We start from the raw sequence: 115343 nt of genomic DNA, 5'->3' as shown, positions 1-115343 counted from the left end.
GTTTACCCATTCGGAAGAGGACAGGAGCGAAAAATCATGTACATTCCGGCAAAATCGGTACCCAAAAAACAGCGGCTAACAGCCAAGCAGCGAGCTAAGCAGACGAAAGCCGGCATCCTGCTAGCGCTGCTAGTTATATTAATAAGCGCGTCATGGGCGATATGGCAAGCGGACCGCGCTCCAAGGGATACGACCTCCGCGGAACAGGTGCTTCAGCATGATTTGAAGGCACTCTGGGAGTGGAGCGATGATCAGCTTAGAAGCGGCTCGCAGGGAGCGAGCTGGAGCATAAGATGGAATGCAACGAGTAAGGTCGGATCAATGAAGGAGCTTGTACAGAACCTTTTTGTGGATGAGAAAGGGATCGCAAGCGATAAGATTGAGCAAAATGAAGGGAAAACGGTCACAGGCGCCCTGCCTAAATACAGCGGAAAATTAACGATCAGCCTCGTCAAGAGCGACAGCCGCAACGAAGAGCTGATGGTGGTGCTTGAGACAGGCGGTTCACAGCCGCTTGATCCGAAAAAGCTGCTTCAAGCGACTGCGGATATTTCGGGGCAGCTTGTCCTGTTCTCTCCGGCGTTCACTAGCAGCATGAAGGTTCAAGGGTATACGGATCATGAGCAGACGATTCAGCGGCTAACGAGGCTTACGGATGCCAGATCGGTTGACCGCTATGAGGATGGGGGAACGATCAGCGAAACCTTTTATACCCGGATGCTTCACTCCGCCATTGTTGTCGAAAATGGGAAATCGGCAAATTTTCAAATCGCCTTGCATAAGGATACAAATTCAGATAATACGGAATTGGCGATCGGAATACCTGTCATTACCGGAGAATACAGCGTTTCCAAGGCAGAAAGCCCCTAACAGCCAAATCGGAATTAGAATAAGTAACGTATCTTATCAGTATTTTTTATGACATGTTGAATAGCGAATTAAAGAACTATATGCTAAACTACATATCATGTGAAACTGTATAAAAATACATAGGGAAAGAATGAGGCAAATGACATATACGAATAATCTAGATTCCGTCTCCGCAGAAGGCGCAGTTTATTATCTGTTCGGAGCAACGGGCGATTTGGCTCGGCGCAAGCTGTTTCCAGCCCTGTTCAGTTTATATAAAGAAGGTAAGCTGTCTGAAAATTTTGCCGTTGTGGGTCTTGCTAGACGCCCTCGAACAAATGAGCAATTCCGTGCGGACTTGTACGAATCCATTGTGGAATTTTGTCGCTACAAAGCGGACGATGCCGAGCTTTGGAATCGTTTTGCAGAGCATTTCGTTTACATGTCACTGGATATCAACGATGTGGAAGGCTTCCGCGAGCTTAGCAAATTGTCCGAGCAGCTGGATGTGAAGTTTAACATTCCGGGCAACCGCCTATTCTATTTGGCACTTGCACCTTCATTGTTCGGTCCGGTTTCCTTCAACCTTCGCGACGGTGGGCTGCTAGAGTCTACGGGCTGGCACCGCGTCGTCATCGAGAAGCCTTTCGGCTACGATCTGCCGTCTGCGCAGAAGCTGAACGAGCAAATTAACCAAGTGTTCAAAGAAGAAGAAATTTACCGCATTGACCACTACCTAGGCAAGGAAATGGTTCAAAATATTCAAGTTATTCGTTTTGCTAATGCTTTTTTTGAGCCATTGTGGAATAATAACCATATTGCGAACGTTCAAATTACGTTATCCGAAACCGTTGGCGTAGAGGATCGCGGTGGCTATTATGACAAATCGGGAGCATTACGCGACATGGGCCAAAACCATATGCTGCAAATGCTTACGATGATCGCCATGGAGCCGCCAAGCCGCTTGCACGGCGAAGATATTCGCGATGAGAAGGTTAAGGTGCTTCGTTCCCTGCGCAACTACCGTTCTAGCGATGAAGTACGCTCGAACGTAGTCCGCGGACAATATAGCGAAGGCAGCCATCACGGCAAGGAGCTTCCTGGCTACCGCCAAGAGGATTCGGTTGGCGAGGATTCCACAACGGAAACCTATTTTGCAGCAAAAGTATTTGTCGATAACTTCCGCTGGGCGGGCGTGCCTTTCTACATTAGAACGGGCAAACGTCTACCGGTAAAAACGACTGAAATCGTAATCGAATTCAAATCGATGCCGCAAAATGTATTGTTCGCACAGCGCCATGATTTGGCGCCGAACCTGCTCGTTATTCGCGTAAACCCGCTTGAGGGCATATATATTAAAGTAAACGCAAAAACGCCGGGCGAGAACAATTCGGTTCAACCGGTAGCGATGGAGTTCTGCCAAAGCTGCCAAATCGGGTTGAACACGCCTGAAGCCTATGAGCGTCTCATTCACGATGCAGCACGCGGTGATTCCACGTACTTTACGCGTTGGGACGAGGTTTCTCAAGCATGGGCGTTCGTAGATCGCATCGCGCAGGCTTGGCGCGAAGAGAAAAGTGATTTGAAGCTATATCCAGCTGGATCTTGGGGTCCGGATGCAGCGAATCAGCTGCTTGGAGAAGATGGCTTCCATTGGTGGCCGGTTAACGGCCAAGAGGAAGATAACGTCATTTGGGTGTCGAACAGCGGAAAATAGCCGCTGCCGTATACCTTACGTAATGAAGGGAAGGCAAGCATGAGCCAATCGTTAAGCGAAGAAATTAAACAGGAAGTTGATAAACGCCGCACGTTCGCGATTATCTCTCACCCTGATGCAGGGAAAACAACCCTCACCGAGAAGCTCCTCCTATTCGGAGGAGCCATTCGGCTTGCTGGGTCAGTCAAGGCGCGCAAAGCGAGCCGTCACGCCACGTCCGACTGGATGGAAATTGAGAAGCAGCGGGGGATCTCGGTAACGTCCAGCGTTATGCAGTTCGATTATTTGGGACACCGCGTCAACATTCTCGATACGCCTGGTCACCAAGATTTTAGTGAGGACACTTACCGTACGCTTACCGCAGCCGACAGCGCCGTCATGCTTATCGACGTTGCAAAAGGTGTGGAGGCACAGACGATCAAGCTGTTCCAAGTTTGCCGCAAGCGCGGCATTCCTATCTTTACGTTTATCAACAAGCTGGACCGCGAAGGGCAAAGCCCATTTGAATTAATGGAGGAGCTGGAGCGGGTGCTTGGCATTCGCGCAGTGCCAATGAACTGGCCGATCGGCATGGGACGCGAGCTTTGCGGCGTTTATGACCGGATGAAAACGCAGGTTGAGCTGTTCCAAGGCAATGACCATTCCACGATTGAAGTTCGTCCTGTGAGCGATTATAACGATCCAGTGATCCGTGAGATGGCTGGCGATTATTTGACCGATCAGCTTATCGGAGATCTGGAGCTGCTTGACGTTGCAGGCGACCAATTCGATTTCGAGAAGGTGCAAGCCGGCGAGCTCACGCCTCTTTTCTTCGGAAGCGCAGTTAACAACTTTGGCGTGCAGACGTTTCTTGAGAACTTCCTGCAGCTGGCTCCTAAGCCAACCCCGCGCAATAGCACGACGGGCCAAGTTGATCCGACGAATGAGAAATTCACTGGTTATGTGTTCAAAATTCAAGCCAATATGAACCCGGCGCATCGCGACCGGATTGCTTTCCTCCGTATTTGCTCCGGCAAATTCGAGAGGGGCATGAGCGTTCGCCATGTTCGCAACGGCAAAGATATTAAGCTGGCGCAGCCGCAGCAATTTCTAGCGCAGGATCGCGATATCGTGGATACGGCTTACCCAGGGGACATTATCGGGCTATTCGATCCGGGTATCTTCCGCATCGGCGATTCCTTGTCGCAGGGCGGAGAGGTCGTGTTCGATGAGCTGCCGACGTTCTCGCCGGAAATTTTCGCAAAAGTAACCGTCAAAAACGCGCTCAAGCATAAGCAATACCAGAAGGGCATCGATCAGCTTACAGAGGAAGGCACCATTCAGGTGTTCCATTCCACGGGCAACTTCGACGAGACGATTCTCGGCGTTGTCGGTCATTTGCAATTCGAGGTGTTCGAGCACCGGATGAAAGCGGAGTACGGCGTAGATATTCAGCTGCATCGCATGCAGTTCCAATTTGCGCGGTGGATCGTTGACGATAAAATCGATCCTAGCAAATTCCGTATTAATACGACGCTCGTGAAGGACAAGAAGGGCAATTATGTCGTCTTGTTCGAGAACGAGTATGCGATGCGTACGGCAATTGACAAAAACCCAACATCTAAGTTTCTGGAAACCGCGCCTTAAGGATTGGGATATAGGCAAGCAGAAAGCATCCTCAGCCAATGGCGCAGCAGCGCTTGCAGCTGAGGATGCTTTTGTTTCCGAAGACTTGAATTTCAGTGCTAAAACGAATCTTTACCCGTATAATAAATGGATAAAAAACGATAGGTGGCTAGTCATTCATGAAAACAATCATGTTCACCGGGGGAGGCTCAGCCGGACACGTTACCGTAAATTTGGCCTTGATCCCGCGATTTTTGGAAGAGGGCTGGTCAGTCCAATATATCGGGTCGGAGAGCGGTATCGAGCGGCAGCTTATCGCAACGATTCCGCAGGTCACATATTTTCCGATCGCGACAGGCAAGCTGAGAAGGTACATGGACATTCAGAACATCAAGGATCCGTTCAAGGTGGTAAAAGGGCTTTATCAGGCGTACCGGATCATTAAGCGGAATAAACCGAATGTCATCTTCTCCAAAGGCGGCTTCGTATCTGTACCGGTCGTCATTGGGGCATGGTTAAACAGGGTGCCGCTGCTCATTCACGAGTCTGATTTAACGCCTGGGCTCGCCAATCGTTTGTCGATTCCGTTCGCGACCGGCGTGTGTACGACCTTCCCGGAGACGGGAAGCATGCTGAAGGCAGACAAGAGCCGGCATGTGGGAGCGGTCATACGCGAGGAAGTGAAGCAGGGCAACGCTGATCGCGGCAGAGCTTTTTGCGGATTTACGAGGAGCAAGCCGGTTATTCTGATCATGGGCGGAAGCTTAGGCGCGCGCAAAATCAATCAGACGGTAAGGCAAGCGCTGACCGCACTTACGAAAAAATTTCAGGTCGTGCATCTATGCGGCAAAAATCAAGTTGATCCTTCGATCGATATCGCTGGCTACAAGCAATTTGAATATGTGAATGAGCAGTTGCCGGATGTGCTAGCGATGACGGATCTAGTCATTTCCCGTGCGGGCTCTAATTCTATCTTTGAATTTCTCTCCTTGAAGAAGCCGATGCTGCTTATCCCGCTCACGAAGGAGCAGAGCAGGGGCGATCAAATTTTAAACGCGCAGTCGTTTGAAAAATCGGGTTATGCCGACGTATTGTACGAAGAGAAGCTGACAGCCGGCACGCTGACGGAGAGCGTTGAACGACTGTACGATAACCGTAAAGATTTTATCGAGCGGATGAACATGAGCGAGGAAGCGAATGCGTTAGCATCCGTTTTTGAGTGGATCAATGAAATTGCGAAGAAGTAAGGTTACTTATATGCGATAGCAAGTAATAACAAGGCGATCCAGAGCGTGGCTTCAAACGTTCCGGATCACCTTTTTGGATGGCTGGCAGCCTTTTGGAAAAAAGTCTCTGCAAGCCGGTTGACGATAAAACGTTTTCATGCCATAATGTACGCGTGTACATTAAACGGAAATGATGTTTAGCATATTAGCTTTTCAGGAGGAAAACGATCATTAGCAGGAAAGAAGTAGCGAAGCTGGCAGGTGTCTCGGAGGCAACTGTATCCAGAGTGTTGAACAATGTTGGCCCGATGAAGGACGATACGCGCGAGCGCGTATTGCAGGCTGCTGCAGAGCTTGGGTATGTCCCGAATGCGCTCGCGCAGCAATTTGCCCGGAGGAAGAGCGGCAATATCGGCGTTGTGCTTCCGTTTGTGCCGAAGGTTCACTTGTTCTCCACTTACTATTTCTCGGAAATTTTAAGCGGAATCGGCGAGACGGCGAAGCGCTGCGGTTATGACCTGCTGCTGATCTTCCGGGAGCCGGATGAGGTAAGAGACTACGCGAAGCTTTTTCGAACGCAAAAGATTGACGCTTGTATCGTGCTCGGCTCCCAAAACGTGCCGGAAGAACGTGCTGCCCTTGCGGAGCTGAAGGCTGGAGGCTTTCCCTTCTGCCTTGTGAACCAGCGGTATGACGAGGAGTCGTATCGGACGGTGGATGCGGATCATGTAGCAGGGAGTAAAGCTGCAGTGAAGCATCTGATCGAGTATGGCAGCCGCAGCATTGCGTTCGTAAACGGCCCGCAGCAGTATTCCAATAGCGCAGATAGGCTCGAAGGCTATAAGGAAGCATTGGAGGAAGCCGGCATAGCGTTTGAGCGAGAGCATGTATTCATGGGCAATTACAGCCGCAAGAGCGGCTATGAGCTTGCGGGTCAGCTAGCTCAGCTGATACGTGCAGGCTCCATCGATGCGGTATTTGGTGCCAACGATCGGATGGCAATAGGCTTGATGCAGGGCTTGCGGGAGCTGGAGCTTGAGGCAGGCCAGCATTACGCGTTAGTTGGGTATGATGACTCCGATGGCTCGCGTATTATTAGTCCGAGCCTGACGACGGTAGCGGTTCCTTTTTATGAAATGGGCAAGCTTGCAGCCGCGAGGCTGCTTGATACGGCTCAAAATAAGGACGAAGCCGAACCGGCACGGGACGTGCTGCCTGTAAATTTGGTTCAAAGGGAGACATCCCAACTTAAAAAAAGCAATGATTAAGCCGTTTTTTGGCATAAAAATTCAATCGCGGAACGCTAGCCGTTTACGCTTGTGAGAGGCGGGTTTCTATGGATAAAGTAAGAGTTGGCATGGTCGGCTATAAATTTATGGGCAAGGCGCATAGCAATGCTTATCGCGCGCTTCCGATGTTTTTTCCGAATTCGATTAAGCCGGAGATGAAGGCGATCTGCGGTCGCGATCCAGAGGGGCTGGAGCAAGCGCGGGCGCAGTTCGGCTGGGAAAGCTCGGAAACCGATTGGAGGGAGCTCGTGAAACGCGACGACATCGATTTGATCGATATTAATGCGCCAAGCGATGCTCATAAGGAAATCGCGCTCGCTGCGGCAGCCGCAGGCAAGCATTTGTTCTGTGAGAAGCCGCTCGCGCTGACGCTTGAGGATTCGCGTGAAATGCTTGAAGCGGCGGAGGCGGCTGGCGTGAAGCATATGGTTGGCTTCAACTACCGATTCGCACCCGCCGTTCAGCTGGCGAAAAAGCTTATTTCGGATGGCCGTATCGGCGAAATCTACCATTTCCGCGCCGTGTTTCTTCAGGATTGGATCATTGACCCGAGCTTTCCGCTCGTGTGGCGCCTTCAGAAAGAAATTGCAGGCTCCGGCTCCCATGGCGACCTTGGGGCGCATTTGATTGACATGGCACGCTTCCTTGTCGGCGAGTTCAACGAGGTAATCGGAATGAACGAGACGTTCATCAAGGAGCGGCCGATCGCTGCTGCTATGACGGGACTTAGCGCCAAAGGGAGCGAGGACGGTCCACGCGGCCAGGTAACGGTTGATGATGCGACATTGTTCATGACTCGATTTGCGAATGGCGCGCTCGGCAGCTTCGAGGCAACTCGCTTTGCAGCCGGTCATCGCTGCACGAATGCTTTTGAAATTAACGGCAGCAAAGGAAGCATCAAATTTGATTTTGAGCGGATGAATGAACTTCAGGTTTATTTTACCGATGATGCCGAGGATGTTCAGGGCTTCCGCCGCGTCCTTGCTACGGACCCATCGCATGCTTACATGGATGCTTGGTGGCCGGCGGGTCATACGATCGGTTACGAGCATACGTTCACGCATGAGGTCCACGAGCTGATGCAGGCGTTCGCTGAGGATCGCCAGCCCGTTCCTAACTTTGTAGATGGCGTGAAATGCCAAGAGGTGCTCGAGGCGGTTGATCGCTCGATTGCAGAACGCCGCTGGGTTGCAATAAGCGAACTATCGTAAGAGAAGCAATGAATGAAGATGAGCAACGGAGAGGTAGGGAAAAGCAATGAAAAAAGCTTTGATCGTATGGGGCGGCTGGGATGGACATCAGCCTAAGGAAGTAGCCGAAATTTTTCGCGAGGTGCTGGCTGCAGAAGACTTTGAGGTAGAGGTATCCGATACGCTTGAGGCGTTCGCGGACGCGGAGAAGCTGCTAGGGCTTGATCTAATCGTACCGGTGTGGACGATGGCACGAATAGAGCAGCAACTCGTTGATAACGTATCAGCAGCCGTTCAAAGCGGCGTAGGTCTTGCTGGCTGCCATGGCGGCATGTGCGACGCATTCCGTGAAAACGTGGATTGGCAGTTTATGACCGGGGGCCAATGGGTTGCGCATCCGGGCAATGACGGCCTTGAATATACGGTTAACATAAATAACTCGTCAAGCTCGCTTACTGAAGGCATCGAAGATTTTGTCGTAAGCTCCGAGCAATATTATTTGCATGTAGACCCTGCGGTCGAAGTGCTCGCGACTACACGTTTCCCGCTGTCGCCTGGACCTCATTCGCTTAATAAAGCGGTGGATATGCCGGTTGTATGGACGAAGCGCTGGGGCGTTGGACGCGTTTATTATAACTCGCTTGGCCATCAGGCTAATATTATCGATATTCCAACCGTTAAGGAGCTTATGCGACGCGGCTTCTTATGGTGTGCGGAAGGCAAGGCTAAAGCGTTAGAGGCGGGTGCTAAAGCTTCGGCTTATAGCGGCATGGCAGATAATCAGCTTTAAAACGGAATTATAAAATGAATAGGATATGGGACGAGGGATGGGCGAAAATGGACAAAATTAAAGCAGGCATTATTGGAACGGGTAATATTAGCGGCATTTATTTTGAAAATGGCAATCGCTTCGATGCGCTTCAGGTAGTCGCTTGCGCGGATTTGGATGTGGAACGGGCAAGAGCGAAAGGCGAGGAATTTGGCGTTCGCGGCTGCTCGGTAGAGGAGCTGCTCGCTGACCCGGATATTCAAATGATTATTAATCTGACCATCCCGCAGGCGCATGCTTCGGTTTGCTTGCAGGCTCTTGAGGCAGGCAAGCATGTATACGTGGAGAAGCCTTTTGCCGTAACGCGCGAGGAGGCTCAGCAGGTGCTGGAGCTTGCGGCAAAAAAAGGTCTTTATGTCGGAAGCGCGCCGGATACCTTCCTTGGCGGCGGCATTCAGACGAGCATTAAGCTGCTGGAGGATGGCTGGATCGGCACGCCAATCGGCGCAACTGCATTCATGGTCTGCGGCGGGCATGAATCCTGGCATCCAGCTCCCGAGTTTTATTACCAAAAAGGCGGCGGCCCAATGTTTGATATGGGACCCTATTATTTAACCGCACTCGTTGCGCTGCTTGGACCTATTACCCGCGTAACCGGCTCGGCACGCATCTCCTTTCCGGAGAGGACGATTACAAGCAAGCCGAAGTATGGTCAGCAGGTAAAAGTAGAAGTACCGACGCATATCGCAGGCGTGATGGATTTTGCATCCGGTCCGATCGGAACGCTGCTGACTAGCTTTGACGTGAAAGGCGGCTCTATGCTGCCACGCATCGAAGTATACGGCAGTGCAGGCACGCTGCTTGTTCCAGATCCGAACGGCTTTGGCGGACAAATCAAAATTTGGCGAGCGGGCTCGAACGAATGGTCGGATATTCCGCTAGCTTACGGCTATACAGAAAACGCACGCGGCGTAGGCGCAGCCGATATGGCCAAAGCGATTCAAACCGGCCGCAAGCACCGCGCGAACGGCGAGCTTGCGTATCATGTGCTTGAAGCGATGCATGGCTTCCATGACGCATCGGAGCAAGGCGCGCATTATGTGATGAAAAGCACTTGTGAACGTCCGGCACCGCTGCCGCTTGGCTTGCAGCCTTATTGTTTGGATTAAACGAAGAGAAAGAAAAATAGCTGTTGATAGCAAAAAAAAGCAGAGCGGAAATCGCTCTGCTTTTTCTTATGGTTAGGCTTTAATCCAAGCTGCAACTTTATCTGCATTTTGTTCAACCCATGCTTTGGCTGCTGCTTCAGGCGTCTCGCCTTCTTGAATTTTAATCATGACAGCTGCCATATCGTCCGGCGTCCAGTTAAACTGATCTAGGAAAGCGAAAGCTTCCGGTTGATCGTCCTTAAGCCCTTTACGCGCGATCGTATGAATTTGCTCGTCGCCGCCGTATACATTTTTGGGGTCTGCCAAATATTTGAGATCCATCTTGGCAAACATCCAGTGCGGCGTCCAGCCTGTAACAACGATCGGCTCTTTGTTCGCATAAGCTTTCTCAAGCTGCTTCGTCATCGCGGCGGAGGAGCTTTCGAGCAGCGTCCATTTGTCCCGCAGCTTGTACTCATCCATTACTTTCTCTGTCGACATCATAAGGCCGGCGCCCGGCTCGATGCCGATAATGGTATGGTCCACCGTATCGCCAACCACATCGGTCAGCTCCTCAATGCTGTTAACATCCATATATTTTGGAACGACAAGACCGATTTTTGTACCTTCAAGGTTAGGTCCTAGATCATCGTATTTGCCGTTATACTTCGTAACATAGGAAGCATGCGTCGTAGGCAGCCAAGCAGCTACCATTGCATCCGCGCTGCCATCGGAAATACCGGCCCACATCGGACCAGCGTCAACCTGCATCAGTTCAACGTTGTAATTAAGCTTTTGCTCAAGCACTTCTTTTACGACATAGGTGCTTGCAATCTCGGAATCCCAAGCGACATAAGCAAGCGTCACTTTTTTGTTGCTGCTTCCGCCGGAAGAGGAGCATCCGGCCACCAGTGCAAATGCCATAACGGCTGCTACAATGATACTCATTTTTTTGAAATTCAAAAAATCACTCCTTAAAGTTTGCACAGCAAGCAAGCTGCGAATTCCAATTATTCATTTTTTTATAACCATTTAAGTCGTTTTGCTTTTGCGAATGACCTGCTGCGTCAGGCGATCCAAAATAATCGCTAATATAACGATGGCAAGGCCGGCTTCAAAGCCGACACCGGTATTCCCCTGCGTAACGGCGCGATAAACGTATGCGCCAACGCCTTGCGCCCCGATCATAGAGGCGATTACGACCATTGAGAGCGAAAGCATAATGGTCTGATTGATACCAGCCATAATGGTCGGCATAGCAATAGGAAGCTGAAGCTTAAACAGCTTTTGCATTGGCGTTGAGCCAAAGGCATCCGCTGCTTCCACTAATTCTTCAGGCACCTGGCGAATGCCGAGGTTCGTCAGACGAATCGTTGGCGGTATCGCGAATATGATCGATGAGATGACGCCAGGAACTACGCCGAGCGAGAAGAAGGTAACGGCAGGCAGCAAGTAAACGAATGCTGGCATCGTCTGCATGAAATCAAGCACAGGCGTAACGATTTTTTGGACGGTGGCGTTGCGGGCGCATAATATGCCTACTGGAACGCCGATTAACACCGATATGAAGGCCGCGGTTAAAACGAGCGCTAGCGTCTGCATCGTTTGGCTCCATAAGCCGAGATTTTCGATTATAAGCAGTCCGATAAGTGTAAATAAAGCCATTTTCCACTTGCCAATGTACCACGCTAAAAAAGTGAATATAAGAATTAACACTAGCGCAGGAAAAAAGTTGAGCGCTGTATCCAGTCCGTTTACGGTTTCGCCAACGACGGTACGGATTAATTGGAAGAACGGGTCCAAATGAGCTTCGAGCCATGATTCGAGCCATTCGATCCAGTCAGCTAATGGGATTTTAGGCAGATTCATTACGATCACCAGCCTCTAGTACGGTATTTCCGGCTAATGCGGCCAGAACTGCGCCTTTGATGACGATGCCCTTCAGGCGTCCTTTGTCATCAATGATGGATACGGGGAATTTCGAATTGCTCATTAATTCAAACAATTCATTAAGCAGAGTGTCCGGAAGGGCGGAAGGCGCTTCACGCTCCATTACTTCTTCAAGCTTTAATCCGTTTTTAATGGCGTTAGCTGCGTCCTCGGCCGTAATTACGCCTAGCAGCCGCATGCCTTTGTCAACGACGTAGAGACTTGAGACACCGCGGTCTCTCATAAATTGCAAAGCAACGCGTGGACCCTTTTCGATCGTGATCGTCTCGGGTTTGATCATAACATGCGAAGCTGTAAATACTTTGGATAGATCTACATCCTCGACGAACCGTTCAACGTATTTGTTGGCAGGCTGCATCAATATTTCCTCTGGAGATCCGATTTGAACGATGCTGCCGTCCTTCATCAACGCGATTTGATCGCCGATACGAAGTGCTTCGTTCAGATCATGCGTAATAAATACGATCGTTTTTTTCATTTTAGATTGGAGCTCTAGCAGCTCATCCTGCATATCCTTCCGAATAAGCGGATCAAGCGCGCTGAATGCTTCGTCCATAAGCAGAACATCGGGATCGTTGGCAAGCCCTCTTGCAAGGCCTACACGCTGCTGCATGCCGCCGCTTAATTGGTCAGGGTAGCTGTTCTCCCAGCCCTTCAAGCCAACAAGCTCCAGCGAATTCATTGCCATTTCTCTGCGTTTTTTCTTGTCGATGCCCTGCACCTCTAGTCCGTATTCAATATTTTGAATGACGGTGCGATGCGGAAACAACGCGAACTTTTGAAAAACCATGCCTACATTTTTTCTTCTAAACTTCCGAAGCTGCTCAGGTGACATGCGAAGCACATCCGTCCCATTAAACAGCACTTGGCCGAGCGTTGGCTCAATTAATCGGTTAAGCAGGCGAACAAGTGTTGACTTGCCGCTGCCGGACAAGCCCATAATAACAAATATTTGTCCTGCTTCAATGGAGAAACTAGCTTGGTTGACCCCAACAGTAAGCTTCGTTTCTGCAAAAATCTTTTCTTTAGACCATCCTTTATCCAGCAGCGGGATCGCCTTTTTCGGATCGGCTCCGAAAATCTTGGTTAGCCTCTTGGCTTCTATAATCGCCATGTTGTGCCCCCTTGTGGAATATTTCGACTCCCATAAGTCTAGTTGGTTATCATTGTAAAGGTCAAAAGGCGTGAGTCTCCGTATACTTTGTACAGTTATAACTTTACGTACTTTACATACGGTATACTCTTGATAACTCCCTTTTTCAACCCAAAAGCTTTCTTTACATATGGACAGCCATTTGATTACAATAATTGATGTAGGATTGATAGGGGAACGACACTCCTCAGGAGGAACGACATGAATGAACTTGCAGCATTAACGGAAGAGCAGCTCACAAAGCTGCAAAACACGCGTCGCCGGGTGATTGAATCAATTGGTGAGAACATGGATTTGTACGGCATCACGTTATCTATTGGTCATTTATACGGGAATATGTACTTTAATCGTGAGCCGGTTACACTAGATGAGATGAGCCAGACGATGGGCATGAGCAAAACGTCCATGAGTACGGGCATGCGTACGCTGCATGACTTGAAGATGATAAATAAAGTATGGGGCAAGGGCTCAAGAAAAGATTTGTACGAGGTCGAGCCGAATTGGCATCAAAATTTCACGGATTTTTTCTCTATTAAATGGAGGAAGGCAGCCGAGCAGAACATGAGCGCCTTAAAGCGTTCCATGAAGGAAATCGATGCGCTTAAGCAGCAGTACGAGGGCGATCAAGCGTTTCTTGAGGTGCTTGAGAATGATACGCAAAAGCTTGAAGAGGCTTTAAAGTATTATAGATGGCTGGATCGTTTAATCGATTCCTTTGAGAGCGGAGATATTTATAACTTTATACCGCAAGAGGAATAGCGTAAGGAAAATATTTACAAATGATGGCCGGCAGGCTATAATAGCGATAACAAATGCCGAAGGGAGTGAGCAAAATACGATGATGAACGGAAACCGGAATACAGTCGTTACACATTCATTTCGTTGCCCCTCACTCCTAAGGTCGGAAGTCCGATGACAGCAGGATAAAGCGAGGTCTAGGCGCAGGTATGCCTAGACTTTTATTTTGTTTTGCTGCAAAGCCGCGGGAGCGTTATTTCCTGCGGTTTTTTTGCTGTTCTTAGCGATGTGCGGGGCAACCGTTTCACCCAAATGAAAAACGGAGTTTTTGCCTATGATGAAGTTAAGCACAATGAGAACAGTGTTGGATACGGTGGATGGCGGCTGGAGAAGCCCGCTTGCGAATCAGATTTTGGAGCGCTGGGGCTACGATGAGGGAACGGTATTTTTCTGGCGTGCCAGCGCTAACTTTGTATTTATTTTTCGGCGTGAGGGCTGTGAATTTTACCTGCGGTTTAACGTGGCATCGGAAAGAGAGCTTGCTATGATTAAGTCTGAGCTCGACGTGGTTCTTTATATGGGTAAGAGAAGGCTTAAGACGGCGCAGCCGGTTATGTCTACGAATGGGCAATTTATCGAGACGGTTGAAAGTGAGCTCGGTACCTATCATGCCGTCGTATTTGAAGCGATGCCTGGCGAGCATCTTGAGCTGGATGAGCTGGATGAGAAGCAGTTTTATGATTGGGGAAGCGCTCTTGGACAGCTGCATGAGGCTATGAAGAGTGCGCCAGAACAGCTTACGGCGTCCCGCCCTAGCTGGAGGGAGCTGTTAGAGCACGCGCTGGATGTTTTGCCTGCTGAAGAGAAGGCAGCTAGGTCGGAACTTATGCGCTGCATGAAGCAGGCAGAAGAGCTTCCTATGGATAACAGCAATTACGGCTTGATCCATTATGATTTTGAGCTGGACAATCATCGGTGGAAGGACGGAGAAATCGGAATTCTTGATTTTGACGATTGTTGTATGCATTGGTATGCGGCTGATATTGCGTATGCGCTTGGTGATCTGTCGGATGATGGAATCGATTTGAGCGACTATCGCGTGATGGCATTCATGAACGGGTATAAGCAGGAAACGGAACTTTCTGAAGATATGCTGGGCCAGATGAAGCTATTTGAGCGGATCGATGAGCTTCTCGGATTTGCGAAGCTGCTGCGCTCGGTCGAAGAGCTTTCAGCCTCTGATGTTGGGGAGCGGCTAGATAGCTTAAGGGTTAAGCTGAAGGGGTTCATGGATAAGAGCAGAGCGGCGTTTGCGGCAAGTGCGGAAGGATGATTTTGATGAGCGGATTATGGTAAGCTTATTCAATAACTATAGGGTAAGGGGACGATCAAAACGATGAATGATCGGTTGAGTGCTGGCTTGAAGCCTATGATCGTTACGAATGGAAAGATCGTATTGCTGGATCAGGCGGTGGAGGCTGCTGTAGCGGTCGTTGATGGCCGAATCGATGCTATTCTTGAAGACGAAGCGGCTGTAGAAAATTGGATGCGGCAGTTTCCGGACCCTAACGTGATCGATGCGAAGCAGCATTACGTATTGCCAGGTCTTATTGACATTCATTGCGACGCAATTGAGAAGGAAATACAGCCTCGGCCGAATACATTATTCCCGCTGGATATGGCAATGCTCGAATTTGAACGGAAGCTGCCTGTTCACGGGATTACGACGATGTATCACTCGTTATCGCTCGGCGTTGGGCTCAGCCTGCGCGGCGATCACTTGCTAACGGGGATGGTTGACCATATTAACAGCTATCGAAGCAAAAGATCGATCGTTCGCAATCGGATTCATCTTAGATTCGAGGTTTCGCATTTGGCGGGCATGCCGATTGTGGAGCGATATTTGAACGAGAATGCAATTGATTACTTGTCCTTTATGGACCATTCGCCAGGGCAGGGGCAATATCGTGAACCAGGCTCTTTCGAGCGCTATGTGATGAAAAACCAAGGTGTCGGCGTTGAAGAGGTTCGTGCCATTGTCGAGGATTTGGTTAAGCGAAGACAGCTTGTAAACGAGGAGCATTTGCTGCAGCTCAGCAGGCTAGCCGCGCAGCGCGGCATCGCGATTGCGTCACATGATGATGATTCCGTTCAAAAAGTGGAAGAGTCGGCTCGTTATGGCGTTTCCGTCTGTGAGTTTCCGATTAATTTGGAGACTGCTAAGCATGCTGCAGAGCGGGGATTGCGGGTATGCGTAGGTGCGCCAAATGTCGTCAGAGGAGCGTCACATGATAAAAATTTAAGGGCAGTCGATGCGATTGGCGCAGGCGCTGCTGATATTATATGCTCCGATTATCATCCTTCGTCGATGCTCGCAGCGGTGTTCAAGCTGGCCGATGAAGGGATTGCTGCTTTGCCGGCGGCTGTACGGATGGCGTCGCTACATCCTGCGCAGGCTTTGGGCGCGGGCAGCGAGCTGGGTTCCGTAGAGATTGGCAAAGCAGCGGATCTTATTATTGTGGATCGTTATGAAGGCCTTCCTTGGGTGACGAATACGATCGTCGGAGGCCAAGTGGTTTACACAGCTGCAGTTCGTTATTGAGACGGATTGGCGTTTTCGGCATGATGAAGATGCTTGTAAAGGTAGTCAACCATTTGGTTATGGTCCTGCTCTGAGGATTGCTGCCAGATCATCTCGAACAGAACGCCGAGTCCTGGCAATGCACGCTCATCGGCACCAATGGAATCTTCAATGACTTCCGATAGCTCCTGTGCTGAATTATCTTGGACACGTCTAACGATCGCTTGGCGCAAATCAATAATTTCCATGCTAAATACCCTCCTGCCGCATTCGGATTTACTTATTTACTATGTCCATCGCTTGCTGCTTTCATTCGAATGTGCAAGCTATATGGTATACTGATGAGACGACTACAGCAATCATCCTGTAAGGAGGATTTTGTACAGATGGCGAAGAAACAGTACGCAGTAATTGGCATGGGGCGTTTTGGCTCCACCGTTGCAAAAGCATTGACGGAGATGGGCTTCGAGGTGCTGGCAATCGATTCAAACGAGCAGCGGATTCAGGATGTTGTTAATACGGTTACGCATGCAGTCTCGGCGGATTCCACTGATGAAGATGCGCTTCGGGCGCTTGGCATACGAAATTTTGACGTTGTTGTCGTTGCGATTGGGCAAGATATTCAATCGAGCATTTTGACGACGCTCATTCTGAAGGATTTAGGCGTCAAAACGTTAATTGTCAAAGCGCAAAATGAGCTCCATGGCAAGGTTGTACATAAGATCGGCGCCGATAAGGTTATTTTCCCGGAGCGGGATATGGGACTTCGGGTCGCACATCATCTGGTATCGCCTAACATTCTCGATTATATCGAGATTTCGGACGACTACAGCATTATTGAAATCAAAGCTCCTTCCCAAATGATTGGTCAAAGCTTGAAGCAGCTTGATATTCGAGCGAGGCATAAATGCAATGTTATGGCTATCAAAACGGGCTCTAAGATGAACATTGCGCCTTATGCGGATGATTTAATCGGTCCGGAGGATGTCCTTGTTATCGTCGGCAAAAACTCAGATTTATCAAATTTAGAAATCGCGTATTCGGAAGGTTAAATCTAACTATGAATGAACATTTTGATCCACTGATCTCATCTCTGCAAAATGAAAAGGTTAAGCAATGGGCGTCGCTGCTTGACAAGAAATACCGTGATCGAAGCGGCCAATTTCTTATCGAAGGCGTTCATCTTGTGCTTGAAGCGCTCAAGGGCAATGCTGACGTGACGACAATCGTCTACGATACCGAACGAGGCATTCCTGCAGAGCTTATGGCAGAGCGGGAAACGAACGATTCGGCGGCAACGCTCGGTTTGGAATGGGTACAGGCTTCACGGGCGGTTATGTCAAAATGCACAGGGACGGATACGCCTCCGCCTGTTTTTGCGATATTGTCCAAGCTCTCCGCAGATAAAACAGCTTTATTCCGTAAAAAAGGCCTCGTTGTTGTGCTGGATGGCGTACGTGATCCCGGCAATGCCGGCACGATCATTCGCAGCGCCGATGCGGTTGGAGCAGATGCTGTTATATTAGGAAAAGGTTGCGTGGATCTCTACAATCCGAAGACCGTCAGGTCGACGATGGGCTCGTTGTTCCATTTGCCAATTATGGAAGCGGATTTGAAGGTGCTTCTTCCTGAGGCAAAAGCAAAAGGCATTAAGCTTATAGGCACGAGCCTACAGGCGAAGCATACTTGCTATGGCTATGACTGGACGCAGTCCACTTGGCTGCTTATGGGCAATGAATCGGAAGGATTGTCGCATCCCGTACGCGAGCTCGTTGACGAGTCGGTCATCATCCCGATGGTTGGACAAGCGGAGTCGCTGAATGTAGCGATGGCGGCGACGGTATTGCTTTATGAGAGCTTGAGGCAGCGGAGTTATTCGGGCAAGTAACCGTAATCACGCTTGTGAGTCATAATTCATTTTGGCACATCAAAGTCAGTCCTGGTAATCAAGAAAACCTTGATTATCAGGGCTTTTTTTGTCTTTACAACAGTGTGATTATTTACGAAGAGTATAATAAGGTGAAATATTCATTGCGATTTTTAGTATCGAAATAAATGTAATGATAAATGGCACAAACCGTAAAATAGGAGGGCACGAGTGTCTTATAGCGGTGGAAATATTAGATATTTAAATTTTTTGCATTTCGCCCGCCAATACGTTGTATAGGGTGAGGCAGGTTGAAAGTGAATAACGACCGTTGTTGCTGCTGCTGCAGCACAAAATGAAGCATTTACAGCGGTACTTGATTCGCATGGGAGCGAGTCAGGCTGACGCCGAGGATATCGTTCAGGACACGGTATACAAAGCGCTCCTTTATCTTGATTCCATCGTGCCGGATAAGTTTCCAGCGTGGTTGTACAGGGTCGCGCTCAATCGTTATTGCGACATGTCTCGAAAGCATAAACGAATATAGTTGCCGATCGAAGAGGACGCCGTGGAAAGGCAACGAAATCCCAGATAGTAATGCTTTTTTTGGTTGGAAAAGGAATTTCGTAACAACAAAAATGTATTCAATATCGGTATTTTTTTATTGTAAAACGATAAATTATATGGTAAAGTCGATTTAAATTTAACGATAAGTGAGGGGCTTTTTATGGAACGAGGAACAACACTCTTTTTAAAGGCGGCTGTTATTCTTATTGGAATCCCAGTTCTTGCTTTGTGCATATTTTTGGTGCCAGAGATCGCGAATTTTGCGGTAGAATTGTATCCAGATATGACTTATTTGAAATATCTCGTGTTTATCGAATTGTATGCACCAGCGATACCTTTTTACTTTGCTCTGTATCAAGCATTTAAACTTTTAAGCTATATTGACAAGAGCAAAGCATTCTCCGAATTATCTGTACAAGCTTTAAAGAATATAAAATACTGTGCAATCACAATCAGCAGCTTGTTTGTGATAGGCATGCCACTCTTCTATCTCATTGCGGAGAAAGACGATGCCCCAGGTATCATAGTCATCGGATTGGTCTTGATTTTTGCCTCCATGGTGATTGCCGTTTTTGCTGCTGTTCTCCAAAAGCTTTTAAAAGAGGCTATTGATATAAAATCAGAAAATGATTTGACGGTCTGAGGTGAATGACATGGCGATTATAATCAATATTGATGTGATGTTGGCTAAAAGAAAAATGAGCGTAACAGAGCTTTCGGAGAGGGTTGGAATAACAATGGCTAACCTTTCTATATTGAAAAATGGAAAGGCAAAAGCAATTAGGCTTTCAACTTTAGAGGCAATTTGCAAAGCATTAGAATGCCAACCTGGAGACATTTTAGAATATAAAAATGACAGAGAGGAGGTATAACATGGACCTTAACAATCAGATTATTGAAAATATTGCTAACCCCCATGAGCTGGAGAGAATGTATAGAAAAGAACCCGAAGCTTTTAAAAAAGCATTCTCATACGCCCGGGAACATCATCCTGATTCGCAGGTTCTTGCCATTTGGTATGAAAGATTGCATTTCAAGGAGACGGCAAATTCAGAAAAAGCTTCCTTGCTTCAAAAGAATTTCTTATTCATGGGCATTTTAGCGATTCTTGCCGGGATAAGCACCAGAATAATTTTTCATTTTACCGAACAGCAAGCAATAGCTCCGATTAACCTTGTTTTTGGGATACTTCCCTTTATTGCAGCTTATTTTGTATATAGCAGTACCCCCAAAAAAAATGTTATTTATACCCTTGCATCGTTATTTCTAATCTCCGGATTTTATCTTAATGTGCTGCCACTAGAGCATAAAGATAGTATTATCCTGGCTTATCTTCACCTTCCTATTTTCTTATGGGTAGTACTAGGGCTTGCATTTACAGGTAATGAATATAGGATAGGCAGCACGAGATTAGCTTATCTTAAATTTAATGGGGAATTTTGCATACTCTACGCCGCCATGGCAATCAGCGGAATGCTGCTAACAGCATTAACCATGCAGTTATTTAGATTTGTCGGCATGGATATATCTCAATTTTATTTTAAAAATGTCGTATTATTTGGTGCTGCGGCTCTCGCTATTGTGTCCACATACCTGGTATCGAGGAACCTTAAACTTTCTAAAAATATTGCACCCTATATAGCCAAAATTTTTAGTCCGCTTGTACTTGTCACATTGGTGGTCTACCTAATAACGGTTATTTGGGTCGGGAAAAATCCATTCTTGGACCGCGATTTCCTTCTATCCTTCAACGGAATACTCATTTGTGTATTGGCTGTCACCATATTTTCCATTACCGAAAGCCGCAAAGACGAGAAAAAGAACATTTCTGATTATATAAATTTTGCCCTAATCGTTCTTGCTCTTATCATTGACAGTGTGGCTTTATCAGCCATAGTGTTCAGGCTTTCTTCTTATGGGATTACGCCCAACAGACTTGCAGTTTTAGGCGTAAACATACTTATCTGGGCCAATCTAATTTGGATTATGGTCTCCTATATGCATTTTCTACAAAACAAAACCGGGCCTTCTACTATCCAAAATGCCGTTACGAAGTATTTGCCGGTCTATGGACTTTGGGCAGCTTTCGTTACATTTACTTTTCCTTTAATTTTTTATTAGAAAGGTTCTGTTAATGTAAGATCGACCTAATCAAATTTCTTAAACTAACTGATAGTTGAAGGAAAAATGGAAGATTACGTTAATTGGACCCATGTAAGATAAGAGAAAAAGCACCCCGTGAGGTGCTAAAGCGTTAGAACATTTCGGGTAGGATCTCCCGTTAAATTCGTCTTTTGAAATAGTCAAGTTACTTTCAGTTGTAATCGTTCTTAAATATGTTCGATTATTACACAATCAGCTTTCGAAGCTTGAGCGCATGAATCCCGACGATAAAGAGCCATCCAAGGTAGGACACAATCAAGAAACGTCCGAACAAACCTGCAAGAACGTCTGGAGTGAACTGGCCATCTTGCGGGAGTTGAAGTATAAATAGTGCCATAACGACCAACATAATGGTGCTGGCAACAAACAGGCGTCCTCGAATGGGTCTCCAGGCTTCGTTACGAGCTAGAGCAAAGCTCAACAAGAGGGCTGCTACAGGCGTATAGTCGAGCGTAGCGCCTATTGCATGCATCTTACCGCTGAAAGTCGCAGCATCCGGACTAACCGATATTGGGTCGGTCACAAAGATAGCTGCGATTAATAAACCTGAGGAACTTAGTCCAAGGATAGCGAGCCCGATGTATCCCACAACGGTGCGAACTTGCGAGAAGACCACTACTCCAGCGCTTAGCAGACTCGCAGCTAGCAATACGAATGCAAGATGCATCATCCAGCCGAAGTTGCCTAGAGCATATTCGCTGATAAAGCGCCACGACGGATCGAATTCCGGTTCCAGCAGGTGGAGGATACCAAGGATGAAAACGAAGAATGCTCCCGAAAAGACGGACAATCGTGCTGCATTTGAAACAATCGCGGATATCGGTTTTGCTATCAATAGCGGTTTAGCCAATTTCCTTCTCCTTGCTGACGATGTCATAATTGAAAATCGTCTTCGCTATGATGTTCGGAGCCATCACGACTGCAGAATGGTCTTGTCCGGTCAGCGTGCGGGAGTTAACTATAGGTAGCAGCTTGGCAAGCGCTTTGGCTGCGTCGTGGAATAGCGGCTCGCTGTTTTCACCTGTCATGATCAAAGTGGGAACGTTTACTTTCCAACGGTTGGTTGGAAGTGGTTTGCCTGATTGCGTGTCACTCATAATCATGCCGTCATAGGCTAGAGTATGAGACATGCTTTCCATTGCCTGCCAAGACGGATCGGCTTTCATGTAGCCGATATATTCCGCCGGAATTCCGAGAGCTTCCGACATAAAGTATTCGACCGCTTCGCTTCTTCTGCCAGCTTCGTTTAGCGTGTTCAAATGTTGAACGTAATCTGTCGGCACGGGTTTACGACTGTCATTGATAATAAAAGGCGGTTCGTACAGATATATCTTTGTCACCTGGTCTCCTAATCGGCTAGCCGCTTCAAGGGCTAAAACCGCGCCAGATGAGCTTCCGAACAGGCGAGCGTTGCCGCCGGCAGTATGAATTAGAGTCTCAATATCCTCGACTTCGCGTTGGACGGCATACGGCATGACATCAGAACTTTGGCCACGGCCGCGACGATCATAGTTGTAGACGGTGAAATGAGCGGCGAGTTTCTCGGCGAGCTTGGCTGCATCGCGATGGTCAGCAATTGCCGATGCAATGAGAATAACGGCAGGTCCGTTTCCTTGCTTTTTATAAGCGATCTTTGTTCCATCCTTTGAAATAACTGTGTTCATATGTCCTCCCGTTAAGGTTTCTAAGTATATTTCAAGTCGGTCAAATGCTTCGGTAAAGCCTTCAACCATACCCATAGCTTCGGCGTTATCCAATTCTTCGGCACTTGAAAATCGCGTAACGATGCTAAGCTTCGTACCATTTGTCGCTGCCTCGAATTGTACGGTCGTTAACATCTCGCTGTTTTCTACAATATTCCAGTCCTTGTCGGCAAACGAGTCGGTATATACCAGTAAAGAGGGTTCATTAACCTCTTGATAAACAGCTTTACAAAAGGCTTCTTCCCCGTCATTGTCATCTGATTTTAGACTATAACGCCAAACGCCGCCGGGTCTTACATCCATCTCATACACGGTGGAGGTCCATAATTTGGGGCCCCACCAACGCGCAATGTGTTCCGGCTTTGTCCAACCTTCCCAAGCAAGTTGTTGAGGTAAGGCTACCATCCGTTCCACAGTAAGCTCACGAGAATCGCGATTTTTATGAATTCTTGTTTTAGATTTCATCATCTTTCATCCTTTTCAGATAATTTTCTAGAGCGTCAAACCGCTCTTTCCAGATGGCATGGTAATTTCGAATGTTACTGCGATAAAGCTTGAGATAAAAGCTATCAGAGATCCTCCTTTCTTTTGTAGTCGAGCATATAATCCTCGAAATTATCGAGACGCTCTTCCCAAAGGATACTAAATGAATCAAACCATTCATCTAGATCCTGGAATGGTTGAGCTTCGAGGCTATATATACGCTGCTGTGCTTTGTTGCGGGCGCGCACTAACCCGGCCTCGCTCAAAATCCGCAGATGGCGAGACACTTGCGGCTGGCCGATATTGAGGGCATGTACGATTTCGCTCACCGATCGTGGTGCTTTCTTTAATAGCTCAACAATGTTGAAGCGATTCGGCTCGGCGAGTGTAAGTAACGTTAACTGCATTGTTGTTGTGTTCATAAAAGAAATATACACGAAGGCGTATATACGTGTCAACGTATATAAAGAATTCGCACTTTTGTTATCGGGTGTTCCTCTACTTTTGAAAAATCGGGACACGATAGCTCAATAAACCACAGGAAAAGGCAGCCGGGCTAAATCGGCTGCCTATTCTCAACTAACGGGTAGGATAGCTCCAGTATTCAGGTCCTGGCGTGAGGTATTGTGAATTATTTCTAAAGTATATATTTATTCGGATTGAGGCTGTCCGCTTCATTGCATATAATGAAGGTACAACCCTTTGGGGAGATAGTTGAGGGAGGCCGCGATGAACGAGACCACATTTGACGAATCATTATTTGCAAGCTTGAAGCCGGGCTTAACCTCGTTCTGTTACCGAATGCTAGGCTCCATGGACGATGCGGACGATGCCGTTCAGGAGACGAGTATTCGGGTCTGGCAGAGCTGGAGCATGTTCAGACAGGATTCCTCGTTCAAAACTTGGGTCTATCGGATTGCCTCCAACCTGTGCTTGGACAAGCTGAGACAATCCAAACGCCGCGCGCTTCCCGTTGACCTGTTCGACCCGGCCGTCGCCATCGTCGAGCCGCGCGACACGCTGCCGGACTCTGCCTGGATCTGGCCGTCTCCCGACTTTGGGGGCAATCCGGAGGATCTGCTCGTCCGCAGAGATACCCTTCAACTGTGCTTCATCGCTCTCCTGCAGACCTTGCCTCCGCGGCAGCGCGCGGTACTCATTTTGAAGGATGTATTTGAATGGTCCTCCAAGCAGATCGCGGAAACGTTGGCGATGTCGCCGGCAGCGGTGAACAGCGCCTTGCAAAGAGCCCGAGAGACGATGGACCGGGCGCAGCTTCGCTCGGATGAACTCAGCAGCATGGACGTTCAACCGGAGCAGCAGCTGCTGTCCCGGTATGTGGAGGCCTTCGAGCAATTCGATATTGCTGCGCTCGTCGCGTTGTTCCACGAGGAAGGCTGCATGTCGATGCCGCCCTTCGAGATGTGGATCCGCGGCAAGGAAGATTTGTCCGCCTTCTATTCGCTTACTCGCTGGCATTGCGAAGGTTCGCGATTTGTACCCATTACGGTGAATGGCGGTTATCCGGCGTTGGCCCAGTATATGCCGGGCAAAGAGGGCTCTGGCCTGGTACCCTGGGGCATCCACGTCATCGAAACCAAAGAAAATCAAATCCTGCACGTTCAAAACTTCATTCATACGCCATTATTTTCGCGATTTGGGCTGCCTGAGCGAATTGACCCCAATGAATTTCGTCATTGGCTTACGTCTATATCATTGAGAATAACCAAACGACGAATATTATGAGAAAAGTGTCTATTTAAAATGGAAACGACTCAACCGACGAAAGTAACCGTGCAAGCCGTCATTCAAGCCCCTGTCGAGAAGGTATGGCGCTATTGGACCGAGCAGGATCACATCATGAAGTGGAATCATGCGTCCGAGGACTGGCATGCGCCGAGAGCCGAAAACGATCTGCGGGTCGGCGGCAAGTTTTTGACACGGATGGAAGCGAAGGATGGCAGCATGGGCTTTGATTTTGGCGGCGTCTACGATGTCGTGAATCGACATGAGGCGATCGGCTACACCATGGAAGACGGAAGAAGAGTGGAAATTGCTTTCGTCGATCAAGGGAATGAGACGAAGGTCATTGAAACGTTCGACGCGGAAAGCTCCAATCCCGTCGAGTTCCAGCAAGCAGGCTGGCAAGCGATCGTGGACAATTTCAAAGCCTTTACCGAACAAAACTAATCATTGCGAAGAAGACGCCGGGAAAGATGCCCGGCGTCTTTCTTTTTGAACCCTAGTAGGAACGTGCTCTCCGTTTGCCTTAACCTTGTGCCGCATCCATGTTCATGTAGTTAATGGCCCACAGATGACCGTCCAAGTCCACGAAGCCCCAATGATACATGGACCCATGGTCTTCAGGTTCAGCGTGCAATTTCCCGCCCAAGGAGACTGCGGTATTCACGATTTCATCGACCTTTTCCCGGCTCTCGAAGGCCAATGCGATCGTCATCTGCGCATACTTGCTCGTATCGACGGATTCCTTCTCCGTGAGCGTCTTAAAGAATGCTTGTTTGATCAGCATGACCTGCAGGTTGTCGCCGATCACGATGGCTACCGAATTCTCGTTCTCGGGGAATTGCTGGTTGAGCTCGAATCCGAGTCCGGTGAAGAACGCTTTCGATTGTTCCACATTTTTTACAGGCAGGTTGAAGCTCGTGAATGCGGACGTTAATGCCATTTTCAAAACACCTCTTCGTCAAATTAGTTTGTGTTCATTTATGCCTTCGTTTATATAGACGACAGTCGATCCTGGAATTCATCGGTTCGGAAGCGTAAATTTTGAAAAATAACTAAAAAGGAATTCGTCTGAATATATGACAATTAAAGCGTGGGTATCGAGTGACGATTACGCTATCGGGAAATGATAGTTGAAAACTAAAAGGGCTGCCGCGTGGCAGCCCTTCGTCGTTACGCTAACGGCAGATTTGTGCAACATTATTGGTCTTCAGATTTCCACTTGATCCTTACGTAACGTAATGATTTATAGTGAACGTAAGAGCAGGACGAAACACGGCCAACTGCCAAAAAATCGAACAACTAAATTCGAAATCGGAGGAGAAGCAAACATGAGAAAACTCGTATTGTTCATGCATGTGTCGCTGGACGGGTATGCGTCGGATTTGAACGGAGGACTAGATTGGATTCCGTACAACGAGGAATTAGAGAAATACGCCGAGGAGGTCGTAGCCGAAGTCGGCTCTCCCGTATACGGACGCACGACGTATCGGATGATGGAGAGCTACTGGCCCACGGTGCTTGACAATCCGGATGCGTCGAGGCACGGTATGGAGCATGCCAAATGGCTGCAGGATGTTAAGAAGATCGTTATTTCCGGCTCGATGGACATTGTCGAATGGAACAATACGATGCTGATCAAGGACAATATTGCAGATGAAATCAAGGCGCTCAAGGAGCAGCCTGGCAAAAACCTCGTTATCTTCGGCAGTCCGGGGGCGGCGAAGACGTTGCTTGAGCTCGGCCTGATCGACGAATTCCTGCTGACGATTTGTCCGATCATCTTGGGCGGCGGAAAATCGGCATTCCACGGCGATGGTGAGAAAATCAGGCTCAAGCTGCTGTCCAGCCGAACGCTCAAGTCGGGCATTATCGCGGCCCGCTATGAGTTGGAGAAATAGCCGTGCCGTACAAGAATTTCCAATATCGGGTAACGATAGCACAACAACACCAGGCTGCCGGTACGATCGGCGGCCTGTTAAGCTAACAGGCAACGATAGATGAATAACACCTATTGATGAGCAGGCGCTACGATAGCCTGCTCTTTTCATTAAATTAACTGGCAGTTTAGATGAAGATACATTCTGGTGAGCCATATCATAAGTAACGGTATAGCCTGGTACTCGTTGAAGGATTATGGATGCTTGTAGCCTATAGCGATCTAATTCAAGCTATTCGCCATTTCCGTTAGTCCCGAATGACTGAGCTTCGATTTCTGGAAGATCGAGCAACCGCCCATTTTAACTTAAGGGAGTATCGGCCTTTAGATGATCGGAACCTACGAGTTCGCCTTCGATTCAATTATGCAGTGGCAGCTAAAGTGAAGGAACCGAAAAATCGTTTTATCGAGGAGATGGAAGTGCATCCAGATGGATTGGATGTGGTCTTGCGCGTTCGTCAACTGGACGAATTGATGCCGTGGGTGCTGGGCTTGGGAGCGAATGCGGGGGGTAGTGGAGCTTGAATCAGTTCGAATTCGGATTCGCGAGGAAGCCGAAAAAATGTTGAAACGCTACTGACATTACGTTGTCAGTAGCGTTTTTGTATAGTCGGAGTATGCGAATATCGCAGTGCTTTGGAGATGGGGCGACCTTTCTTACAATCTTATCGTAGAGGTGGAATTTAATCGTGAGTAATGTCAATTGGGAAGTGGACCCGGACCACAGCTCCGTCGAGTTTTCGGTGTCGCATTTAATGATTAGTAGAATCAAAGGCGTATTCGAGCATTTTCAAGCGATCTTGAGCCTTGACCCTAATGATCTAACAACGATCGGTATTCAGGCTTCCATAGATGCTAATAGTATCTCAACTCGCCAGCCGCAACGAGATGAACACCTGAGGAGCGAGGACTTTCTGCATGCAGCCAAGTATCCAACCATTGCGTTTCAAACCACCAGCTGCATCCTTAATGGCGAACGGCAATACGAGCTTACGGGCAATCTAACGCTGCATGGCGTAACGAAACCGATCACTTTTCATACCGTTTTTGAAGGACTAAACAAAGATCCTCGTGGTCGGGAACGTGCAGGATTTCATTCAACTGCTAGTATTGAACGCAACGAGTTTGGATTGACATTTAATTCGCCGCTGGAAACAGGCGGTATTATCGTCGGAAATGAAGTGAGGATCGAGCTTTATATCGAGGCAATTAAAATAGCTTAACGATTCTAAAAGCCATCCTTTTAGCGGGGTGGTCATTTTACATACTAGCCGTTACAGGCAGAGCGGAGAACCGTATCACATATAAAAGGCAGGATCGGGGAGTGCCCTTATCCTGCCTTCTTTCGTATTATATGTTTTTTACTGTACTAAATTATCCAAATCCGGCTGCAATTTTTTCCGAAGAACATACAGCATGATGGCGCCAACAAGGAACGCGACGGCATCCGAAATGACGATCGACCAGACTACCCCGTGGAAGCCGTTCATTCGATTGGCGATATACAACACAGGAATTAGAGTAATTCCTTGAATAACTGACATAATAAACGCGGCGGTTCCTTGCGCGGTTGCTTGAAAGATCCCCGTAAACAACGAGGTCATTCCTGTAATGAACAAGGATAAGAACGTCACATGTAGAATGTAGCTGCCCATTTCAATTAATTGCGGATCATTCGTAAATAAACCAATTAAATGGTCGGAAATCAGATAGACGATAACGCCGAACACGATTGCTAACACCACAATCGCTTTGATCGTGAATCCAATGGTATGTTTCATGCGTAATTTATTCGCTGTAAAAGAAAAGGCAATCAACGGAACGACTCCCTCGCATAAGCCCATCAGAATAAACTCAGGAAATTGTAGTAAACGTGATGATATTCCGAACCCTGCTATGGCCTGATCTCCATATTCGACAAGAAAATGGTTAAAGATGAGCGACATTGCACCCAAGAAGATACTCATAACAAAGACGGGAACTCCAATTTTGAATATATGGCTTAGAATGTCCTTGGAAGCCTTGAACCATTTTACGGAGACGGTTAAGAATTGGCTCTTATATCCTATATGGAAGGCGTAGAATGCACTTGCAACCACGTTAGAGATGACCGTAGCAGATGCAACGCCGTTCACGCCCCAATGGAAGACGAAGATGACTAGCGCATCGAGAATAATATTTACGACAACACTGAGAATCATACCAATCATCGACGTGATTGCTGCACCCTCCGAGCGCACGATATTCTCCAGCGTGAAGAATAATACGACGAATGGTGAACCAATAAGCATAATCGTGACATAATCCTTCGTGAATCCGAAGGATTCAGTCGTTGCTCCTAGGCCTTGAACGATTGGATTGATCAACGGGAGGCCAACGGCCATCACGATAAGACCGAGAACTAAACTGCTGTAAAAGGCGAATGAAGACACATGCTTTAGATCATCATATTTTTTCTCTCCCAGCAAACGGGAGATGAATGTACCGCTACCGATACCAATCAAGTTGCCTAACGCCATAATCACCGCGAATAAAGGCAAGGTTAACGCGAGTGCGGTTAACATGGCAGTATTGTGAAGTGTACCAAGGAAATAGGCATTCAAGATGGAATATATGACACTCATTGACGTGCCTAGCATCATCGGTACAGCGAAGTGAGCTACGGCTTTTGCGACCGGTGCTTTTTCAAAGTAATGGAGATTTTCTGCATCCATACGGGTCACCACTTTCTTTATTTATTTTGGTCTTCAGTCTAACGGTGTTAGGTTGAACCTTACAGTGTTAGATGATATCATGAACCTATGAACCTGTAAAGCATAAACTTACACTGTTAGATAAAAGGACGGATACCGATGAAAAAGCAGCAGCCTCAAATTTCGGAGGATAAGATTTTGGAAGCCTCGTGGGAGCTTCTGGGGGAGGAGGGCATCGAGAAATTCAGCATGAGACGATTGGCCGACCGACTGGGGATTCAGGCTCCCTCTTTGTACTGGTACTTCAAGAGCAAGCAGAATCTCTATCAACGTCTCGCCAACCAGGTATCGAAAATGATTCTGGAGGAGTTCCACTCCGAGGGTGACTGGAAGGAGCAGCTGACGGGGCTTGCGGTAACGGTACGGAGTGTTCTCAGCCGGTATCCCTGCTCCACGCAGCTCATGATGATGACACTGCCCCACGAACCGGACATCATCCGGTTCACCAACCGTATGCTGCTCTGCGTGGAATCGACGCCGCTTGAGCAAGAGGAGAAAATGCAAGTTGTTACTACACTTGTGAACTATGTCTTCTACTTCGTTCTGGACGATTATCAGCATGAGCGCAATGTCTCCGCCATCTTTAAGGACCAGGAAGCTCTTCCGGGTGAGGAGATGATTCGCCTTCTGGACACCATGAGCGAGACGGAAGCGGGACTATTCCGGAGGATGTTCACGAACGGGCTATTCGAGCTGATGGGGACCGACGGAGCGTTTGAGTTCGGATTGAAGCTGATTCTGTTGGGGATTGAGCAAGTGATAAAGGAGCAGGAGAAGTAACTTAATCCTTGCATAGGCTGGTCATTACGACCGTTTACAGGGGAAGTAGTATTCTCCAACCATTCAATCCTATGATGTGCGTATTGAAAAACTAACACGCCATCGCATTGTCCAGTAAGGGCTTTTTTCCTTTTCAATGAATCTTGCGAATAGCTTAACAGGGCTAGAGTCCTTACTCATGCACTTGGTAGCGTAGGGTTGGGTTCACCGATGCCCCTAATTGCTTCCATTAACAATAATGCTGCCTTGCCTAGGAAGTTTTTGTCTTTATAAGCGATGCCTATCATGATGACAGGATTCAAATCGGCTATAGGTCTTATGACCAAGGAGCCTTCCTGTTCCAGGCCGCTGTAAATCGGAACAATCCCGATGCCGAACTCTGCCTTAACCATTTGTTGAATGACAAAGAAACTTCCAACCTCCATACAAGAGAACAGGTTTCGTCCAGTTGGATAAATCGCTGTTTCCCAAAGCTCTCGATAAATACAAGTCGGTTCTTTGACTAGAACGGTTAGCCCCTCGAGGTCGCTCGCCATGATGCTATCTCGATCGGCTAATGGGTGATTTATGTTTAACATGACCCCTAATCTTTCCTCGATCAGTGGCTCAAACTCCAGCATGAGCCTCGAAGGGGGGGCCGAGCAAACGCCGAATTCCAGTTCGCCGGCCCGAACCCTCTCCGCAATCGCTCTGCTGCCGCTTACTTCCATGGTTAACTCCACTTTCGGTCGAGTCTTGCAAAAGTCAGCTATAACGGTCGCTATCTGCTGGCTTGCGACGGGCTCGATAGCGGCAAACCGCACCGAGCCGTTATCTCCCACAGCAATATCCGAGACGGTCTGCCTCATGGTTCCGATCGACTTCAGTAAAGCCGAGGCCTCATGATGGAGCCATCGGCCGGCTTCGGTCACGATCATGCGTTTTCCGTCGCGCACGAATAAAGAAACGCCCAGATCAGCCTCGAGACGCTGAATCTGAAGGGTTACCGTAGAGGGAGCATATTGGAGCTCCTCGGCGGCTTTTAGAAAATGTCCAAGACGCACGCAAGCCTCGAAGGTTTTTAAAGCTCGAAGATCCATTGTCATCACCTTTGTTTAAGTTATTCGAACTATTTGTTCATATAATTCAATTTTACAAAACATTCCCCGGATTTTACAATAGGGTCAACGGTATCATGGTGAAAGGATACCACAGAAGGGGGATTTATGATGACAAACTCGGTAATTACTCGCGGCAATCCAGCGGTATCCCACTGTGCCTTTACGTTTGATGACGGCCCGATGCGGATTCCTGTTGACGCATGGCTGGATGCCTTGGAGCAGGGAGGCGCGCGCGGGACGTTTTTTTTTACGGGTGAGTGGTTCGATCGGTACCCGGCGAAAGCAAGAGAAATGCTAGCCAGGGGCCATGAGCTCACAACGCATACCTACCATCACCGCAGAATGGCTGATGTGCCCAAAGCCATATTCTTCGAAGAGCTGAAGCTGGCTGAGCTCGCTTATCAAGAAGCTACGGGAAGGCCGGTTCCGACCTTCATGCGTTTTCCTTACGCCTCTTATCGGGAGGAGAATTTGGAATGGCTCAGGGAGTGGAACTATCTGCACATCGAGGGGGAGGATACTGTCGACTGGTCGGGACCGCCAAGCGCGCAGATTGTGGAGCGGGTGATCCCTAAGCTGGTCAATGGGTCGATTTTTATGTTTCATGCCAATGAAATCGCCAAAGAGACGCCGCAGGCCGTAAAATCTCTTGTACACCATACTCACGCCAAAGGTCTTGCCGTGGTTCCCATATCGGAACTGCTTCATGCTGATGGCATCTCAACAGGCAAACGTAGCTGGCAAGTCCGCTTAAAACCGACCCTCCAAGGTTCTTTCCATAGTGAGCAGTGGAAAAGTGTAGCTGGGGAAGATGAATTGCGGAAGCTGGCCGCCGATTCGCTTGAATGGGGGAACCCGAAAGCCCCGACAGGGTCCGGCGCCTATAGAAAATGGCTGCAAGCGCTCTCAATGCAGGTCGAGTCGGATGGCGAAACGCGTTTTGTCGCCCGCAGCTTTGCCGACCAGCACTGGGCATACGTGCGTGCTTCCGTCCGCGGCGGCGCGCTGGTGCTGGATGACTTCGCTACGAAGGAAGCCCATGCGGATGCCTTGGTATATATCCTGCAATGGGCGGCTCACGAGGCAGCAACCTTGGGTTGCGAGTGGATTGCCAGCACACAGGACATGCGCCGTATTCACAAGCTGTGTGAACAGCTGGGCTTCGAAGCGGAGATTGTTTTGCAAGAAGGATAGCCACTAAGTAGAAGACATATATCCCATACAGCACAACCACAATGATATGACTCAGGTTCGCCAGAGAGTCGCGTAAATGGAGTGAGCTATATAAATAGACCGTCCTTTTAATAAACTACGTTTCATTTGTTAAGCATAACCACCAAGTGGAGGTGCGATCGGCCAGATCGCAGCGATAGAAATTAAAATGAATCTTGAAGCTTCAATAATTATCATCAGATGTTGGGTGACTAGAACATTATCTTATTAAAGTCCGCTAATTTTGGGGGAAGATGGGGCATATGGGTACAAAATCCGCATTTAATTGGATTACTCTATGGGCATCGTTTTTGTTTGTCGTCATACTCGGTTTTTCCCGGCTCTCCTACGGCATGTTCTTGCCTGGGATTCAGAGGGAGATCGGGGGGAGCTACGGACAGTTGGGTATATTGGGCACAGTCAACTTTATCGGCTATTTGGTCGGGACATTGTGTCTTTCTCCTTTGATCTCGCGGTTTTCAGACCGCAAACATGTCATTAATCGGGTGTCTTGCTTATTGCTCGGATTGACTTTAATCGGCTCGGCATTTAGTGATCATTTCGCCCAACTTGGGCTTTGGCGGTTCGCAATTGGATTGTTATCGGCCTTCGCTACAGTGTTAGTTCTGTCCATTGCATTGGATGCCGTTCGACCGGCGGAACGAGGAGCGGCATCGGGTCTTATATGGCTGGGTGGATCTGCCGGCATTCTAGTGACGGGTTTATTCGCCCCCTTGACCATAGATCCGTCACACTTGCAGGGATGGCGGTATGCTTGGGTGGCCATGGGCGTATTCGGGGTAATTGCCGCGTTCGGATTCGAGGTCGTCACCAGAAAAAGGGGAGCCGAAAAAATACACTCGCAAACTGAATCGAAGCCATGGGACAAAGAAAGCGTAAATGTGTATCGTCTCCTGTTGAGCCCGAAGAGGCTCTTGTTCCTAATCGCTTCTTATTTCTTCTTCGGCTCAGGATACATCATCTATTTCACGTATTTGATTCCTTATCTGGTGAGCAAAGGCATTCCATCGCTCTATGCCGGGTTGATATGGTCCGGAATCGGATTTGCGGGTTTGTTTAACGGATGGATCGGAGGCAAAGCCATTGACCGATGGCCGAGCGGGTATACGCTTGCATCGGGGTTAACCTTGGGGACGATCGGTGTGAGTGGGGTAATCACCAATAATATGTTATTTACTGTGTTGGGAGCCGCCACGATTGGACTGGTTTCCTTTATTACCCCGCCGCTGATGACGACTGCGCTTCTTCGTCGTCATGTCCCTCATCACGCGTATGCGGCATGTCTTAGCATAGCCACTGCCTTTTTTGCCTCTGGACAGATTATCGGTCCCGTCGCTGGAGGCGTGGTGGTCGAACGGTACGGCTTGCAATTCGGCGTGGCATCCAGCGCAATATTTATGGCGATTGCCGCTGCGTTGGCTGGTCTTTATGGACAACAGCAACGAAAGCTTGAGATCCGTGATTTGACTATCAGCGGTTAAAAATAGTTAGCGACGATAGCTGTCCCCGTGTGGGTGGGTTTAAGATTTGTTGAAAAGAGATGATTGAAAATGGATCAATCATCCTCTCCCAATTCAATTTTATGGATAACGGATAGCAGCCGTTAAGATCATTCGGATGCCTGTTGAACTAACGGGACACTTTTTCTCAATGGAACACAAGAACGGAGGGATTATTATTGAAACGGAAAGATGCATTCTTGCTAAGATAAAGATTGATGATTTTGAAGACGTTAAAAAAATATATGTAAATGATTTGGTCAGAAGATATTTAGGCGGTGTGATTCCCGAAGAACATACGCGAACCAAGTTTATAGAGACCTTAAATCGTTCCCAGATAGAATCTCACTTTTGGGTTGTTCGGTTGAAAATGAATAACCAGTTTATTGGTTTAATCTCTTTAGACAAACATGTAGATGGTGGCATAGAGGTATCTTATGAGCTTCTCCCCACTTGGTGGAGGGCTGGATATGCAACTGAGATACTCAGTCAAGTAATTGATTTCGCATTTAATGATCTGGAAATATCCAGGGTGCTAGCAGAGACACAGACTGCCAATGCTTCATCTTGCAGACTTCTAGAGCGGATTGGAATGAAATTAGAACGGAAAGTACAAAGATTCGGAGCTGAACAAGCGATATATTCTATTGAGAAAGCTGATAGCACGGTACCTCGTCTCTAGTGCGTGATTGGACTTCGACCTATTTAGGTGTTCATACTAACCACCTACTTGGACCTCGATCTGACAATTCCTTCAAGTGTCTCGAAAACGTACAAAGGATACACATTTCCTCAAATGTTTTGAGTTTTGAGCTCGAATGAAGCGCTCATTATCATGAACCAATGCCTAGCTTGGTGCTGAAGCCAATCTTCAAAGGTCCATCCAAATTATTGACTTATTCAAAGAAATAACTATGTTTTCTTTTTTATTCTCATTTTTCATGAATAGACTAATAAACTTGGGCGGAAGCCCTTTTTTATTAGTCATTTTTTGTTCTGTTTACTGCCTTTGATGATATTAAAATCGACTTCTTGACACCATGATAGAATAACGTGATATGATTAGAAAATTAGATAGACAGACAGTCGGTCTGTTTGTGAAGGAGGTGCAAAGATGAGAGTTGTAAAAGAAGCTGAAGAGCGCAGGAACGAAATAATTGACGCAGCCGATGAGCTTTTTGGTCAGAAGGGCTTTGACGGCACAAGTACAAACGATATTCTCGAAAAGGTCGGAATTGCGCGAGGAACGTTATATCATCACTTCAAGTCGAAGGAGGATATTATGGACGCGCTGATTGAGCGGTATGGCGTCCGTCTTTTAGGCACAGCGCAGGAAATAGCAGCAGACAAGCGCATACCTGTAGTCGAGCGTATTATCCGCGTTGTTATGGCACTGAACTTAAGTGGCGGGAGCAGCAAGGATATTATGGAACATATTCATAAGCCGCAGAACGCACTTATGCATCAGAAAATAGAAAAGGTCATCATCAATGGCGTTACGCCGATACTGACGGGAATCATCAACGAGGGTATCCAGCAGGGAATATTCAACACGCCGTACCCGTATGAATGCATGGAAATGGTTGTGATCTATGCGAATACCGTTTTTGATGATGATATGGTTCAAATGACGAACGAGGAGCGCGCTTCACGCATACAAGCTTTTGTTTTCAATGTAGAGAGGTTGCTTGGTGTCAATAGCGGAAGCCTTGTAGACGTAATGCAGATGTTTGGCAGTGGATAGAGGAAGCAAAGAATAATTCGTGAAATATTTTCTTCTATGGTCGGAAGAGCACCATTGGTGCTTGGCTAAAGCTGGATTTTCTTATTCAAAAACAGAGGTGACTTATGTTTAACAGAATAATCCGCAATGACATTTTAAAGAGCAAAGCGATAACGTTGACAACAATGATATTCGTCGCTGCCTCAGCTATGCTTGTTTCACTCGCGGCGATACTCGTCGTTAATCTTTCTGGCGCGCTGGATACGCTAATGACACAAGCGAAAACGCCACATTTTATGCAGATGCATTCGGGTGAGATTGATACTGCGCGGCTTTCGGCTTTTGCGGAACAAAACAGCAGCGTCGATGAATTTCAAGTGGTGGAATTTCTGAACATTGACGGATCGGAGATTATATTGGGCGATAATTCGCTTGCGAACAGCGTTCAGGACAACGGTTTAAGCGTACAGAGCGAAAAATTCGATTATCTTCTTGATTTGGACGGAAACGTCATCAACGTATCTAACGGAGAGATTTATGTTCCGGTAAGCTATATGAAGGATAACACTGCAAAGATCGGTGACAAGGCCGTAATAAGCGGAAAAGAATTTACCGTTGAAGGATTTCTCCGCGATTCGACAATGAATTCATCGCTTTCCGCCTCTAAGCGATTTCTTGTAAGCAGCAATGACTATAAGGAAATAAAAAGCCTTGGAAATACAGAGTATCTGATTGAGTTCAGACTCAAGGATATGTCGGCGTTAAGTGCATTTGAAACCGCATATGCCTCTGCAAAACTTGAAATGAACGGTCCAACGGTTACATATGCGCTATTTAGAATGATGAATGCAATTTCCGACGGGATGATGATTGGGGTTATTCTGCTGGTAAGCCTGCTTGTCGTTGCCATCGCGTTCATGTGCATACGCTTTACGCTCCTTGCGAAAATCGAAGACGATTATCGCGAAATTGGTGTTATGAAAGCTATAGGGCTGCGTGTCTCCGACATCAAGAAGATTTATATAGCGAAATACGCGGCAATTGCGGCGGCAGGCTCTATTCTCGGTTTTGCTCTTTCGTTTGTTTTCAAAGGCATGCTTCTTAAAAATATACGGCTTTATATGGGGGAAAGCGAAAATTCTTCTTTTGCTTATGTCTTAGGAATCATCGGCATATTGCTAGTATTCCTTGCCATTATGGTCTATGTGAACGGAGTGCTGAAACGATTTCGGAAAATTTCAGCCGCGGAAGCCATACGCTTCGGCAAATCTCAGGAGCAAAACACAGGTGCTAATCGTTTTACCCTGAACGGAAACAAGCTGTTTAACACGAATGTTTTTCTCGGTATCAAAGATGTTCTCTCAAGGAAAAGAATTTACGCCACAATGCTAGCTGTACTGGTGATTTCGGCTTTTATCATGATCGTTCCGCTGAACCTATACAATACGATTTCCTCAAAAAGCTTCATCAGTTATATGGGGATTGGAAACTACGATCTGCGCATACAGTTGTCTGGCAATATCGACAATAGCTCTGAAAAAGTCGCTGAAGTCGTGGAGACGGTGAAAAGCGATCAAGCTATTTCAAAGGTTGCTGTCCTTACAACAAAAACATTCAAGGCAAAAATGGAAGACGGATCAGAGGAAAATATTAAAATTGAACTAGGCGACCATTCCATATTTCCTATCGAATATTCTGAGGGAAAAGCCCCCGCCGCAGATGACGAAATTGCTCTTTCAACTATATATGCCAATGAGATGGGCAAAAAGGTCGGCGATGTCAATACGCTGGTGATTGATGGACGGGAGAAAGAACTTACGGTAAGCGGAATTTATTCCGACATTACCAACGGCGGCAAAACCGCCAAAGCCGTATTCACCGACAATTCGGCGGGCATTATGTGGAGCATTATTAGTGCTGAGCTTTCGGACAAAGCCTTTATTGACGCGAAGTATGCGGAATATGCAGACAAGTTTGATTTTGCAAAGACTTCAGACATTGATGAATTTGTTACACAGACCCTCGGCTCGACAATAAGCTCCGTCGAAATGGGTTCCTACGCCGCAGTCGCCGTTGCGCTGTCTATAACGGCACTAGTTACATTGTTATTTATGAAAATGCTTGTGGCAAAGGACCGATATTCTATTGCCGTAATGAAAGCGTTCGGTTTTACAAACTCGGATATTAAAGCGCAGTATGTTTCGCGTACGGTATTCGTTTTGATTGCGGGAATAGTTCTCGGCACGCTTCTGGCAAACACTCTTGGAGAGAAGCTTGCGGGTTTGGTTATTTCTTCGTTTGGAGCGTCGACGTTTAATTTTGCGGCAAATCCTCTTTCGGCGTATCTGTTTAGTCCGCTAATGATGATATGCGCGGTACTTATCGCAACAAAGATCGGTACATCGGGCGCGGGACTAATAAAAATATCCGAAAATATAAAGGAGTAGACCTATGAAGAAGATTATTATCGGTGATCAAATAGTAAAGTCTTTCGGTGCGGGAGATGAACAGCGTAATGTTCTTGATGAAGTGTCCGTTGAAATAAACGAGGGCGAGTTTGTAGCGGTTATGGGACCTTCTGGATCGGGAAAATCGACGCTGCTGTTTGCGTTGAGCGGAATGGACAAAGTTGACGGAGGAAAGGTCGTTTTTGACGGCGGGGAATTATCGGCGACCTCTGAGAATGAGCTTTCAGATATACGTAGGACAAAGATGGGATTTGTTTTTCAACAGCCGACTATGCTGAAAAATCTGAATATTCTCGACAATATCATTCTTCCATCAATGCGCGATAACAGAAAAAACGTCGAAAAAATATCGGAGAAGGCAAGAGCGCTTATGAAAAGGGTTGGCATTGAAGAGCTTGAAAAGCGAGACATGACACATGTTTCGGGAGGTCAGCTTCAACGTGCGGGAATATGCCGCTCGCTTATGAACAGCCCGAAAATCATTTTCGGCGACGAGCCGACGGGTGCGCTCAACTCAAAATCTGCGGAGAAGATTATGGATATATTTTCTGAAATTAACGCGGATGGTACTGCGGTTATGCTTGTAACTCACGATGCAAAGGTTGCAGCGCGGACGGAGCGCATTATGTTTATGCGCGACGGAAAAATCGTAAGCGAACTGAAGCTTTCAAAGTTTGACGGGACAGATATGGATGGCAGGGTCGAGAAAGTTGCAGCGGAAATGTGGGAGATAGGAATATGATTTGCCTCATTTTGATTTCTTCGCTGAAACGAGTCGAGCAAGTGCGAACAATTGAATTAGTACGTTTGAGATGTATTTGAATGATGTAGAGGAAGTCGGAGAAACGGCGTTCCCCATGCTTAATTTCTCTGTTAGACCTAAATAAAGGCACGGCCGTCTGCTTCGAATTTTAATAACAATCAAGGCAGCGGCTAGTCGTTCTGTTGATATCCAACAAGGTGCAGAGTTGGCTAAAATGGAGCTTGAATTGCTGCTGACCCAGTACGAATGGATTCAAAACAAATTCGAACATGCAAATCCCAATGATGATGCCACTGGTCGAATCCGTTGAAAAAGATGCAGTCTCTCATCGCATTGTGTGACAAACTCATTCGCATTCTTTTCGGCATATTGAAAAAAGGACATGAGTTCAAGGAAGAAAAAAATGATGCAGGATATCCCTCGATGATCCATACGGATGAAGATCCTGCCGGGCAGCATATCTGACTTCCACCTCATGGACAGGTTGAATGAAGGAATGTGGGAGGGTTGACCGCCATGAGCCTATGTGGAGACTTTTTTGCACTTTAACCGGTCCCATGAATTTATTCATCTACAACATCGTTCCACTGAAACGCTATCTGCAATAAACAAACTAGGGCAATATTATAAGAAAACGTGAGTATTTAAGAGATAAGCAATTCTCCATAGAGGGAGGATACTTGAAATTGAATTATTTGGCTAATAATATTAGAGTTAATAAATTATAATTACTTTGATATTGGGGAATGAAACAATGCAAATTCGTGAAATTGAAGAAAAGGACAATCAAACAATAGAGCGAATTATTAAACGCTCATTGGAATCATTTAACCTAAACATTCCGGGAACAGCATATTTTGACCCTCAACTCAACAGTATGGCACAATATTACAAGGAACAATCAAATGCAAAGTATTGGGTTGCAGTGAATGAACAAAATGAAGTGGTAGGCGGTGTGGGGATTGCACCGTTTGGGCAGGAATCGGGAATTTGCGAGTTGCAAAAGCTATACATCACACCCGAAGCTCAAGGCGTGGGTCTGTCGAATGATCTTATGAAAGTAGCACTCGACTTCGCCAAGAAACACTATACACACTGTTACTTAGAAACATTGAAGAAACTTCAAGCAGCAAATCTCCTTTACATCAAATTAGGTTTCCGGCAACTTGAAAGACCATTAGATGGTTCAGAGCATAATGCTACAGACGCTTGGTTTATAAAAGACTTATCGTTTTTGGGATAGTACAAAATTAACGCTCTACAGGAATCCTAACGGGTAATGATAGCTGAATAACAACACTGCGGCAGCCGTTCAATACGATCGGCTGCCTTTTTGTTGAGCTACGGGCTGGATAGTTTAAGATCATTCGCTGAGAGATGTATCACAAGTAACGTTAAAAAAGCATAGGAAAACATGCAGACCAGGTACGCAGACCGGAAATAACCGCCATCTTCATTCGCTTAGCATGTCGAGGGCGGTCAATGTTTTATATGGTTTGTAGGGGCGGACAGATAATTATTTCGTTTACACTGGCATCGTCTGGTTCGTTAATGGCGTATGCAATCGCTCTGACGACATTGTACGGGGATATCGACTCTGATTAACATAGTTGTTGCACACCTTTGAACCACACGGATTTGATCGACAAGCTATCTGAGATGTTGGATGTCGGATCACCGTCTACTAGTATAAGGTCAGCGCGCGCACCTTCGGTAATACGGCCGCGATCGTGAAGACCAAAGCAACGGGCCGGTTTGGTAGTAGCCGACTGAAGCGCTTCTATCGGAGTGAACCCTGCCTTCACCAGCAATTGCATTTCATGATGGACGCTGGCTCCATGAGCAAGGCCGCCAAGATTCGGAACGGGAACCGGCGCAACATCCGTCCCTACCAGAATATCAACTCCGGCACGGTGAAGGTCCATCACATTCTTAAAGCTGTTCTCCATATTGCCTTGCGGAAACGTATTGAAGCTTGAGTTCAAAATATCGATCCAATCCGGACTTAATTTGGAATGAACACGCGGATCATTCGCCAATTCCGATGCCGGATTTCCAATAATCGATGAATTCAACACCAAGCACGGTGTAACAAAAGCGCCTGAACCCGCTATGGATTTCACTAACTCGGATGTGTACTCGGGTCTGTCGATAAACAAGTGGCCCAAACCGTCGACTCCTAAATCGATGGCTTCTTGCGATGAAAGAGCCGTCAAGACGTGGGCGATGACCAGTTTATCGAACTTGTGGGCTTCTGTCACGGCTGTTTTTAGAATCTCGTCGCTTAGTACAGGCAGGCCAGGTGCACCCATAACCGTTCCTTCTTCAATCATGATCTTAATATAGTCGGCTCCATTATCTACTTGGGTATGCACATGTTTAATCGCTTCTTCCACCGTCGTCACTTGCGGTATTTCTTCGTGATCGTGAGCGTATGCAGCCAACATCGCTTCCCGGTCTTCCTCCGATAACTTCTCTAGTTCCTTTAATACGAATTCCGGTATTTCATCTCCATCCGGCAGTAATTCATCTGGGTGTCCGCCCGGAGCTGTGATCGCTGTGCCTGCAGAACGGACGTCTGCGACATCATTCACATTTTTCAACTGAATCTCGCGCCCTCTTTTAGTAAAATCGCCGTTCATTTCGAGTTCTGTTGTAACGCCGAATTTTAAGGCATCTCGTAATCCGCCGATTGAGGTGTGGACATGTGCATCTATGAGACCCGGCATTAGTGTCGCATTTTCTCCATCGATAATCGTTGCATCGGCCGGAAGGTCTCCGCCCACTGAAATAATGGACTCCCCTTTAATGACAACATGTCTGGGCGCAATAATTTGATCTCCATCAAAGATACGTACATTTGTAATCGCCGTAACTTGTTCTAACGCAGCATTTTGAGTTACCTTCTCCATTTGAATTCCTCCCAAGTTTTGTTGTTTAACAGTTCGAAGTATAACTGTTAGTTATCTAACTGTCAATAAACTAATACTCGTTTGACAACCCTATAGGATCACTGTATAGTTTAGTTACTTACAGTTAGATTCCTAACAATTGCAGGGGGGACGATCATGCAATCCCGAAAGGATACGCCTTATCTGGATTTGTTTCAGATTATCGGTCTTAAGTTAAAGAAAAGAGCGGACGAGAGTATAAAAGAGCTGGGGTTAAACGCTCAACAAGGAAAAGTAATCGATTATATTTACCAGAACCAAAATAATCATATTATTCAAAAGGACCTTGCAGATCGGTTTCATTTACGTGGGGCCAGCATTACAAGCATGCTTCAAGGTCTAGAGCAAAAAGGGTTCATCGAGCGAAAAATCCCGGCCAATAATGAACGGCAAAAAAATATATATGTATTGCCAAAAGCGATTGAACTGATCGAAGACTTTCAAGACTCATTCCAAAAGGTGGAGGAAGAAATCGTTCAAGTCCTTACCGACGAGGAAAAGCAAGTCTTAAAGGAAATGTTGATCAAAATTAATGAACGCTTATAATGGAAGAAAAAATTGTAACGTCAATCCAAGAATAAACTCAAAGGATTTATTGAAAAGAGCCATAAAAGGAAATTTCCAGAAGAAGCGGAAGGTTTTTATTATTTCACCTGTCTACTCTTTGGGTAGCATATCACTTTCTCGACAGCTTGAGCCCTCCTGTATTTGCAGGAGGGCTCTTTGCATGTTCTTCGATCCGTTCCTTTACACGCTAATGATTATTCACTCACTCGCTAAAGATTATTTGGCGTATTCAGGTATGTTGCTCGGTAATGATTGTAGACGGCACTTAGGGATGCCCAGTAAGCTCGGTGTAGTCAAGCGATTACACTGGCACAGGAGGCTATGCTCTATGAATTACGAGAAATACGAGGATCGGGTCAGAGTGCAGAAGAGAAGCGATGAACAACGCGTAAACCAACACTCACCTTATTGTGATCTCATTTATTATCCTTCTTCGATTCACCCGGAGCTAAGCCTCGCGATGAGAATATTGAAGCCGCGAAAGCCCTCCCCTATATGTGTAACAACCCACGGCTGGCATATGAGCATCCCTGCCTTTACCTATATGGATACGCCTCATCGGGAAGGTGATTATTTAATCATTGAGGTGGATATGCGTGGACGTGCATTTTCTGATGGCGAGCCGGACTGCAACGGCTGGGAGTTGCTCGACGTGATCGATGCCGTTCATTATGTACGGAAGCATTACGCTGATTGCATCATTAATCCTGAAGTTGTTTATTTCGAAGGGGGAAGCGGCGGCGGAGGAAATGCTTATGCGATCATCGGGAAGTTTCCTGATTTTTTTTCAGCTGCAACAGCGATGTGCGGCATTACCGATTATGGGTTATGGTACGAGCAGGATGAGATTGGCGAGTTTCGCGATGAATTGGATGTGTGGATCGGTTATCCTCCACAGACGAGCGTTGAGGCTTATCAATCGCGAAGCGGCTTGGCGTTGTTAGGCAATGTTCTGACTCCTTTGTTCATCGCACACGGAGAGTCGGATATCCGTGTCCCTGTCCAGCATGCACATCTCTATATGCAACGAGTGATGGATCTTGGACAGCAGGAGCGTGTCAGCTATCTGGAGCTGGAGGGGGTCGGGACGAGAGAGCATTGGGGAAATGCGACGGAGGAACAGATGCGGCAGATGAGAGAGCTGAGCGAGCAGAATCGCCGGAAGTACAACGTGCCTATCGAAATACCGGCCACTGGCGTGTTTACTGTCGCTGGTTATCTGATCACGAAGGAATTTTCTGTCATTTTGAATTCCCTCGATAAGGTGGCGCAGGTGATCTATGATTTGCAGAAAAATGAATTCAAAGTGACGGGTGAACAAATCGAAGGTTATACGATTGTTCGCCATAACAGAACAAGTTAATGAACAGGATTGCATGGCTTTTAGGAAAGCCTTTAGTCTATGAATGCTAAAGAAATGGAGGTACTTAAATGGAGATGAGGGAAAGACCCTTCATGACGGCTGGCGCCAGCATAGGTTCTGGGCCGCAGCCGAATAAGAGGAACCGAATCGGTAAAATTATCGCTCGTGACAGATGGCTGTATTTTATGCTGCTGCCTGGCATTGTTTATTTCATTCTATTCAAGTATTTGCCGATGTGGGGCGTATTGATAGCCTTTAAGAATTACCAGCCCTTTTTGGGCTTCTGGCAAAGCGATTGGGTAGGGCTCAAGCATTTCACTCGTTTTTTTGGCGAGCCAACCTTCTGGATGCTATTTAAAAATACGGTTATACTCGCGCTTTACAATTTGTTTTTCTTTTTCCCTCTGCCGATTGTCGTCGCCTTGATGCTCAATGAGGTGCGAAAGGAGTCCATGAAACGATTTATCCAAACGATGGTTTATATCCCGCATTTCTTCTCGTGGGTCGTAGTAGTCGGTATCTTCTACATGCTCTTTACGGTTGAGGGCGGCATCGTGAATGAGATGATCGTGAATGTGGGCGGGGAACGCGTTAATTTTCTCATTAGCGCCGATTGGTTTCGAACCATGATTATGAGCGAAGTAGTGTGGAAGGAAACGGGCTGGGGGACGATTATTTTCCTTGCCGCGCTCGCAGGCGTAGATCCCGGTCTGTATGAGGCTTCCAAAATCGATGGTGCGGGGCGCTGGCGCCAGTTGTGGCATATTACGCTTCCTGCCATACGCAGCACGATAATTATTTTGTTCATCCTGCGGCTTGGCCATTTTATGGATACGGGTTTTGAGCAGATCATTCTAATGCTTAACGCAATGAATCGCGAGGTAGGGGAGGTTTTCGACACCTATGTGTATTCGGTGGGGATTAACCAATCTCAATTCAGCTACAGCACAGCAGTAGGATTGTTTAAATCCGTGATCGGTTTGGTACTGGTGCTCGCTACCAATGCGTTAGCCAAAAAGGCTGGAGAAGAAGGCATTTATTAAGGGGAAAGGAGGAATTGAAATGAGAGACCGATCATGGGGTGGACGGTTATTTGATGGTGCTAATCTGACGCTGCTGCTTTTATTCGCAGCCGTAACCGTACTGCCGTTTCTATACATGGTGCTTGGCTCGTTCGCTTCGCCGGAGCAATTTGCCAAGCAGGGTATGGTATTAATCCCAACTAAGTTTTCAGTGGAGGCGTACAGCTATATTTTCTCCACGGACACAATCGTCCGCAGCTTGCTTAACACCATTTATATTACACTAGCGGGCACCTTCATCAATATTTTATTTACCGCTTTAATGGCTTATCCGCTTTCTCGCAGAGAATTGCTAGGGCGCAGGTCGGTCATGCTGATGGTTATCTTCTCGATGCTGTTCAGCGGAGGCATGATTCCTACCTTTCTAGTTGTTAAGTCGTTAGGCTTGATAGATTCGCTCTGGTCTTTATTGCTGCCGGGAGCAATCAGCGCTTTCAATCTAATTATATTAAAAAACTTTTTTCAGCAAATGCCGGAAGGCATTGAAGAGTCAGCGAAAATTGATGGGTGCAATGATCTGATCATTTTGATTAAGATCGTGTTGCCCCTATCGCTTCCGGCGATTGCGACCTTTTCCTTGTTCTACGCAGTGGGTCATTGGAACTCGTTTTTTTCCGCGATTCTTTATATCAATGATACAGCCAAGTGGCCGATTCAGGTTATTCTCAGGCAGGTCGTAATTATGTCCGAAGGTGGGATCGGCGATTCCAGCCAGGTGAACGATACCTTCACCATTCCGCCGCAGTCGATTAAGATGGCCGTTATTACGGTATCGACTCTGCCTATTTTAATTGTGTATCCGTTTTTGCAGAAGCATTTTGCGAAGGGTGTACTCTTGGGTTCGGTTAAAGGATAGTGCTGAATGTCACTCTGCTACATTCTTTCAGAGTGACGGTAGGCACATAATCTTTTAATATAAAATACAAGGAAGAAAAGGGAGGATCACAATGAGGGGATCTAACGGGCAACGACGCAAGGGATGGAAGATCGCGGGGGCATTGCTGATTGTGGCAGGTCTGCTGGCAGGCTGCGGACAAGGGGAGAATCAGGCTGTGAATAATAGCCCATCTACGGACAATCAAGCAACGGCCAAACCAAGCGAGCCGCTCAAGCTGTCGATGATGAATATGTATTATTCGGCTGAACCGCCTAAAACAGACAATGAAGCGGTGAAAATGATCGAACAGTACACAGGAACTGAGCTGGACATTACTTGGGTGCCTAACTCCGCCTACAACGATAAGATCAATGCGACGATTGCCGCCGGCGAACTACCAAAGATTATGATGATTGCCGGCAATAAAGGGCAGGGCATCATTAATGCGGTACAGTCGGGATTATTTTGGGAAATTGGCCCGTATCTGAAGGATTATCCGAATCTGAGCAAGCTGAATCCGATGGTGCTCAGCAACATATCGGTAGAAGGCAAGGTATACGGTATTTTCCGCAGCAGGCCTCTGGCGCGTGAAGGGATTATTTTACGAAAGGATTGGCTTGATGGGGTTGGGCTAGCGGAGCCGAAGACGATCGATGATTTCTACAATGTGATTAAGGCATTCAGTACGATGGATCCCGACAAGAACGGAAAGGCAGACACGTATGGCATGTATGAGGGCAGAGGGCTCAACGGGTTTCAGACGATTCTAAGCTGGTATGGCGGACCGAATCTGTACGGAATCGAAAATGATAAGGTTGTTCCTGATTTTTTAACGAAGCAATATGTGGAAGCGCTTAAGCTGTACAAAAAACTGTATGATGAAAAGCTGATTAATCAGGATTTCGCTGTCGTACCGGGAACAAAACGCCAGGAAGCGGTTAATCAAGGCAAAGCAGGCTTAATTATCAGTACCTTGGATGATGTGAATGCGGGTTTTAACGACTTGGCCAAAGCTAATCCCAATGCTGTACTTGACGTAGTCAGCCGGATTAATGGACCAGAGGGCGAGCGACTGATGCTGTTTAATGGAGGTTATGTGGGGGCTTATATGTTCCCGAAAACCAGCGTGAAGACAGAAGAAGAGCTGAAGCAAATACTGGGCTTCATGGATAAGCTGGCAGATAAGGATATGCAAAATTTATTCGAGTGGGGAATTGAAGGCAAGCATTACAAGGTTGAGAACGGTAAACCGGTACGCACAGACGGAAAAGCCTATGAGACCGACATCAATTCGATCTATCAAATCCGTTTTGATGATGGTAGCTTGGCGGATGCTGGAGAAGATGCCCCAATCGTGCGCAAATATAAGCAAATGTTCAAGGACAATGCCGATATTGCTGTAGCAAATCCGGCAGAATCTTTCCAATCGCCTACACTTGCAGAGAAGGGCTCCGAGATTACGAAAATTATTCAGGATGCAAGAGTGAAGTTTATTATGGGCGATATTGACGAAGCAGGCTGGAATGCGGCTTTGGAGCAATGGAAGAAGAGCGGTGGCGACAATGTTATCGAGGAATACACCGCTCAATACTTACAGTTGAAGAAGTAGTCAACTGCTATTCGTACAAAGAATGCTCGGATACAATAGAGTAGAGGAATTCTTTTTCCCTTGCGAAAATGAATTCCTCGCTCATTTCGCATCATTTGGAGGTTAGTCCGATCATGAGAATTCGTCCGCCCAAGTTTTTACTACGGTTGTTTCTGTTCAGCGTGCTTCTGGGAACGCTACCCGTTCTCGTCTTGGGGTTTCTATCCTATCAGAAATCCTCTGAGATCATTCAGGATAAGGTCGCCAAGGGCAACATGCTGAATTTGGAGCAAACCCAGCAGAGGGTGGAGCAGATTCTGAAGACGGCAGACAAATCAGCCATACAATTTATCAGCTCTTCGCTTGTAAATTCCGCTTTAAATATGTCTTTAACTCCCAATCAATTCGAAACGGTGAACAGCTTGTTGCAAGGGCTTCACCAGCTTCAAGGCTTTGATCTGGGCATTTCGGATATTTTGCTAGTTAGTTTGAAACGTGAATGGGCAATCGATAACTCTTCCGAGGTACTTCGCCTAGAAAGCTTTGAACAGGCGGATATGGTAAGTCAGTATGCAGCGTCTGACAAAACCAGCTTCTGGACGCACGCCGGCACTACTAATGAGGAGGTGCATCTGGTCAAGAAGCTTCCGCTTCATTCCGCTGCGCCGTCGGGCTTAATCATCGTGAAGTTCAAAAGCAAGGAGATTAATAAGCTGCTGGCAAATAACCGAGAGCTTGGGGACGTAATGATTCTGGATGAGAACGGCCTTGTACTGGCACATAGCGATCTGTCGCAAATTGGCAGGGATTTCAGCAGGAGAGCGGAATTGCTTCCGATTCGCAATGATGCGGCTACAGTAGGAGCCTACACGACTTCAGCCAATGGAGATAAGGGTGTCACGTTCCGAAAATCGCCTTATAATGGCTGGGTGTATATATCCGTTTCATCTGTGGAGCTGATTACAAAGGATTCGAAAGCCATTGAATGGTATACGATTACAGCTTGTCTGCTTATTCTTGCCTTTACATTACTGCCGTCCTGGCTCGGTGCCAGACGGATGTACAGCCCGATTCAAATGATCTACCGCTCCCTACAGGCCGAGCCGGAACATGGGAAGACCGCAGACGCGGACGAGCTGCGCTTCATTGGTCACCAAGTGAATGAAATGCTGGATACGAAGCATCGATTAACGGGCATTATTGAAGGACAGCAGCGGCAGGTCGAGGAGCTGTTCATGATCAAGCTGTTTCAAGGCGAAGTGCGGGTACAAGAAATTCAGGAAAAGGTATCCGGATTTGCTTACAAGCCAGAGTGGGGTCCGATCTGCGTGATGGCTGTTCAAATTGATACGCTGAAGGACACGCGTTATAAGGATGTGGATGAGGATCTTCTCTTGTTCGCCATTAACAATATCGTGGATGAAATCGTGCCCGCCTCGGAGCGGTTGAAGCCGGCCGTTATGCACCGCACACAAGTCACATTGCTTGAATGCCGTGGGAAGCAGGAGGAAGCGTGGAAGAGGAGAGTGAATGAATTAGCTGCCGAGATTAAACAAAAGGTAAGCCAGTTTCTGGAGCTTGAGGTCAGCATAGGCATAAGTCGGCTCTATCCGGCGCTGGAGGATGCGAGAATGGCGTATCAGGATGCGACAGAGGCTTTAAAGTATACGATCAGGACGGGGGCAGGCTCTGTTATCTATATCGAAGATGTCGAACCGGAAGGCACGATTCTCTCCCTCTTTCAGGGGAGAATTGAGCAGGAGCTGCTGGATGCGGTGAAGCTGGCCGATACTGCCCGGGCCGAGCAGCTGCTTGAGCAGTATTTGCAGGAAATCTTCCAGGAGAAAGTGAATCACCGCGAATATTTTGTTCCATTAACCGCCTTCCTGCTTGAATTGGTCCGTATGGCGCAGAACCTTGGCGAACCGCCGTCCTCTTTATATGACGGGGAGAAATCGTTAATCGATCAGCTGTACAGGCTGAGAACGGTGAAGGAAATAAGTGAGTGGTTCCGCGAGGCGTTAATGTATCCGATGATGGAGCTGTTTGAGCAGAAAAGAAAAATGCAATATATGCGAATCTCGGATCAAATGCTGGCGATGATTCAACATGAAGCGGAGACGGATCTATCACTGGATGCATGCGCTGTTCGTTTGGGCTACCATCCGGATTACATCCGGGGCGTATTTCGCAAAGAGACCGGCGTCAATTTCAGTGATTATTTATCTAGCTTTCGATTGCAGAAGGCGAAGGAGCTGCTTGTCGATTCCGAATTGAAAATTGGAGAGATAGCAGAGCGGCTGCGTTACAATAATTCGCAAAATTTTATCCGGTACTTTCGTAAACAGGAAGGCATGACTCCAGGCCAATATCGTGAACAACATCACTTAAGGGAGTGAAGACTTTGTTGTTGAAAAAAATAGGCTTATCCCTGTTAGCGGTTATGCTGGTGGTTCCTATGGTTCTGATTCCCGGTCCTCAAAAGGCGGATGCCGATCCCGCTGTTAACCCGGCCGTTATCCGCGAGGGTTCTACGTATTTGCTGGATTTTGAAACGGGATCGCTAGCAAGCGGAACTTATCATGATGGAACGAGCAACGCCTTGAAATTTTCCGGCGATACGACTCATATTTCGTTGAATGACGGACAGCTCGTGATGGGTTCGTTAACGGGCTCCACTGTGGGGGTGTTCGATTACGGCTTCTCCAGCGTGCCCTTAGACAAATATGATAACTTCGAAGTTTCATTCGATATGACCATGACACACCGGGAGGCGGGCAAGCAGGTCGGCATCCAGTTTCAGAAGAATGCTTGGAACGATGGTTGGGATGCCCAGTTAAAGACTCACTTCACATATGACGGCAAAATGAATTTTTTCGAGGGCAGCACCTCTATCGCCAATACCGATGCGGGTAAATATCGCAGCCTCAAGGATTACGGTGCTCCGGGACTGAATCGAGAAGTCATGCCATGGGAAACGTATCGCGTCAAGCTGGTAGCTGATGGTAACCGGGTACAGGTGTTTATGAACAGCCATTCGGCGCCTGTAGTCGACGTGCTGCGTGCTTCTCCGGTAGGTCAGGGCTTCGTAGGAATATTCGGCAATGCCAATACAGGCTTTAAGCTGGACAATTATTTGTTTAATAAGCTGAAGCCTGAGGCGGAGCGGGATGATTTTGCTTTGTCAGGGGATACGGCAGGTATGTATGTGTATATTCCGCCTTTAAATGAAAGCGTTACCAAAATGATCGTTCGCTATCAGAACCTGACGGATGCAGCACCCGTACAACAGCTCTCCTATACGGGTGAGAGAAATCATTATCTTTATGTAGGCGGTTTGATGGCCGGCAAGGAATACAAGGTTGAGCTAATTCCGGTCTATACCAGTGACCGGTCGAATGTGGATACGGAAATATCCGTATATAAAAGCAAGACGGTTCAAATCGGCCAGCCTCTACAAACGGAGTTGATTCTATCCGAAGGTGAAACCTTCCTCGGGGCTACGAAGCAAGTTGATGTATCCGTCATCGGCGCAGACAGTGTCCGTTACACGCTGGATGGCTCAGAACCAACGCTCACGCATGGAACGGCGATCAGCGGGGACTACATTTTCAGCGATTCGGTTGTTATCGATCATACGCTGACATTCAAAGCGGCAGCGATTTTGGATGGAGAGATCAAGAGCAGCGCCGAGGAAACATATGTGGCTGGTGTGAATTCCGTGCAACTGACCGGATCAGCGGTATTTCACAATACGCAGCAGGTGAACATAAGCTCGGAGCATGCCGATGCGATTATTTACACAGCAGATGGCTCGAGTCCGCTCTATGAAGCGGCTGCGGATACAGCAGCCAATGGTACGATGGTGCGCGCCTCGTCGGCTTCGATTACGTTAACTGAAACGTCTCAGGTACAGGTGCTTGCAGTACGGGATGGGGTTGCTGGAGCAATCGCCTCGGCCCGCTACACAAAGGTGGCGCTGAATAGCCAGCTTATCACCTCCTGGAATTTCACCAACAGCTCCGTTGTTTACGCTCAAGAGCAAGATGATGCATATGGAAAAGCTTCAGCCCCATGGACAAATTTGCTCGGTTGGGATGTAAACGCGGATAAGGGAGTTTGGGCCAATCATATTGTGACGGATAACGTATTCCGAGATTTGGAGGGCGTGCATCTGTTTACAACGTCTAACGAAATTCAAGCAACGACCTCCAATCCTAATTTCTATCTGGATTTTCATGATGCGGGACTGCTTAAGGTTCCTGCTGAATATCGGTACTTAAGCATCTGGATGAAGGTGAACCATACGGCGAATGCTGCCGTCTATTTTGGCACGGATGTAAGTGCGGATACGAATAAGCTAAGTGAGTCTAGGAAGGTGGCCTTCCGAAATACAGCCTCAGAGATTCCGTCCTTCCAGCGATACATTATCGATATGGGACAAAATCCGGGCTGGACGGGCAGCATTACGAAGCTGAGGATAGATCCGATAGCTACGTATCCGAGCATGAAGGATGGAATCGAAATCGCAGTGAAGGATATTCAGATGCTGAGGAAACAGGATTTGCCGGCGGAAGTCAGGCTAACAACGTTCGAAACATCGTCTAAGGAGATCTTATCGCCGGGCGACACCTTCGAGATCAAAGCGGTATTGGAGAATATAGGGGAAGACATCGATTCGATGTCCGTGAACTTGTCTGTACCTGATTTTATTGAAGTAACGCCAGTGGACGATTGGAGCCAATCCGGCTTGTTATCCGGTCAATCGGTAACTTTGACCTATGAGGCTGAGGTGACGGGGACGGGAGCGGGTGGAATATCGCTGACTGTTTCGGGATCAGGGATCCCATCGACAAGGGGATTATCGCGTATATTCAGTGTCAGGGCTTCGCTCCCAGCCAGTGGCCAGGCCGATGATGTCATTATCGGCAATGCCGAACGGCGTTTGGTATTTCCATCGCCACAGAACACGGGGCTTAGTGGCTACGGTTTTGCATGGCTGGAGGCGCAGCGCAATGGCAACTGGAGCCGGATGGCTGTAATGCCTTCACTGGGAAGTGTGCAGCAATTGGCAAACGACGGTCAAATTTACGTTCAGGAGTTATATGCAGTGGCACCAACGGCCGCCAGCCCCTCTGAATTCCCGATTGGGTTCACAGATCCGCAGGGGGCTGATTGGACGGGGAAATTGAGCATAAATATGGACGGCGATGAACAATTCAAGCTTGAGCACGCGCTGCAGGCCGATGCGTCACGTGATATCGCGGCTATAGTCGGTCCTACGTTGCTGCTGGGCGAGGCAGGAATTCCATCGCTAAATGAGCAGCATAAGGTAATCAGGTCTGCAGACGAAGCGACAGGAGATTATATCCACGAGGCGTTATTTCCAGGACTGGAATGGCTGGATGCGATGGAGCTGAACAATCGCTCGTCCGATACGGCTGCGGTTATTGATTCCGTAGACGCTTATCGTTATGTACCAAATCCGCGCAAAATTACGGTTCCCTTGATGGCGGTGCGCAAGGATAATCTGTTATTTGGCTTGATGTGGGATGCCCGCCAGAAGTGGGACGGTGTTCATGATCAGCCTTCAGCGTTTTTTGGTCTTCCCAACCGTCTGGAGCGGGGGGAGGATACCGTGTCTACGAAGCTGAGCTTGTTTATACCTTCGATGCTTAACGGAATCAATGAGAATGCAACCTTTGCCACGGGCATTCCAGATTTCTATAATCGAATTACTGCCAATTCGAACAATGAAAACCCAGTCAGGCAGCCTTATGAGCTTGGAGCGAATGAAGAAATCATTCTGCAATCTCGTATTTTTGTTAAGGAAAGCACAGAAGTTTCGTCTGTTGTTCAGGATTGGATAAAGGAATATGGCCTCCCTGAGCAGCTTGATTATGCGCATGGGACGATGGAGCAGGAAAGTGAAGCGATCTTGACCAGCTTCGAGAATTTATGGACTCCTTCGGAGAATAAATGGATGAACCGGATCGGGCCGCCGGCTACGCCAACCATCACTTCTGCTTTTGTTATGCCTTATGCAGTCCTAGGCCGTTATGGAGGCTCAACCTTCCGCGATCTTGCCGAAGCACGCGTTGATTCTGCGATGACTTCGGTGGGAGGGAATTACTCCACCTATGGATATGTCCTGCCGTTCTATCTAGAAGGCATAGCGGGCCCAACATTGGAAGCCTTGAAATCAATTAATGTGGATTCTGCCATTAGCTCGGCCCAGAAAGTGAATCCTTCGAATGTGTCCGATGGCGTGTACTGGGATTATCAAACGTATATCACACGCAAAGGCTTCCCGGCGAGCGTTCATATGGGCGGGCTAACCGACGTAACGGCGGGCTCAAATGCGGAGATTCTATTCAGAATGCTCCGGCACGCGCGAATTACGGGAAATGAATCGGCTGTAACCTATGGTCTCGCAGGAGTGGATTACATGAATGAACACTTTGCTCTGCCGCGAGGCTCTCAGTCTTGGGAGTTGAGAAATATGATCCCTGAGCTGGAAACAGCAGCTGTGGCCGTTCGGGCTAATGTAGAAGCTTATAAGATAACGGAGAATCCGGATTATATCGAGCAAGCCCAGCTTTGGGCTGGAAGAGGCATGCCATTTATCTATTTGTGGGATGATGGCAGCTACGGGATCGATAAGGCGAATGGGCTAGGTGGCTCGTTCGGCAGCCATACGTTTATGCGATACGGCGCGATTGCTGCATTTGGCCAATCGACGTACCGCAGCGATGGAAAGCCGCTGCCGGGAACTTGGTTCGGACGTCCCGTTCAATGGTCCGGACATGATTTCGGCATCGCGCTGATGGAGCTGTATGAGGCGATGGAGCGTAACGGGCTGTGGAATGCCTATTTGATGGGAGGCGGGACGGATTATCGGACGATCAGCTTGGGCTTGTCGGTCAGCGGTTCCAGACAGACAACTGCAGCCGACAATCTGTATCCTACTCATTTGTACGATGCGGCAAGCTTGTTGAAGTGGGAAACATCGGATTACCTGTATCCCAATTATCAAGGAGCCGAGCTGCTTGGCGCACTGCTTGGTTCAAAGACGAATCCGATTACGCAAACCGTTCCAATAGGAACTAAGGAGATTCGGATTAGCGCTGCAACCGATATCGAGGTCTTAAGCGCCTCGTCAGCATCCATTCAGCTGCGTGCCGAGTTCTCATCTCCAGGGTCTTATACAATCTTCGTACAGGGGATTACGAGTCTCGGAAATGTGCTGCTAAGCAGCAATGATGCAGATGCAGTGGTAAGCTCATTTGCCGTAACGTCTGGTAGCGGCTTTGCCGAAATTCATCTCCAGATTGGAGAGTCGGGAGAAACAGAGGTCAATCTAAGCTCGGTTGTTCTCGCTCCTTAGGTATCTTGCGATAACTGGAAGCTATAGCTTAATACTCACCAAGGCTGCTGGTATAGCTTTTGTTTCGGCGGGGCCTTTGCGATGCCATGATCAAGGCAAAGAAGGAATAAATATAGCCGAGGCTTTAGAGGGTTACCATACTGAGGTGGGTAATAATAAAGAAAGTATCAAAGTAATTCTGCTCTTATTTTTTTGACTCGAATTATCAAATAAAACTTGTATCAAATAATTTTATAACTAACAAATAATGCGTAAAGAGTCTATGTCAATCGTAGACTCTTTTTTCCGTTTATTACTCCTTTGGCGGGTTTTTAGATCCGAATGAAAAGCCAAATGCAACGCCAAGCGCAACTCCGATTCCGATTCCAAGCGCAATATTGTCCAGTGCGACACCAAATGCGACTCCAAGAGCGATACCGATCGCCAATCCTGATCCCATCGATTTGTTTTTCTTATCCAATTCAGACACCTCCGATGTTTTTTCTATATTACGATGGTGCGGAAGCTCTAGTTTCATCTCGTTATTCACAAGGCAATTATCGACAAAGAAGAACAAACTCTATCAATTTACTACATTGGGTATATATCCCATAATAGGTCCTATGATATACTCGTAGAAAATATATCCAAGGAGCTGTCGCTATGATTAAAAAAATGACGTTGATCATTTTCGCTTTAATGCTGCTATTTCAAGCGAGTGCCTTTGCAGCACAGAATAAGACTGCTGAGGTAGAGATCAATAAGGTTAAGGTTAGAGTTAACAATGTTCAGGTAGCAAGCAATAATCTTTTGTACAATAATACGACCTATTTGACCATTCGAGCAGTAGCTGAAATGTTGAAGCTGCCCGTCAATTTTTACAAAGAGACGAAGACGGTCTACATTGGGAAAGTGCCGGAAGGCGAAGTCCCGGAAAAGGTATTGTCAACTTGGAGCATGACCGCTCCGGCCAAGTCGAACGTTGAGCTGGAGAAGCCGAGAAAAGCAAAAATAAGCTTCGTTTTAAATGAAGTCTCCATAAAAGTGAACGGTAAAAAGATATCCTCGGACAACCTCATCTATAAGGGAAGTACATATGCGCCTATGCGCGCTGTAGCACAGATGCTTGGTTATGATGTGAAAGTGCATGTGCCGACTTCGACTGTATATATCGGAGAGGTCCCTGCGAATCTTTCCTTCGATAATCCGAAGCCTGCTAGCAATAATTCCAGTAAGATGTATGATGTTGCCGCGACCGGTTCCATGAAGGGCTGGAGGCTGCTTAAAGGACACGAGTACGAAGGTAAGCTGGAAATTTACTATAAATTAAACGGGACGATGGTAAGCACGCAGGTAAAGGATATACAAAAGGTAGATTTGAAGAAAAAAGTATCTTGGGTGGATGACAGCGGGAAAAAGAGACAAAATACAGTAGGCGAAATTTATAAAATGTTTGGAACGTTCAGCGAATACACATCCGAATGGTTTTATGAAAAGTTTGGCGACCTTTATGCCGATTGGCTGCTCTCCAGCACCGCTGACGTGAGCTCGCTAGTTGACCGCTACTTAGAGGAATCCGGTCAGCTTGAAGCGCCAGGCAGCAATATAACGCTTGGTCCTGACAGCGTTTTTGAATAAAAATTTGCGAAATCGCCGCTAAATATGTTATTTTAAAGGAACTAATGAAAAGGGGGGTGAAGTAGGTGAATCACGAAATGGTCAATAACCGTATTAGCCGGCTGCCGATTGCTATGGCTGGCATCGTTCATACATTTTCCGCAAACGGGAGAGGTCTGTCCAAATATGCTAATACGATTAAACCATTCGCGAGAAGACGCCTACTTTAGCCACAACGGATAGCTGTATCATCCGAAGGGTCGCAGGCTTGTTGCTGCGGCTCTTTTTTTGTGCACCACGGGTCAGGGTCTTCATCATTAGGAGGCTCTTTAGATGATTATCGTTAACATAAATGAGATTAAAAAATTTCACGCAGCAAACCTGGTGTTTGATGGGCTTACGCTTCAAATTCATACGGGTGACAGAGTTGGATTGATCGGTCGCAACGGCAGCGGCAAATCAACCTTGCTCCGCTTAATTTCCGGCCATGACCAGGTGGATGAAGGCATGCTGACGGTGCAGAAAGATTTGCAAATCGGCTATTTGCCGCAGATTCCTGAGGCTTTTAACGAACGGACCGTTTATGAGGTTTTGGCCTATGGCTACGAGCATTTGATGGCAAGCAAAAAGCAAATGACGGACATGGAACAGCAAATGTCGAGTCCCGAAGCAATCGCAGATCCGGCAGCTATGGAGCGACTGCTGAAAACGTACTCGCTCGCGCAGGAGAGATTCGAGAGAGACGGCGGTTACGAGATGGATACGATGATTGATCAAGTGGCAACAGGCTTGCTAATCGACCGTTCTTTTTATACGCGAAGCTTCAGCAGCCTTTCAGGCGGTGAGAAGACTAAAATTTCGCTGGCGTCGCAATTAATTGTCCGTCCCGCATTGCTGCTGCTGGATGAGCCAACGAATCATTTGGATTTGCGCGGCATGGAGTGGCTGGAGCAGTTTCTCCGGCAATATGAAGGCGCGTGCGTCATCGTGTCGCATGACCGTTACTTTCTCGATGCCGTCAGCTCCAAAATGATTGAGCTGGAGGACGGCACAGCGCAGACGTTCCATACTAATTATACGGGTTATATGAAGGAGAAGGAGGAGCTTCTTCTCGGGCAATTTGCAAAATTTCAAGAGCAGCAGAAGCAAATCAAGAAAATGAAGGAAACGATCAAGCAGCTTGAGGATTGGGGACGTATCGGCGGAAACGAGAAGTTTTTTAAGCGGGCAGCCTCGATTCGTAAAGCTTTGGAGAAGCTGGAGATGATAAAGAAGCCTGTTCTCGAGCAGAAAACGGCTGATTTTGAGCTGCTGTCGCTTGACCGTTCCGGACGTAGGGTGATTGCTTTCGAGGGTGTGACCAAACGCTTCGGTGAGCGGGTTATTCTGGATCAAGCAGAAGGAAGCTTGTTATATGGCGAGAAGGTTGTGCTGGTAGGAGACAACGGATCAGGCAAAACGACCTTGTTTAAGCTGCTGCTTGGAGACTATCAGCCCGACGAAGGCGAGCTCGTGCATGGGGCACGAGTGAACATCGGCTATTTGGCTCAGGAGGAAAAGGCGGAGAACAAACAGCAAAGCGTGCTCGACTTCTTTCGTACGGAGGGCGGCTATGAGGAAGGCGAGGCAAGAAATGTGTTGGCGGGCTACTTGTTCTACGGGGCGGATGTTTTTAAGCCCATTCATGCCTTGTCTGGCGGAGAATGGTCACGGCTGCGCCTCGCGCTGCTCATACGCAAAAAACCGAATCTGCTGCTGCTCGATGAACCAACCAACCATCTGGACATCAGCTCCCGAGAGGCGTTAGAGGAAGCGTTGGAGCAATTTGGCGGAACGGTGCTGGCGATATCGCATGACCGTTATTTTATCAATCGGCTAGCTAAGCGAGTTTGGGAGCTGAAGCAGGGGACGATTGCCGAGTATTTGGGCAATTACGACGATTTTAAAGCGAGGCAGCAGCAGGTTAGAGCAAATGAGACGCCTATCGCAAATCCGGCGGAAAAGACGCGGGAGCGAAAACGGGTGAGCGAACAGCCGGCGCATAAACAAAACGCTGCCGAGACTCGGAGCAAGAGCAAGCAGCAGCTGGAAAGCGAAATTGCCGTGCTTGAAGCAAAGCTAGCCGAACTAAGCTTGGAAATGGAGCAGCTTGCTGCGAGCGGCAAGGATGCATCCCGGCTGGAGGCGGCTTGGAGCATGCAGGAGCAGCAGCAAATGCAGCTGGATCGACTGCTCGAAATGTGGATGGAGTTCCCTGAGAGCTAAGAAAATGTTTCTAGTATTTCTATCAATTTCTTATCGAGTAGATCACTTCCTGATTCAGATATGGTAAACTAAATGTTGGAAACGCCAAGTCCGAGGGAGTGGAACGATGGAACAATTGATCGGGAAGAAAATACAGCATGATATTTTGAACGCATATGGCGTGACGATTGTACCAGCTAATTCTGTTGTTTCTCGTGAATCACTACAAATTATGATGAACCATCGGATAGATTTAAATGCTATAGTTCTGGCATCTGAGCAGAAATCAACGCCACAAAAAAATATTCAAATCGGGGAGTTCGTGCAGCAGACGGTTAATGTATCCAGGGAACTTTTCGAGTCGATTCGGGTGTCCCGTAAGGTGCCTTTGATGGAGATTCGCAATGAGGTTCTGCCGGCTATTGTTCAGCTTTCCAAAAATCAAGATATATTTGAATTGTTTGAAGCGGTAAAGGCCAAGGATGAATACGTTTACCAGCATAATATAGGGGTTGGCGTCATATCGACGCTCATAGGCAGATGGATGAATCTAGAGGATTCGGAGCTTATGATTTTGTCTTTGGCTGCGACGCTGCATGATGTAGGCAAAGTGAAGCTTCCGCTTGAGGTGCTCAACAAACCAGGCAAGCTGAACGAGGTTGAGTTTCAATTAATCAAAAAGCATACTATTTTTGGCTATGAGCTGCTCAAAGGAACGACAGGCTTAAGCCTGCGGATCGCCCGCGTAGCGCTTCAGCATCATGAGCGCGAGGACGGGAAAGGTTATCCGCTTGGGCTCAAGAAAGAAAATATAGATCTATTCAGCTCGATCGTTGCGGTAGCGGATATTTTTCATGCGATGTCCTCAAAGCGGCCTTATCATGAGCCCTTGTCCTTCCACGAAATCGTCAGCCAGATGAGCGATGGCAGATTTGGCGCATTAAACCCGCAAATCATTTCGGTGTTTATTGAAAATATGATGAAGCGCTTAGTAGGAAAGCAAGTGCTGCTGACCGATGGCCGCGAGGGTGAGGTCGTATACATCAATCCGCACAATATCGAGACGCCTTTAATTAAGCTGGCGGATTATTTCCTCGATTTAAGCCAAGAGCGTGACGTTCATATTAAGTCCATTATCGCTTAAAATAAACGAGTCAAAGCGCTGCTAACCAACACTTGTTGTTTAGCAGCCTTTTTTCGTCATAAGTATGTGCATTTCTACGATTCTCTATTTAGACCATTCCGAAACGGATAGAAATAGCCACACAGAATGACTGCTTTTTTTGCTATAGTACAATTATTAGCCGGAGGTGCCAGCATGCGGAAGCGTCTTAGCAATCCTATGACCAAATTGAACGTCAAGCAGCAATTGATCCTCTTGTTCCTCGTGATGGTAAGTCCTATTTTTCTGCTTCACTGGTATGGAAACATGAAAGCGGAGCATTTGCTGAAAAATCATGTGACGAGCGCATATGTCGAGCTGAGCAAGCAAAATTATACGGTGATCAAGCGCGATATGGATACGATCAGCAAAATTACGACGACCATTATTCAAAACCCGATTACCCAGCAGCTTATCCCGCTCGAGAGCGATTCCGTTATTGAACGGGTACGCAAATACGATAAGGTCGACAAGCTGCTTGCTGCAAACTCAATTCCACTAAACGGCGGGGAAGCAGTGTATTACTCGCTATATATTTATGATCCCAACGACTATTATTTTTTCGCGCCCAAGCGGCAGCTCATGCAGACCGGCGTTTACTTTTTTTCTGATAACGAGAAGCCGGAATGGTTTGATGATGCCGTCAACTTAAGAAGCAAGGGCTACATGGAAATTATTGATTCGAACGTAGGGCTTTCGAGAATCAGCACGCTTGCCTATATCCGTGCCGTCAATAACGTCACTTATGGAAACGGTATCATTGGCGTGCTGGTTGCGACAAAAATGGATATGAAAATTGCCGAGTCGCTCCGATCGGTCTCGCTGCCGGATGGCAAAATCATGTTCACAGACTGGGAGAACCGCGTCCTCTCCGCGACGGATGCGAAGCTGATGGGAACGACTTTGGAGCTGCCGCCCGAGATGGACATTGCAGATCAGATGGAGGCGGAGGGTACCTTTGACATCATGACCTCTGATTATATTTATGTCGTCAACTACAACCGTCTCATGAACCACAAGCTGGTGTACCAAATTCCGGTAAGCTCTTTATTAAAGCAGCAAAGCGAGCTCAAGCATGTCATTCAGCTCATATCGGTTGCTTATATATTGTTCGGCTGCGTCGTGATGGTCTATTTCTGGCGCTCGCTCATGACGCCGCTTCAGAAGCTGGCGCAGTTTGTGCATACCTATGAGCCAGGAAAGCTTGTGCCGGAGACGCCGGGGAAAGGGCGAAACGACGAGGTCGGCGTGCTGTTTGCCGCTCTGTACGACATGGCCCGCAGGCTCAATGTGCTTATTCACTATAAGTACCATATGGATATCAAGCAGAAGGAGTCGCAGCTGCAGCTCCTCTATCAGCAAATTAATCCGCATCTTCTTTACAACACGCTTGAGAGTATTTATTGGAAGAGCTCGCTGGAAGGAAATACGGAATCGGCAGAAATGATCAAAGATTTATCGAAGCTGATGAAAATCGGTCTAAGCCGGGGCCGGGAGCTCATTCCGCTCGAGGAGGAGCTGGAGCATGCGTCCGCTTATGTCAGCTTGCAGCAGAAGCGCTACAAGTATGAATTCCAAGTCACTTGGAGCATACCCGATGCGGCGCGCGACATTTTGATACCGAAAATATCGCTTCAGCCGCTTATCGAAAATGCGATCATCCATGGCGTTAAGTTTATGGGCGAGGATGGCGAAATCCATATCTCCGCCGTCGTAGAGGGAGAGCGGGTTACGATCAAGGTAGAGGACAACGGCCATAAGGAAGTGGACTATTCAGCGATTGAACGGCTGCTAAGCGGCGATAAGCCGGATCATACATTAGGCTATGGCATCCGGAATATCCAGCAGCGGATTCAGCTCCATTTTGGCAATATGTACGGGATGAGCTACAAACGAGGAGAGCATGGCGGAACGGCGGTATGGATCATTTTGCCGGCAAGCCATGATGAGACTAATTGAGTGAAAGAATCGAGAAATAGGAGGCAGCTGCATGTACAATATATTGATTGTGGATGACGAACCGTTGATTTGTGAGGGATTATGCAGCCTGCTGTCTGCTTCTGGCATCAATCTAGCGAATGTGTACATGGCCCACAGCGGCTATGAGGCGCTTGACTATTTGCGAATCGAAGAGATTGACCTGCTTATTACGGATATTCAAATGGGCTCCATGAACGGCATCGAGCTGATGCATCAAGCCAAGCTGCTGAAGCCCTGGGTGCAGACGATTATCATCTCCGCCTATGAAACGTTCCAATACGCGCAAATGGCTATTCGCCTCGGGGCGAAGGACTATATGATCAAGCCGCTGAATAACGAGCAGTTTCTGGATTCGGTTCGGAACGTGCTGCTCAAAATGGATAAGCCTGCGGCATCGGAGGATCAGTTCTTATCGAAGCTGCAGGAGCATTTTCATATGGAAGAGCCGCTGCCGCAGCGAACGGAGCTGTTTAATCGACTGCTGTCCGGCTCGCAAGAAAGCTCGGGAGAGCTGACAAAAATGCTTTATGAGCGTTATGCGATTAAGCTGCAGGGACCCTATTTTGCCGTAATCAAGCTGCGCCTGAATTTAGCGGTAAAGGATCATCAGATTCCAGCCAGAGATGCGCTGCTGCTGCAATATGCCGCCCTTAACATTGCGAATGAGCTGCTGGATAAGGAATGGAATCATGTTGCCTTTTACTCGCCGAATCAGGAAATCAGCATTCTTATCCAATGGGATGAGAGCGAGTTTGGCGAGTCGAGCGTAAACAAAATTAATCAGCTGGATATGATCGGACGCAGCCTCTATTACAACATCCATAAGTATTTAGGGCTGCACTGCATTATCGGCATTAGCCAAATCGTGAGGGGCATCGAGTTTGTCGGCATGCTTGACGAGCAGGCGCGCAAGGCGATTATGTGGAACCGGGAGCATCGCGACCATTACGTGTTTTATTACGGCGATTTTAATTGGAGCACGTACACGCAGGACCCGACGGCAGAGGAGCTAAGCGAGCAAAATAGCTTAATCGTTGAGAAATCGAAGGCTTATATCGACCGCAATTTTGCGCAGAAGGGGCTTACGCTGCATGAGGTTGCCCAGAAAAACCATGTCAGCCCGAACTATTTAAGCTATTTGTTTAAGAAGGACACGGGCTACAACCTGTGGGAATACGTAATCAAGCTTCGGATGGAGGAAAGCCGGAAGCTTATTCTGCACACCGATTTGCGCAGGTATGAAATTTCCGAGCGAGTCGGATACGAATCGCCTGAGCATTTTAGCAAAATTTTCAAAAAATATTACGGAATGAGCCCGAGCGAGCTTAAGAAGGATGACAAGAAATAAGATGAAGTAAAAATAGCTATCATTGCCTTAGATATGCACATTACCAGCCAGCCGCCTTGCTTCTAAAATAGGATAGAGCGATAGAAAAGAAAAGAGGGAGACCTGATGAACCAACCAGTTGCAGTAGGCGAGCCGCTCGATACCCAGGTACAGAGGAAGGCTGGCAGGTGGAAAAAGCATATTTCGGGCTATTTGTTTCTGTTGCCGGCAGCCATCATTTTTATTTTATTTTTGTGGGTGCCGATAACGAAAGGGATTATTTACAGCTTCTACACGATTGACTTTGTAAAAGGGAATGAATTTGTCGGTTTTGATAATTACAAGACGATATTCAATGATCCGGACGTATGGATCGGCGTGAAAAATACGCTGTATTACATGTTTTTATGTTTGGCCATTGGCTTCTGGGTTCCGATCTTGTTCGCCATTGCGATATCCGAGCTGCGCCGCTTTCAAGGCTTCGTGCGCGTCGCTGCCTATTTGCCAAACGTGATTCCGGCGGTCGTGCTTTACGGCTTATGGAGATGGTTTTATGATCCGGTCGGACCGATCAACGGACTGCTGACGAAGCTGGGCTCTGACCAAATCGCCTTCCTGACGAATAAAAGCTGGTCGATGATCTCGCTGGTCATTATGGAGACCTGGCAGCAGTTCGGATCAGGCATGCTCATTTATTTGGCAGCCGTGCTGAGCATCCCGCGGGATTGGTATGAAGCGGCCGAGATTGACGGAGCGGGCATCTTCCGCCGCGTTTGGCATATTACGCTTCCGTCGATTCGCGGCTTGATTTTGCTGCTGTTCTTGCTGCAGCTGATCGCGACTACGCAAGGCTTTCAATCGCAGCTTGCCCTGCTCGACGGCGGCCCGAACAAAGCAACGCTCACATACTCGCTGCTTATCGTTAAATATGCATTTACGCGGCTGGATTATGGGGTTGCCTCGGCGCTTGGCGTGCTTATGTTCGTTGTCCTTGGTGGGTTGGCGCTCTTGCAATTCAGGCTGAACAACAAGGAGGCGGGCAAGCAATGAAGAGCTTAGACAGAGGAATCTTATCGAGTTATGACCACCGTAAAAATACAAACAAGCTTGGTTTTCTGCTTGTCGTTGTGGTCATCGTCGGCATGGTCGCTTCCATGCTTTATCCGGTCTTAACCGCATTGTTTAACGGTTTAAAGACCAATACGGAGGTCAACTCGTTCCCGCCGCGTTTCCTGCCTTCGGAATGGCATTTTGACAATTACAGTGCCGGCTGGGATTTTATGAATCTGCCCCTGTTTTTGAAAAATACGCTTATGATTTTTGGCGGCAATATGATCATGACGATAGTCGTGCTTGGATTAGCTTCGTATAGCCTGTCTAAGCTCAATGTGCCTTTTCAGCGGGGGATTTACTTCTTTTTTATGATTACGCTGTTCATCCCGCCAAGCACCTATATTATTCCGAACTTCCTGAACCTAAAGGACCTCGGACTACTCAATACGTATGCCGCATTTTGGCTGCCGGCGAGTGCCAGCGCCTTTTACCTGCTGCTGCTTAAAAATTTCTTCGACGGCATTCATCATGAAATGATCGAAGCGGCGCGCATTGACGGGGCATCGGACTGGAAATGCTTCATTCAAATCGCGGTGCCGCTATCGATTCCTATCTTCTCGACGCTGGCCATATTCGTTTTCTCGACCGCATGGAATGATTGGTTTTGGCCTTCTCTGGTTATGCACAGCGATGATAAATATCCGCTGGCAACAGCGGTTTATAAATACGTCATTAGCGCGCAAAGGCTGAATACCAATATTCGCTTCGCTATCCTCACCATGGTGATGATGCCGCCGATCGTTGTGTTTCTAGTGTTCCAAAAATTCATTATGCGCGGGCTCCAGCTCGGCGGGGTGAAGGGATAAGCAGTTCGTAGACATACACATGATCGGAATAAGAATACACCTCGCCCAAATGAAAACGCCTCCTTTATGATGGGGATGTAGCGAAAATACGAAATGAGAAGGGGAATATCAATGCTAAAGAAAAATGTAGCAATCGTGATTTGCATGGTTATGCTATGCTCGATTCTGGCTGCTTGCAGCGGAGGCAGCGGCACGAAAAACGATCCGAAGGAAACCGATAAACCGTCAAATGCGGCAACAAACAATGCGGGAAGCAAAGAAACGGAGCCGCCTAAGGAAGATATTAAAGATAAAAAAATTACGATCAGCATTTATTATCCATTGCCGGACCAAGTTGAAAACCGCAAGCTGGAAGACGACAAAATTAAACGCTTTAACGAGGTATACCCTAACGTTGAAATCGTGAAAAGCGATTGGCACTACAACCCAAGCGAAGTCGGCATTAAAATGGCAGCTAACGAAGCGCCAACGTTCTTTAACACTTGGGCGACTGAAGCGAAATTTTTGCAAGAGCGCGGCTGGGTAGCCGATATTACTGAGCTTTGGGATTCCTATCCATTCAAGGACCAAATCAATCCGGTGCTGCAAAGCCAGTTCATCATTGATGGCAAGGTATACGGCGTTTCTCAAAAAGCATACGTTACGACAACTGTCGTAAACAAAAAAATGCTTGATGAGAAAGGCGTAGCGGTTCCGTCGTATGACTGGACCTGGGATGATATGTACAACACAGCCAAAGCGGTTGCTGATCCGAAAAAAGGCATCGCGGGTATCGCACCGATGGGCAAAGGCACGGAAGCAGGCTGGAACTGGACCAACTTCCTGTTTGAAGCAGGCGGCGAGATTCAAACCGTAGCTGACGGCAAAGTAACAGCTGCCTTTAATTCTCCGGCTGGACTGAAAGCACTTGAGTTCTATAACAAGCTGAGATGGGAAGCGAATGCGATTCCTCAGGACTGGGCACTTGGATGGGGCGATGCGGTTGGAGCCTTCGGACAAAGCCGTACGGCAATGGTTATTGCAGGAGCAGAGGGCGTACTTGAGCAAGCGCTTAACCAAGGCGGCTTGAAGCCTGAGGATGTGTTGACGTTCCCTATGCCGGCAGCTGAAAAGGGCGGCAAGCATACAGGCGTACTCGGCGGAGACTACCTTGTTATCAACCCGAACGCTACGAAAGACGAGCAAGAAATGGCATTCCGTTACATCACATTTGATTACTTCACGGATAAAGGTTTAGAGTCGCTTGAAGCGGATATCAAGAAGCGCCAAGCAGAAGGCAAATTCTTTATTCCGCCGCAAATGAACTACTACAGCCCATCATCGGAATACGGCCAAAAAGCGCAAGCGATCTTTAACAAATACGACAACGTATACAAATACAATGCAGAATCCGATTCCTTGCTAGACGGCAAGCCGGAAGCACAATACAACACGCAGGACTATTACGGCGAAGTAACAAACGTCCTGCAAGAAATATTCTCCAAAAAAGGCGCCGATCTTCAAGGCTTGCTGGATAAGTCGGCTAAGGTCGTGCAAGAGAAGTTTTTTGACTCCATTAAAGTAGAAAAGTAGAATAGTACACCATAAAGCCTCCCTTCTGTATTCAAGAGGGGAGGCTTTTTCGTTATCTTTTAACCTTCGAAATCCTCCGCAGCATTTGTATGCAATCCGTCTTCCTCGTTGTCTCTAATGGTCTTCTGCAGGACTAGGCAAGCTACGATTAGGAATGCGCCGGCAATCGCGTAGTAGCCTTTGACGTAAAGCGGCTCCTCAAGCACATAAATTCCGATATATTGAGCAAGAATGGCGAGGATGAAGCCAGCCCATGCCATGAACGAAAAAGCTGAGGTATTGCGGCTTCTGTAGCCGGGATTATAATCCTTGAGAAATTTATCCTCATCGTTGTCGCGCGCTACCTTTTGCAAGAGGAAGGAAGTAATGATTAGTAGAATGCCGGTTACGGCGTAATAGCCTTGCACGGACATAGGCTGCTTGAGCGTGTAGATGCCGACGAATTCGAAGCCGCAAGCGAGCAGAAAGGCGGCCCATGCCATAAACGTGTAAGTTGGGGTGTTGCGGCGGCGATAAAAGTTTGCGGGCTTACGAACATGAACAGTTTCCATTTTTTCCATTTGAAATGGCCTCCCGAATCGAGTTGTTGTTGATGTCTTTAGTTTACAGCATATTCCTATAACCAAAAGTACCAACTTCTTATAGTACCAGGTGCTAGTGTAGATGGATGGATCGGATAGACCGTTGGGCGGCAGGAAGAAAGAAATTGACATTGAGAATGATTATCACTAAAATACTTCTTAATGCATGCTGCGCGGGAAACTTATCGGGAAGAAGTTGAGGTGAGAAAATGGAATGGAATGACCTAATCAAGCTGTGGAATCATGCTTCGATTAAAGTGCTCGATATACGTCATCATAAAATGAAGCTAGGTGAGAAACTGCATGCCTATCGGCTGCCTGCCAGCGGATTTTTATATACGAGCAGAGGCAGCGCCAAGGTGAGTTTGGATGGTCAGCAGCATGAGGCGGAGAGGTTCCATATGCTGCATGGCGGCAAGGGAATGTGCCTGGATATTATTTTGACGGAGGCGGAGTTTGAATATTATTTAATTTTCTATAAGGCGGTAATTTCGCTTTCATGCAGGCAAGAGATTTTGTCGCTAGCGGAGAGACTAAGCCCATTCCAGCTTCAATATGGCTTTGCGCCGCAATATCCGGTCTCCTTGTTCCATACCGTTAAAGCGATGGCTGAGGAGTGGCAGGCGGCGCAGCCGCTCGAGCGGCTTCATGTGAATGCGTTGTTTTATCAATTTGTATATGAGGCATTCCGTCAATTGCAGGATCAAGGCATACATACAACTAAACCCGAGCTTGCAGCACAAGCGCTCCGATACATTCATGAGCATTACAAGGAGCCGATTACGCTGGACCAGCTGGCACAAACCTTAAATTATAGCGCCAAAAATTTGTCCAAGGTGTTTAAGAAGGAGACGGGGTACAGTCTCATAGACTATGTCATTCAAGTAAGAATCAATAATGCTAAGGAGCTGCTGGCGCGTACTGACGCAACGATTCAGGAGATAGCCGAAAGCGTCGGATATTCGGATCGCTTATACTTCACCCGAGTGTTTAAAAAGTATGCCGGCATTTCGCCGGGCAGCTACAAAGAAGCCAGCAGAAGAGGGGCAGATCGTCTATATAGATCGAGCCGATCGTCCATTGTTCCAAGCAAACTCCGGCGTTACAATGTTTATCGACATGATAATCATTATCAATACAAAGGAGAGAACAACTTACCCATGTACAAAGGTCTGAAATTATCAATGGCAGCAACTCTATTGTTTTGTTTTGCATTATTTATGAGCGCTTGCTCTACGGGAGCGTTAAACGCCAATAGCACAACCGTGGAAACACAAGCGGCTGCGAAGGGGGAATCGGCGCCTTCCACTACGGCTGGGACACAGGCCCAGACGAGAGTGATCGCTACGGTTAAAGGAGATATCGAGATTCCTGCCAAGGCGGAGCGCATCGTTGTTGATCTGTACTTAGGCAGCTTTATTGCACTCAATGTGAAGCCAATCGGAACGCCGGAACTGAATTTGAAAAACCCGTATTTTGCAGAGGCGCTTGCAGGCGTGGAAAATATCGGAGAGTATGAGAGCGTATCGCTAGAGAAAGTAGTCGATTTGCAGCCGGATTTGATCGTTACAGGCAATGCGGAAGCATATGAGCAATATAGTAAAATAGCGCCGACTATTGTTGTTCCTTTTGGCGAGCTGAAAAATGCCCATGAAGAGCTCGCTTTTTTTGGCAAGGTGCTGGGGAAAGAGTCAGAGGCAAAGGCGTGGCTGGCTGATTACGACAAACGTATAGCCGCAGCCAAAGAGAAGGTAGAGCAGGCAATTCCAAGCGAGACTACTTTTTCCGTAATGCAGGATTGGGGCGGGAACACGGGCGTATTCGGCGATAATTTCGGAAGGGGCGGCCAGGCAGTCTATCAAGCGCTCGGGCTTAAAGCTCCTGTTGAAGTATCAGAGCAGTTAATGAAGGAGCAGATTGTTGAGGTTTCCGGTGAGAAGCTTGCCGACTTTGCTGGCGATTATATTGTTTTGACGTCTGATGCGCTAACGCTTGCTGATTTGAAAGCAGATCCCATTTGGAAAATGATCGACGCTGTAAAAAATGACCGCGTTTATATTTGGAGCAAGGACCGCTCCTGGTATTTTGACCCGATTGCCACTCTGTCACAGACGGAGGAGCTGGCTGCTTGGCTTACAGGCGAGAAACAGGAGCAATCGTCGGCAAGCTGAGAAATGTTGGATATGTCTTATAAAATGATCACTTTTGTCCATTGTCATCGTTAGGCATTGTGCCTTACAATGTATTGAGTGATATTGATAATCAGTATCAAAAAAGCGATGATAATGAGCGTTTGGAGGCAAACGATGAACGAACAATTGGAATTATATGATGTTACGATAATTGGCGGAGGGCCAGGCGGTTTATATACTACATTTTATAGCGGCATGCGCGATTTAAAGACGAAGCTGATTGAAGCGCAGGATCAGCTTGGCGGGCGGATGCTTTCTTACCCGGAGAAAATTATTTGGGATGTCGGCGGAGTGACGCCCATTCGCTGCGAGAAACTAACTGCCCAATTGATCCAGCAAGCCAAAACGTTTGATCCAACGATCATACTCGGCCAGCAAATTACGGACTATGAGCGGCAGGCGGATGGCACCTTTATTTTAAAGGCAGCAAGCGGTGAACATCATCGTACAAGAACAGTCATTATGGCTATCGGTTATGGCATTAAGAAGCTGGCGAAGCTGGAGATCGAAGGAGCCGACCGCTACGAGGTAACGAACCTTTATTATACGGTGCAGGAACTGGAAAAATTTCGCGGCAAGCGGGTGCTGATATCCGGCGGCGGCGATTCAGCGGTGGACTGGGCAAATGAGCTGGAATCCATTGCTGCAAGCGTGACGGTCGTGCATCGGCGCGACAGCTTCGGGGGGCACGAGAGAAATGTGTCCAAGATGAAGCAATCCTCGGTCAATGTGATGACGCCTTATCAGGTGCTGGCTCTGCATAGCAGCAATGGGGAAAGCATCGAGCAGGTGACGATTGCGCATGTGGACACGGAGGAGAGCATGCAGCTTGAGGTTGATGCGGTCATCGTGAACCATGGCATGAAGAGCGATTTTGGGCCTATCCGCGACTGGGGCATCGATATGGGCGTATGGAATGCGAACGTCGGCGAGAGAATGGCGACCAACATTCCCGGCATCTTCGGCGCAGGCGATTTCGTGAGCTATGGCAGCAAGGTTGGACTGATCGCAGGTACGTTCACGGACGGCGTATTGGCGCTTAACAGCGCTAAGCTGTATATGGACCCGGAAGCTCCGACGATGGCTTATGTCTCCTCCCATAATGAGCGGTTCAAGGAGAAAAACCGCGAGCTTGGCGTAGTGGAGGAAGAGTAGGGGCTTGTTTAAGTTAATAGGATTGCTGGGATCGTAGGGATGAATCCGAGCGATTATAAGTGAGGGTGCTGAAAAAGTTGGATTTTTCGGTGCCCTTTCGTGTGCGTAGGGAAGTGTGAGCTGTTTCGGCGGAAGCGGTGCGATTAGCGGGAGGTTTTCCAGTTATTTCATAATTAGCGGGAAAAGCTCCCGTTAATTCTAGCGATTTTGAACGGAAATTAGGATTAAAGGGAATTTCTCCTGTTAATTTTTTGATTTTGGTCCTTTTTCGGAGAAAATGGTCCGATTAGCGGGAGCTTTTCCAGCTAAATGATCTCACAGCTCTTATTGAGGAAAATTAGATGGAGCTTTTCCTGCTAATCCCGTTGCATCGCCCTAGACACGAAACGAGCCGAAGAAGCGATTCTTCAGGCTCGTTTCTTTTGTCACGGTCTCCGTAATATAACACCTACTTTATTTAGAAATGCACATCGTTATGAAAGCGATTCCAAATTATGATGAAAGAGGATGATCGATTTACATATGCGGGTGCTTTCGAGTTTAGTTTGCACTTGCAAACCTTTGGGAGGTCTGTGCAATGAAACGTGCAAGATCCAGGTCGATACTGGCATTTATGCTGGCGCTGCTTCTTATGCTGACGGCTGTGCCGGTTTATGCGAATGAGGCGGCACCGCCACCGCAAGAAACGGAAGTCGAGGCGCAGCTGGAGACGGCGGCCATTTCCGTTACGCAATCTACCTACGTTCGCATTCAGAACAAATGGCAAAGTAATTATTTGTACGAGGACGAGAGCGGAGTCGTTCGGTACGGCTTCCCGAGCTATGAGGACGAGTCCTCGCAATGGCTCATTCTGGAGCATGACGGCAACAAACGAATTCAGAACAGGGCGACGGGCCATTACATCACGATTGCTGAAGTAGGGCAGCGTAGAGATGCTCTGACCAGCCGCGAGATTACGGAAAGCACGCTGGCGGATCAATGGACGATCCATGAGTCCAGCCGCGCAGGTTTCGTGGTGATCAAGAGCGCGACCGTAGCTGAAAATGCGAATCTTGTCATTCATCAGGAGGATCAGCTAGGCTTTGCCGAGGTGAGCAACGATATCAACATCACCTTTGAGAGCCCGCAGTGGGCGCTTGAGCCGGTGGAGTCAGCCGCGCCGATTCGTCTAGCGAATAAGTTCCGAGCGGGACAATATTTGTACGAGGCTGCGGATGGTTTTGTCGATTACGGGGATATAGCTGCAACGGATCGAAGCTCGCATTGGGTGCTGGTAGCCGGAACGACGCCGGATACGTACCGCATCAAGAACAGGGCGACTGGCCACTACATTACGCAAGGCGTATTATGGGAGCCGATCAAAGCGTTGACGCTCGACGATACGGTCAAAAGCGAGTGGATGGTCGCGCGAGCGGCGGATGCAAGCTTTGTTACTTTTCAAAATGTCGAAGCGTTTCAAGCCGATCCGGCGCAGCCTTTTGTGCTAAATACGCAGTTTGACGATATTCATGCGCGCTCGAACAATTGGTCGGTGCTGGACCGTGATAATGCCCACTGGCGAATCGAGCTCGCGCCGGATGCACAGCCGTACCGAATCGTTAATTTTACGAACGAGGCGGTAGGCACTGCTTATTTGCACGAAGAGGCCGGCCAGGTGAAATATGGCGCGCTTACGGCGCAGGCTGGCCAGAAGTCGTCCTACCAGTGGGTGAGAGAGGACTTTAACGGCAAGAAGCGGCTTCGCAATTTAGCGACTGCTCATTATATGACAAGGGCCGGCCTTGAGCATGCAACCGATCCTCTTAAAGCGGCTGCTCTGACGGAAAGTGCCCCAGAGGATCAATGGTCTATCAGCAATTCTACTCTCTATGACGATTACAAAACGGTGCAAAGCATGGTGGGTACGGGAGAGTACCTGCACAAGCAGGATGGCATCGGCTCTGCGCAAGCGGGCGTGATTCATCCAAACGAGGACGCGGCACAGTGGCTGTTCGAGGACCCTGCCTTTAGCGGGGACGGATCGCCCCAATATATTCGCATACAGAACGAATGGCAAACCTTCGTGCTGTACGAGGATGATGCCGGGCAGTTGAAATACGGGAACATCGCAGAAAATGATTTTAAGGGACAATGGCTGGTTGAGCGCTTTAATGGACGCAAACGGATAAAGAATAGAGCGACAGGCCACTTCATCAACCTTCAAAATATGACCGATGGGCGCATGGATGTAACGGAGGTTCAGGATGATTGGACGAGTGCGGTGTGGGTCATTGAGGACGCCGGCGGCTCGAAGCTGATCCACAGCGTGCAGGATGCCAATGACGTCCCAGGCCAGCAAAAATATATAAGCCTGCAAAATTTGACCAAGTACGCGGAGTATGGCGTCATTAATCCAAGCTGGGGCAGTCCGCGCTGGCGGTTCGTTCCCGTGGCAGACACAGTGCTCACGAACGTAAGGCTGAAAAATAAACAAACAGGCAGCTATCTCTATGAAGTTGCCGAAGCAGGCGATGAGCTTGGCAAGGTGAAATACGGCGACCTTCCCGAAGCCGATTCTAGCTCCGTTTGGTATTTGGAGAAAACAGGCGACGGGCCAACCTCGGTACGCTTGAAAAATCTGAAGAGCGGCCATTACATCTCGATGGAGCATATCGGCGGAGACGTCGAGCAGGATGCCCCAACGCAGCAAATAGTGGCGCAAGGCGACATTTGCACCTGCTGGGGCAGCGCGAAGTGGCTTATGGAGAAAGGGTCGGCAGACAGCTATGTTGTACTGAAAAGCGGCTGGGCGAGCCATTTTCTATATGCCGACGGCGACGGTTTTACGAAGGTGAGCAAGCTTGTAGCGGAGTCAGACAGCGCGCAATTCGCCATCGAGCCGGTTGTTCTGAGGCCGGAGCCGTTGTCCGAAGCGCCAATCCGCATTAAGAATAAGGCGAACGGCCAGTTTTTGTACGAAAATAACGGAGGCATTGTGCTGTACGGCGCCCTTGCCGAGAGCAATGGCTACAGCCATTGGATTATCGAGTCCGATGGCGGCGCGCAGAGGCTGAAAAACCGTGTGACCGGCCATTACATGGCGATGAGCGGAGATTATGCGTTTATCGAGAGCAAGCAGGCTGACGTAGCAGATGTTGCATCCCGTTGGGCGGTCGAGAATTCGGCAAGCGGCGCCGAATATTTTATTCGCAGCCTAAACGGCAAGTACAATGACGAGCTTATCCATGTCCAAAACAACGCCGGATATGCTGAACGCGGTCTGTATCCAACCTCCTTCGGTACGGTGCAGTGGACCTTCGAGAACGCGCCGGAGCAGTTTGAGACACCGCCGATGGGCGAAGCGAAAACAAACGATACGGCTACGCCTATTTTTGACGATACGGGTTATGTCCGCATTAAAGCGAAAACCGGCCAGCGCTATTTATATGAAAGCAGCGGCAAGGTGCTGATCGGAGCGCCAAGCGCAGACCATGCAAGCTCGCACTGGCTGCTTCAAGACTTCAACGGACGCAGATTGCTGAAAAATAAAGCTACCGGGCATCTATTGTCGCTTGGCGACAACGGCCTTGAAGCCTTCTCGGGCGAGATTAGAGGTTATGACAACGCACAGTGGACGATCGAGGAGCGAGTAGGCTACAAGCGGCTTAGCAATGCCTCGCAAGCAGATGGATCGCTGCTGCTAGCCGAAGGTCAAGCGCAATACGGCGTTTCGAGCGCAGCAGGAGAGGAGCTATGGCAGTTTGAGCCTGTAGCTTCCGACCAGCGCTATGAAGCGGAGAAAGCTTTTGTCTCAGGCAGTATCAAATTTAACGCTTCGCAAAAAGGCTATAAGGGCGAAGGATACGCGGGCAGCTTCACGGAAACAGGCGACAAAATCAGCTTCACCGTCCATGCGCAAGCGGCAGGCAGCTTTGGGACTGAGCTTCGTTATTTGAACTTGTCCGGCGCCCCAGCGCAGCTGAGCCTATACGTGAATGGCGAGCGGATGAAGCAGGTAACGTTCAAGCCGGCAGGCAGCTCCCAAGCCTGGTCCAAGTTGGTTATTGCTCCACAGCTCCGCAAGGGCATCAATACGATTACGCTGCAAAAGGATACGGCAGATTCGGGCAATGTGCTGCTCGACAGCCTGCTCGTGAAGAACAGCGTTGGTTTCGCATACCGCGGAGCTACCGTTCCATATGTGACCTATGAAGCAGAGCATGGCGCGACAAACGGCGAGCTGATCGGCCCTTCGCGCAGCTATCGCGAAATGGCTTCCGAGGCGTCTGGCAGGCAAGCGGTTAAGCTGACGGACGAAGGCGACTATGTAGAATTCACGCTGGCTGAGGCGGCGAATTCACTCGTGCTGCGTTATGTCATTCCCGACAGCACAGATGGAGCGGGACGCAATGAGACGCTAGCCCTTTACGTGAACGGCGTGTTTAAGCAAAATGTCGCGTTAAGCTCGAAGCATGGCTGGGAATACGGCAGCTACCCTTGGTCGAATGATCCGAAGCAGGGCAATGCGCATCGGTTCTTCGACGAAATTCATGAACGGATCGGCGATGTGCCGGCGGGCGCAACGATTCGCCTGCAAAAGGATGCCGGCAATGCCGCGGACTATTACGTGATTGACCTCGTCGATTTTGAGCAGGTCGCTGCACCGCTGGCGATGCCGGAAGGTTTTCTCTCGGTTACGGATTATGGCGCTGTTTCAGCTGACGGCAGCGATGATTCGGCAAGCTTCCATGAAGCGATGAAGGCGGCGAAGGAGCAAGGCAAGGGCGTTTGGTTCCCAGCCGGCGAATTCGAGCTTAAGGCGGATGTCATCGATTTGGATCACGTGACGATCCGCGGAGCGGGCATGTGGTATACGAAGCTCATTGGAGCGAGGTTCATCGGGAAAGGCGACAATATTGGGGTGTACGATCTGCTTATCGACGGCGATCTTAACATTCGCGATGACGAAGCGTTAACCCATGCTTTTTATGGCGGATTCGGCACAGGCTCGGTCATTCAAAATGTTTGGGTCGAGCACTCCAAAACAGGGCTTTGGCTTTCAAAGGTTAGGGGAAGCGATGAAATAACGGACGGCCTGCACATGGTTGGCCTGCGCTTGCGCAATTTGATGGCGGATGGCATCAATTTCTCCGTAGGCACAAGCAATAGCATGATGGAGCAATCGGATATTCGTTATCCGGGCGACGACGGCCTTGCGATGTGGTCGGCAGAAGGACGTGCAAGCATCAACAACACGGCGCGTTTTAATACGGTGGCATTGCCTTGGCTTGCCGATAACTTCGTTATTTTTGGCGGGCAGGACAATAAGCTGCAGGATAATATCGGTACGGATACGATTACGAACGGAGCGGGCATCGCCGTATCGACGCGCTTTAATCCGGTGGCGTTCAGCGGCACGACGATTGTTGAGCGCAATACGCTGCTCCGCACGGGCAGCGCCGACTCGGCCTACAACATCAACCTTGGGGCGATTTGGATTTTTGCAGGCGAGAAGGATTTGAATGGCGAGGTCATTGTACGCAACAACGTTGCGCTGGACAGCACGTATGCGGGCTTGATCGTCCATGGCGAAGGCTTCAACATCAGCAATGTGACTCTTCAAAATATCGTGCTCGACGGCATGGGCACGAACGGTATTGATGTGACAAGCAGGGTGTCAGGCTCCGTTCAAGTAGATAACGTCATTGTGCGCGGCGAAAGAATAGCGATGCTTGCGCATTCGAACGGACAGCTTGCGTTTTCCGAGCAGAACGAAGGCTTCGCGAATCGGCCTAAGCCGTTCCGAATTTCGCTTGACGACGGCAGCAGAGGACCGCTGTCACTGGCAATAGGCGATAAGCAAGCCTTGAAAGTGTTTGATCAGGCAGGCGTAGACGTTACCGCAGATGCAGTCGTAACGATTGCGCAGCCTGCCATTGCCGCCATTAGCGAGGATAAACAGCTTAGCGCGCTTCAAGCAGGCAAGGCGCAGCTTACCGTAACTTATGGCACGCAAAGCAGAGTGTATACGGTTGAAGTAAAAGAAGCCATTATTCCGGGAGGCGGCCCGGATGATGAGACGGAAGAGGGATCGGAAGGCGAAGGCGGCAACGGAAATGTTGGCTCGAATGGACAGACGACAGGAGGCTCAGTCGATACCGCGCAAAATGACAGCAAGCTGAAAGCACAAGCTGCAAATAAGCTGGAGCGCATCGTCTTCGAGAAAGGGGCGCTCACCGCAAAAGGAGAGCTAGCCTTCTCCGCTCTGGCTTTATTGGAAGCAGCAAAGAGCAGTCCCAAAGCTGTCATCGTCACACAGCATGAGGATGCAGCTTATGAATTCCCGCTTTCGCTTGTAAGCGGCGTTCTGGAGCAGACGAAGCTTGTTATTAATGAGAAGCTCATCTTAACCTTTACCATTAAACCGCTTGCCGCACAGGCGCTGGACGATATTCGCGAGCGGGCAACGACAGCAGGCTTGAAGCTTGCAGGCACACCAGTTGAATTCAGTATTTTCGTCTCGGATGGCGGGAAGTCGGCAGAGGTGAACAGCTTCGGAGGGGTATATGTGAAGCGGGTACTAATGGTGGAAGGGGAGCTTGATGCCAAAACAGCGACAGCGCTCGTCTATGATCCGGCGACCGGCGAATTCCGTTACGTGCCGGCATTGTTCCAGCCAGCGGCAGGGAAGACGACTGTGACGGTCATGAGCATGAGCAATAGCATTTATGCGGCAGCTATACATGCCAAAACATTCGCAGACATTAGCAGCCACTGGGCAAAAGTAAATATCGAGCTTCTCGCTTCCAAGCAGATCGTGAGCGGTGTAACCGCAGCAAGCTTTGCGCCAAACCGAACCGTTACGCGAGCGGAATTTGCAGCCATGCTAGTGCGGGCGCTTGGCCTTCAAAATGCAGCAGCCACGTCAGCGATTTCCTTCAACGATGTTGCATCGACAGCATGGTACGCAGATGCAGTGGGAGCCGCGGCAGCACATGGTCTTCTAAAAGGGTTTGAAGACGGCAGCTTCCGTCCGAATACGACGATTACGCGCGAGCAAATGGCGGTAATGGCTGCCAATGCGCTGCAATTCGCTGAGTCCGCGGGAGCAATTGGTGAGCAGTCAAAGGCTGCAGCTGACAGCTTTAAAGACGAGGCGGCAATCCATGACTGGGCGAAGGAGGCAGTGAACACTGTGGCTGACGCTGGAATTTTGGAAGGCAAAGGCGAAGGCAGGTTCCTTCCTCTTGACCTGGCTAGCCGTGCCGAAGCAGCGACGATCATTATGCGCCTGATGCAATTCGTTCACTTGTTAAACAAGTAGCCGACTAGCGATAACATAACTTCAAAAAGAGACCGCTTGGCGACCTTAATGGGTGCGCGAAGCGGTCTTTTTTTAAAAAGCAAAACGGCGTCACTCTGTCACGCTTACGCGAACAGGACGACACCGTTTTTTAGGCTGTGGCTTAGCGCTTTCGAAGGACAAAAAATTCGCATTCCTTACGGTTGTGATAGGCAATATCACTGACTCCTGACTGAGTCACGATGATGCTATCGTCAAAGCGTACGACCAGCGAGCTTGAATCGATGAGCTGATTGTCCTGAAAAACGCGGATGCGCTGCTGCTGCTCGATAACCTCTTCAAAATCCTGATCGGTGCTCAGTCGTCGGTTTATGGCCATAGGTAAACTCCTTCAATACGGAAAATGATTTCTTATAGTCTATCCCATGTCTATTGGAGTTGCAAAGTCCTCTTTGTTCGTTTGGCTGTAGCTATGTTACATTGTAGTCACGAGAGCCGAATGGCCAGAAGGAGACCATTATGTCGATACGCGTACGCTTGCTGCTGTCCTACACCTTTATTTTAATCGTTACGATCGTATTGTTTCTTGCTGCTGCGCTGCTTTTTGTGGTGGCGATCACGGGCGATGTGCGAAGCGTAAAGGACTTTTACAACATTCATTATTCCGTTAATCCGTTGTCCGGGCAGGAGGAGACGATCTTTCTTGATCTGAAGTATTTGGCCAAAAATGAACCGGATGCGCTGCTCGATAAGATGCTGCTTGACGAATATAATTATAAGCTTCGCGCTGTGCAAGCGGAGCTGTTCATACGTAAGGAGGATAAACAGGTCTACTCCTCTCTATCCGTCAAGCAGCCGAAGCTCATTACGTATCTGCCTGGCTATGAGATGGAAAATAATGCGATCCGCAGCACGCTGCAAATCGGGGATCACTTTTACGGCTATGCCAAATTTGATTTTTATTTTCCTGATCGGACGAAGGGCAGCATGTATGTTATCCGGGAGCGCAGTCCGTTCGCCGAGGTTATCCGCACGCTGCTGCCGATCATCCTTGGGGTGCTTTTCTTCGTCCTGCTATTGATGAATATGCTGCTGTACTTCGTATTCACGCGCAGTATCATTAAGCCGCTTGATCTGCTTAGGAAGTCGACGGAGCGAATCAAGGAAGGCAATTTGGAGTTCGAGCTGCGCGCGGAAGGCAATGATGAAATTACCCGCTTAAGCGAAGCGTTCGAGGATATGCGCATGAAGCTGAAGCAGTCCGTCGAGAAGCAGCTGCAGTACGAGCAAAATCGCAAGGAGCTTATCGCGAATATTACCCATGATTTGAAAACGCCGATCACCTCCATCAAAGCGAGCATCGAAGGCATTCGGGATGGCGTTCCGGATACGAAGCAGAAGATGGATCGTTATGTGAATACGATTTTGACGAAGGCCGACGATATGGATCAATTGATTGATGAGCTGTTTCTTTATTCGAAGCTTGATTTAAAGCAGCTGCCGTTCACGTTTGAGGCGATCAGCATCGGGCATTTCATAGAGGACTACGCCGAGGATTTGCACTATGATATGCAGGATATCGGCATTGAGCTGGAATGGAGCATGGATCATGCTGCTTCTTCCGTAGTGCTTGCCGACCGCGATAAGCTGAAGCGCGTTTTGACCAATATTATTGATAATTGCGTGAAATATATGGCGTCTGAGCCCAAAAAAATCAGGATTGATTTGAAAGTGGAAAATGGCTTTGTCCGGCTGTCGATTCACGACAACGGCCCGGGCATATCGGAGGAAGCGGTTCCGTTTATATTTGAACGGTTCTTCCGGGAGGATCTGTCGCGCAGCCGGCAATCCGGCGGAAGCGGCCTCGGACTCGCGATAACGAAACAAATTATTGAAGGCCACAGCGGCACGATTCAAGCCGAGAGCAAGCTTGGCGCAGGGACCACGATTATTATCAGGCTGCCGCTCGCTCAGGACATTGGAGGACGATCATGACGAAAATACTCATCATCGAAGATGAAGCTTCTATAGCTGAGGTGGAGAAGGATTATTTTGAGCTGCATGGTTTTGCGGCGGATATTTGCTTGACTGGAACGGAAGGACTGCGTGCCGCGATGAACGGCGAATATGAATTGATCGTGCTCGATTTGCAGCTTCCGGGGATGGATGGCTACGAGCTTTGCCGCCAAATACGAGCGGTAAAGGAAGTACCGATTCTAATCGTATCCGCCAAGAAGGAGGAGATCGATAAGATTCGCGGCCTTAGCCTCGGTGCGGATGATTACATTACGAAGCCGTTTAGCCCTAGCGAGCTGGTTGCCCGCGCGAAGGCGCATTTGCAGCGCTATCAGCGCCTGATGGGCAAGCGTGAGGCTAAAGCTTCGGATAAGATTCGGATTCGCGGCTTGGTGATCGATTCCTCCTCGCGCAGGGTGTACGTTAACGATCAAGAGGTGCAGTTTACGACGAAGGAGTTCGATCTGCTCACGTTTCTAGCTTTAAATCCGAATCATGTATTCAGCAAGCAGGAGCTTTTCGAGCAGCTGTGGGGAATGGATTCGCTTGGCGAGATTGCAACGGTAACCGTTCATATACGCAGGCTTAGAGAGAAGATCGAAGCGGACCCGTCCAATCCGCAATATATAGAAACGATATGGGGCGCAGGCTATCGACTGACCGTTTAGCGCAAATAATTAGCATTGTTTCAGAAAAGTTTCGGCGCCGTTTATCTTTTGTTAATGTTTTGTTTGCAGGAGGTTTAGGATTGTCCTTTATCATGGGGTTAAGTTAAGGAACAGCACTCATGAGGAGGAAACAATAATGAATTTCGTTTCGAACAAAATGGCAGCAATCGTATTGGCAGCTGCAATTGGCGCTTCGGCAGCGGTGGCAGGACCTGTTAACGTGTTAGCAAACAGCAGCGTACAAGTTAAGGCGGCCGCAGGCTTTCAGGATATCAAGGATGCCGGGGCATCGTTGGCAGCGATTCAAGAGCTCGTGAAGCAAGGCGTATTGAACGGTTACGGAAACGGCTTGCTGAAGCCAAATGCGCCGGTAACGCGCGCTGAGCTTGCGAAGCTCGTCGTAACTGGTCTTGGACTTACGATAAACAAGGAACAGCCGGCAGGCGTAACTGACATAGCTGCAGGCAAATGGTATTTCGACTATGCCGCGACTTTAGTTAATATGGGCGTTATGCAGGCAGATGGCGGACAGATGAAGCCAAATGCGCTGGTAACCGAGACTGAGCTGACGAATGTTGTCTCCAAGGCGCTTGGCCGTGATGCCGCTTCCGTGAAGCACTGGGCGCAAGCCGTGAATGCGAAGCCGGAAACGATCACGCGCGGCGAGCTGGCTCAGCTTGTCGTAACCTCGCAAAAGGCGAAGCCATCTGCCGATGCCAAAGTCGTGCAGGCAAAATCATTGAATACCATTACGCTAGAGGTTACATTCTCGGAGCCGTTAACAGCTGAGGATGCTGCGCTTGATCAGGCGCTCAAAAACTTCAGCTTCGATAACGGGCTTTCGATGCAGAACGTGCCGCAGCTCAAAACCGGCTCCATCTCCACGTATATTGTGCCAACAACGCCTCAGAAGGCAGGTACGGTTTACGAGCTAACCTATAAAGGAGAAGCGGCGGCAACGGTAACCGGAAGCGGAGAAAAAATAGAAATGAGCAGCGTCGGACAGGTTTCATTCGATACATTCGAGGTGGTATCGGAGCTGTCTAAAGGCATTACGGATTACGGCAACGTCATTTCAGCTTACTCCGTTGGCCGGGCGGCAACGGCCTTCATTCTTGATGAAAACAATAGCTACAACGGCAAAACCTATGAAATTATATCTTCCATGCGCGCCAAGCAGGTGACGATTACGCCGGAGGGCGGAACGCCGATGGCAGCGACATACGTCTTGTTCACACAAGCGACAGACGGACGCCAAGCGCCGAAGTTCCGTCTGCCAGCAGGTGAAGCTCTAAAGCCGGGCGTCAACTATACGGTAACCTCGGAATGGGCAAATATCGCGAGCAGCACGTTTGTCGCGAAGGAGATTGCGCCGCTTGAGATGCAATCAGCCAAGGCGCTGAACGAAACCTCGCTTGAGCTTACGCTAAAAGCAGATCCGAAGGATGAGCTGTTTGCGGTACGCAGCATCGAATTGACCGGAGCGGACGGAAGCAAGCTGACGGCGACCTACAAGCTGACATCGCGCAAAGGGGCAACAGGCGTTTTTGACCTCGCAAATGGCGGCAAGCTGGCTGCCGGCATGACGTACAAAGTTAGCGCGGTTTCTCCTTGGGCAGTTGGAGACGAGATTACTGTTACGCTTGCGAAGTAATAATGAAGCAAGCTGGATAACATGAAAGAGGGGATAAGCCGAATGGGGCTTATCCCCTCTTGTTGTTGATGGGCGGCATCCCATCCCGATTTCCGTTTTCCTGATCAGGGTAAGGTCGTCTTCTTTTTTGGCCGAGTATGGCATAAGTATGGGTAAGAGAAGCGGGCAGGATGATGCGGGAGGGGATCGGATTGGCGAAATGGGGGAGGAGAGGCTGGCGGTTCAGACCTTTTGGCGGGAGCCGGATGCAGCTCTGGTCAGGCCGTCCATCCTCAAAGGTAAGAACGGTCAGCTGGGGAAGCCGCGGCAGCTCGGCCTCGTCACGCTCCACGCCGAAAAAATGGGGCTCGGGAGCAAGCACATCCTCATCCAAATGGGGAGTGCGACCAAGCGCAAGCGGCGGAAAATGGGGAACTCGGCGCAAAGCGCTGCGATTTGGAAGCGGTGTGCGAAGCAAGAGCAGCGGCACGGGAGGCAGCTGGGGCACAAATCCAACAAGACCCCGGATAAGGCGCCGTACAATCGTCATTATTACACTTGTCGTGATGATGGTTTTTTCGATACAGTCCTTCGTATATATTGAACGGAACTTACGTCCGCCGCTTATGAATATCGCGAAGATTCGGGTCAAGCAGGTCGCAACGCAGGCGATTAACAAAGCCATAACGGAGCAGGTTGCGACAAGGTCGGATACCGATAAGCTGATTGACTGGAAAATGAACAGCAACGGTAAAATCTCGGGATTCATGCTGAATTACGCCGAGCATATGAGCATTACTTCGCAAACGATCAACACCGTTCAAAAGACCTTAAACGAGATGAAGGATATCCCTGAGCATATTCCGATCGGGCATGCGCTGAACAGTGCGATCATTTCCTCTTACGGGCCTAGAGTGCCGGTTAAATTCGAGCCGGTAGGCGCCGTAAAGGTTGATCTTAGCACGCGTCAGAAGGACGCCGGCATCAATATGATTTTAGTGGAAGTCTATATACGGATCATTGCGGAGGTTACGATTATTATCCCGTTTGATACCGAGCCGGAAATCGTGGAAACCGATATCCCGATTTCGTATCTGCTCGTGGTCGGCGATGTGCCTATGTACTATTATGACAATACCGGCAAGCCGGTTGGCGAATCTGCCGCGCAAGCGCCTAACATATCCGTTCCGCTTGGCCAAGGCACAGGAAGCGGCGTGACGGCAAATCCTCAAAATAACGGTAATGCCGAATCCTCTAATGAGGGAGGCACGAACTCGGGCGCGTCAACGGAAGGATCAACGGAGGATTCAGGCGGCTCGAACGCACAAAACAAGTCTTCAAACCATCCGGGCGATGCTTCCACAGAGTAGCCCCATAATTAAAACGACTTTATTGTCCTCTGCATAAGAAGACGATAAAGTCGTTTTTTTTGTAAAGCCGTATGCTGCATTAATTGCCGGCACGAATTCGTTTACGCTCCGCTTGCTCCCACCGGCGCAGCATGGGATAGGGGTCGAACGACCACTCAATGAGGCCGCGGTCGCTGTATACGCCATAGTGGAGATGCGGGGGGAATTTGCCAGAGGTTCCCGGCTTGCCGTACCCGGAGCTGCCGACCCAGCCTACGACCTGACCGGGTTTGACCACATCGCCGATATTGACGGTTTTGTCGTAGCCGGACAGATGCGCGTAATAATGGTAAAAGTTGTTCAGGTCACGAATGCCGATACGCCAGCCCCCGTAAGGATTCCAGCCCTTTACTTCAACGATGCCGTAGCAGGTGCTTCGGACAGGAGTGCCATGATTGGCGAAAATATCGGTTCCCTCATGGGTTCGTCTTCCCCCCCAGCTTCGGCCGGTTCCCCAGGTGCTGTTATAGGCATAGTTGTTGCCTACCGGGAGGGGAAAGGCGTGCTCGAATAGGTCAAGATTTCCAAACGCTGCATAAATGCGGGCAAACTGCTGAATGCGCTGTACAGAACGATTATTTTGATAATATTCCCAAAGTCCGATTGCAAAGTCATCCTCTGAGACTCCATAGGAAGCAACGCGTCTTACAAGCGAGTAGAGCAAATCAACATCGCTCGTTCGCTCGGCTTGGCCGTTGCCGTCTCCATCTTGCCCGATACCGTTAAAGAAACGAATCGAGGCAGGCGAGCTGTCCTCTGTATTTGGATTAAGCGGGCCGACCCAGTTCTCTTGATCGATAAATACGCCTACGGTGCTGCCAAGCATTGGACGAGCCTTGGGCCGAACCTTAGACATGGACCGCTCATACTGATCGATTGCCGCAATCCAGTTCCATGGAATTTCGGTAAACAAACTTAATTTTTCATACAAGCCTCTCCTAGCCGCAAGAGGATCGGGTTCGGCTGCTGCCGCTTGCTCATTTTCCGCCTGATTCTGCGGTTTGGTGGCTGATGATGCTTTTGCTTGATGACCGCCAGGGAAGACAATGAGCATGGAAGCAGCAGTTATGGCTGCGACAATAGAAATAGTCAGTTTCAAACGTCTCACCCTTCCAAAAGCATGACGGATATGACGTTATAATTTGCAAATCATTGGTTTTTATTCGTTCAGGGCGATATATGAGCTTGTTTATTTAATTTTGAGTGTGCAGCGAGATGCTGGAGGGATGGTCCTCTGAAGCGGGCGTACAGCCTTTTAACGTTCCATAGCCAGGAGAATCAGGAATGAAGTCGTAAACACAAATTTCTATCCGCACTTGATATTGTGATCGTAAGGAAACGAATAGCTGAGAAAGTGCTTTTTTTTTTCGAAACATGTTATAATAACCCCATGAGTTTACGAATTATAAATGAACTTGAAAGCAGGTAAACCCCATGAAACAGCAAGAAACACTTAAAAAGCCGGATTGGCTTCGAATAAAATTAGCGACAGACGGCAACTTTGCCGAAATTAAAAATATGATGCGCTCCAAGACGTTACATACTGTATGCGAGGAAGCGCGCTGTCCAAACATCTATGAGTGCTGGGCTAACCGCACGGCTACCTTTATGATTTTGGGCGATATTTGTACGCGTGCCTGCCGGTTCTGCGCAGTTAAGACCGGCATGCCGACCGAACTTGATTTGGACGAACCAGAACGCGTCGCGGAAGCTGCTGAGCAAATGGGTCTGCAGCACTGCGTAGTTACTTCGGTAGCGCGCGATGATCTTAAGGATGGCGGAGCTTCTATTTTTGCCGCTACAGTACATGCGATTCGCAAACGGATGCCGTTTTGCCGCGTAGAGGTGCTTATTCCTGATTTCCTAGGCAATAAAGACGCGCTTCAAATTGTAATGGATGCTAATCCGGACATACTGAATCATAACGTAGAAACAGTGGAGAGGCTTTCGGATCGCGTTCGCGCGAGAGCGAAATACAGCCGTACGATGGAGCTTCTAAAACGGGCAAAAGAAATGAAACCGAAGATTCCAACCAAATCAAGCATCATGCTTGGCGTGGGCGAGGAATGGGACGAAATTTTGCAGACGATGGATGATCTTCGCGCCAACGACGTCAATATTTTGACATTAGGTCAATATTTGCAGCCAACGCCTAAGCATATGCCGATCGTACGTTATGTCCACCCAGATGAATTTGCAAAATTAAAAGAAGAAGGGCTGAAGCGCGGTTTCAGACACGTAGAATCCGCACCGCTAGTACGCAGCTCTTACCATGCGCATGAGCAAACCGATTCGGCACACGCAGCGATCGCTGCAGAAACCGTAGAAGCGGGATTTGACCGGGAGATTTCCACCGGTGCTTGCTCGAGCAGCATGTAACTGACGCTCAAGATGAGGTGGAGAACATGGCTTTAATTCATATCGGCGGAAAATCATACGAAATTGTTCAAGAAAATCGAAACGGCTGGAATCCAGAAGCTTTTCGCGATCGGTACAGCGAGGTGCTCGAGCGCTACGATTTTATCGTAGGCGACTGGGGTTATAGCCAGCTTAGGCTGAAGGGCTTTTTCCGCGATAATCATCAGAAGGCTACGAAGGAGAGCAATCTCTCCGGCATGCCGGATTATATTAATGAATATTGCAATTTTGGCTGCGCATATTTCATTCTCGAAAAAACGCAAAGCACAAAGCGGGAGCCAGACGATTATGATTTGGACGCGGACGATCAGCGGCCTCGTATAGAAGCTGCAGATCTGCTTGCTGCTGCAGCTGGTTTAGTAGAGGTTTCCGAGGGCGCGGATGCAGACGATGATGAGGTTGCGAGCGCGAAGGAAGCTGTTTCTGCGCCATCGCATGAAAGACATAATCGGAACCATACCCACAGCCGAGAAAATCGCCATAGAAGCTCTAACCGCAGCAATAATGAAAGCAAATCCGGCAGCGACAGCTCGACTGCCGGCGAAGGCCGAAATAGCGGTGAGCAGCAAGGCGGCAAGCGTGAGCAACAGCAGCAGCGCAAGGGCGGATTTAAGGGCAACGACAATCGTGGCAAAAAACCGTTCCGTCTTGCAGCCAGTGAAACAGCGGCCGCTTCCACCGAAACGAGCCGACCAAACAAAAAAGACACGGAGCGCCTGTAACAGGCGCTGTCGTGTCTTTTTTTGTTTGTTTGGTTTTACCGGCTTATCGTACGTCGTACCCGAGGAAAGCCTCGCGGACCCGGTTCCAGAAAGGAAAAGGGCGATACCGGGCAAAGCTGACCTTTCGGCTGGACACGCTGCAGCGGATCGAGCGGATGTCGCTGCGCATGATGCTGATATGATCAATGGTGAGCTGCAGCCGCTGTTCTTTTTTGGAGATGATATCGCAATGATGATGCTGCGGCAGCAGTACCGAAGAGCCAAGCGTACGATAAACGCGATTGTTGATGGATGCGATTTCTGCGATTTGCAAAGATTCAATGGACGGATGAACGATGGCTCCGCCTAAGCTTTTGTTATACGCGGTGCTGCCCGAAGGGGTGGAGATTACGATACCGTCACCTCGGAACATTTCGAACATTTCGTCATTGATATTAATTTGGGCAACCAAAGTTCCGTCGACACCTTTGAGGGTGAACTCATTTAATGATAAGTAATGACGGGATTCAGTCGGCGTCTCAAGCTCGATCTCGGCAAGCGGGTACCTTACTATTCTAGGTGTTTCCTCGGCCATCATAGCAACTAGATCCTCAAGCTCGTCTGCCTGCCAATCGGCATAGAAGCCGAGATGTCCGGTGTGTATGCCAACAAACGCAACATTCGTAATTTGATCGACATATTTATGAAAAGCCAGCAGAAGCGTACCGTCTCCACCGATGGAAATGACGATTTCTGGCGTTTCATCGTTTCGCTTGAAGCCGCGCTCAGCAGCTAGGATGTGAAATTTCTCCGCTAACGATTTGGATAAAGCATCGCCTCGATCAATAACCGCATACTTCAAAGGTAAATCTCCTTCCGATCTCCATAGTACTTAAGATGATAAAGGAAATTGCCTTTAAATTCAATGAGTCGCGGCGCTGTCATAAAGCATTGCGGCGAATTAAGGGGCCATCCAGCCCCAAAGCAAGTAGACAAGCGCCATGGCGATAAATCCATGGAGCAATCTGGCGAGCATCAAGGGACGGTAGCGCATATCCGTTTTGCTCAGCAGGCTCGCGATTTGAGCGTGGACCGATATGCCGCCCCAAGACAACACCCAGGCAGCAATTGCGGCTTGGTGCATGAGCCCTGTACCGGCTGTTCCGGCAGCCCGCGCGCCGAGCGTCACCTCGAACAAGCCGTATATGCCGGCATCCGCCAGCTTCTCCGGCAATCCGATTGCGTTGAATAAATAACGGAGCGCCTCAATCATCGCCTCAACGATCCCCGCATGCGTCAGCATCTCCATGACGACGGAGAAAAAGACGACCAGGCCGCCCACGACAATCATAAGCTTAAGCGCTGACTGGATGGCATCCTGCAGCAGCCTTCCGAGTCCGCGCCCGTCAAGCAAGCGTGCATCATGCATCGCTTTGAGCGCTTCGGCGATTCGCGAAGGTCGGCGTTTTCTTGCTTCGCCAGCGACAGCCCGATTTTTATCGGCAGAGGAAGGCGGTGCATGACGGTCGTGGAATCGCATGAGGAGGCCGATAATAAGCCCGCCGCCATAATGGGCTGCTGCCAGCACAGGCGCGAGCGCTACATTTTGGAAGAAACCTATCGATACGGCTCCTATTAGAAAAATAGGGTCAGATGTCGTTGTAAAAGCGACAAGCCGCTCTCCTTCTGCACGATTGACGAGCCGCTGCTCCCACAGCTGAGCCGTTAGCCTTGCTCCTACTGGATATCCGGATATATAACCCATCGTGATGACGAAGCCGCCAATGCCGGGAAGCCGAAATAAAGGTCTCATTAACGGATCGAGCAGTTTACCGAAGAAATGCACGATACCGATGCCGAGCAGCAGCTCCGAAATGACGAAGAAAGGAAATAATGCCGGGAAAAGCACCTGCCACCAGATCGAGAGCCCCCGCAAGGAGGAATGCAGCGTTTCTGTCGGAAAGACGGTCATTAGAAGCACGATAAGAAGAGCGCCAAAGGCGGTAATGGATAACGGATGGACGAACGAGCGCAGCAATAAGACCGCCTCCTGCTATTGTTGGGATGGCATTTATGCAGCAGAATGCCGATGATGTACAAACCCCTCCTACACGTATATGTCGGAACTGGGACATCCATCACTTGAACGAAATTAAAAATAATTAGGAAACCTAAAGAAAACGCTTCCAAAAAGCTGGATTCCTTTTTTTTTTATGGTACAATGGAATTACCTTTGAAATGGTTGGAGTGATGAGTATGAGTATAATCGCTGGCATCTTGGTATGTGCTTTCGTCTATGTCATTCGAGAATCTCTTACAGCGCCTGGGGAAGAAGACTATGAGGGTTAATAGGTAATAAGTTCTATATGACTAGGTCCGCATGGATGCGATGCGGGCTTTTTTTTGTTCCCTGGAAAATTATTTATATGATATAATACTAAATACCTACAAGATGGAGATGAAATTGACGATGAATAGGAATATAAGCCTTTATGAAGCGTTAGGCGGGGCTGAGACTTTAAGGCTAATTGTGGAATCATTTTATCCGAAGGTACAAGCCCATCCATTAATTGGGCCTTTGTTCCCGCAAGACATTGATCCAGTTATTGAGAAGCAATATTTATTTTTGACCCAGTTCTTTGGAGGCCCATCTTTATACTCAGACGAGTATGGACATCCGATGATGCGCGCAAGACATTTGCCCTTCCCTATTACCCCGGAGCGTGCGCTAGCATGGCTTGACTGCATGCGCAGAGCGCTGCAAGAGGTAGGAATAGATGAAGAGCTTCAAATAATCGTTATCGACAGACTATCCGGACCAGCACATCATTTTGTTAACACATCTGAAGAGGAGACGTGATCGTATGGAACCACTATACCAATCAAAAATCGAATGCATCTGCTGTGAAAATACGTTTATGACATCGCGAGTTAGACCCAGCTTCAAAAGAGCGGCAAGAACGGACTCTGACTTTTGCGGTTATTATAAATCTGAGGTGAATCCTGATTACTATGTCGTTAGGATTTGCCCGTATTGCGGCTTTGCATCGACTGAGAATGGTATGGGTCGGTTAAACGATCAACAAAAAAAGCAGTATCAAGATAAAATCGGCAAGCGTTGGCAAAAGCAAGAATACGGCGGCGAGCGCAGTGCGAGTCAGGCGATGGCGAGCTACAAGCTCGCCCTGCTCTCCGCGCAAGCGATTGGCGAGAAGGATCGTGTGATTGCGGGGATTTTGCATCACATTGCTTGGTTGTACCGGTACGAAGCGAACCACAATGATGAGAAAAGGTTTCTTCGGTTTGCATTGCAGGCGTACATACGGGTTTATGAGGCAGAGGGCGTTGCGCTTAACAATGCAAAGCTCATGTATTTGATTGGGGAGCTGAGCCGTCGAATCGGGGAGTTAAACGATGCTGTTCGGTGGTTCTCCCGCGTAGTGAACGATAAGAAAATCGTCGATGCCGCGATGATTCGCGCAAGCCGCGAGCAATGGCAGCTTATCCGCGAGGATATGGAAGCCGGATCGAAAAACGCATCCGGCGACACATCTCTAAGCGATATCGATGCTTTGACTGAACAATCGATCTCTACTTCGGCTTAGTGAGTTTTCTTCCTAAGAACGCGGTCTGTCAGCAAGTAATCCCGGTCTGCGTCAACAAGGGTCACTTTATTGTGGCAGCAAGGAAAGACGAGCAGCCGCTTCATGCCGTCTTGAATGTCCTGCAGCTCTGCCGGCTTGACAGGGAGCAGCACATTTTCCGCTTGGCAGAAGGGACAGCTTGCTACGTAAAGATCACCCATTAGAATGTCATAAGGCCATGCTTTTTCGAACGGAATCATGATTTTTGATCGCTATCGGGTGCAGCGGGCGCATCGCTCTTAGCAAGCTCAGCCAGCTTCTGCAGCAAAATGTGACGAGGCATATGCATCAAATGCTCGATCGGCACGCCAAGCTGCTCGGAGAGCTTAATAGCTGTATCGGCCGAAATTTGCAACGGTTTAGACATGGTGTAATTCCTCCAATCTGGATATAATTAAGTTATACACCGCCGAGAAGGTTTGCGCAAATAAAACGCGGCCGCTTCTCGGCTTTTTTTATGGAAGAAAGGATGAAAGCAGATGAATAAGGGATACCCGCAAAGCTGGGATTTAGACGTATTTTATGAGGGAGGCTCAAGCTCGCCTGCTTTCTTGCAGGAGCTAAAGGGAATGGACGAGGACATTTCGAAGCTGGATGCTGCGCTTGCGAAGGAAGCGGACACGGCTGCATCCGACATCGCGTCGATGACAGAATTGCTGCAAAGCGTCTTAATCCGGCTTCGCCAATCGGAGTCATTCGTATCTTGTTTGCTCGCTCAAAATATTCGGGACTCCGCAGCCAGCGCACGCAACGACAATGTGAAAACATTATCCGCAAAGTTTCTAGGCGTACTGACCCGGTTCGATAATAGACTGCGCGGGTTCGATGACAATGAATGGTCTGCGCTGCTTGAGAACGAGAAGCTAGCCGAGGTTGCTTTCAACCTAAACGAACGACGGGAGCTTGCGAAGAAGAAGATGGCTCCTGAGCTGGAGGCGCTGGCAGAGGATTTGGCTGTAGACGGCTATCATGGCTGGGGCGACTATTATAATGTCATTGTGTCGCGCGCGAAATTTACCGATATCGGCAAGGACGGCTTGAAACATATTTTATCCGCAGGCCAAATGCAAAACCGTCTATCCGACGGGGATCGCGAGGTTCGCCAAACGGCATTCGCAGAATGGGAGCGCGAGTGGTCGGAGCAGGCTGACTTGTGCGCCGAGACGCTGAACCGGATATCAGGCTTTCGTTTGAAGCTGTATGAGAAGCGCGGCTGGGAATCGGTTCTGCAGGATCCTCTGCAAATTAACCGGATGAGCGAGGCAACGCTGCAGGCGATGTGGGCTGCGATTCAAGAGGGCAAGCAGGTGCTTGTTGCCTACCTAGAGCGCAAAGCAAAGCTGCTTGGCTTAGAAAAGCTTGACTGGCATGATGTAGAAGCGCCGATCGGCTCTGCAACAAAGACGATTCCATACGACGAAGCGGCGGCTTTTATCGTAGAGCAATTCCGAACGTTCAGCCCTGATCTTGCCGACTTCTCGGAGCTTGCGTTCCGCGAGGGCTGGATAGAGGCCGAGGATCGTCCCGGCAAGCGTCCCGGCGGCTTCTGCACGTCGTTTCCGAAGAGCGGCCAAACCCGTATTTTCATGACTTTTTCGGGCACAGCTTCGAATATTTCTACGCTGGCGCATGAGCTAGGCCATGCTTATCACCAGCATGTGATGAACGACTTGCCAGCTTTGTCGCAAGAGTACGCGATGAATGTGGCGGAGACGGCATCTACTTTCGCAGAGCTAATCGTATCTGACCGTGCGTTTAATGCTGCCGTTGAACCTGAGGAGAAGCTTGGACTGCTTGAAGACAAAATTCAGCGTTCAGTGGCTTTCTTTATGAACATTCATGCTCGTTTCTTATTCGAGACACGGTTCTATGCGCGCCGCAAAGAGGGTCTAGTGTCTGTAGAAGAGCTGAACACATTGATGGAAGAAGCGCAGCGCGAAGCTTATTGCGATCTGCTAGGGGAGGTTCATCCCCATTTCTGGGCATCCAAAATGCATTTCTACTTTACGGACGTCCCTTTCTATAACTTCCCTTATACGTTCGGTTATTTATTCAGCGCGGGCATTTATGCGAAAGCGCTGAAGGAAGGCCCGGAGTTTAAGGATCAGTATGTCGCATTGCTGCGAGATACCGGCCGGATGGGCGTCGAGCAGCTGGCTAACGAGCATCTTGGCGTAAATGTGGAAGAGATCGATTTTTGGCGCGATGCGGTTGCATTGACTGCCATTGATGTGGGTCAGTTTATTGAAATGACGAACGAATAAGGTTAATGGATAAGATGAGCGGTCTGAGCTATAGATTATTTAAGGCTCGGACAGATAGAATTAAAAAAACGAGAAGACATCCACCGGACAGCCGGAGACAAGCGCAAGCCTATGTCTCTGGCTATTTTTTTTCGAACAATATTATAATAAGCATATCTGAAATTGTAGACCTATCATGGAGAGGCGGAATGAAATTGACAGAATTGAAGATCGATCAAGCGAGCGTAATCGGATTTATCGGGACAGGCATTATGGGGGAAAGCATGGCGGGGCATTTGCTAGCCGCAGGTTATAAGGTGAACGTATACAATCGCACGAAGTCAAGAGCAGATAACTTGGTTTCAAGAGGTGCCTTATGGCAAGATACGCCCCAATTAGTTGCTGAGCAATCAGATGTAATCATTACGATGCTCGGCTATCCTGCCGACGTAGAAGAGGTTTACTTTGGAGAAGCGGGCTTATTGCAAAATGTTAAGCCGAATCGTCTGCTGATCGATATGACGACTTCAAGTCCATCGCTTGCTAAACGCATCGAGCAGGAGGCAAGTGAAAGAGGGCTTGCGGCGGTTGACGCTCCTGTATCTGGAGGGGATATCGGCGCCAAGGAGGCTAGGCTTTCGATTATGGCCGGCGGTACGGAGGAAGCCTTTGAAGCGGCCTTGCCGCTGTTTTTGCTTATGGGCAAAAATATCGTACATCAGGGAGCAGCGGGCTCCGGCCAATTTACGAAAATGTGCAATCAGATTGCGATCGCATCCAATATGATCGGCGTAAGCGAAGCGCTCGCATACGCGAAGCGTGCGGGATTGGAGCAGAGCAAGGTGCTAAAGAGCATCGAAGCTGGCGCGGCAGGCAGCTGGTCATTGTCGAATCTGGGTCCGCGCATCATAAACGGAGATTTTGCACCTGGGTTTTATGTGAAGCATTTCATGAAGGATATCAAAATTGCGATAGAATCGGCAGATGAACTTGGGCTGCCCTTGCCTGGCCTGGCTCTCGCACGCTCTTTATATGAGCAGGTTATTGCGAATGGAGAAGAGAACAACGGCACGCAAGCGTTGTACAAAGTGATATTCGGCGAATAAAACGACTATTTATTGTGCGTAATGCGTTAATATGATATATTATTTTTTGAATAGTGGTACTATATAACTTAAATATGACTCATATACAGGTAGGGGGAGAGTACGATTCAGTTATCCTCACGGCAATTGGAGCTTCTTGAGCTCGTGAAGAGGCATGCGCCGATTACCGGTGAACAGCTTGCGGAGTATCTAGGTGTCAGCAGGCCGACGCTGCGCTCGGATTTATCGCTGCTTGTCATGCTCGGACTGCTTGACGCGAAGCCTAAGGTAGGTTATTTCCTCGGCAACACCTATCGTTCGAGCAGCGAGCCTTTGCAGCAATTCAACAATATGAAGGTAAGAGAGGTGCAAGGGGTTCCCGTAAATGTGCCCGATTCTTTGTCCGTGCATGATGCCGTCATCACGCTGTTCACCGAGAATGCAGACACTCTTCTAGTCGTTAACGATCAGAAGCGGTTTGTTGGAATCGTAACGCCTAAGGATTTGCTCAAAATAACGCTAGGAAACGCTGGCGCTTCAGCCATCCCTGTCAGTATGGTGATGACCCGTTATCCGAATATTGTGACGCTAATGCCCGATGAATCCGTCATGGAAGCGGTACGCAAAATGTCGCTCCATCAGGTGGATTGTTTGCCGGTCATTGTTCCTCGCGAGGAGCATCCGGCTGATCCGGAAGTAACCGGCTGGGTGTCAAAGTCGAACATTATACGCCTGATGGCGGACATCGCGATGGATAGGGAATTGGGGGAGCCAGAGTTATGACACAGCAAATTATTTATGTATGCTCCGATGCTGTCGGCGAAACGGCGGAAGCGGTAGCCAAGGCTACGTTGCGCCAATTTTCATCGGAGCATGTGAAAATTAAACGTTACGGACATCTGAGGTCTGAGGATGAAATATTGCGTATTATTGCAGAAGCGCTTAGCACAGGCGGTTTCATCAGCTACACATTGGTACAGCCGGAGCTTCGGGAGCTTATGAAGGAAGAGGCGCTAAGAGCCGGTGTACGAGCCGTAGATGTGATGGGGCCGATGATGCAGGCGTACGTGGATACATTCGGCAGCTTCCCTAAGCGGGAGCCGGGGCTGCTGCATTCGATTGACGATGCCTATCATCGCCGTATGGATGCTATCGAGTTTGCAGTTAAATACGATGACGGCAAGGATGCGCGGGGCTTTGTGCAGGCGCAGGTAGTCTTAATTGGCGTGTCGCGGACGTCGAAGACGCCGCTTAGCATATTTTTGTCACACAAAGGCATTAAGACGGCCAACCTGCCGCTTATGCCTGAGGTTAATCCGCCTGAAGAGCTAAAGCCTGCTCCCGGACGGCTGATCATTGGACTTACGATGCAAGCAGAGCATCTGCTTGAAATCCGTTCTGAACGATTGAAAACGCTGGGCCTTCCAGCATCCGCACAATATGCGACGAGAGAGCGAATTGAAGAAGAGCTTCAATATGCGGAATCCGTCATGAAATCATTAAATTGTCCCGTTATCGATGTCACGAATCGCGCAATTGAGGAAACAGCCGGAATTATAACTGAATGGCTTAACAAATAATTGGCTATACCGATAGAGACAAGGGGGAATCTAAATGGATAGAACGTTTGTAATGGTGAAGCCGGATGGATATGCTCGTGGTTTGGTTGGTCGTATTGTCAGTCGATTTGAAGAAAAGGGCTTTACACTCATAGATGCGAGGGTTATGCGGCTGTCAAGAGAGCATGCCGAGGAGCATTATGAGCATTTGCGCTCAAAGGTGTTTTTTGACGAATTGGTTGATTTTATCGTTTCAGGCCCTATTTTTGCGATGATCTGGGAAGGCAATGACGCGATCAAAAACGCGCGTGCGTTAATTGGCGCGACGAATCCGTCAGAAGCGCTTGCAGGGACGATCCGCGGTGATTTTGCGCTCGATGTAGCAAGCAATATTATCCACGGATCAGACTCTGCCGAGAATGCGGAACGTGAAATCAGCCGATTTTTCCGATAGGCAAAGGTAGATGACCGGGAAAGGAATTTTTCTTGGATACATCTAATTGCCGCTATCGGGATTGAGAAGTTTATGAGCAACTGAGGCAAATAGAAGTAAATTGGCAGGTTGACGGATGGAATCAGATTATGGTAAATTTTATACAAAGTTAACGATCAAACACGGAAGCACCGTATAAGGCCGCAGCTATCTGCGCCTTCGACGGTGCTTTTTTGTGTTTTCTTAACGGGAAGGGGGGACGCAGTTGGGCAAATATCAGCTGGCACTAGCGGTTCGTGAGCAAGAATACTTGAAGCGCCTGGCTGATTATATCCGGGACAGCAAGCTTGGCGAGCAGTGGCAGGTGACCGCGTTTACGAACGCGAACGCATGCAGGCATTATTTGAAACAGGGTTACAGAGTTGATTTGATTGCTGCGCAGCCCGATATGATTGAAGAATTGAAAGAAGAGCTTTCAAGCATACCGATTGTTGCGCTCGTATTAAAGCTAGGAGACAGCAGCGAGGAGAATGAGCTGCATCAATATCAGCCGCTTCCGCTGCTGTTGCAGCGCCTAATAGATATACATGCCCGTGCCGCTGTCCTTCCTGTCTATAAGGGAAGAGTCTCAGAGGCTGCTGCTGGCGTAAGAGTTATAACGGTTTATTCGGCAGCGGGCGGGACCGGAAAGACAGCTTTGGCGCTTCACTTGGCGCATGCTGCTAGCACGCACCGCTGCCGAACGTTTTATCTGAATCTTGAGAGGTGGAATACGTCTGAGATGTGGCTTGGATCACGGCGCCCTGGCAATGGCTCAAGTGGAGGAGAGGCAGTAAGCGAAGGATTATCCGAGCTATTGTATGGACTTAAAGCCCAGCCCGAGCAAGCGGTGAGCTGGCTCTTGGAGCATCGGAAGCGTGACCCCTTGCTGCAGGCTGATTATTTGGCAGCTTGTACGAATATGGAGGATCGAATGACGCTTAACGAGGAGGATGCTTTAGGTTTAGTGAAGGTCATCGAGCGGAGCGGACAATACGATCTTATCGTTATCGATTTGGAAAGCGGTTTGGATGAGCTGCACGCCGCCATTTTCGAAAGATCGAATCAGGTGCTTTGGTTATTGAATGATGAAGCATCCGTACGTAATAAGCATGCGATGGCCCTTCGTTACGGGGAGCAAAAGTGGGGCAGCAGATTTCACCGATTGTTCTCCAAATTCGTTGGCATAGCAGGAAAGGCTGAGATCCCCGTTAGCCAAGAAACGAATGGATTGGCATTTGCGCGGGTTCAGCTTCCAGAGATTCCGCAGTGGAGGGGAGCGGGCAACGCCACGCTGCTGTCGTCCCCGCAATATAGGGCGGCGGTAGATAAGCTATTTAAGCATCTCTGGCCGGAGGGAGGAGAGGGCAGTTGCTGAACGAGGAGACGGTGCTGAAGCTGCGCGACAAGGTGCGGGCGAAGATTGACTTCAGCGGCGCGCTGTCTGACGACAGCTTAATGCGAATGGCGGAAGAAACCGTATTCGAATGGTGCGAGCTTCATCCGCTTACTGCCTCAGGCAAGGTACAGCTGGTGCGCAGGCTGTTTCATTCGTTTCGAGGACTCGACATTTTGCAGCCGCTTATGGAAGATCCTTCGATCAGCGAAATTATGATCAACCACCATGCAGAAATCTTTGTTGAACGCAGAGGGCAAATGGCGCTGCTGCCGGTATCATTCGAGAGCAGAGAGAGGCTGGAGGATTTGATACAGACGGTCGTAGCCAGCGTGAACCGTGTCGTCAATGAGTCTTCTCCCATCGTTGATGCGCGTTTGAAGGACGGCTCCAGGGTACATGTCGTGCTTCCGCCGGTTGCGCTTAAAGGGCCCTGCATGACCATTCGAAAATTTCCTGAGCAGCCGCTTACGATGGAACAGCTTGTTTCAATAGGCTCCATATCGGCGGAGGCCGCGTCATTTCTTAAAGTGATGATCGCGGCGCAATACAATATTTTCATAAGCGGAGGTACGGGTACGGGCAAAACTACCTTTTTGAATGCCTTATCGCAGTTTATCGGACAGGATGAGCGAATTGTAACGATCGAAGATTCCGCGGAGCTGCAAATACGCACCGTTCCAAATTTAGTTTCGATGGAGACGAGAAACGCAAATACAGAGGGCAAAGGCGAGATAACGATCCGCGATCTCATTCGCGCATCGCTGAGGATGCGTCCTAGCCGAATCATTGTAGGGGAGGTGCGCGGCGGGGAGGCGCTTGATATGCTGCAAGCGCTAAACACCGGCCATTCGGGGAGCATGTCGACAGGCCATAGCAATGGGGCAAAGGATATGATGGCACGACTAGAGACGATGGTGCTTAGCGCTGCGGAATTGCCAGTGCAAGTCATCCGTCAGCAAATTGCGTCGGCCATCGATATTGTAATTCATATCTCGAGATTCCGGGATCGGTCGCGTAGAGTAACGGAAATATGCGAGGTTGTAGGCATGGAAGCTGGCGAGGTGCTGCTTAATCCGCTTTTCCTTTTTGAGGAGGAGGGGGAGAAGAACGGACTGGTGCTAGGCAGCCTTAAGCGAACTGCGAATTTAATCGTCCGAAATGACAAGCTAGCGATGGCTGGAAAGAGCATTGAAGGAGGAACGGCGATATGAACGGCCATAGAGGAGCAGGTGCGTTAAAGAACCGGCGCAGTCAACTTGGCGGGCGTTTGCAGCGGGCGCTTGAATGGTGCGGCTGGGAGAGTCATTCGATGCTAGCTCATATCAAGGCAGGCAGATCATTAACAAACTATGGACAGTATCACTTAACTCGGAGCCAGTTTGTAGTTGCTGCAGTAGCTGGAGCACTGCTGATTTATGGCGCAGTTTATTTATTTTATCATTCCATTTTCCTTTCGTTTATGCTCGCCAGTCTTGGAATAGCAGCCCCTAGATATAGGCGCAGATCGCTGCTGCAGCAGCGTAAAGAGCGGTTGAAGCTGCAGTTCAAGGAGGCATTGTTTTCTCTTACTTCCTCGCTCGCGGCAGGCCGTTCACTGGAAAATGCCTTTTTATCGACGCTAGATGATTTGAAGCTGCTTTATCCGGATCCGCGCACGGAGCTTTTGATCGAGTTCCAAATTGTACACTTTCGACTTGAGAATGCGGAACCTCTTGAATATGCGCTGCGCAACTTTGCGGACCGGGCAGGCATCGATGAAATCACGCAGTTTGTTGATGCTTTGGCGGCTTGCAAGCGCTCAGGAGGGGACCTGCTTGAGGTGATGAAACGAACCTCCGTTATTATCAGTGAAAAGCTGGGCACTGAGCAGGAGATAGCGGTCATGGTTGCACAGAAAAGGTTCGAGGGACGGATTATGATGGCGGTGCCCTTTTTTTTTCTCGCTTTTCTTGGCCTCGCAGCCCCCGATTACATGGCTCCCCTCTATGGGGGAGTCGGATATTTATTGCTGACGGCAGCGTTGTTGCTTTTGATTTTATGCTTTTGGACGATGGCGAAAATAATGAGCATTCAGATGTAACCGATAGGGAGGGAGGCGAATGGCTGCAGCGATTGCCGCTGTTGGGTTATCCGCGATATGGATCTATTTCGTTGGAAGAGCGGCGCTTTATGCGATTTGGCTTCGTCTTGCGGGCAGGAAGAGGCGGGCAAGTCTAGCGGAGCAGCAGCAGCTTAAGCAGCTCTGCTTAATCCATCCATTTATGCTCTTGCTAGAGCGGCTTCGACTATTCGATTCCCTGCAGCTGCCAATAAGCAGCTATCATATGAAGCTGCTTCTATTGATGGAAAGCGATTGGACGATTGAGCGGACGAAAGCGGAGATGGCAGCGGCTTTCGGGACGGGGTACGCAGCCTTAACGGTCTGTGCATGGCTTAGCCTGATCGGACAAGAGCCGGTGCTGCTTGCGATGGGAGCCGTGTTCGGAATCGTGCTCACGATACGTCCATTCGTTGAAGCAGGAAGGCGAGTAGAGCGGCGCAAGCAGCAGATGATTACCGAGCTTCCGGACATGCTGAGCAAACTGATGCTGCTTGTAGGAGCCGGGGAGACTGTTCAGCAAGCATTGGCGAGATGCTTGGAAGGAAAGGAACTGAGGGAGCATCCCCTTTACAAGGAGTGGGGAGATGTAGTGTCAGCGCTTCGCAATGGCCAAACCTTCAGCTCAGCAATAGAAAAGTTTAACCGACGATGTGCCGTACAGGAGGTATCCATTTTTACGACGGTGCTGCTTCTAAATTATCGCCGAGGCGGAGAACATTTTGTACTTGCTCTGCGAGAGCTCTCCTATACGCTATGGGAGAAACGCAAAGCAATCGCCAGGTCGCGTGGGGAGGAAGCATCGTCGAAGCTTGTTTTCCCCCTCGTAGGCATATTGCTTGTGCTTATGATTTTGGTAGCTGCGCCTGCTGTTCTGCTTATGTCTTAACCAAAAACAGAGAGGAAGATTAACGATGAAAAAAAGAGGACAAGCGATTCGGTCGTTTTGGGCAGAGGAAGACGGTTTGGGGACGTTAGAAATTATTTTGATTATAGCAGTCGTTATTATTATTGCGCTGCTGTTCAAGGATTGGATTATTGAGCTGATAGAACGTTTAATGGGCAAAGCGGATGATGAAGCGGACAAAATTTTTAGTTAGCAGGTGATGCTAGTGAGCCGGATAAGAATGAGGGCACGGCTGCTAGATTGGCTGAAGCGGGAGCAGGGCAGCTTTACGTTAGAATCGACCATTGTTTTTCCAATGCTGCTGGGGCTCATCTTACTTTTTATTTTGTTCGGCATGTATATGTATCAAAAGGTCGTTTTGTATTACGCAGCCTCGGCTAGCGCAGAACGTGCAGCATTTGGTTGGGATAATAGCTATCGAGAGGCAAGAAACGGCATGCTTTCGGAACTGAGTTACGACGGCTTGTATTGGCGGATTGGCGAGGATGAACGGCTCAAGAGCCTGTTCGGAACGGGTGGAGAGAAGACGGACGCAGCAGTCAGGATTCCACCTCAGAGCTCAGATGAAGCAAGCGAGAACGCTTTGCCCGTGCGGAAAATGGAGCAATCTGTCAGGTGGATCGGACAAGCTGGCCTTTCCTACGAAGGTCAAATGAGCTACTTTGGCGGTGTCCTAAAAAGAGTGATCGAAGTGAAGCTGAAGTCCCCCTTTTCTAATCGATCGGTTGAGAAAAGCTGGTTGAGGCGAGAGGCAATGACGGTAACGTCTGCAGCTATTGTTGATCCCGTTGAATTTATTAGAAGCGTTGATCTCGTTCGCTATTATACAAAGAAGTTTGCCGATGGGACAGGCGGAGCGAGGTCGCAGGCAGGAGAAGTTTTGGCTCCCTACAAAGAGACTAAAGTGCGGAAGCCCTGATCAAGGCTGAGCAGCCCAAAACGAATAGAAGATGAGGGGGAAGAGCAGCTGTGAATAGGGATACTATCGGAAAAATCTGGCACAAAAGCTGCAAAAATAGCCTTCTGTTTCGAGAGGACGGAGCAGTGACGATATTTTCGGTTATCGTATTATCCGCGCTGCTGCTTTTTTTTTCTTTGCTCATTGATTATGCCCGGATTGCAGCTTTGCATAAGCTTACCGAAGATGCTGTCCGCTCTAGTGTTCGATCCGTGCTCTCTGCCTATGATTCTGCCCTGTATGAGAGATATGGACTGTTCGGGCGCGGCGGTACAGAGGGGGGAGCGCTCTTCTCGCAGGCGATGACAGCTAATACAGAAGGACCTATTGGCTCGAATAAACAGGGGATGAAGCTGGTTCGTATGAAGGTGGAGTCATCTGAGCTGCATGCAGCCTCATTTTTAGGAAGGCATGAGGTGTTTGGCAGACAGGTGCTGGAGGAGATGAAGTATAAGGCTCCGATTGATTTTACGCTGGAGCTTGCTGCGAGGTTTGCTCCGATGGCAGGGGCGATGAAGGAGGCATCCGTTGCCGTCAATCTGCTGGAGCAAATGCGCAAGCTCTATGAGAAACGAGAAGCCCATCTTGCCAGAGTGCTGATGTTGCAAGAGCAATCGGCCAAAACGGTAGGGGAAAGCGGAATTGCGGCGATGATTCCTGTTCAGACGGGAGGCATGACTGCTGGTGCAGAGTCTGCTCTTCGTATCGCTAGTGAATACGAAGAATATGCCGAGATGGTCATCCATGATCAAATGCTGCCAGCTGGAGAGAAAGCCAAATATACGAATGAGATTAAACAATATGAGGATAAAGTCAGATCTTTTGTGGCTGAACTTCGCCGAGCGAGCGTTGGAATGATGAAGCATCATGTAGAGCTGCATGGTGATGCCATTCAAGAGCTGGAAGCTGCACGATTGCGCAATGAGGACATGCTGAGGCTTGCCGAGCAAGCGAAGCAACAGTCCAATTTTTCTGACTATGACGCAGTGTCCGGGCGAAGTATAACGGGCTCGGAGCCATATCAGGTTCCAGCGAACAGCGCCTCTGATATTAAGCAGGTAAAGGAAGCTGCAAATGAGCTTGTATTGCCTGATGGTTGGTTTGACGACTACAGGCAGGAGTTAGAAACACAAGGAACTACTGCAGCTGCCATTGCTATGGAGGCTGGCGGTTTTCAAACAAGCAGCTTAGCTTCCTTGGCAAAGCCGATTACAAGCAGTGCCTCTGGCGTATTGTTAGAGAGCGTTACGAGCCTGCGGCTTGCATATGGTGCCTATGAAGAGAAATACATTCACTCTGCCGGCATTATTGGCAGTCGAAAGCAGGCGCTTGAGCAAGGCAACATAAAAGCACAGCTCAAGCAGCAGGAGGAGCAAGCGGGATCGCTGTGGAAGAGGGCACGCAGCATGCTTCACGGCATCACTGCTATCCCTCAGACAGAAGAGCATATAAAGATTTATGAGCAGGTTAAGAAGCGTTATAACGATAATCTATTGTTTAACCGGCAATCTGGCAAAGCGGCGGAGACCGCGGCTGAGGAAATAGGGAATGCCATGGATGCACATGAAGCTGGTGAACAATCGACTGCTGTGATGGACGGTTTATTTTCGGGTATGTCCGGCATGCTCGAGCGAACAAGAGATTCGTTTTATTTTGGGGAATATGTGATTAATCGATATTTGAGCTTTGCCCCGCAGCATTTGCGAGGGATGATGACGAATGGAAACGTATCCGAACTATCGCAAGCTGTTTCATTTAACAATCAGGAGGCCGAATATATCATTTATGGCTTTCACAATCCCATTGGAAACATAGCTGCCGCATATGGGGAGTTGTTTGCGGCTCGTCTAGCCATAAGGACGATGGAGGGGCTTATTGAAAGTAAATCGCTTGGCCACCCGCTGCTTATTTTGTCGGCAGCACTTATTTACGGCTTGGAGAAAACGATTGAGGATATGCTTGCCTTCACGGAGCGAGGCTCGGCACCTTTGTCTAAATATGTGAAAGTAGAGCTTAAGTACACCGATTATTTAAGGCTGTTTATACTCATGCACGGCGCTGAAGACGGGGCAAGCTTTGCCCGCATGATCGCGGTCATTGAACAGAATAGCGGAACGATACTATCGGCCGTTCCGAGCGGAGTAACAGGCGAGTCTAAAGTAACTACGCAGCTATGGTTTGTACCCGGCTTGATGCAGGTGCTGGGAAAGTTCGGGCTTTTGGAGGGAAAGGTTGTCGGCAATCGCTATGAGACGACGCAAACGATTGGTTGGTCCTATTAAATGCCGAGGCCGCAAAAATGACCAAGGTTCCATTGTTTTAGAAGCAGCGTTAGTAATGCCCATGCTTATAATTGTTTTGCTCGTGTTTGTCATGCTTATTCGCCTATGTTCCGTACAAATGGCTCTGCATTCTGCCGCATCACAATCGGTAAGGCAAATCGCTGCAAATATCCAACCGGTAGAGTTGGCATTGAAGCAGGCTTCAGCCCGCATTCCCGTAACGGAAACGACAAGCACTTCCTTATCTTCATGGAGCGAGATTGCGGCAGATGCATCGGAGTGGCTTCCCTCTCCTGTTGGAGAGGTGGTATCGTCCGCGCTGCGAGGTGACTTCAAGCCGCTCCAAAACATGGCTGCTACGGAGATTGGCCGCGCAGTCGTCGAGCCCTTGTTAAGAGAGTTTGCAGATACAGCCATTATTGATCCGAAGAGACTGAGACTGGAATGGTTATCGCTGCCTGATCTGAGGAAGACAGAAGAGCCGTATTTGGCTATTTCCGTGGAGTACGATTTTCCTTTAAAGCTTCCCTTCTTCGGGAAGCCAATCGTGCTTAAGGAGCAAGCTTCCGAGCGTGTTTGGATAAGCGACTCGGCTCCTGCCAGATATGGTTTGGAAAACACGGATCAACAAAATATTCCGCTGCAAATTGTGGCGATAGAGCCTGTGCCTCTGCGGCCTGGGAGGAAGGCGACCGTAACGGTTAAGACGTTGCCGAATGCGGTTATATCGCTTGATGTTACTTACAAAAGCGGCGCTAGCAAAGCGAAGCATTTGGGAGCGGCAGCGGCAGATGACGACGGTTATGTGTCATGGACTTGGCATGTATCCGGAAATACAACTCCCGGCGTCTGGGAGCTTACCGCATCGGTTAAGAGCCAGCCTTCCAACCAAGTATCGATGCATTTTGAAGTGGAGAAAAGCAGCAGCGGCGGCAGTTAATGAAAAAAACGGAGAGGGAGAGGAAAGTAGCATGCTCCTCATACAGACGGCTGCGGTAGCCGTGTTTTTGATAATTGCTTTCGTCACGGATTTAAAATCGCAAATTATTCCCAACCGGCTAACGGCAAGTTTTTTTGCTGCTGCGTTTATTTTTCATGCTGCTTTCAGCGGTATTGATGGAGTAATAACGTCTGCTGCCGGAGCTGCCGCCGGTTTTGTGCCATTACTGCTGCTTTATTTGGCAAGAGGGATAGGCGCCGGGGATGTGAAGCTGTTTGGAGCGCTGGGTGCATGGGTTGGAGTAGCGACGGTGCTGCAGATGATGCTATATGCCATTTTGTACGCTGGTGCGATTGGAGTATGTCTACTTGTTGTGAATCGTGCTTTCGGCAAGAAGGTAACGGCAGGAGTAACCGCAATCCTTGTTCCAGCAGCAGGATGGCGAAAGAAGCAGTGGCTGAAATGGGCTGAGTCAGGCAAAAAATTCCCGTTTATGTTGGCGGTTGCGCCAGCTGCTATTACGGTATGGTCAATGATCAGCAACTAGCACGATGCTTGAGGGGAGAGGAATGGAATGCAGAGCTATCGAATTGATTTTGCGATGAATCAAGGGCATGAGATGACGCTTGACCGGGAAACCGGCATATTTAGAAACGAGCTTGATGAGATCGAGACGCAGATGCTGCTGGGCGGACGGATTCCGTTTCTGCTGCCTGTTGATTGGTTCGAGCTGGATGGGAAGCTCATCTTTCGATACAAGCTGTCAGGCATGAAAATGCTCCTGCATCGCTTGCAGCAGCAAAAGCTAACGATGGAGCAGTATTACACGCTAATACTCGGCATTTCGGATGCACTGTTTGAGTGCAAGCACTATATGCTGCGGCCCGAAGGATGCTTGCTCGACGAGCAATTTATATTTATTGGAGAGAGCATGCATGACATTCGGTTAGCCTATGTGCCTATGAAGGGAGATGCTGCGGGGCAAAGCGCCGGTGCGGGTGATCTTTTATCTTTAATCGTGCGATTCACCTCCTATATCGACCATATTGACGGTGAAGGATTAAAGCAGGTTCTTCATCATTTAACGAACACAAGATGGCCGTTAGCGGAGCTGCGGGCAACGCTTCTACATTTGATTGGCGAAATACCCGCATTGCAGCACAGTAGGGTAGCGCAGACGATAATTCAACCGCAAAAAGCAGACCAGACCCAACAAGCACAACAGTCTCGGCAAACTCAACAAACCAAACAATCCCACCCGGATCAGCAATCCGAGCCGTTTCAGCAAACAGAATCATATTCATGGGCAAGCCATCAGCAACAAGCTGAGCCAGAACGCTATCAAGCCATACACAAGCAACATGAGCCTTCCTTCCCACTTCATGATGGGTATAATTCTAATGCTATGAAAGCTTCTTCCAGCGCTTTTGTGGAAGATATGGACGATAGATTAGAAGAGTCCGAACCAGCCCTGAAGAAAAAATGGATTTTATCAGCAGGGCTGATTATTGGAATAGCATGCGTGTGGCGTTTCGTTTATTTTAAAGCTGATACCAAGCAAAGCTTGCTGATCAGCTTGGGTATAACGTTGCTGCTCCTAGCTGCGATGCTGTTCGTTTGGCGAAAAAAGGATAGTCAGCATGCCGACACCATGGATAGGGAGTATGGGATAGGACAGCTAGAGCAGGATTATGAGGAGGAGCAAGACTCGAGAAGGTTTCCCGGACTTGTGAATATTTATGGTGAGCAGAATTGGCAAAAAGCTGCATCCAAGCAATCGGCGAACGATCTTAATGAAGAGGGCAAAATCGATTCAGGGTCCACAATCCATGTGGTCGCCGCAAACCATATGCACCCAGCTGCTGAACCAACGGTACTACTCTGGAAGGAAGAACAGAAAGAGACCTCTAACGAGCATGCTGAATGGCTTCAAAGAAGCTGGGAGGGGCAGGACTCAAAGCTTGAATTGGTAGAGGGATGTTTTAAAATAGGGCGGATGGGTGAAAACGTGAGCTATACTGATCTTGCTGGAGGCGTTTCACGACTTCATTTGGAAATCGAGCGCTCTGATGGGGGATATAAAGCAAAGGATCTGGGATCCAGAAATGGGAGCCTGCTAAATGGAGAAGCGATGATACCTTACAAAAGCTATAAGCTTTCGTTAGGCGACGTTATCCAATTAGCAGGCGCGAGAGGACCTTGCTACGAGCTTAGATCGGGATAAACAGAGCGCATCTTAACGGCGACGACCCACTAATTCATTCATGGCGCTATCGACAGTTGGATACTTAAAAATAAACCCATGCTCAAGCGCCTTGCGAGGCAGTGCGCGCTGACCATCAAGGAGCAGCGTAGACATTTCGCCAAACAAGGTGCGCATTAGAAAGGCCGGCACTGGAAACCAATGCGGTCTTCCCATTGCTCTTCCAATTGCCCGGCCAAATGCATCATTGGTTACTGGATCCGGCGAGGACCCGTTAATCGGCCCGCTAATATCATCGTTGTCCAGTGTAAACAATATGAGTTGGACCATATCCTCAAGATGAATCCAGGAAAGCCATTGCTTTCCGCTGCCGATTTTGCCGCCGCCGAACAAACGGTAGGGCAGCGCCATTAATGGGAATGCGCCTTCCTTCTTGTCCAGAACGACGCCAACACGGAGCTTGACGAGCCGCCCAGCAGCAATGGTGTCGGCGGCTTGCTCCCATTTCTGCACCACTTCCGATAAAAAGTCAGTAACGTTGGTAGGACTGGATTCATCGAAAATGCCGTCAGCCGAGATACCGTATGCTGAAATGCCGGAGGCATTCACGACAACGGTTGGTTTATGTTTGAGCGATTGCATAAGCTTAGCGATGCGGGCTGCTGCTGTCCTTCTGGATTCCATGACACGCTGCTTGGCAGCTTGCGTCCAGCGCTGATTAATGGATTCGCCTGTAAGATTAACGATTGCATCGATGCCTTCAAGCAAAGCCGGATCAGTTCCCAGCTCACTCCAGGTTAATCGGGTAATGCCGGAGGGCTCAGAGTGCTCCTTTGAGCTTTGCCTTGAAATAATATAAACTTCATCATTTCTCTCCAATAAAGCTTTGGTTAACGCACGTCCGATAAAACCTGTCCCGCCAGCAATCGCAACCCGCATCCCTGTTCGCTCCTTCATTTACCTCGTTACTTGATTTCCTCGATATTGACTAGCCAATTTTGTTTAAGGTTTGCTTCGCCTTCGATTGCTTTTTCCGTATACTCGAATTTCACTTTGGCGTCATCCGGCAAAGCTTCAAGCTTGCTTTTTAAATCTTCCGTTATTTGTAACGGCAATGTCCCTGAAGCTGTTTCTATCTCTATAGAGTGCGAGTCGCTTAGACCGCTGTATGTTCCTTCGTTAACTTTAACCGGATCTGCCGGCTCCTCAATTCCGCCGCTGTTTGCTGGAGTTTCAGTAGGCTCTGGCGAGGAAACATTAGGATCAAGCATGCCGCTTTCTTCAGGAAGTTGGCTGATTTCCGGCCCTTCCTCGACTGTTCCTTGTTGTTCATTCCCTGGATTTGCATTATTCGCGTTCGTGCTGCCACAAGCTGATGTGGCGAGCATAACAGCTAGAAGAACTGCTCCTGCTGTAGCTGCTTTTTTGCTTCTTCTTCGCTTCGATGAGTTCATGATAAGAACCACCTCCTGTATGTATTAACGAAATGAACGCTAGTTAGGTTACATTTATATATAAACGCATAGGAAAGCAATGAAGCAAATGACCGGATTCGCAAGCTGCTGAAAGTATAAATGAGCTTAAGCCGCGTGGAGCGGCTCAAACTCATTTATTAAGTAAATGCTTATAGGGGCCGTAGTCGATGCCTTGACGTTCAAGGAAAGTAACTAGGCTGCGGTAATCACGTTTTGGAGTTGCTCGTATGTAGCCTTCGATGCAATGCTCGCGCGTTACGGACGAAGCGCCGTGCTCAATTGCCACCTGACCAATTTTGGCTGCGATGGAATGTTTAGCTATATCGCGAAAAGCGCTTGGCACTGGTGATACAAGCTCATCCAGCAGCTCCTTGGAATCGTCGTTCCACATGCTGCGGCTGCGCTCTACCCAGTAGTTTTGCCAATCGAGCTTAGACTTGCCGTCTCGCATCGGAAGCACCTTGAGAAATTTTCGAAACATGAAAAATCCGCCAATCGACATAGCCGCAACCATGACGACCGCCCAAAAAACGATAAAATACATAAACCAATCCGGCGCAACTTTCATACGTGTCTTTCACCTCAATAATGAATTATACCGTATTCCTAGATTTATTTCGACATTCCTTGTAAAATAAGGTTTGATCAACCGAAAGGGGCGAAAGATTCATGTTGAAAATAGGTTCCCATGTATCATTTTCGGACAAGGGGCTGCTGACTGCAGCACAAGAAGCATTATCCTATGGCTCAGGTACGTTTATGATCTACACCGGTGCACCTCAGAATACAAGGCGGAAGCCGGTCGACACGTTATATATTGAAGAAGGCAAGGCGCTTATGGAGCAATCCGACATCAATGAGATTGTCGTGCATGCTCCGTATATCGTTAATTTAGGCTCATACAAGGATTCAACGTATGAACTCGCGGTTTCGTTCTTGCAGGAAGAGATTCGCCGGACAGACTATATCGGTGTTCGTAATATTGTCCTGCATCCAGGCGCTTATACGGATAAAGATGCAGAATACGGCATTGCCCGCATTGCAGAAGGCCTGAATGAAGTGCTTGCCGGCACCAAAGAAACGAATGTAAACATCGCGCTTGAGACGATGGCCGGCAAAGGCACCGAAATCGGCCGCAGCTTCGAAGAGATTGCCGCGATTATCGACAAGGTTCAGGACAATCATCGCCTGACAGTATGCATGGACACCTGCCATATGCATGATGCCGGATATGATCTCGTTCATGATTTGGACGGCGTGCTGGAGCAGTTTGATCGCGTGGTTGGACTTGACCGCGTAGCGGTCGTTCACGTCAACGACAGCAAAAACTCGCGCGGAGCAGGCAAGGACAGGCATGCACCGGTCGGCGCAGGCTGGCTTGGACATGAAGCGATCCAAAGAATCGTTCATCATGAAGGGCTGAAAGGGCGTCCTTTTATTCTGGAAACGCCATGGATCGGCAAGGAAGACAAAACGGAACGGCCGATGTACGAAGCGGAAATCGCCTTGTTAAACGGCAACGGCAGAAGCCGTTTTGGCGAAACGTTCTTCGAGGATGTAGAGCGTCTGCACCATTTCTTCGGCAAGCAAGAAATTGATCCTAGAGTTTTTGTGCTCTCTACGTGGGATTTGCTGAAAAATGATGCAAAAGCGAAAAAAGCAGATCCACGCGAGCCGATGGAACGACTATACGACCTTGTAATCGCAGGCCAGCCGCTGTCTTCCGAATTGACGGAAGAACAGATCAACCAGCGGATTACCGCTTGGTTCGGCGGCAAGGAACTGCTTGCCAAGGTTTAATATAAGCTAGCAAAACATTTCATTTATATCGTTGTGAAAGGAAGTTTGAAGTCCATGTCATCCCAATCCAAACCGTCCGAAATCTCCAATGAATTCGGCGGCAAAAGCGGCCGTGCACGCATGCTGATTTCTTGTCCGGACCGTCCGGGCATCGTTGCGGCCGTATCGCATTTCCTATATGAGCACGGAGCGAATATCGTGCAATCGGACCAATATACAATGGATCCGGAAGGCGGCATGTTTTTTATCCGCTTCGAATTTGATTTGCTTGATCTAGATAAGGAGCTACCTGTACTCGTGGAGGATTTCGCAAGAGTAGCTGATCGCTTCGATATGAAGTGGCATACTTTCCGCGCTAGCCGCAAGAAGCGTCTTGCCATATTTGTATCCAAAGAGGATCATTGCTTGCTGGAGCTGCTATGGCAGTGGAAGGCAGGAGACCTAGATGCCGATATTTCGATGGTTATCAGTAACCATCCGGATATGCGGGAGCTTGTAGAGTCCTTCGGAATTGCCTATCACCATATTCCGGTTACGGCTGCTACGAAGGCTGAGGCGGAGCGCAAGCAAATGGAGGTCGTGGCGGATAAGGCGGATATCGTCGTATTGGCACGCTACATGCAAATTATTTCACCTAAGTTTATCGAGCAGTTCCCGAATCGCATCATTAATATTCACCACTCGTTCCTTCCGGCATTTGTGGGCGGCAAGCCCTATGCACAGGCCTATACACGCGGCGTGAAAATTATCGGCGCAACTGCGCATTATGTGACAGAGGAACTAGATGGCGGACCAATCATCGAGCAGGACGTTCAGCGCGTCAGCCACCGCGACAATGTAGATGATTTGAAGCGCATTGGCCGTACGATCGAACGCGTCGTGCTCGCTCGCGCTGTAAAATGGCATATTGAAGATCGCGTAATCGTGCATAATAACAAAACGGTTGTATTCAACTAGCTGCATATTTATGCGAGTATTCTTATTTTTATGATGGAAAACAAGCATGCAGAGTGATACAATATTCAAAGTTATTGCGTACTGGTATGACGCTGCGATCGTTATTGAGAAACCATATAACGAGACGAATATTAGACTAGAGTAGACCATAGGAGGCAAATGGAATGACAGTTACACAAAAATCAATTGACCAGCTTTCAATCGATACGATCCGTACACTTGCGATCGACTCCATCGAGAAAGCGAAATCAGGCCACCCTGGTATGCCAATGGGCGCTGCTCCAATGGGCTATCAGCTGTTTGCAAAAAATATGAAGCATAACCCATCGAACCCTACATGGATTAACCGCGACCGCTTTGTTTTGTCCGCGGGTCACGGCTCGATGCTGCTTTACAGCCTTCTCCACCTTTCCGGCTATGACTTGCCGCTCGACGAGCTGAAAAACTTCCGCCAATGGGGCTCTCTGACTCCAGGGCATCCGGAGTTTGGCCACACGGCAGGCGTTGATGCAACTACGGGTCCTCTTGGACAAGGTATTGCGATGGCTGTAGGTATGGCGATTGCCGAAGCACAGCTTGGCGCTACTTACAATAAAGAAGGCCACGATCTAATCAACCACTTCACATACTCCATTTGCGGCGACGGCGACTTGATGGAGGGCGTATCCCACGAGGCTGCTTCCTTCGCGGGCCACTTGCAGCTTGGCAAATTGGTTGTTCTATATGATTCCAACGATATCTCGCTTGACGGCGAGCTGAGCCTTTCGTATTCCGAGAGCGTTCAAAAACGTTTTGAAGGCTACGGCTGGCAAGTGCTTCGCGTAGAAGACGGCAACGATCTTGATGCGCTTTCTAAAGCAGTAGCTGAAGCGCAAGCGGATCTGTCCAAACCGACTTTGATCGAAGTGAAAACGGTTATCGGCTACGGCAGCCCGAACAAAGGCGGCAAAGGCGGACATGCAGGTCCTCACGGATCACCGCTTGGCGCTGACGAAACAAAATTGACGAAGCAAGCATACGGCTGGTCGGAAGATCTTCAGTTCCACGTGCCTGACGAAGTTCGCGCTCATTTCGCAGAAGTGAAAAGCAGCGGCGAGCAAGCCAATGCAGAGTGGGACGCTAGCTTCGCAGCATATAAAGCAGCTTTCCCTGAGCTTGCGGCTCAATTCGAGCTTGCGATCTCTGGTGCATTGCCAGAGGGCTGGGACGCTGACCTTCCTGCATACACAACGGCAGACAACGCGGTATCGACTCGCGTAGCTTCAGGCAACGCGCTTAACGGCCTTGCGAAAAACGTACCGACGATTTTCGGCGGATCCGCTGACCTTGAAAGCTCGACAATGACTCACCTGAAAGGTTTGACGCAGTTCAAACCAGGCAGCTACGATGGCCGCAATCTTTACTATGGCGTTCGTGAATTCGGAATGGCTGCTGCAATGAACGGTATTGCGCTGCATAGCGGCTTGAAAGTATTCGGCGGTACGTTCTTCGTATTTACGGATTACCTTCGTCCGGCTGTTCGTCTTGCTGCACTGATGAAGCTTCCTGTCGTTTATGTATTGACGCATGACAGTATCGCAGTAGGCGAAGACGGTCCTACGCATGAGCCGATCGAGCAGCTTGCTTCGATCCGCATCATCCCTGACCTTACGGTTATTCGTCCGGCTGATGCTAACGAAACTTCGGCAGCATGGGCATATGCCGTTGAGAACACAGGCAACCCGGTAGCACTTGTGCTTACTCGTCAAAACCTGCCTATCCTTGAAGGCACAGTGAGTGATGTTCACGCTAACCTACGCCGCGGAGCATACGTTGTATCCGATGCAGCAAACGGCAAGCCGCAAGCGCAAATTCTTGCAACTGGCTCTGAGGTGCAACTAGCTGTAGCCGCTCAAAAAGCATTGGCAGAAGAAGGCATTCAAGTACGTGTCGTCAGCATGCCGAGCTGGGATTTGTTCGAGAAGCAATCGAAGGAGTACAAAAACTCCGTCATTCTTCCTGAGGTTAAAGCTCGTCTTGCCATCGAAATGGCTCATCCATTCGGCTGGGAGCGTTACACAGGAGACCAAGGCGATATTCTTGCTATCGACCGTTTCGGCGCATCCGCACCTGGCGATCGCGTAATCAAAGAGTATGGCTTTACGGTAGAAAATGTTGTTAGCAAAGTAAAAGCATTGCTGTAATAGCGATTCAAGCTTTAGCATCCGATAGATAAGGGAGATCACAGCCACCATGTCTCAATTCGATAACGTATCAATCGTCAAGAAAGCAAATGTTTACTTCGACGGTAAAGTAACGAGCCGCGCTGTACTGTTCGCGGACGGCACCAAAAAAACACTCGGCATCATGCTGCCGGGCGACTATGAATTTGGAACGGACTGCGTCGAAATCATGGAGATTTTGGCTGGTGATTTGAAAGTGCTGCTGCCTGGCGAAACGGAATGGCTGCACATTAAAGGCGAAGGCGAATTCACAGTGCCTGCGAACACCAAATTCAAGCTTCAGGTTGCTGAAGTATCGGATTACTGCTGCTCGTACATTTACGAATAGTTTTGCCTAGCAAGTTCAAAAGAGGCTTTCCACACCTGCGAGCAATCGCCGGGGGAAAGCCTCTTTTTTTTGCCTGCTCATAATCCCTAATATCGTGCTAACAATCATAAAACATGGTTATATAAGGACCCGGCTCCGCAGCGCTACAATTAGCTTTGTAATGGCTAAATATAGACAAAACATTAGGGGTGGAGGGGGAAAAGCAATTGAACCGGCGGATTGCAAAGGCCGTGCTGTCGTTTATACTAAATAATGGAATCACCATGATAATTTTTCAAAGTATGGGCTTGTCTGCTTCGGCTTTCTTATATTGAAGAATGGCGCAAAATTCGATTTTTCGTGACAACTATACGGTAAATCAAATTGATTTGGACTATGCAAATCGGATAAGGTTAAGAGAGAAAGAAGCGCGCATGCTTTAAGCCTTCGCGTTTACTTAGGAGGTTATGTTCTTGAAGGAAAAAAACGTTGGACCCTTGGTGGCGATCTTGTCACTGGTCCTAGTAGCGATCATAACGATTTTGTTCTTCTTGCCGGCATACGACGGGGAGATCGGCTTTGACGTTACGATATTGCCGCTGCTTAATGCGATATTCAACTGCTTCACCTTTATTGCGCTGGTTGTTGCGCTAGTTGCGATTTTGAAGAAAAATGTACGTCTTCATCGTACATTCATCGGGGCTGCTTTTACATCCACGACGCTGTTTCTTGTTTCCTACGTCACTTACCATTATTTGACGGAATCAACGAAATACGGCGGAGAGGGCGCGCTGCGCTCAATTTATTTCTTCATTCTGCTAACGCATATTTTGCTAGCTATTGTTGTTGTGCCGCTTGCTTTGCTGTCTGCTGTCCGCGGCTTGCAAATGAAGGTGGACAAGCACCGCAAAATCGCGAGATGGACGATGCCAATCTGGCTGTACGTGAGCTTTACGGGCGTTGTTGTATATCTGATGATTTCTCCTTATTATTGAGAAGACAATGAAGGCCGCCGGGATAATCCTGGCGGCCTTCATTGTTTATATAGACGTTAAACAGCCGCGCTTGCGCCTTCGATAGTTTTTTTCAGCCTCTTGCGGTGCACGCTCCGCGAGAGGAAGACGCTGATCTCGTAGAGTGCGACAAGCGGAATTAAGATGATAAAGGCAGAGACAAAATCCGGCGGTGAGATCACGTTCGCGACGATAACAAGAATGAGATAAGCATAACGCCGCGATTTCTTAAGCCGTTCAGGCGTCAATAAGCCGATTTTGGTCAGGAACATGACGAGAATCGGAAGCTCGAAAGCGAAGGCGATCGGCAGGACAATGTTAATCATGAAGCTGAAGTATTGGGTAATGCCATAGGTTTCGACAAGATTCAGCTTATCGGATACATCCGTGATGAAGGAGAAGCTCATTGGCAGCACGACATAATACCCAAAGGCAAGCCCAAGCAGCAGACATAACACGCTGTAAGGGATGTATCTGAGCGTCGCGCTTCGTTCATGCTGATGCAATCCTTTTTTGACGAAACCCCAGATCAGATAAAGCGTGACGGGCAATGAAGAGGTAACAGCGAATGCAAGCGATATGTTCATGTACATGCGGATTCCGTCGAAGGGGGAGAAAACATTCCATTCGAGCGTCGAAGCCGGCGGTGTGCTTTTAATATAGTCTAAAATAATCGGCGATACGGCAAGGCCAGCGCCAGTGAATACGGCAAATACGGCGAAAATCGAAATCAGCAGCTTGCGAAGCTCGAAGAGATGCTCTAATAAAGGCATATTGGTTCTATTGCTCATTAAGATGCACTACCTTTCCTAATATTAGGAACGCATATGATGGCGAGCGTATGCCTTGCGAAGCTCGAACGTGTGGAAGCCATCTTGAAGCTTTGTTTGAATCTCCTTAAGAATGTCCACATCCTCGAAAGAGAATTTCCTTGCGCCGCCTCGCGTCCTGTCAGGGAAAATGAGCTGCTTTTCCTCGTAATAACGAATCTGCCTCTCCGTTAAACCGGTTAATTCACAAACGGCGCCAATTCTAATCACTTTATTGCTCATTGCTTCGCCTCCTATAACAATTAAAAATAGGTGAGTGCTTTCTTGCATGCAAATGATA

Annotated in this window: 101 protein-coding genes and 2 pseudogenes; 78 read left to right on the top strand and 25 right to left on the bottom strand. The window is 48.6% G+C overall.

Translation table 11 applies throughout. From position 1 onward, the window contains the following. Positions 1–36 precede the first annotated feature (36 nt). The 8 genes from A7975_RS09160 (at position 37) to A7975_RS09125 (ending at position 9814) form a co-directional block, all read left to right on the top strand. Positions 37–870 carry a YwmB family TATA-box binding protein gene (locus tag A7975_RS09160; protein WP_065384977.1) on the top strand — a complete coding sequence of 278 codons (834 nt, stop codon included), beginning with the start codon at positions 37–39 and terminating at the stop codon, positions 868–870. A 139-nt stretch (positions 871–1009) separates the two neighbouring features. Next, positions 1010–2566, top strand: coding sequence for a glucose-6-phosphate dehydrogenase (zwf, locus tag A7975_RS09155; RefSeq protein WP_053374363.1), 1557 nt, complete (start codon positions 1010–1012; stop codon positions 2564–2566). Positions 2567–2605: 39 nt separating this feature from the next. After that, the gene (locus A7975_RS09150; RefSeq protein ID WP_053374364.1) at positions 2606–4192 is read left to right on the top strand and encodes a peptide chain release factor 3; all 1587 of its coding nucleotides are present in this window, start codon (positions 2606–2608) and stop codon (positions 4190–4192) included. Positions 4193–4350: 158 nt separating this feature from the next. Next, positions 4351–5418 (top strand): undecaprenyldiphospho-muramoylpentapeptide beta-N-acetylglucosaminyltransferase, encoded by a 1068-nt coding sequence (locus tag A7975_RS09145; RefSeq protein ID WP_065384976.1) that lies wholly within the window; start codon positions 4351–4353, stop codon positions 5416–5418. A gap of 206 nt (positions 5419–5624) precedes the next feature. Next, positions 5625–6665 (top strand): LacI family DNA-binding transcriptional regulator, encoded by a 1041-nt coding sequence (locus tag A7975_RS09140; protein ID WP_065384975.1) that lies wholly within the window; start codon positions 5625–5627, stop codon positions 6663–6665. Between the two features lie 68 nt (positions 6666–6733). Further along, the gene (locus A7975_RS09135; protein ID WP_053374367.1) at positions 6734–7897 is read left to right on the top strand and encodes a Gfo/Idh/MocA family protein; all 1164 of its coding nucleotides are present in this window, start codon (positions 6734–6736) and stop codon (positions 7895–7897) included. A gap of 46 nt (positions 7898–7943) precedes the next feature. Further along, positions 7944–8666 (top strand): ThuA domain-containing protein, encoded by a 723-nt coding sequence (locus A7975_RS09130; RefSeq protein ID WP_065384974.1) that lies wholly within the window; start codon positions 7944–7946, stop codon positions 8664–8666. 47 nt (positions 8667–8713) lie between these two features. After that, on the top strand, positions 8714–9814 hold the full coding sequence (locus A7975_RS09125; RefSeq protein ID WP_053374369.1) for a Gfo/Idh/MocA family protein: 1101 nt from the start codon (positions 8714–8716) through the stop codon (positions 9812–9814). 72 nt (positions 9815–9886) lie between these two features. Here the strand turns inward: A7975_RS09125 and A7975_RS09120 are convergent, their stop codons facing one another. From A7975_RS09120 to A7975_RS09110, 3 genes are all read right to left on the bottom strand, one after another. Beyond that, entirely contained in the window at positions 9887–10756 is an 870-nt protein-coding gene (locus A7975_RS09120) for a glycine betaine ABC transporter substrate-binding protein (protein ID WP_255314231.1), read from the bottom strand. 69 nt (positions 10757–10825) lie between these two features. Continuing rightward, the gene (locus tag A7975_RS09115; RefSeq protein WP_065384973.1) at positions 10826–11662 is read right to left on the bottom strand and encodes an ABC transporter permease; all 837 of its coding nucleotides are present in this window, start codon (positions 11660–11662) and stop codon (positions 10826–10828) included. Beyond that, a complete protein-coding gene (locus A7975_RS09110) occupies positions 11649–12857 on the bottom strand; it encodes a quaternary amine ABC transporter ATP-binding protein (protein ID WP_065384972.1) in 1209 nt (402 codons plus the stop codon). Before A7975_RS09110 ends, A7975_RS09115 begins: the two co-directional genes overlap by 14 nt. Before the next feature lie 240 nt (positions 12858–13097). Here A7975_RS09110 and A7975_RS09105 point away from each other — a divergent pair, with 240 nt between their 5' ends. The 3 genes from A7975_RS09105 (at position 13098) to A7975_RS09095 (ending at position 16236) form a co-directional block, all read left to right on the top strand. Further along, positions 13098–13655 carry a GbsR/MarR family transcriptional regulator gene (locus tag A7975_RS09105; RefSeq protein ID WP_065384971.1) on the top strand — a complete coding sequence of 186 codons (558 nt, stop codon included), beginning with the start codon at positions 13098–13100 and terminating at the stop codon, positions 13653–13655. Positions 13656–13968: 313 nt separating this feature from the next. Next, positions 13969–14967: a phosphotransferase enzyme family protein gene (locus A7975_RS09100; RefSeq protein ID WP_065384970.1), complete on the top strand. Its 999-nt coding sequence runs from the start codon at positions 13969–13971 to the stop codon at positions 14965–14967. A gap of 63 nt (positions 14968–15030) precedes the next feature. After that, positions 15031–16236, top strand: a complete 1206-nt coding sequence (locus tag A7975_RS09095; protein ID WP_082198094.1) for an alpha-D-ribose 1-methylphosphonate 5-triphosphate diphosphatase — start codon at positions 15031–15033, stop codon at positions 16234–16236. On the opposite strand, the gene sspI is transcribed toward A7975_RS09095, so the two are convergent. Continuing rightward, positions 16230–16463, bottom strand: a complete 234-nt coding sequence (sspI, locus tag A7975_RS09090; protein ID WP_053374375.1) for a small acid-soluble spore protein SspI — start codon at positions 16461–16463, stop codon at positions 16230–16232. The genes A7975_RS09095 and sspI overlap by 7 nt on opposite strands. Before the next feature lie 93 nt (positions 16464–16556). Between sspI and A7975_RS09085 the strand changes: the two genes are divergently transcribed. The 6 genes from A7975_RS09085 (at position 16557) to A7975_RS09060 (ending at position 20770) form a co-directional block, all read left to right on the top strand. Beyond that, positions 16557–17267 carry a potassium channel family protein gene (locus tag A7975_RS09085; protein WP_082198093.1) on the top strand — a complete coding sequence of 237 codons (711 nt, stop codon included), beginning with the start codon at positions 16557–16559 and terminating at the stop codon, positions 17265–17267. Between the two features lie 8 nt (positions 17268–17275). Continuing rightward, entirely contained in the window at positions 17276–18103 is an 828-nt protein-coding gene (locus A7975_RS09080; RefSeq protein ID WP_065384969.1) for a TrmH family RNA methyltransferase, read from the top strand. A gap of 334 nt (positions 18104–18437) precedes the next feature. Further along, positions 18438–18629: a sigma factor gene (locus A7975_RS09075; protein WP_082198103.1), complete on the top strand. Its 192-nt coding sequence runs from the start codon at positions 18438–18440 to the stop codon at positions 18627–18629. Between the two features lie 180 nt (positions 18630–18809). Further along, on the top strand, positions 18810–19292 hold the full coding sequence (locus A7975_RS09070; RefSeq protein ID WP_065384967.1) for a DUF2975 domain-containing protein: 483 nt from the start codon (positions 18810–18812) through the stop codon (positions 19290–19292). Positions 19293–19302: 10 nt separating this feature from the next. Continuing rightward, a complete protein-coding gene (locus tag A7975_RS09065; protein WP_053374379.1) occupies positions 19303–19521 on the top strand; it encodes a helix-turn-helix domain-containing protein in 219 nt (72 codons plus the stop codon). Position 19522: 1 nt separating this feature from the next. After that, positions 19523–20770, top strand: coding sequence for a DUF4153 domain-containing protein (locus tag A7975_RS09060; protein ID WP_065384966.1), 1248 nt, complete (start codon positions 19523–19525; stop codon positions 20768–20770). A gap of 226 nt (positions 20771–20996) precedes the next feature. Here A7975_RS09060 and A7975_RS09055 read toward each other — a convergent pair whose 3' ends face one another. The 3 genes from A7975_RS09055 to A7975_RS09045 form a co-directional block, all read right to left on the bottom strand. Further along, positions 20997–21662 (bottom strand): DUF998 domain-containing protein, encoded by a 666-nt coding sequence (locus tag A7975_RS09055; RefSeq protein ID WP_065384965.1) that lies wholly within the window; start codon positions 21660–21662, stop codon positions 20997–20999. Then, on the bottom strand, positions 21655–22983 hold the full coding sequence (locus tag A7975_RS34785; protein WP_255314229.1) for an alpha/beta fold hydrolase: 1329 nt from the start codon (positions 22981–22983) through the stop codon (positions 21655–21657). The genes A7975_RS09055 and A7975_RS34785 overlap by 8 nt, the downstream gene beginning before the upstream one ends. Before the next feature lie 101 nt (positions 22984–23084). Beyond that, positions 23085–23420 carry an ArsR/SmtB family transcription factor gene (locus A7975_RS09045; protein ID WP_065384964.1) on the bottom strand — a complete coding sequence of 112 codons (336 nt, stop codon included), beginning with the start codon at positions 23418–23420 and terminating at the stop codon, positions 23085–23087. 307 nt (positions 23421–23727) lie between these two features. Between A7975_RS09045 and A7975_RS09040 the strand changes: the two genes are divergently transcribed. Then, on the top strand, positions 23728–24744 hold the full coding sequence (locus tag A7975_RS09040; protein ID WP_255314228.1) for a sigma-70 family RNA polymerase sigma factor: 1017 nt from the start codon (positions 23728–23730) through the stop codon (positions 24742–24744). Between the two features lie 18 nt (positions 24745–24762). Then, positions 24763–25188, top strand: a complete 426-nt coding sequence (locus A7975_RS09035; RefSeq protein WP_053374383.1) for an SRPBCC family protein — start codon at positions 24763–24765, stop codon at positions 25186–25188. A 79-nt stretch (positions 25189–25267) separates the two neighbouring features. On the opposite strand, the gene A7975_RS09030 is transcribed toward A7975_RS09035, so the two are convergent. Next, positions 25268–25684 carry a VOC family protein gene (locus tag A7975_RS09030; RefSeq protein WP_065384963.1) on the bottom strand — a complete coding sequence of 139 codons (417 nt, stop codon included), beginning with the start codon at positions 25682–25684 and terminating at the stop codon, positions 25268–25270. 388 nt (positions 25685–26072) lie between these two features. On the opposite strand from A7975_RS09030, the gene A7975_RS09025 reads away from it, so the two are divergent. The 3 genes from A7975_RS09025 to A7975_RS09020 all read left to right on the top strand — a co-directional run bounded on the left by A7975_RS09025 (position 26073) and on the right by A7975_RS09020 (position 27903). Continuing rightward, a complete protein-coding gene (locus A7975_RS09025) occupies positions 26073–26642 on the top strand; it encodes a dihydrofolate reductase family protein (RefSeq protein WP_065384962.1) in 570 nt (189 codons plus the stop codon). A gap of 296 nt (positions 26643–26938) precedes the next feature. After that, complete coding sequence (locus A7975_RS35365; RefSeq protein WP_141680254.1) at positions 26939–27205, top strand: WCX domain-containing protein; 267 nt, start codon at positions 26939–26941, stop codon at positions 27203–27205. Positions 27206–27369: 164 nt separating this feature from the next. Next, positions 27370–27903 carry a YceI family protein gene (locus tag A7975_RS09020; protein WP_065384961.1) on the top strand — a complete coding sequence of 178 codons (534 nt, stop codon included), beginning with the start codon at positions 27370–27372 and terminating at the stop codon, positions 27901–27903. 138 nt (positions 27904–28041) lie between these two features. Here A7975_RS09020 and A7975_RS09015 read toward each other — a convergent pair whose 3' ends face one another. Next, positions 28042–29394, bottom strand: coding sequence for an MATE family efflux transporter (locus tag A7975_RS09015; RefSeq protein WP_065384960.1), 1353 nt, complete (start codon positions 29392–29394; stop codon positions 28042–28044). 138 nt (positions 29395–29532) lie between these two features. Here A7975_RS09015 and A7975_RS09010 point away from each other — a divergent pair, with 138 nt between their 5' ends. After that, positions 29533–30213, top strand: coding sequence for a TetR/AcrR family transcriptional regulator (locus A7975_RS09010; RefSeq protein WP_053374388.1), 681 nt, complete (start codon positions 29533–29535; stop codon positions 30211–30213). 176 nt (positions 30214–30389) lie between these two features. On the opposite strand, the gene A7975_RS09005 is transcribed toward A7975_RS09010, so the two are convergent. Next, the gene (locus A7975_RS09005; protein WP_065384959.1) at positions 30390–31292 is read right to left on the bottom strand and encodes a LysR family transcriptional regulator; all 903 of its coding nucleotides are present in this window, start codon (positions 31290–31292) and stop codon (positions 30390–30392) included. 126 nt (positions 31293–31418) lie between these two features. On the opposite strand from A7975_RS09005, the gene A7975_RS09000 reads away from it, so the two are divergent. From A7975_RS09000 to A7975_RS08970, 8 genes and pseudogenes are all read left to right on the top strand, one after another. Further along, entirely contained in the window at positions 31419–32507 is a 1089-nt protein-coding gene (locus A7975_RS09000; protein WP_255314227.1) for a polysaccharide deacetylase family protein, read from the top strand. 281 nt (positions 32508–32788) lie between these two features. Further along, the gene (locus A7975_RS08995) at positions 32789–34027 is read left to right on the top strand and encodes a YbfB/YjiJ family MFS transporter (RefSeq protein WP_065384957.1); all 1239 of its coding nucleotides are present in this window, start codon (positions 32789–32791) and stop codon (positions 34025–34027) included. Between the two features lie 169 nt (positions 34028–34196). Beyond that, a complete protein-coding gene (locus A7975_RS08990) occupies positions 34197–34727 on the top strand; it encodes a GNAT family N-acetyltransferase (RefSeq protein ID WP_255314226.1) in 531 nt (176 codons plus the stop codon). A 432-nt stretch (positions 34728–35159) separates the two neighbouring features. Continuing rightward, positions 35160–35789: a TetR/AcrR family transcriptional regulator gene (locus A7975_RS08985; RefSeq protein WP_065384956.1), complete on the top strand. Its 630-nt coding sequence runs from the start codon at positions 35160–35162 to the stop codon at positions 35787–35789. Positions 35790–35893: 104 nt separating this feature from the next. Next, positions 35894–38215, top strand: coding sequence for an ABC transporter permease (locus tag A7975_RS08980; protein WP_065384955.1), 2322 nt, complete (start codon positions 35894–35896; stop codon positions 38213–38215). A gap of 4 nt (positions 38216–38219) precedes the next feature. Then, on the top strand, positions 38220–38978 hold the full coding sequence (locus A7975_RS08975) for an ABC transporter ATP-binding protein (RefSeq protein WP_065384954.1): 759 nt from the start codon (positions 38220–38222) through the stop codon (positions 38976–38978). Positions 38979–38982: 4 nt separating this feature from the next. After that, a pseudogene (locus A7975_RS32935) lies at positions 38983–39148 on the top strand (2OG-Fe(II) oxygenase); the annotation flags it as partial. 605 nt (positions 39149–39753) lie between these two features. Continuing rightward, positions 39754–40242: a GNAT family N-acetyltransferase gene (locus tag A7975_RS08970; RefSeq protein WP_053374396.1), complete on the top strand. Its 489-nt coding sequence runs from the start codon at positions 39754–39756 to the stop codon at positions 40240–40242. A 358-nt stretch (positions 40243–40600) separates the two neighbouring features. Here A7975_RS08970 and A7975_RS08965 read toward each other — a convergent pair whose 3' ends face one another. Beyond that, complete coding sequence (locus tag A7975_RS08965; RefSeq protein WP_065384953.1) at positions 40601–41911, bottom strand: amidohydrolase family protein; 1311 nt, start codon at positions 41909–41911, stop codon at positions 40601–40603. A gap of 156 nt (positions 41912–42067) precedes the next feature. On the opposite strand from A7975_RS08965, the gene A7975_RS08960 reads away from it, so the two are divergent. From A7975_RS08960 to A7975_RS08930, 7 genes are all read left to right on the top strand, one after another. After that, on the top strand, positions 42068–42496 hold the full coding sequence (locus A7975_RS08960; protein WP_053374398.1) for a MarR family winged helix-turn-helix transcriptional regulator: 429 nt from the start codon (positions 42068–42070) through the stop codon (positions 42494–42496). Between the two features lie 349 nt (positions 42497–42845). Continuing rightward, positions 42846–43880 carry an alpha/beta hydrolase family protein gene (locus A7975_RS08955; protein ID WP_065384952.1) on the top strand — a complete coding sequence of 345 codons (1035 nt, stop codon included), beginning with the start codon at positions 42846–42848 and terminating at the stop codon, positions 43878–43880. Positions 43881–43948: 68 nt separating this feature from the next. Continuing rightward, positions 43949–44923 (top strand): ABC transporter permease, encoded by a 975-nt coding sequence (locus A7975_RS08950; protein WP_483295909.1) that lies wholly within the window; start codon positions 43949–43951, stop codon positions 44921–44923. A gap of 19 nt (positions 44924–44942) precedes the next feature. Beyond that, the gene (locus A7975_RS08945) at positions 44943–45818 is read left to right on the top strand and encodes a carbohydrate ABC transporter permease (RefSeq protein ID WP_053374400.1); all 876 of its coding nucleotides are present in this window, start codon (positions 44943–44945) and stop codon (positions 45816–45818) included. A gap of 91 nt (positions 45819–45909) precedes the next feature. Continuing rightward, positions 45910–47448 (top strand): extracellular solute-binding protein, encoded by a 1539-nt coding sequence (locus tag A7975_RS08940; protein WP_065384951.1) that lies wholly within the window; start codon positions 45910–45912, stop codon positions 47446–47448. A gap of 113 nt (positions 47449–47561) precedes the next feature. Further along, positions 47562–49826 (top strand): helix-turn-helix domain-containing protein, encoded by a 2265-nt coding sequence (locus tag A7975_RS08935; RefSeq protein WP_065384950.1) that lies wholly within the window; start codon positions 47562–47564, stop codon positions 49824–49826. A gap of 8 nt (positions 49827–49834) precedes the next feature. Beyond that, positions 49835–54814: a chitobiase/beta-hexosaminidase C-terminal domain-containing protein gene (locus A7975_RS08930; RefSeq protein WP_141680253.1), complete on the top strand. Its 4980-nt coding sequence runs from the start codon at positions 49835–49837 to the stop codon at positions 54812–54814. 292 nt (positions 54815–55106) lie between these two features. On the opposite strand, the gene A7975_RS08920 is transcribed toward A7975_RS08930, so the two are convergent. Then, positions 55107–55274: a glycine zipper domain-containing protein gene (locus A7975_RS08920; protein ID WP_176707696.1), complete on the bottom strand. Its 168-nt coding sequence runs from the start codon at positions 55272–55274 to the stop codon at positions 55107–55109. A 182-nt stretch (positions 55275–55456) separates the two neighbouring features. On the opposite strand from A7975_RS08920, the gene A7975_RS08915 reads away from it, so the two are divergent. The 9 genes from A7975_RS08915 (at position 55457) to A7975_RS08880 (ending at position 66614) form a co-directional block, all read left to right on the top strand. Continuing rightward, complete coding sequence (locus A7975_RS08915; protein WP_065384946.1) at positions 55457–56431, top strand: stalk domain-containing protein; 975 nt, start codon at positions 55457–55459, stop codon at positions 56429–56431. Between the two features lie 65 nt (positions 56432–56496). Then, positions 56497–56640 (top strand): hypothetical protein, encoded by a 144-nt coding sequence (locus tag A7975_RS34060; protein ID WP_176707701.1) that lies wholly within the window; start codon positions 56497–56499, stop codon positions 56638–56640. A gap of 103 nt (positions 56641–56743) precedes the next feature. Next, a complete protein-coding gene (locus tag A7975_RS08910) occupies positions 56744–58675 on the top strand; it encodes an ABC-F family ATP-binding cassette domain-containing protein (protein WP_065384945.1) in 1932 nt (643 codons plus the stop codon). 106 nt (positions 58676–58781) lie between these two features. Then, complete coding sequence (locus A7975_RS08905) at positions 58782–59798, top strand: HD-GYP domain-containing protein (protein ID WP_053374406.1); 1017 nt, start codon at positions 58782–58784, stop codon at positions 59796–59798. 174 nt (positions 59799–59972) lie between these two features. Next, positions 59973–61775 carry a sensor histidine kinase gene (locus A7975_RS08900; protein ID WP_065384944.1) on the top strand — a complete coding sequence of 601 codons (1803 nt, stop codon included), beginning with the start codon at positions 59973–59975 and terminating at the stop codon, positions 61773–61775. A gap of 31 nt (positions 61776–61806) precedes the next feature. Continuing rightward, on the top strand, positions 61807–63144 hold the full coding sequence (locus A7975_RS08895) for a response regulator transcription factor (protein ID WP_053374408.1): 1338 nt from the start codon (positions 61807–61809) through the stop codon (positions 63142–63144). 105 nt (positions 63145–63249) lie between these two features. Continuing rightward, complete coding sequence (locus A7975_RS08890; protein WP_053374409.1) at positions 63250–64173, top strand: carbohydrate ABC transporter permease; 924 nt, start codon at positions 63250–63252, stop codon at positions 64171–64173. Continuing rightward, positions 64170–65042: a carbohydrate ABC transporter permease gene (locus tag A7975_RS08885; RefSeq protein WP_065384943.1), complete on the top strand. Its 873-nt coding sequence runs from the start codon at positions 64170–64172 to the stop codon at positions 65040–65042. Before A7975_RS08890 ends, A7975_RS08885 begins: the two co-directional genes overlap by 4 nt. Positions 65043–65153: 111 nt before the next feature. Next, positions 65154–66614, top strand: a complete 1461-nt coding sequence (locus tag A7975_RS08880; RefSeq protein ID WP_053374411.1) for an ABC transporter substrate-binding protein — start codon at positions 65154–65156, stop codon at positions 66612–66614. Positions 66615–66673: 59 nt separating this feature from the next. On the opposite strand, the gene A7975_RS34780 is transcribed toward A7975_RS08880, so the two are convergent. After that, positions 66674–66874: a YiaA/YiaB family inner membrane protein gene (locus tag A7975_RS34780; protein WP_231637608.1), complete on the bottom strand. Its 201-nt coding sequence runs from the start codon at positions 66872–66874 to the stop codon at positions 66674–66676. Between the two features lie 84 nt (positions 66875–66958). After that, positions 66959–67096 (bottom strand): annotated as a pseudogene (locus tag A7975_RS34775) (YiaA/YiaB family inner membrane protein); the annotation flags it as partial. A 308-nt stretch (positions 67097–67404) separates the two neighbouring features. Between A7975_RS34775 and A7975_RS08870 the strand changes: the two are divergent. From A7975_RS08870 to A7975_RS08860, 3 genes are all read left to right on the top strand, one after another. Then, positions 67405–69366, top strand: coding sequence for an AraC family transcriptional regulator (locus A7975_RS08870; protein WP_065384942.1), 1962 nt, complete (start codon positions 67405–67407; stop codon positions 69364–69366). Between the two features lie 135 nt (positions 69367–69501). Next, a complete protein-coding gene (locus tag A7975_RS08865) occupies positions 69502–70542 on the top strand; it encodes an NAD(P)/FAD-dependent oxidoreductase (RefSeq protein WP_065384941.1) in 1041 nt (346 codons plus the stop codon). A 577-nt stretch (positions 70543–71119) separates the two neighbouring features. Then, complete coding sequence (locus tag A7975_RS08860) at positions 71120–77845, top strand: S-layer homology domain-containing protein (RefSeq protein WP_065384940.1); 6726 nt, start codon at positions 71120–71122, stop codon at positions 77843–77845. A gap of 142 nt (positions 77846–77987) precedes the next feature. Here the strand turns inward: A7975_RS08860 and A7975_RS08855 are convergent, their stop codons facing one another. After that, positions 77988–78203: a hypothetical protein gene (locus tag A7975_RS08855; RefSeq protein WP_053374415.1), complete on the bottom strand. Its 216-nt coding sequence runs from the start codon at positions 78201–78203 to the stop codon at positions 77988–77990. Between the two features lie 140 nt (positions 78204–78343). Here A7975_RS08855 and A7975_RS08850 point away from each other — a divergent pair, with 140 nt between their 5' ends. The 4 genes from A7975_RS08850 (at position 78344) to yunB (ending at position 83511) form a co-directional block, all read left to right on the top strand. Next, a complete protein-coding gene (locus A7975_RS08850; RefSeq protein ID WP_065384939.1) occupies positions 78344–79819 on the top strand; it encodes a sensor histidine kinase in 1476 nt (491 codons plus the stop codon). Continuing rightward, positions 79813–80508: a response regulator transcription factor gene (locus tag A7975_RS08845; protein ID WP_065384938.1), complete on the top strand. Its 696-nt coding sequence runs from the start codon at positions 79813–79815 to the stop codon at positions 80506–80508. Before A7975_RS08850 ends, A7975_RS08845 begins: the two co-directional genes overlap by 7 nt. A gap of 136 nt (positions 80509–80644) precedes the next feature. Beyond that, positions 80645–82162, top strand: a complete 1518-nt coding sequence (locus A7975_RS08840; RefSeq protein WP_065384937.1) for an S-layer homology domain-containing protein — start codon at positions 80645–80647, stop codon at positions 82160–82162. A 191-nt stretch (positions 82163–82353) separates the two neighbouring features. After that, positions 82354–83511, top strand: coding sequence for a sporulation protein YunB (yunB, locus tag A7975_RS08835; RefSeq protein ID WP_255314225.1), 1158 nt, complete (start codon positions 82354–82356; stop codon positions 83509–83511). Between the two features lie 79 nt (positions 83512–83590). Here yunB and A7975_RS08830 read toward each other — a convergent pair whose 3' ends face one another. Further along, complete coding sequence (locus A7975_RS08830) at positions 83591–84604, bottom strand: M23 family metallopeptidase (RefSeq protein ID WP_082198099.1); 1014 nt, start codon at positions 84602–84604, stop codon at positions 83591–83593. A gap of 380 nt (positions 84605–84984) precedes the next feature. On the opposite strand from A7975_RS08830, the gene lipA reads away from it, so the two are divergent. Continuing rightward, a complete protein-coding gene (lipA, locus tag A7975_RS08825; protein WP_065384935.1) occupies positions 84985–85929 on the top strand; it encodes a lipoyl synthase in 945 nt (314 codons plus the stop codon). Positions 85930–85955: 26 nt separating this feature from the next. Further along, positions 85956–86690, top strand: coding sequence for a YutD family protein (locus tag A7975_RS32930; protein ID WP_082198098.1), 735 nt, complete (start codon positions 85956–85958; stop codon positions 86688–86690). A 43-nt stretch (positions 86691–86733) separates the two neighbouring features. Here the strand turns inward: A7975_RS32930 and A7975_RS08815 are convergent, their stop codons facing one another. Further along, positions 86734–87531 carry an NAD kinase gene (locus tag A7975_RS08815; RefSeq protein ID WP_065384934.1) on the bottom strand — a complete coding sequence of 266 codons (798 nt, stop codon included), beginning with the start codon at positions 87529–87531 and terminating at the stop codon, positions 86734–86736. A gap of 99 nt (positions 87532–87630) precedes the next feature. Beyond that, positions 87631–88641 carry a sporulation integral membrane protein YlbJ gene (gene ylbJ / locus A7975_RS08810; protein WP_483295911.1) on the bottom strand — a complete coding sequence of 337 codons (1011 nt, stop codon included), beginning with the start codon at positions 88639–88641 and terminating at the stop codon, positions 87631–87633. 498 nt (positions 88642–89139) lie between these two features. Here ylbJ and A7975_RS08805 point away from each other — a divergent pair, with 498 nt between their 5' ends. Together A7975_RS08805 and A7975_RS08800 are read left to right on the top strand one after the other, a co-directional pair. Beyond that, entirely contained in the window at positions 89140–89529 is a 390-nt protein-coding gene (locus A7975_RS08805) for a globin domain-containing protein (protein WP_065384932.1), read from the top strand. A 4-nt stretch (positions 89530–89533) separates the two neighbouring features. Then, positions 89534–90274: a DUF2225 domain-containing protein gene (locus tag A7975_RS08800; protein WP_141680252.1), complete on the top strand. Its 741-nt coding sequence runs from the start codon at positions 89534–89536 to the stop codon at positions 90272–90274. On the opposite strand, the gene A7975_RS08795 is transcribed toward A7975_RS08800, so the two are convergent. Together A7975_RS08795 and A7975_RS08790 are read right to left on the bottom strand one after the other, a co-directional pair. Further along, positions 90271–90513 (bottom strand): hypothetical protein, encoded by a 243-nt coding sequence (locus A7975_RS08795; RefSeq protein WP_053374424.1) that lies wholly within the window; start codon positions 90511–90513, stop codon positions 90271–90273. The two genes, A7975_RS08800 and A7975_RS08795, sit on opposite strands and share 4 nt — an antisense overlap. Continuing rightward, complete coding sequence (locus A7975_RS08790) at positions 90510–90680, bottom strand: YycC family protein (protein WP_065384931.1); 171 nt, start codon at positions 90678–90680, stop codon at positions 90510–90512. The genes A7975_RS08795 and A7975_RS08790 overlap by 4 nt, the downstream gene beginning before the upstream one ends. A 112-nt stretch (positions 90681–90792) precedes the next feature. Here A7975_RS08790 and A7975_RS08785 point away from each other — a divergent pair, with 112 nt between their 5' ends. The 15 genes from A7975_RS08785 (at position 90793) to A7975_RS08715 (ending at position 106480) form a co-directional block, all read left to right on the top strand. Next, positions 90793–92577, top strand: coding sequence for a M3 family oligoendopeptidase (locus A7975_RS08785; protein ID WP_065384930.1), 1785 nt, complete (start codon positions 90793–90795; stop codon positions 92575–92577). Positions 92578–92765: 188 nt separating this feature from the next. Further along, positions 92766–93662, top strand: coding sequence for an NAD(P)-dependent oxidoreductase (locus A7975_RS08780; RefSeq protein ID WP_065384929.1), 897 nt, complete (start codon positions 92766–92768; stop codon positions 93660–93662). Between the two features lie 126 nt (positions 93663–93788). Further along, positions 93789–94424, top strand: coding sequence for a CBS domain-containing protein (locus tag A7975_RS08775; protein ID WP_053374427.1), 636 nt, complete (start codon positions 93789–93791; stop codon positions 94422–94424). Next, on the top strand, positions 94421–95221 hold the full coding sequence (locus A7975_RS08770) for a pyruvate, water dikinase regulatory protein (RefSeq protein ID WP_053374428.1): 801 nt from the start codon (positions 94421–94423) through the stop codon (positions 95219–95221). The genes A7975_RS08775 and A7975_RS08770 overlap by 4 nt, the downstream gene beginning before the upstream one ends. 34 nt (positions 95222–95255) lie before the next feature. Then, on the top strand, positions 95256–95654 hold the full coding sequence (gene ndk, locus A7975_RS08765) for a nucleoside-diphosphate kinase (protein WP_053374429.1): 399 nt from the start codon (positions 95256–95258) through the stop codon (positions 95652–95654). A gap of 244 nt (positions 95655–95898) precedes the next feature. Then, positions 95899–97050 (top strand): P-loop NTPase family protein, encoded by a 1152-nt coding sequence (locus tag A7975_RS08760; RefSeq protein ID WP_065384928.1) that lies wholly within the window; start codon positions 95899–95901, stop codon positions 97048–97050. After that, positions 97047–98282: a TadA family conjugal transfer-associated ATPase gene (locus A7975_RS08755; RefSeq protein WP_053377642.1), complete on the top strand. Its 1236-nt coding sequence runs from the start codon at positions 97047–97049 to the stop codon at positions 98280–98282. The genes A7975_RS08760 and A7975_RS08755 overlap by 4 nt, the downstream gene beginning before the upstream one ends. Further along, the gene (locus A7975_RS08750) at positions 98279–99151 is read left to right on the top strand and encodes a type II secretion system F family protein (protein ID WP_082198090.1); all 873 of its coding nucleotides are present in this window, start codon (positions 98279–98281) and stop codon (positions 99149–99151) included. The genes A7975_RS08755 and A7975_RS08750 overlap by 4 nt, the downstream gene beginning before the upstream one ends. Positions 99152–99170: 19 nt before the next feature. Continuing rightward, complete coding sequence (locus A7975_RS08745) at positions 99171–100058, top strand: type II secretion system F family protein (protein WP_065384927.1); 888 nt, start codon at positions 99171–99173, stop codon at positions 100056–100058. Between the two features lie 25 nt (positions 100059–100083). After that, a complete protein-coding gene (locus A7975_RS08740; protein ID WP_053374433.1) occupies positions 100084–100269 on the top strand; it encodes a Flp1 family type IVb pilin in 186 nt (61 codons plus the stop codon). A 12-nt stretch (positions 100270–100281) separates the two neighbouring features. Next, positions 100282–100995 (top strand): TadE/TadG family type IV pilus assembly protein, encoded by a 714-nt coding sequence (locus A7975_RS08735; RefSeq protein WP_176707700.1) that lies wholly within the window; start codon positions 100282–100284, stop codon positions 100993–100995. A 125-nt stretch (positions 100996–101120) separates the two neighbouring features. Beyond that, positions 101121–103316 (top strand): hypothetical protein, encoded by a 2196-nt coding sequence (locus tag A7975_RS08730; protein WP_141680251.1) that lies wholly within the window; start codon positions 101121–101123, stop codon positions 103314–103316. A gap of 55 nt (positions 103317–103371) precedes the next feature. Beyond that, positions 103372–104256, top strand: a complete 885-nt coding sequence (locus A7975_RS33560; RefSeq protein ID WP_176707699.1) for a hypothetical protein — start codon at positions 103372–103374, stop codon at positions 104254–104256. Between the two features lie 31 nt (positions 104257–104287). Further along, entirely contained in the window at positions 104288–104803 is a 516-nt protein-coding gene (locus tag A7975_RS08720) for an A24 family peptidase (protein ID WP_065384923.1), read from the top strand. A 27-nt stretch (positions 104804–104830) separates the two neighbouring features. Beyond that, a complete protein-coding gene (locus A7975_RS08715) occupies positions 104831–106480 on the top strand; it encodes a DUF6382 domain-containing protein (protein WP_065384922.1) in 1650 nt (549 codons plus the stop codon). A 12-nt stretch (positions 106481–106492) separates the two neighbouring features. Here A7975_RS08715 and A7975_RS08710 read toward each other — a convergent pair whose 3' ends face one another. From A7975_RS08710 to A7975_RS08700, 3 genes are all read right to left on the bottom strand, one after another. Continuing rightward, positions 106493–107398, bottom strand: coding sequence for a TIGR01777 family oxidoreductase (locus tag A7975_RS08710; RefSeq protein WP_053374439.1), 906 nt, complete (start codon positions 107396–107398; stop codon positions 106493–106495). Between the two features lie 26 nt (positions 107399–107424). Continuing rightward, positions 107425–107913, bottom strand: coding sequence for a hypothetical protein (locus tag A7975_RS08705; protein ID WP_053374440.1), 489 nt, complete (start codon positions 107911–107913; stop codon positions 107425–107427). A 151-nt stretch (positions 107914–108064) separates the two neighbouring features. After that, positions 108065–108502 carry a DUF2621 domain-containing protein gene (locus A7975_RS08700; RefSeq protein ID WP_053374441.1) on the bottom strand — a complete coding sequence of 146 codons (438 nt, stop codon included), beginning with the start codon at positions 108500–108502 and terminating at the stop codon, positions 108065–108067. A 101-nt stretch (positions 108503–108603) separates the two neighbouring features. On the opposite strand from A7975_RS08700, the gene A7975_RS08695 reads away from it, so the two are divergent. The 5 genes from A7975_RS08695 to A7975_RS08675 all read left to right on the top strand — a co-directional run bounded on the left by A7975_RS08695 (position 108604) and on the right by A7975_RS08675 (position 114215). Next, positions 108604–109734: a deoxyribonuclease IV gene (locus A7975_RS08695; RefSeq protein WP_065384921.1), complete on the top strand. Its 1131-nt coding sequence runs from the start codon at positions 108604–108606 to the stop codon at positions 109732–109734. Between the two features lie 54 nt (positions 109735–109788). Further along, entirely contained in the window at positions 109789–110691 is a 903-nt protein-coding gene (purU, locus tag A7975_RS08690; RefSeq protein ID WP_053374443.1) for a formyltetrahydrofolate deformylase, read from the top strand. 164 nt (positions 110692–110855) lie between these two features. Next, entirely contained in the window at positions 110856–112874 is a 2019-nt protein-coding gene (gene tkt, locus A7975_RS08685; RefSeq protein WP_065384920.1) for a transketolase, read from the top strand. Positions 112875–112923: 49 nt separating this feature from the next. Next, positions 112924–113241, top strand: a complete 318-nt coding sequence (gene ppnP, locus A7975_RS08680) for a pyrimidine/purine nucleoside phosphorylase (protein ID WP_065384919.1) — start codon at positions 112924–112926, stop codon at positions 113239–113241. A 446-nt stretch (positions 113242–113687) separates the two neighbouring features. Continuing rightward, positions 113688–114215 carry a DUF420 domain-containing protein gene (locus A7975_RS08675; RefSeq protein WP_053374446.1) on the top strand — a complete coding sequence of 176 codons (528 nt, stop codon included), beginning with the start codon at positions 113688–113690 and terminating at the stop codon, positions 114213–114215. A 56-nt stretch (positions 114216–114271) separates the two neighbouring features. On the opposite strand, the gene tatC is transcribed toward A7975_RS08675, so the two are convergent. Next, a complete protein-coding gene (gene tatC / locus A7975_RS08670; protein WP_053374447.1) occupies positions 114272–115024 on the bottom strand; it encodes a twin-arginine translocase subunit TatC in 753 nt (250 codons plus the stop codon). A gap of 24 nt (positions 115025–115048) precedes the next feature. Beyond that, on the bottom strand, positions 115049–115285 hold the full coding sequence (locus A7975_RS08665) for a MerR family transcriptional regulator (RefSeq protein WP_065384918.1): 237 nt from the start codon (positions 115283–115285) through the stop codon (positions 115049–115051). Positions 115286–115343 lie beyond the last annotated feature (58 nt).

Origin of the sequence: Bacillus sp. FJAT-26390 (assembly GCF_001682865.1) — a bacterium.
In the GTDB taxonomy this organism is placed as follows: domain Bacteria; phylum Bacillota; class Bacilli; order Paenibacillales; family Paenibacillaceae; genus Pristimantibacillus.
The sequence above is the reverse complement of the archived record's forward strand: the minus strand, read 5'-3'. Positions and strand labels throughout refer to the sequence as shown.

Excerpts from the sequence above, each read along its gene's own strand:
- A7975_RS09160 (WP_065384977.1), top strand. The coding sequence starts at position 37 with ATGTACATTCCGGCAAAATCGGTACCCAAAAAACAGCGGCTAACAGCC.
- zwf (WP_053374363.1), top strand. The coding sequence starts at position 1,010 with ATGACATATACGAATAATCTAGATTCCGTCTCCGCAGAAGGCGCAGTT.
- A7975_RS09150 (WP_053374364.1), top strand. The coding sequence starts at position 2,606 with ATGAGCCAATCGTTAAGCGAAGAAATTAAACAGGAAGTTGATAAACGC.
- A7975_RS09145 (WP_065384976.1), top strand. The coding sequence starts at position 4,351 with ATGAAAACAATCATGTTCACCGGGGGAGGCTCAGCCGGACACGTTACC.
- A7975_RS09135 (WP_053374367.1), top strand. The coding sequence starts at position 6,734 with ATGGATAAAGTAAGAGTTGGCATGGTCGGCTATAAATTTATGGGCAAG.
- A7975_RS09130 (WP_065384974.1), top strand. The coding sequence starts at position 7,944 with ATGAAAAAAGCTTTGATCGTATGGGGCGGCTGGGATGGACATCAGCCT.
- A7975_RS09125 (WP_053374369.1), top strand. The coding sequence starts at position 8,714 with ATGGACAAAATTAAAGCAGGCATTATTGGAACGGGTAATATTAGCGGC.
- A7975_RS09115 (WP_065384973.1), bottom strand. The coding sequence starts at position 11,662 with ATGAATCTGCCTAAAATCCCATTAGCTGACTGGATCGAATGGCTCGAA.
- A7975_RS09110 (WP_065384972.1), bottom strand. The coding sequence starts at position 12,857 with ATGGCGATTATAGAAGCCAAGAGGCTAACCAAGATTTTCGGAGCCGAT.
- A7975_RS09105 (WP_065384971.1), top strand. The coding sequence starts at position 13,098 with ATGAATGAACTTGCAGCATTAACGGAAGAGCAGCTCACAAAGCTGCAA.
- A7975_RS09100 (WP_065384970.1), top strand. The coding sequence starts at position 13,969 with ATGATGAAGTTAAGCACAATGAGAACAGTGTTGGATACGGTGGATGGC.
- A7975_RS09095 (WP_082198094.1), top strand. The coding sequence starts at position 15,031 with ATGAATGATCGGTTGAGTGCTGGCTTGAAGCCTATGATCGTTACGAAT.
- sspI (WP_053374375.1), bottom strand. The coding sequence starts at position 16,463 with ATGGAAATTATTGATTTGCGCCAAGCGATCGTTAGACGTGTCCAAGAT.
- A7975_RS09085 (WP_082198093.1), top strand. The coding sequence starts at position 16,557 with ATGAGACGACTACAGCAATCATCCTGTAAGGAGGATTTTGTACAGATG.
- A7975_RS09080 (WP_065384969.1), top strand. The coding sequence starts at position 17,276 with ATGAATGAACATTTTGATCCACTGATCTCATCTCTGCAAAATGAAAAG.
- A7975_RS09075 (WP_082198103.1), top strand. The coding sequence starts at position 18,438 with ATGAAGCATTTACAGCGGTACTTGATTCGCATGGGAGCGAGTCAGGCT.
- A7975_RS09070 (WP_065384967.1), top strand. The coding sequence starts at position 18,810 with ATGGAACGAGGAACAACACTCTTTTTAAAGGCGGCTGTTATTCTTATT.
- A7975_RS09065 (WP_053374379.1), top strand. The coding sequence starts at position 19,303 with ATGGCGATTATAATCAATATTGATGTGATGTTGGCTAAAAGAAAAATG.
- A7975_RS09060 (WP_065384966.1), top strand. The coding sequence starts at position 19,523 with ATGGACCTTAACAATCAGATTATTGAAAATATTGCTAACCCCCATGAG.
- A7975_RS34785 (WP_255314229.1), bottom strand. The coding sequence starts at position 22,983 with ATGATGAAATCTAAAACAAGAATTCATAAAAATCGCGATTCTCGTGAG.
- A7975_RS09045 (WP_065384964.1), bottom strand. The coding sequence starts at position 23,420 with ATGAACACAACAACAATGCAGTTAACGTTACTTACACTCGCCGAGCCG.
- A7975_RS09040 (WP_255314228.1), top strand. The coding sequence starts at position 23,728 with ATGAACGAGACCACATTTGACGAATCATTATTTGCAAGCTTGAAGCCG.
- A7975_RS09035 (WP_053374383.1), top strand. The coding sequence starts at position 24,763 with ATGGAAACGACTCAACCGACGAAAGTAACCGTGCAAGCCGTCATTCAA.
- A7975_RS09030 (WP_065384963.1), bottom strand. The coding sequence starts at position 25,684 with ATGGCATTAACGTCCGCATTCACGAGCTTCAACCTGCCTGTAAAAAAT.
- A7975_RS09025 (WP_065384962.1), top strand. The coding sequence starts at position 26,073 with ATGAGAAAACTCGTATTGTTCATGCATGTGTCGCTGGACGGGTATGCG.
- A7975_RS35365 (WP_141680254.1), top strand. The coding sequence starts at position 26,939 with ATGACTGAGCTTCGATTTCTGGAAGATCGAGCAACCGCCCATTTTAAC.
- A7975_RS09015 (WP_065384960.1), bottom strand. The coding sequence starts at position 29,394 with ATGGATGCAGAAAATCTCCATTACTTTGAAAAAGCACCGGTCGCAAAA.
- A7975_RS09010 (WP_053374388.1), top strand. The coding sequence starts at position 29,533 with ATGAAAAAGCAGCAGCCTCAAATTTCGGAGGATAAGATTTTGGAAGCC.
- A7975_RS09005 (WP_065384959.1), bottom strand. The coding sequence starts at position 31,292 with ATGGATCTTCGAGCTTTAAAAACCTTCGAGGCTTGCGTGCGTCTTGGA.
- A7975_RS09000 (WP_255314227.1), top strand. The coding sequence starts at position 31,419 with ATGATGACAAACTCGGTAATTACTCGCGGCAATCCAGCGGTATCCCAC.
- A7975_RS08995 (WP_065384957.1), top strand. The coding sequence starts at position 32,789 with ATGGGTACAAAATCCGCATTTAATTGGATTACTCTATGGGCATCGTTT.
- A7975_RS08990 (WP_255314226.1), top strand. The coding sequence starts at position 34,197 with ATGGAACACAAGAACGGAGGGATTATTATTGAAACGGAAAGATGCATT.
- A7975_RS08985 (WP_065384956.1), top strand. The coding sequence starts at position 35,160 with ATGAGAGTTGTAAAAGAAGCTGAAGAGCGCAGGAACGAAATAATTGAC.
- A7975_RS08980 (WP_065384955.1), top strand. The coding sequence starts at position 35,894 with ATGTTTAACAGAATAATCCGCAATGACATTTTAAAGAGCAAAGCGATA.
- A7975_RS08975 (WP_065384954.1), top strand. The coding sequence starts at position 38,220 with ATGAAGAAGATTATTATCGGTGATCAAATAGTAAAGTCTTTCGGTGCG.
- A7975_RS08970 (WP_053374396.1), top strand. The coding sequence starts at position 39,754 with ATGCAAATTCGTGAAATTGAAGAAAAGGACAATCAAACAATAGAGCGA.
- A7975_RS08965 (WP_065384953.1), bottom strand. The coding sequence starts at position 41,911 with ATGGAGAAGGTAACTCAAAATGCTGCGTTAGAACAAGTTACGGCGATT.
- A7975_RS08960 (WP_053374398.1), top strand. The coding sequence starts at position 42,068 with ATGCAATCCCGAAAGGATACGCCTTATCTGGATTTGTTTCAGATTATC.
- A7975_RS08955 (WP_065384952.1), top strand. The coding sequence starts at position 42,846 with ATGAATTACGAGAAATACGAGGATCGGGTCAGAGTGCAGAAGAGAAGC.
- A7975_RS08950 (WP_483295909.1), top strand. The coding sequence starts at position 43,949 with ATGGAGATGAGGGAAAGACCCTTCATGACGGCTGGCGCCAGCATAGGT.
- A7975_RS08945 (WP_053374400.1), top strand. The coding sequence starts at position 44,943 with ATGAGAGACCGATCATGGGGTGGACGGTTATTTGATGGTGCTAATCTG.
- A7975_RS08940 (WP_065384951.1), top strand. The coding sequence starts at position 45,910 with ATGAGGGGATCTAACGGGCAACGACGCAAGGGATGGAAGATCGCGGGG.
- A7975_RS08935 (WP_065384950.1), top strand. The coding sequence starts at position 47,562 with ATGAGAATTCGTCCGCCCAAGTTTTTACTACGGTTGTTTCTGTTCAGC.
- A7975_RS08915 (WP_065384946.1), top strand. The coding sequence starts at position 55,457 with ATGATTAAAAAAATGACGTTGATCATTTTCGCTTTAATGCTGCTATTT.
- A7975_RS08910 (WP_065384945.1), top strand. The coding sequence starts at position 56,744 with ATGATTATCGTTAACATAAATGAGATTAAAAAATTTCACGCAGCAAAC.
- A7975_RS08905 (WP_053374406.1), top strand. The coding sequence starts at position 58,782 with ATGGAACAATTGATCGGGAAGAAAATACAGCATGATATTTTGAACGCA.
- A7975_RS08900 (WP_065384944.1), top strand. The coding sequence starts at position 59,973 with ATGCGGAAGCGTCTTAGCAATCCTATGACCAAATTGAACGTCAAGCAG.
- A7975_RS08895 (WP_053374408.1), top strand. The coding sequence starts at position 61,807 with ATGTACAATATATTGATTGTGGATGACGAACCGTTGATTTGTGAGGGA.
- A7975_RS08890 (WP_053374409.1), top strand. The coding sequence starts at position 63,250 with ATGAACCAACCAGTTGCAGTAGGCGAGCCGCTCGATACCCAGGTACAG.
- A7975_RS08885 (WP_065384943.1), top strand. The coding sequence starts at position 64,170 with ATGAAGAGCTTAGACAGAGGAATCTTATCGAGTTATGACCACCGTAAA.
- A7975_RS08880 (WP_053374411.1), top strand. The coding sequence starts at position 65,154 with ATGCTAAAGAAAAATGTAGCAATCGTGATTTGCATGGTTATGCTATGC.
- A7975_RS34780 (WP_231637608.1), bottom strand. The coding sequence starts at position 66,874 with ATGGCATGGGCTGGCTTCATCCTCGCCATTCTTGCTCAATATATCGGA.
- A7975_RS08870 (WP_065384942.1), top strand. The coding sequence starts at position 67,405 with ATGGAATGGAATGACCTAATCAAGCTGTGGAATCATGCTTCGATTAAA.
- A7975_RS08865 (WP_065384941.1), top strand. The coding sequence starts at position 69,502 with ATGAACGAACAATTGGAATTATATGATGTTACGATAATTGGCGGAGGG.
- A7975_RS08860 (WP_065384940.1), top strand. The coding sequence starts at position 71,120 with ATGAAACGTGCAAGATCCAGGTCGATACTGGCATTTATGCTGGCGCTG.
- A7975_RS08855 (WP_053374415.1), bottom strand. The coding sequence starts at position 78,203 with ATGGCCATAAACCGACGACTGAGCACCGATCAGGATTTTGAAGAGGTT.
- A7975_RS08850 (WP_065384939.1), top strand. The coding sequence starts at position 78,344 with ATGTCGATACGCGTACGCTTGCTGCTGTCCTACACCTTTATTTTAATC.
- A7975_RS08840 (WP_065384937.1), top strand. The coding sequence starts at position 80,645 with ATGAATTTCGTTTCGAACAAAATGGCAGCAATCGTATTGGCAGCTGCA.
- A7975_RS08830 (WP_082198099.1), bottom strand. The coding sequence starts at position 84,604 with ATGCTCATTGTCTTCCCTGGCGGTCATCAAGCAAAAGCATCATCAGCC.
- lipA (WP_065384935.1), top strand. The coding sequence starts at position 84,985 with ATGAAACAGCAAGAAACACTTAAAAAGCCGGATTGGCTTCGAATAAAA.
- A7975_RS32930 (WP_082198098.1), top strand. The coding sequence starts at position 85,956 with ATGGCTTTAATTCATATCGGCGGAAAATCATACGAAATTGTTCAAGAA.
- ylbJ (WP_483295911.1), bottom strand. The coding sequence starts at position 88,641 with ATGACCGTCTTTCCGACAGAAACGCTGCATTCCTCCTTGCGGGGGCTC.
- A7975_RS08805 (WP_065384932.1), top strand. The coding sequence starts at position 89,140 with ATGAATAGGAATATAAGCCTTTATGAAGCGTTAGGCGGGGCTGAGACT.
- A7975_RS08800 (WP_141680252.1), top strand. The coding sequence starts at position 89,534 with ATGGAACCACTATACCAATCAAAAATCGAATGCATCTGCTGTGAAAAT.
- A7975_RS08795 (WP_053374424.1), bottom strand. The coding sequence starts at position 90,513 with ATGATTCCGTTCGAAAAAGCATGGCCTTATGACATTCTAATGGGTGAT.
- A7975_RS08790 (WP_065384931.1), bottom strand. The coding sequence starts at position 90,680 with ATGTCTAAACCGTTGCAAATTTCGGCCGATACAGCTATTAAGCTCTCC.
- A7975_RS08785 (WP_065384930.1), top strand. The coding sequence starts at position 90,793 with ATGAATAAGGGATACCCGCAAAGCTGGGATTTAGACGTATTTTATGAG.
- A7975_RS08780 (WP_065384929.1), top strand. The coding sequence starts at position 92,766 with ATGAAATTGACAGAATTGAAGATCGATCAAGCGAGCGTAATCGGATTT.
- A7975_RS08770 (WP_053374428.1), top strand. The coding sequence starts at position 94,421 with ATGACACAGCAAATTATTTATGTATGCTCCGATGCTGTCGGCGAAACG.
- ndk (WP_053374429.1), top strand. The coding sequence starts at position 95,256 with ATGGATAGAACGTTTGTAATGGTGAAGCCGGATGGATATGCTCGTGGT.
- A7975_RS08750 (WP_082198090.1), top strand. The coding sequence starts at position 98,279 with ATGAACGGCCATAGAGGAGCAGGTGCGTTAAAGAACCGGCGCAGTCAA.
- A7975_RS08745 (WP_065384927.1), top strand. The coding sequence starts at position 99,171 with ATGGCTGCAGCGATTGCCGCTGTTGGGTTATCCGCGATATGGATCTAT.
- A7975_RS08740 (WP_053374433.1), top strand. The coding sequence starts at position 100,084 with ATGAAAAAAAGAGGACAAGCGATTCGGTCGTTTTGGGCAGAGGAAGAC.
- A7975_RS33560 (WP_176707699.1), top strand. The coding sequence starts at position 103,372 with ATGCCCATGCTTATAATTGTTTTGCTCGTGTTTGTCATGCTTATTCGC.
- A7975_RS08720 (WP_065384923.1), top strand. The coding sequence starts at position 104,288 with ATGCTCCTCATACAGACGGCTGCGGTAGCCGTGTTTTTGATAATTGCT.
- A7975_RS08715 (WP_065384922.1), top strand. The coding sequence starts at position 104,831 with ATGCAGAGCTATCGAATTGATTTTGCGATGAATCAAGGGCATGAGATG.
- A7975_RS08710 (WP_053374439.1), bottom strand. The coding sequence starts at position 107,398 with ATGCGGGTTGCGATTGCTGGCGGGACAGGTTTTATCGGACGTGCGTTA.
- A7975_RS08705 (WP_053374440.1), bottom strand. The coding sequence starts at position 107,913 with ATGAACTCATCGAAGCGAAGAAGAAGCAAAAAAGCAGCTACAGCAGGA.
- A7975_RS08700 (WP_053374441.1), bottom strand. The coding sequence starts at position 108,502 with ATGAAAGTTGCGCCGGATTGGTTTATGTATTTTATCGTTTTTTGGGCG.
- A7975_RS08695 (WP_065384921.1), top strand. The coding sequence starts at position 108,604 with ATGTTGAAAATAGGTTCCCATGTATCATTTTCGGACAAGGGGCTGCTG.
- purU (WP_053374443.1), top strand. The coding sequence starts at position 109,789 with ATGTCATCCCAATCCAAACCGTCCGAAATCTCCAATGAATTCGGCGGC.
- tkt (WP_065384920.1), top strand. The coding sequence starts at position 110,856 with ATGACAGTTACACAAAAATCAATTGACCAGCTTTCAATCGATACGATC.
- ppnP (WP_065384919.1), top strand. The coding sequence starts at position 112,924 with ATGTCTCAATTCGATAACGTATCAATCGTCAAGAAAGCAAATGTTTAC.
- A7975_RS08675 (WP_053374446.1), top strand. The coding sequence starts at position 113,688 with ATGTTCTTGAAGGAAAAAAACGTTGGACCCTTGGTGGCGATCTTGTCA.
- tatC (WP_053374447.1), bottom strand. The coding sequence starts at position 115,024 with ATGAGCAATAGAACCAATATGCCTTTATTAGAGCATCTCTTCGAGCTT.
- A7975_RS08665 (WP_065384918.1), bottom strand. The coding sequence starts at position 115,285 with ATGAGCAATAAAGTGATTAGAATTGGCGCCGTTTGTGAATTAACCGGT.